Source organism: Cupriavidus sp. IK-TO18 (genome assembly GCF_015549295.1).
Lineage (GTDB): Bacteria > Pseudomonadota > Gammaproteobacteria > Burkholderiales > Burkholderiaceae > Cupriavidus > Cupriavidus oxalaticus_A.
Genome location: NZ_JADGMP010000030.1, coordinates 167,208 through 278,877, shown reverse-complemented (window position 1 = coordinate 278,877; position 111,670 = coordinate 167,208). Strand labels below are relative to the sequence as shown.

The 111,670-nt window shown below is 67.3% G+C and carries 103 protein-coding genes and 1 other RNA gene (1 of these 104 running past the window's edge); 43 read left to right on the top strand and 61 right to left on the bottom strand.

Annotated features, from left to right (window positions below; genetic code table 11):
- Positions 1 to 14: 14 nt before the first annotated feature.
- From IPF36_RS23895 to IPF36_RS23865, 7 genes are all read right to left on the bottom strand, one after another.
- Positions 15 to 1,046 carry a tripartite tricarboxylate transporter substrate binding protein gene (locus IPF36_RS23895; protein WP_195430641.1) on the bottom strand — a complete coding sequence of 344 codons (1,032 nt, stop codon included), beginning with the start codon at positions 1,044 to 1,046 and terminating at the stop codon, positions 15 to 17.
- A 76-nt stretch (positions 1,047 to 1,122) separates the two neighbouring features.
- Positions 1,123 to 2,157 (bottom strand): Ldh family oxidoreductase, encoded by a 1,035-nt coding sequence (locus tag IPF36_RS23890; protein WP_151071156.1) that lies wholly within the window; start codon positions 2,155 to 2,157, stop codon positions 1,123 to 1,125.
- Positions 2,154 to 3,089 (bottom strand): hydroxyacid dehydrogenase, encoded by a 936-nt coding sequence (locus IPF36_RS23885; protein WP_195430700.1) that lies wholly within the window; start codon positions 3,087 to 3,089, stop codon positions 2,154 to 2,156. The genes IPF36_RS23890 and IPF36_RS23885 overlap by 4 nt, the downstream gene beginning before the upstream one ends.
- A complete protein-coding gene (locus IPF36_RS23880) occupies positions 3,089 to 4,264 on the bottom strand; it encodes a UxaA family hydrolase (protein ID WP_135704506.1) in 1,176 nt (391 codons plus the stop codon). Before IPF36_RS23880 ends, IPF36_RS23885 begins: the two co-directional genes overlap by 1 nt.
- 63 nt (positions 4,265 to 4,327) lie before the next feature.
- The gene (locus IPF36_RS23875) at positions 4,328 to 4,609 is read right to left on the bottom strand and encodes a UxaA family hydrolase (protein WP_195430638.1); all 282 of its coding nucleotides are present in this window, start codon (positions 4,607 to 4,609) and stop codon (positions 4,328 to 4,330) included.
- 285 nt (positions 4,610 to 4,894) lie between these two features.
- Entirely contained in the window at positions 4,895 to 5,455 is a 561-nt protein-coding gene (locus IPF36_RS23870) for a YcbK family protein (RefSeq protein ID WP_135704504.1), read from the bottom strand.
- Positions 5,456 to 5,485: 30 nt separating this feature from the next.
- Entirely contained in the window at positions 5,486 to 7,123 is a 1,638-nt protein-coding gene (locus IPF36_RS23865; protein ID WP_195430636.1) for a murein L,D-transpeptidase, read from the bottom strand.
- 441 nt (positions 7,124 to 7,564) lie between these two features.
- On the opposite strand from IPF36_RS23865, the gene IPF36_RS23860 reads away from it, so the two are divergent.
- The 3 genes from IPF36_RS23860 to IPF36_RS23850 all read left to right on the top strand — a co-directional run bounded on the left by IPF36_RS23860 (position 7,565) and on the right by IPF36_RS23850 (position 11,706).
- Positions 7,565 to 8,107 (top strand): fimbrial protein, encoded by a 543-nt coding sequence (locus IPF36_RS23860; protein WP_195430633.1) that lies wholly within the window; start codon positions 7,565 to 7,567, stop codon positions 8,105 to 8,107.
- A 182-nt stretch (positions 8,108 to 8,289) separates the two neighbouring features.
- Entirely contained in the window at positions 8,290 to 9,051 is a 762-nt protein-coding gene (locus IPF36_RS23855) for a fimbria/pilus periplasmic chaperone (RefSeq protein WP_368671186.1), read from the top strand.
- 207 nt (positions 9,052 to 9,258) lie between these two features.
- Complete coding sequence (locus IPF36_RS23850) at positions 9,259 to 11,706, top strand: fimbria/pilus outer membrane usher protein (RefSeq protein ID WP_368671185.1); 2,448 nt, start codon at positions 9,259 to 9,261, stop codon at positions 11,704 to 11,706.
- A 9-nt stretch (positions 11,707 to 11,715) separates the two neighbouring features.
- Here IPF36_RS23850 and IPF36_RS23845 read toward each other — a convergent pair whose 3' ends face one another.
- From IPF36_RS23845 to IPF36_RS23835, 3 genes are all read right to left on the bottom strand, one after another.
- Positions 11,716 to 12,342: a response regulator transcription factor gene (locus IPF36_RS23845; RefSeq protein WP_133093769.1), complete on the bottom strand. Its 627-nt coding sequence runs from the start codon at positions 12,340 to 12,342 to the stop codon at positions 11,716 to 11,718.
- A 158-nt stretch (positions 12,343 to 12,500) separates the two neighbouring features.
- On the bottom strand, positions 12,501 to 12,911 hold the full coding sequence (locus IPF36_RS23840; RefSeq protein ID WP_135704498.1) for a carboxymuconolactone decarboxylase family protein: 411 nt from the start codon (positions 12,909 to 12,911) through the stop codon (positions 12,501 to 12,503).
- A gap of 51 nt (positions 12,912 to 12,962) precedes the next feature.
- Positions 12,963 to 14,030: a CaiB/BaiF CoA-transferase family protein gene (locus tag IPF36_RS23835; protein WP_195430627.1), complete on the bottom strand. Its 1,068-nt coding sequence runs from the start codon at positions 14,028 to 14,030 to the stop codon at positions 12,963 to 12,965.
- A gap of 394 nt (positions 14,031 to 14,424) precedes the next feature.
- Between IPF36_RS23835 and IPF36_RS23830 the strand changes: the two genes are divergently transcribed.
- Positions 14,425 to 14,865: a universal stress protein gene (locus IPF36_RS23830; protein ID WP_135704494.1), complete on the top strand. Its 441-nt coding sequence runs from the start codon at positions 14,425 to 14,427 to the stop codon at positions 14,863 to 14,865.
- Between the two features lie 114 nt (positions 14,866 to 14,979).
- On the opposite strand, the gene IPF36_RS23825 is transcribed toward IPF36_RS23830, so the two are convergent.
- Together IPF36_RS23825 and IPF36_RS23820 are read right to left on the bottom strand one after the other, a co-directional pair.
- Positions 14,980 to 16,032 carry a serine/threonine protein kinase gene (locus tag IPF36_RS23825; RefSeq protein ID WP_135704492.1) on the bottom strand — a complete coding sequence of 351 codons (1,053 nt, stop codon included), beginning with the start codon at positions 16,030 to 16,032 and terminating at the stop codon, positions 14,980 to 14,982.
- 4 nt (positions 16,033 to 16,036) lie between these two features.
- Positions 16,037 to 17,677, bottom strand: coding sequence for a DEAD/DEAH box helicase (locus IPF36_RS23820; RefSeq protein ID WP_195430625.1), 1,641 nt, complete (start codon positions 17,675 to 17,677; stop codon positions 16,037 to 16,039).
- Positions 17,678 to 18,006: 329 nt separating this feature from the next.
- Between IPF36_RS23820 and IPF36_RS23815 the strand changes: the two genes are divergently transcribed.
- From IPF36_RS23815 to IPF36_RS23745, 15 genes are all read left to right on the top strand, one after another.
- Positions 18,007 to 19,692 (top strand): ClcB-like voltage-gated chloride channel protein, encoded by a 1,686-nt coding sequence (locus IPF36_RS23815; protein WP_135704488.1) that lies wholly within the window; start codon positions 18,007 to 18,009, stop codon positions 19,690 to 19,692.
- Positions 19,693 to 19,802: 110 nt separating this feature from the next.
- Positions 19,803 to 20,216: a hypothetical protein gene (locus IPF36_RS23810; protein ID WP_135704486.1), complete on the top strand. Its 414-nt coding sequence runs from the start codon at positions 19,803 to 19,805 to the stop codon at positions 20,214 to 20,216.
- 86 nt (positions 20,217 to 20,302) lie between these two features.
- Positions 20,303 to 21,655: a tRNA (N6-isopentenyl adenosine(37)-C2)-methylthiotransferase MiaB gene (gene miaB, locus IPF36_RS23805; protein WP_195430621.1), complete on the top strand. Its 1,353-nt coding sequence runs from the start codon at positions 20,303 to 20,305 to the stop codon at positions 21,653 to 21,655.
- A gap of 21 nt (positions 21,656 to 21,676) precedes the next feature.
- Positions 21,677 to 22,675 (top strand): PhoH family protein, encoded by a 999-nt coding sequence (locus IPF36_RS23800; RefSeq protein ID WP_133093760.1) that lies wholly within the window; start codon positions 21,677 to 21,679, stop codon positions 22,673 to 22,675.
- On the top strand, positions 22,676 to 23,437 hold the full coding sequence (ybeY, locus tag IPF36_RS23795) for an rRNA maturation RNase YbeY (protein ID WP_135704484.1): 762 nt from the start codon (positions 22,676 to 22,678) through the stop codon (positions 23,435 to 23,437).
- A gap of 134 nt (positions 23,438 to 23,571) precedes the next feature.
- Positions 23,572 to 24,459 carry an HlyC/CorC family transporter gene (locus IPF36_RS23790; protein ID WP_135704482.1) on the top strand — a complete coding sequence of 296 codons (888 nt, stop codon included), beginning with the start codon at positions 23,572 to 23,574 and terminating at the stop codon, positions 24,457 to 24,459.
- Positions 24,456 to 26,063 (top strand): apolipoprotein N-acyltransferase, encoded by a 1,608-nt coding sequence (gene lnt, locus IPF36_RS23785; protein WP_195430617.1) that lies wholly within the window; start codon positions 24,456 to 24,458, stop codon positions 26,061 to 26,063. Before IPF36_RS23790 ends, lnt begins: the two co-directional genes overlap by 4 nt.
- A gap of 559 nt (positions 26,064 to 26,622) precedes the next feature.
- Positions 26,623 to 27,576, top strand: a complete 954-nt coding sequence (gene glyQ / locus IPF36_RS23780; protein ID WP_135704480.1) for a glycine--tRNA ligase subunit alpha — start codon at positions 26,623 to 26,625, stop codon at positions 27,574 to 27,576.
- Entirely contained in the window at positions 27,573 to 28,202 is a 630-nt protein-coding gene (locus IPF36_RS23775) for a hypothetical protein (RefSeq protein ID WP_195430614.1), read from the top strand. Before glyQ ends, IPF36_RS23775 begins: the two co-directional genes overlap by 4 nt.
- Before the next feature lie 35 nt (positions 28,203 to 28,237).
- Positions 28,238 to 30,361 carry a glycine--tRNA ligase subunit beta gene (glyS, locus tag IPF36_RS23770; RefSeq protein ID WP_133093754.1) on the top strand — a complete coding sequence of 708 codons (2,124 nt, stop codon included), beginning with the start codon at positions 28,238 to 28,240 and terminating at the stop codon, positions 30,359 to 30,361.
- A gap of 31 nt (positions 30,362 to 30,392) precedes the next feature.
- Positions 30,393 to 30,995, top strand: a complete 603-nt coding sequence (gene gmhB, locus IPF36_RS23765) for a D-glycero-beta-D-manno-heptose 1,7-bisphosphate 7-phosphatase (protein WP_133093753.1) — start codon at positions 30,393 to 30,395, stop codon at positions 30,993 to 30,995.
- Between the two features lie 46 nt (positions 30,996 to 31,041).
- Positions 31,042 to 31,806: a 1-acyl-sn-glycerol-3-phosphate acyltransferase gene (locus IPF36_RS23760; RefSeq protein WP_135704478.1), complete on the top strand. Its 765-nt coding sequence runs from the start codon at positions 31,042 to 31,044 to the stop codon at positions 31,804 to 31,806.
- On the top strand, positions 31,803 to 32,657 hold the full coding sequence (locus IPF36_RS23755; protein ID WP_133093751.1) for a M48 family metallopeptidase: 855 nt from the start codon (positions 31,803 to 31,805) through the stop codon (positions 32,655 to 32,657). Before IPF36_RS23760 ends, IPF36_RS23755 begins: the two co-directional genes overlap by 4 nt.
- A gap of 96 nt (positions 32,658 to 32,753) precedes the next feature.
- Positions 32,754 to 33,161: a lactoylglutathione lyase gene (gene gloA, locus IPF36_RS23750; RefSeq protein ID WP_029048797.1), complete on the top strand. Its 408-nt coding sequence runs from the start codon at positions 32,754 to 32,756 to the stop codon at positions 33,159 to 33,161.
- Between the two features lie 20 nt (positions 33,162 to 33,181).
- Positions 33,182 to 34,087 carry a DMT family transporter gene (locus IPF36_RS23745; RefSeq protein ID WP_133093749.1) on the top strand — a complete coding sequence of 302 codons (906 nt, stop codon included), beginning with the start codon at positions 33,182 to 33,184 and terminating at the stop codon, positions 34,085 to 34,087.
- Between the two features lie 123 nt (positions 34,088 to 34,210).
- On the opposite strand, the gene trpS is transcribed toward IPF36_RS23745, so the two are convergent.
- From trpS to IPF36_RS23720, 5 genes are read right to left on the bottom strand one after another with little or no spacing between them, the layout of a single operon-like run.
- Positions 34,211 to 35,248, bottom strand: coding sequence for a tryptophan--tRNA ligase (gene trpS / locus IPF36_RS23740; RefSeq protein ID WP_133093748.1), 1,038 nt, complete (start codon positions 35,246 to 35,248; stop codon positions 34,211 to 34,213).
- Between the two features lie 56 nt (positions 35,249 to 35,304).
- Positions 35,305 to 36,138, bottom strand: a complete 834-nt coding sequence (gene rsmA, locus IPF36_RS23735) for a 16S rRNA (adenine(1518)-N(6)/adenine(1519)-N(6))-dimethyltransferase RsmA (protein ID WP_133094207.1) — start codon at positions 36,136 to 36,138, stop codon at positions 35,305 to 35,307.
- 29 nt (positions 36,139 to 36,167) lie between these two features.
- A complete protein-coding gene (gene pdxA, locus IPF36_RS23730; protein ID WP_195430610.1) occupies positions 36,168 to 37,271 on the bottom strand; it encodes a 4-hydroxythreonine-4-phosphate dehydrogenase PdxA in 1,104 nt (367 codons plus the stop codon).
- A 34-nt stretch (positions 37,272 to 37,305) separates the two neighbouring features.
- Positions 37,306 to 38,778: a peptidylprolyl isomerase gene (locus tag IPF36_RS23725; protein WP_133093746.1), complete on the bottom strand. Its 1,473-nt coding sequence runs from the start codon at positions 38,776 to 38,778 to the stop codon at positions 37,306 to 37,308.
- A 9-nt stretch (positions 38,779 to 38,787) separates the two neighbouring features.
- The gene (locus IPF36_RS23720) at positions 38,788 to 41,229 is read right to left on the bottom strand and encodes an LPS-assembly protein LptD (protein WP_195430607.1); all 2,442 of its coding nucleotides are present in this window, start codon (positions 41,227 to 41,229) and stop codon (positions 38,788 to 38,790) included.
- A 200-nt stretch (positions 41,230 to 41,429) separates the two neighbouring features.
- On the opposite strand from IPF36_RS23720, the gene IPF36_RS23715 reads away from it, so the two are divergent.
- From IPF36_RS23715 to IPF36_RS23635, 17 genes are all read left to right on the top strand, one after another.
- Positions 41,430 to 42,464 carry an aminoglycoside phosphotransferase family protein gene (locus IPF36_RS23715; RefSeq protein ID WP_195430604.1) on the top strand — a complete coding sequence of 345 codons (1,035 nt, stop codon included), beginning with the start codon at positions 41,430 to 41,432 and terminating at the stop codon, positions 42,462 to 42,464.
- Between the two features lie 106 nt (positions 42,465 to 42,570).
- On the top strand, positions 42,571 to 43,272 hold the full coding sequence (locus tag IPF36_RS23710; RefSeq protein WP_255519884.1) for an AzlC family ABC transporter permease: 702 nt from the start codon (positions 42,571 to 42,573) through the stop codon (positions 43,270 to 43,272).
- Positions 43,269 to 43,592, top strand: coding sequence for an AzlD domain-containing protein (locus IPF36_RS23705; RefSeq protein ID WP_133093742.1), 324 nt, complete (start codon positions 43,269 to 43,271; stop codon positions 43,590 to 43,592). The genes IPF36_RS23710 and IPF36_RS23705 overlap by 4 nt, the downstream gene beginning before the upstream one ends.
- Positions 43,592 to 44,329 (top strand): N-acetylmuramate alpha-1-phosphate uridylyltransferase MurU, encoded by a 738-nt coding sequence (gene murU / locus IPF36_RS23700; RefSeq protein WP_135704470.1) that lies wholly within the window; start codon positions 43,592 to 43,594, stop codon positions 44,327 to 44,329. The genes IPF36_RS23705 and murU overlap by 1 nt, the downstream gene beginning before the upstream one ends.
- Positions 44,330 to 44,447: 118 nt before the next feature.
- The gene (locus IPF36_RS23695; RefSeq protein ID WP_195430602.1) at positions 44,448 to 45,839 is read left to right on the top strand and encodes an aminopeptidase P N-terminal domain-containing protein; all 1,392 of its coding nucleotides are present in this window, start codon (positions 44,448 to 44,450) and stop codon (positions 45,837 to 45,839) included.
- Positions 45,836 to 46,321 carry a hypothetical protein gene (locus tag IPF36_RS23690; protein ID WP_135704466.1) on the top strand — a complete coding sequence of 162 codons (486 nt, stop codon included), beginning with the start codon at positions 45,836 to 45,838 and terminating at the stop codon, positions 46,319 to 46,321. The genes IPF36_RS23695 and IPF36_RS23690 overlap by 4 nt, the downstream gene beginning before the upstream one ends.
- Positions 46,302 to 47,531: a UbiH/UbiF/VisC/COQ6 family ubiquinone biosynthesis hydroxylase gene (locus tag IPF36_RS23685; protein WP_195430599.1), complete on the top strand. Its 1,230-nt coding sequence runs from the start codon at positions 46,302 to 46,304 to the stop codon at positions 47,529 to 47,531. Before IPF36_RS23690 ends, IPF36_RS23685 begins: the two co-directional genes overlap by 20 nt.
- Positions 47,532 to 47,835: 304 nt before the next feature.
- Positions 47,836 to 48,903 carry a tRNA dihydrouridine synthase DusB gene (dusB, locus tag IPF36_RS23680; protein WP_133093738.1) on the top strand — a complete coding sequence of 356 codons (1,068 nt, stop codon included), beginning with the start codon at positions 47,836 to 47,838 and terminating at the stop codon, positions 48,901 to 48,903.
- On the top strand, positions 48,900 to 49,133 hold the full coding sequence (locus tag IPF36_RS23675; RefSeq protein WP_019447044.1) for a Fis family transcriptional regulator: 234 nt from the start codon (positions 48,900 to 48,902) through the stop codon (positions 49,131 to 49,133). Before dusB ends, IPF36_RS23675 begins: the two co-directional genes overlap by 4 nt.
- A gap of 22 nt (positions 49,134 to 49,155) precedes the next feature.
- Positions 49,156 to 50,730: a bifunctional phosphoribosylaminoimidazolecarboxamide formyltransferase/IMP cyclohydrolase gene (gene purH / locus IPF36_RS23670; RefSeq protein WP_063236800.1), complete on the top strand. Its 1,575-nt coding sequence runs from the start codon at positions 49,156 to 49,158 to the stop codon at positions 50,728 to 50,730.
- A gap of 866 nt (positions 50,731 to 51,596) precedes the next feature.
- Positions 51,597 to 52,142, top strand: coding sequence for a crossover junction endodeoxyribonuclease RuvC (gene ruvC, locus IPF36_RS23665; protein ID WP_133093737.1), 546 nt, complete (start codon positions 51,597 to 51,599; stop codon positions 52,140 to 52,142).
- A 55-nt stretch (positions 52,143 to 52,197) separates the two neighbouring features.
- The gene (locus IPF36_RS23660; RefSeq protein WP_240745921.1) at positions 52,198 to 53,412 is read left to right on the top strand and encodes a glycerophosphodiester phosphodiesterase; all 1,215 of its coding nucleotides are present in this window, start codon (positions 52,198 to 52,200) and stop codon (positions 53,410 to 53,412) included.
- A 74-nt stretch (positions 53,413 to 53,486) separates the two neighbouring features.
- On the top strand, positions 53,487 to 54,068 hold the full coding sequence (ruvA, locus tag IPF36_RS23655; protein ID WP_133093736.1) for a Holliday junction branch migration protein RuvA: 582 nt from the start codon (positions 53,487 to 53,489) through the stop codon (positions 54,066 to 54,068).
- Positions 54,069 to 54,114: 46 nt separating this feature from the next.
- Positions 54,115 to 55,170, top strand: a complete 1,056-nt coding sequence (ruvB, locus tag IPF36_RS23650; RefSeq protein ID WP_133093735.1) for a Holliday junction branch migration DNA helicase RuvB — start codon at positions 54,115 to 54,117, stop codon at positions 55,168 to 55,170.
- A 214-nt stretch (positions 55,171 to 55,384) separates the two neighbouring features.
- The gene (locus tag IPF36_RS23645; protein WP_240745920.1) at positions 55,385 to 55,999 is read left to right on the top strand and encodes a hypothetical protein; all 615 of its coding nucleotides are present in this window, start codon (positions 55,385 to 55,387) and stop codon (positions 55,997 to 55,999) included.
- A gap of 44 nt (positions 56,000 to 56,043) precedes the next feature.
- A complete protein-coding gene (locus tag IPF36_RS23640) occupies positions 56,044 to 56,628 on the top strand; it encodes a YSC84-related protein (RefSeq protein WP_133093734.1) in 585 nt (194 codons plus the stop codon).
- 174 nt (positions 56,629 to 56,802) lie between these two features.
- On the top strand, positions 56,803 to 57,528 hold the full coding sequence (locus tag IPF36_RS23635) for a queuosine precursor transporter (protein ID WP_133093733.1): 726 nt from the start codon (positions 56,803 to 56,805) through the stop codon (positions 57,526 to 57,528).
- Positions 57,529 to 57,568: 40 nt separating this feature from the next.
- On the opposite strand, the gene IPF36_RS23630 is transcribed toward IPF36_RS23635, so the two are convergent.
- The 4 genes from IPF36_RS23630 to tyrS form a co-directional block, all read right to left on the bottom strand.
- Complete coding sequence (locus IPF36_RS23630) at positions 57,569 to 58,243, bottom strand: histidine phosphatase family protein (protein ID WP_133093732.1); 675 nt, start codon at positions 58,241 to 58,243, stop codon at positions 57,569 to 57,571.
- A gap of 29 nt (positions 58,244 to 58,272) precedes the next feature.
- Positions 58,273 to 58,920, bottom strand: a complete 648-nt coding sequence (locus tag IPF36_RS23625; RefSeq protein WP_135704462.1) for a YbhB/YbcL family Raf kinase inhibitor-like protein — start codon at positions 58,918 to 58,920, stop codon at positions 58,273 to 58,275.
- Positions 58,921 to 58,999: 79 nt separating this feature from the next.
- Complete coding sequence (gene dtd / locus IPF36_RS23620; RefSeq protein ID WP_133093730.1) at positions 59,000 to 59,461, bottom strand: D-aminoacyl-tRNA deacylase; 462 nt, start codon at positions 59,459 to 59,461, stop codon at positions 59,000 to 59,002.
- A gap of 10 nt (positions 59,462 to 59,471) precedes the next feature.
- The gene (tyrS, locus tag IPF36_RS23615) at positions 59,472 to 60,713 is read right to left on the bottom strand and encodes a tyrosine--tRNA ligase (RefSeq protein WP_133093729.1); all 1,242 of its coding nucleotides are present in this window, start codon (positions 60,711 to 60,713) and stop codon (positions 59,472 to 59,474) included.
- Between the two features lie 270 nt (positions 60,714 to 60,983).
- On the opposite strand from tyrS, the gene IPF36_RS23610 reads away from it, so the two are divergent.
- Both IPF36_RS23610 and IPF36_RS23605 read left to right on the top strand, forming a co-directional pair.
- Positions 60,984 to 62,378, top strand: coding sequence for a M23 family metallopeptidase (locus IPF36_RS23610; protein ID WP_133093728.1), 1,395 nt, complete (start codon positions 60,984 to 60,986; stop codon positions 62,376 to 62,378).
- A 52-nt stretch (positions 62,379 to 62,430) separates the two neighbouring features.
- Positions 62,431 to 63,516 carry an anhydro-N-acetylmuramic acid kinase gene (locus IPF36_RS23605; protein WP_218959691.1) on the top strand — a complete coding sequence of 362 codons (1,086 nt, stop codon included), beginning with the start codon at positions 62,431 to 62,433 and terminating at the stop codon, positions 63,514 to 63,516.
- On the opposite strand, the gene IPF36_RS23600 is transcribed toward IPF36_RS23605, so the two are convergent.
- Entirely contained in the window at positions 63,504 to 64,421 is a 918-nt protein-coding gene (locus IPF36_RS23600; protein WP_195430596.1) for a LysR family transcriptional regulator, read from the bottom strand. The two genes, IPF36_RS23605 and IPF36_RS23600, sit on opposite strands and share 13 nt — an antisense overlap.
- A 90-nt stretch (positions 64,422 to 64,511) precedes the next feature.
- Between IPF36_RS23600 and IPF36_RS23595 the strand changes: the two genes are divergently transcribed.
- A complete protein-coding gene (locus tag IPF36_RS23595; protein ID WP_133093725.1) occupies positions 64,512 to 65,321 on the top strand; it encodes a phytanoyl-CoA dioxygenase family protein in 810 nt (269 codons plus the stop codon).
- A gap of 59 nt (positions 65,322 to 65,380) precedes the next feature.
- Here the strand turns inward: IPF36_RS23595 and erpA are convergent, their stop codons facing one another.
- From erpA to rplM, 4 genes are all read right to left on the bottom strand, one after another.
- Positions 65,381 to 65,749 carry an iron-sulfur cluster insertion protein ErpA gene (gene erpA / locus IPF36_RS23590; protein ID WP_010813904.1) on the bottom strand — a complete coding sequence of 123 codons (369 nt, stop codon included), beginning with the start codon at positions 65,747 to 65,749 and terminating at the stop codon, positions 65,381 to 65,383.
- A 101-nt stretch (positions 65,750 to 65,850) separates the two neighbouring features.
- The gene (locus IPF36_RS23585) at positions 65,851 to 66,348 is read right to left on the bottom strand and encodes a polymer-forming cytoskeletal protein (protein WP_133093724.1); all 498 of its coding nucleotides are present in this window, start codon (positions 66,346 to 66,348) and stop codon (positions 65,851 to 65,853) included.
- 251 nt (positions 66,349 to 66,599) lie between these two features.
- Entirely contained in the window at positions 66,600 to 66,992 is a 393-nt protein-coding gene (gene rpsI, locus IPF36_RS23580; RefSeq protein ID WP_018312775.1) for a 30S ribosomal protein S9, read from the bottom strand.
- A gap of 12 nt (positions 66,993 to 67,004) precedes the next feature.
- A complete protein-coding gene (gene rplM, locus IPF36_RS23575) occupies positions 67,005 to 67,433 on the bottom strand; it encodes a 50S ribosomal protein L13 (RefSeq protein ID WP_010813907.1) in 429 nt (142 codons plus the stop codon).
- A 709-nt stretch (positions 67,434 to 68,142) separates the two neighbouring features.
- Here rplM and IPF36_RS23570 point away from each other — a divergent pair.
- The gene (locus tag IPF36_RS23570; protein ID WP_133093723.1) at positions 68,143 to 68,565 is read left to right on the top strand and encodes an OsmC family protein; all 423 of its coding nucleotides are present in this window, start codon (positions 68,143 to 68,145) and stop codon (positions 68,563 to 68,565) included.
- A gap of 54 nt (positions 68,566 to 68,619) precedes the next feature.
- On the opposite strand, the gene rnpB is transcribed toward IPF36_RS23570, so the two are convergent.
- From rnpB to IPF36_RS23545, 5 genes are all read right to left on the bottom strand, one after another.
- Positions 68,620 to 68,960: RNase P RNA component class A (gene rnpB / locus IPF36_RS23565), an RNA gene on the bottom strand.
- Between the two features lie 23 nt (positions 68,961 to 68,983).
- On the bottom strand, positions 68,984 to 69,823 hold the full coding sequence (locus IPF36_RS23560) for a DUF3025 domain-containing protein (RefSeq protein ID WP_135704452.1): 840 nt from the start codon (positions 69,821 to 69,823) through the stop codon (positions 68,984 to 68,986).
- Between the two features lie 11 nt (positions 69,824 to 69,834).
- On the bottom strand, positions 69,835 to 70,869 hold the full coding sequence (gene pyrC, locus IPF36_RS23555; RefSeq protein WP_135704451.1) for a dihydroorotase: 1,035 nt from the start codon (positions 70,867 to 70,869) through the stop codon (positions 69,835 to 69,837).
- A gap of 49 nt (positions 70,870 to 70,918) precedes the next feature.
- Complete coding sequence (locus IPF36_RS23550; RefSeq protein WP_135704449.1) at positions 70,919 to 72,226, bottom strand: glycerate kinase; 1,308 nt, start codon at positions 72,224 to 72,226, stop codon at positions 70,919 to 70,921.
- The gene (locus IPF36_RS23545) at positions 72,223 to 73,296 is read right to left on the bottom strand and encodes a tartrate dehydrogenase (protein WP_195430593.1); all 1,074 of its coding nucleotides are present in this window, start codon (positions 73,294 to 73,296) and stop codon (positions 72,223 to 72,225) included. The genes IPF36_RS23550 and IPF36_RS23545 overlap by 4 nt, the downstream gene beginning before the upstream one ends.
- 157 nt (positions 73,297 to 73,453) lie before the next feature.
- Here IPF36_RS23545 and IPF36_RS23540 point away from each other — a divergent pair, with 157 nt between their 5' ends.
- Positions 73,454 to 74,284 carry a class II glutamine amidotransferase gene (locus IPF36_RS23540; RefSeq protein WP_135704445.1) on the top strand — a complete coding sequence of 277 codons (831 nt, stop codon included), beginning with the start codon at positions 73,454 to 73,456 and terminating at the stop codon, positions 74,282 to 74,284.
- 81 nt (positions 74,285 to 74,365) lie between these two features.
- On the opposite strand, the gene IPF36_RS23535 is transcribed toward IPF36_RS23540, so the two are convergent.
- From IPF36_RS23535 to IPF36_RS23505, 7 genes are all read right to left on the bottom strand, one after another.
- Positions 74,366 to 75,100 (bottom strand): amino acid ABC transporter ATP-binding protein, encoded by a 735-nt coding sequence (locus IPF36_RS23535; protein ID WP_029048544.1) that lies wholly within the window; start codon positions 75,098 to 75,100, stop codon positions 74,366 to 74,368.
- Positions 75,097 to 75,780, bottom strand: coding sequence for a glutamate/aspartate ABC transporter permease GltK (gene gltK, locus IPF36_RS23530; protein WP_133093718.1), 684 nt, complete (start codon positions 75,778 to 75,780; stop codon positions 75,097 to 75,099). Before gltK ends, IPF36_RS23535 begins: the two co-directional genes overlap by 4 nt.
- Before the next feature lie 9 nt (positions 75,781 to 75,789).
- Entirely contained in the window at positions 75,790 to 76,518 is a 729-nt protein-coding gene (locus IPF36_RS23525; protein ID WP_133093717.1) for an amino acid ABC transporter permease, read from the bottom strand.
- A 63-nt stretch (positions 76,519 to 76,581) separates the two neighbouring features.
- Entirely contained in the window at positions 76,582 to 77,481 is a 900-nt protein-coding gene (locus IPF36_RS23520) for a glutamate/aspartate ABC transporter substrate-binding protein (RefSeq protein WP_133093716.1), read from the bottom strand.
- 278 nt (positions 77,482 to 77,759) lie between these two features.
- Positions 77,760 to 79,067 carry a Glu/Leu/Phe/Val dehydrogenase gene (locus tag IPF36_RS23515; RefSeq protein WP_133093715.1) on the bottom strand — a complete coding sequence of 436 codons (1,308 nt, stop codon included), beginning with the start codon at positions 79,065 to 79,067 and terminating at the stop codon, positions 77,760 to 77,762.
- A gap of 138 nt (positions 79,068 to 79,205) precedes the next feature.
- Positions 79,206 to 80,153, bottom strand: a complete 948-nt coding sequence (locus tag IPF36_RS23510) for a LysR family transcriptional regulator (protein WP_133093714.1) — start codon at positions 80,151 to 80,153, stop codon at positions 79,206 to 79,208.
- Between the two features lie 75 nt (positions 80,154 to 80,228).
- Entirely contained in the window at positions 80,229 to 82,130 is a 1,902-nt protein-coding gene (locus IPF36_RS23505; protein ID WP_195430589.1) for an ABC transporter ATP-binding protein/permease, read from the bottom strand.
- Positions 82,131 to 82,242: 112 nt separating this feature from the next.
- On the opposite strand from IPF36_RS23505, the gene IPF36_RS23500 reads away from it, so the two are divergent.
- Positions 82,243 to 82,647: an acyl-CoA thioesterase gene (locus IPF36_RS23500; protein WP_025583457.1), complete on the top strand. Its 405-nt coding sequence runs from the start codon at positions 82,243 to 82,245 to the stop codon at positions 82,645 to 82,647.
- An 84-nt stretch (positions 82,648 to 82,731) separates the two neighbouring features.
- Here the strand turns inward: IPF36_RS23500 and IPF36_RS23495 are convergent, their stop codons facing one another.
- From IPF36_RS23495 to clsB, 6 genes are all read right to left on the bottom strand, one after another.
- A complete protein-coding gene (locus IPF36_RS23495) occupies positions 82,732 to 83,508 on the bottom strand; it encodes an enoyl-CoA hydratase (protein ID WP_195430586.1) in 777 nt (258 codons plus the stop codon).
- A 30-nt stretch (positions 83,509 to 83,538) separates the two neighbouring features.
- Positions 83,539 to 84,738: an acetyl-CoA C-acyltransferase gene (locus IPF36_RS23490; RefSeq protein ID WP_133093710.1), complete on the bottom strand. Its 1,200-nt coding sequence runs from the start codon at positions 84,736 to 84,738 to the stop codon at positions 83,539 to 83,541.
- 21 nt (positions 84,739 to 84,759) lie between these two features.
- Positions 84,760 to 87,228 carry a 3-hydroxyacyl-CoA dehydrogenase/enoyl-CoA hydratase family protein gene (locus IPF36_RS23485; protein ID WP_195430581.1) on the bottom strand — a complete coding sequence of 823 codons (2,469 nt, stop codon included), beginning with the start codon at positions 87,226 to 87,228 and terminating at the stop codon, positions 84,760 to 84,762.
- 131 nt (positions 87,229 to 87,359) lie between these two features.
- On the bottom strand, positions 87,360 to 89,147 hold the full coding sequence (locus IPF36_RS23480; protein ID WP_133093708.1) for an acyl-CoA dehydrogenase C-terminal domain-containing protein: 1,788 nt from the start codon (positions 89,145 to 89,147) through the stop codon (positions 87,360 to 87,362).
- A 76-nt stretch (positions 89,148 to 89,223) separates the two neighbouring features.
- A complete protein-coding gene (locus IPF36_RS23475; protein WP_063236773.1) occupies positions 89,224 to 89,814 on the bottom strand; it encodes a TetR/AcrR family transcriptional regulator in 591 nt (196 codons plus the stop codon).
- Positions 89,815 to 90,157: 343 nt separating this feature from the next.
- The gene (clsB, locus tag IPF36_RS23470; protein ID WP_135704433.1) at positions 90,158 to 91,501 is read right to left on the bottom strand and encodes a cardiolipin synthase ClsB; all 1,344 of its coding nucleotides are present in this window, start codon (positions 91,499 to 91,501) and stop codon (positions 90,158 to 90,160) included.
- 60 nt (positions 91,502 to 91,561) lie between these two features.
- Between clsB and mobB the strand changes: the two genes are divergently transcribed.
- Positions 91,562 to 92,071, top strand: coding sequence for a molybdopterin-guanine dinucleotide biosynthesis protein B (gene mobB, locus IPF36_RS23465; protein ID WP_135704430.1), 510 nt, complete (start codon positions 91,562 to 91,564; stop codon positions 92,069 to 92,071).
- A 30-nt stretch (positions 92,072 to 92,101) separates the two neighbouring features.
- On the opposite strand, the gene IPF36_RS23460 is transcribed toward mobB, so the two are convergent.
- The 17 genes from IPF36_RS23460 to IPF36_RS23380 all read right to left on the bottom strand — a co-directional run.
- Positions 92,102 to 92,887, bottom strand: coding sequence for an endonuclease/exonuclease/phosphatase family protein (locus IPF36_RS23460; RefSeq protein WP_133093705.1), 786 nt, complete (start codon positions 92,885 to 92,887; stop codon positions 92,102 to 92,104).
- Positions 92,884 to 93,366, bottom strand: a complete 483-nt coding sequence (gene nudB / locus IPF36_RS23455) for a dihydroneopterin triphosphate diphosphatase (protein WP_195430577.1) — start codon at positions 93,364 to 93,366, stop codon at positions 92,884 to 92,886. Before nudB ends, IPF36_RS23460 begins: the two co-directional genes overlap by 4 nt.
- An 89-nt stretch (positions 93,367 to 93,455) precedes the next feature.
- Positions 93,456 to 94,370, bottom strand: a complete 915-nt coding sequence (locus IPF36_RS23450) for a hypothetical protein (protein WP_133093703.1) — start codon at positions 94,368 to 94,370, stop codon at positions 93,456 to 93,458.
- A 218-nt stretch (positions 94,371 to 94,588) separates the two neighbouring features.
- Entirely contained in the window at positions 94,589 to 96,397 is a 1,809-nt protein-coding gene (gene aspS, locus IPF36_RS23445) for an aspartate--tRNA ligase (RefSeq protein WP_133093702.1), read from the bottom strand.
- Positions 96,398 to 96,464: 67 nt separating this feature from the next.
- On the bottom strand, positions 96,465 to 97,172 hold the full coding sequence (locus IPF36_RS23440; RefSeq protein WP_195430574.1) for a DUF502 domain-containing protein: 708 nt from the start codon (positions 97,170 to 97,172) through the stop codon (positions 96,465 to 96,467).
- A 13-nt stretch (positions 97,173 to 97,185) separates the two neighbouring features.
- A complete protein-coding gene (locus IPF36_RS23435) occupies positions 97,186 to 97,524 on the bottom strand; it encodes an FmdB family zinc ribbon protein (protein WP_135704428.1) in 339 nt (112 codons plus the stop codon).
- A gap of 196 nt (positions 97,525 to 97,720) precedes the next feature.
- Positions 97,721 to 99,157 (bottom strand): sodium:solute symporter family protein, encoded by a 1,437-nt coding sequence (locus tag IPF36_RS23430; RefSeq protein WP_135704426.1) that lies wholly within the window; start codon positions 99,155 to 99,157, stop codon positions 97,721 to 97,723.
- Positions 99,158 to 99,444: 287 nt separating this feature from the next.
- Complete coding sequence (locus tag IPF36_RS23425; RefSeq protein ID WP_135704424.1) at positions 99,445 to 100,065, bottom strand: methyltransferase domain-containing protein; 621 nt, start codon at positions 100,063 to 100,065, stop codon at positions 99,445 to 99,447.
- A gap of 54 nt (positions 100,066 to 100,119) precedes the next feature.
- Positions 100,120 to 101,694: a ubiquinone biosynthesis regulatory protein kinase UbiB gene (gene ubiB / locus IPF36_RS23420; protein ID WP_133093698.1), complete on the bottom strand. Its 1,575-nt coding sequence runs from the start codon at positions 101,692 to 101,694 to the stop codon at positions 100,120 to 100,122.
- Positions 101,695 to 101,769: 75 nt separating this feature from the next.
- Entirely contained in the window at positions 101,770 to 102,444 is a 675-nt protein-coding gene (locus IPF36_RS23415) for an SCP2 domain-containing protein (RefSeq protein ID WP_133093697.1), read from the bottom strand.
- Between the two features lie 148 nt (positions 102,445 to 102,592).
- Positions 102,593 to 103,564, bottom strand: coding sequence for a Tim44 domain-containing protein (locus IPF36_RS23410; RefSeq protein WP_133093696.1), 972 nt, complete (start codon positions 103,562 to 103,564; stop codon positions 102,593 to 102,595).
- A gap of 61 nt (positions 103,565 to 103,625) precedes the next feature.
- Positions 103,626 to 104,357 (bottom strand): bifunctional demethylmenaquinone methyltransferase/2-methoxy-6-polyprenyl-1,4-benzoquinol methylase UbiE, encoded by a 732-nt coding sequence (ubiE, locus tag IPF36_RS23405; RefSeq protein WP_133093695.1) that lies wholly within the window; start codon positions 104,355 to 104,357, stop codon positions 103,626 to 103,628.
- 30 nt (positions 104,358 to 104,387) lie between these two features.
- Positions 104,388 to 104,813: a gamma-butyrobetaine hydroxylase-like domain-containing protein gene (locus IPF36_RS23400; RefSeq protein ID WP_133094203.1), complete on the bottom strand. Its 426-nt coding sequence runs from the start codon at positions 104,811 to 104,813 to the stop codon at positions 104,388 to 104,390.
- Positions 104,814 to 104,907: 94 nt separating this feature from the next.
- The gene (locus tag IPF36_RS23395; RefSeq protein ID WP_195430573.1) at positions 104,908 to 106,773 is read right to left on the bottom strand and encodes an ABC transporter ATP-binding protein/permease; all 1,866 of its coding nucleotides are present in this window, start codon (positions 106,771 to 106,773) and stop codon (positions 104,908 to 104,910) included.
- A 132-nt stretch (positions 106,774 to 106,905) separates the two neighbouring features.
- Positions 106,906 to 107,343 carry an HIT family protein gene (locus IPF36_RS23390; protein WP_135704420.1) on the bottom strand — a complete coding sequence of 146 codons (438 nt, stop codon included), beginning with the start codon at positions 107,341 to 107,343 and terminating at the stop codon, positions 106,906 to 106,908.
- Positions 107,344 to 107,436: 93 nt separating this feature from the next.
- The gene (locus IPF36_RS23385) at positions 107,437 to 111,411 is read right to left on the bottom strand and encodes an FAD/FMN-binding oxidoreductase (protein WP_133093692.1); all 3,975 of its coding nucleotides are present in this window, start codon (positions 111,409 to 111,411) and stop codon (positions 107,437 to 107,439) included.
- A gap of 181 nt (positions 111,412 to 111,592) precedes the next feature.
- A protein-coding gene (locus IPF36_RS23380; RefSeq protein ID WP_133093691.1) for a YqaA family protein crosses the window boundary here: on the bottom strand, positions 111,593 to 111,670 show its final stretch. 501 nt of this gene lie beyond the right edge of the window; the window shows 78 of its 579 coding nt (coding positions 502–579); the start codon falls outside the window, past its right edge — the gene reads right to left on this strand; it ends in the stop codon at positions 111,593 to 111,595.

The window sequence follows — 111,670 nt, the reverse complement described above, 5'->3', positions numbered from 1 at the left end:
GCGGCCAGCCGGTGCTATTCGGCGCGGATGTGTTTCTCTTCGATCAGCCTTGCCCATCGCGTCACCTCGCCGTTGAAGTATTCGGCGAAGGGGCCGCTGGTCTGCGGCGCCGGGCTGAAGCCGGCCGCCACAATGCGCTCGCGCATCGCGTCGGACTGCAGCATGCGCGCCACCGACGCGGCAACCTTGTCGACGATCGGCCTGGGCGTCCCCGCCGGCATCATCAGGCCGGTCCAGTTCTCGACGATCAGGTCGGGATAGCCCGCCTCGGCCACGGTCGGCACGTCGGGCAGCAGCGGATGCCGTTCACGCGTGGTCACCGCCAGCGCGCGCAGCTTGCCGCCCTTCACATAGGCCAGCGACTCCGGAAAATTGGAGAACACCACATCGATCTGGCCGCCGATCAGGTCGGTCATCGAAGGCGCCCCGCCCTTGTACGGCACATGGGTCAGGTTGGCGCCGGTCAGGCTTTCGAACAGCGCCAGCGTCAGGTGCGGCGGCGTACCGTTGCCGCTGGAGCCGGCATTGAGCTTGCCCTTCTGCGCCGCGGCGGCCAGGTCCTTCAGCGACTTGACCGGAGAACTGGCCGGCACCACCACCAGCATCGGCGACGAGGCGATGCGCGCTACCGGCACCAGGTCTTTCTGCATGCTGAACGGCAGCTTGGGGAACAGCGTCACATTGGAGGCATGCGTCAGCGTGACCGCGAGCCAGGTATAGCCGTCGGCGGGTGCCTTCGCGACCTGGTCGGCGCCGATGTTCGCGTTGCCGCCGGGCTTGTTGTCGACCACCACGGGCCGCTTCCACTCTTCGGCGAGCTGGTGCCCGACCAGCCGCGCCATGATGTCCGTCAGGCCACCGGCCGCGAACGGCACCACGTAGCGGATCGGCTTGCCGGGATAGTCATGGGCGGGCACCGACGCCTGCGCCGTGCCCTGTGCGGCGGCCGGCGCCGAAGCCAGTCCGGTGAGCGTGGATACTGCGGACAACGCGACAAGCGCGCCGGCCCCATACCTGAGCGCGGTGCGAATCAAACCTCGATACATGGTGTGTCTCCGTTTTGTGGTCGCTGGCCCGTTCTTTGCCGGGTCCGGTTTCGTGGTGGGAATCGAATCGAAAACGCTAGGCCTTGCCCTCCTGCACCTCTTCCGCCAGTTCGCCCGCCAGTTCGCGCAGCTCACTTAGCAGGGCCTCGGGGATGTCTATGCCATGGGCCTGCGCGTCGGCCTGCGCGGCATCGCGCCGCGCGCCTGGCAGGCGCGTGCCCTCGTCATCCAGCATTGCCTGCAACAGGGCTTCGACACGTCCGTCATAGGCGTCGGAGCCCGCGAACGCGCCCGGGTCCAGCGCCATGAAGAGCTGGCCGATGCGCGGCCGGTTGCCGGCGTCCGTGAAAAAGGAATCCGCTTCGGCGCCGAAGCTGGCACCTGCCAGCGAGGTCACCAGCAGCTCGACCATCAACGCCAGCATCGCGCCCTTGACGCCGCCGGCGGGCAGCATCGAGCCGCGCAACGCGGCCTGCGCATCGGTCGTCGGCTGGCCGGCTTCGTCCAAAGCCCAACCCAGGGGAATCGGCTTGCCCTGCTTCGCCGCCACCATGATCTTGCCGCGTGCGACTTCGGACAACGACAGGTCGATCACGATCGGCGCGTGGCCCCGGCGCGGAAACACCGCGGCAATGGGATTGGTGCCGAACAGCGGGCGCCGTCCTCCCCAGGCAGGCATTGCTGCGGGCGAGTTGCCCATGGCGATGCCCACCATGCCCGCGCGCGCCACCGGATCGAGCGGCAGCGCGGCCGCGCCGAAGTGGTAGCTATTGGTGACTGCCGCGACACCAACACCGGTCTCATAGGCCCGGCCCATTGCCTCGGCAATCGCCAGGTCGCATGCCGGGAAGGCGAAGCCGCACCCCGCATCGACCAGCGCCGCGCTGGCGCGTGCGCGCCGCACCGTGGGCGTCGCGCGGCCGTCGACACGATCCGCGCGCAGGTGCGCCACATACATGGGTACCCGCGATACACCGTGCGACGCCAGCCCCGCCGCATCGGCACGCACCAGCGCCGCGGCCGTTGCGTCGGCCTGCAGCTGGCTCGCGCCCGCACGCCGAAGCGCGGCGTTGGCGATCCGCTCCACTTGCGTCATCGGCACCCGGGTCATGTCATGTCCTCCAGCGTCTGCCGCACTTGTTGCGCGATCATCATCGATACCCGTGCATTGGCCTCCTGCGTCACGCCGCCGATATGCGGCGTCAGGATCAGGTTGGGCACGTCGGCGAGCACGCTGCCTGCGGGCAAGGGCTCGTGCTCGAAGACGTCAAGCGCGGCGCCACCGAGATGTCCGTCGCGCAGCGCCTGCGCCAGCGCGGCCTCGTCGACCACGCCGCCGCGGGCAGTGTTGATCAGCACCGCGCCACGCTTCATGCCGGCGATCCGCTGCGCGTCGAGCAGATGCCGCGTGGCGGCGACGAGCGGCACATGCAGGCTGACCGCGTCGGACTGCGCCAGCAGCGTGTCGAGCGCGACACTGCGCACGCCGGTGCGGGCCCATACCGGGTCGTCCGCGGCCAGCATCGGGTCGAATGCCGCCACCTGCATGCCGAACGCCTGCGCCAGCGCGGCGGCCTGCCTGCCAATGTCGCCGAAGCCCACCAGCCCCAGCGTCTTGCCCAGAGCTTCCCTGCCCTCCGACAGGCGTGCGCGCGGCCACTGCCCCGCGGCCACTTGCGCGCTGCTGCCGTAGGCGCCGCGCAGCAGCAGCGCCGCGGTGGTGACCACATACTCGGCCACCGAGCGCGCATTGGCCCCGGCCGCGGGGATCACGCGGATGCCGCGCTCGCGGCAGGCCTCGACATCGATATTGTCGAGGCCGACCCCGAGCCGCCCGACCACGCGCAGCGATGGCGCACTTGCCAGCAGCGCCGCGTCGACCTGCGTGCGGTTGCGCACGATCAACGCCTGCGCACCGGGCAGCGCATCGAGCAGTTCGGCGCGGCGGTCGACCCAGCCCGGCTCGTAGCGCAGGTCGAAGCCCGCCCGCAGCGCCTGCACCGCGGCATCGTCCATGAACTCGCTGACGCAGATGCGCTTCATCATGCCGACTCGTGGATGCGGGTCAGCACGAACTCGCGGTGGCCGAGCGCCTCAGCCGCGGTCCAGCGCCCGTTGACCGTGGCCAGCATGCACTCGAGCAGCTTGTCGCCGGCCTGGTCCAGCGTCAGCTCGCGCTGCAGCAGGCCCGAGCAATCGACATCCATATGCTCGCTCATCAGCCGCACCGTGCGCGGGTTGGCACACAGCTTGATCACCGGCACGATCGGGTTGCCGATCACGTTGCCCTGCCCGGTCGGGAAGAAATGCACCACATAGCCGGCGGCGGCGCACAGCGTGACCATCTCCGCCGCGGCCGACGACGAATCCATGAACCACAGGCCCGGGTGAGTCGGCTCCTCGGCCTTGTCGAGCACGCCGTCGACCGTGCACTTCTTGCCGATCTTCTGGATATTGCCCAGCGCCTTCTCCTCGATCGTGGTGAGGCCGCCGGCGATATTGCCCTTGGTCGGCTGCGACTCCGACAGGTCCGAGGTCTTCCAGCGGTCGATCATGCCCTGGTAGCGCTCGAACATGGCCATGAACTGGTGGCGTACTTCGTCGTTGGCGCAGCGCGCCGCCACGATATGTTCGCCGCCGGTCAGCTCGGAGGTCTCGCCGAAGACCAGCGTGGTGCCGAGCGGGTGCAGCTTGTCGAAGGCATTGCCGACGGTCGGGTTGGCGCCGCAGCCGGACGTGGTATCCGACTCGCCGCACTTGGTCGACACCCAAAGCTCGCTGATCGGGCATTCCACCCGGTGCAGCGCGGTGGCGTACTGCACGTACTCCTTCGCCGCCTTCGACGCCCGCATGATGGTGTCATGGTCGCCATGGCCCTCGATGCCGAAGCCGACCACCGGCTTGCCGGTCTTGGCGATGCCGTCGACCACCTTCTTGGTCCAGCCGTCCTCGATGCCGATCACCACCACGGCGGCGACATTGGGGTTGCTGCCCGCGCCGATCAGCGTGCGGAAGTGCAGGTCCAGGTCCGGCCCGAACTGCAGGCGGCCATACGGGTGGGGAATCGCCATGGTGCCCTTGATGGCGACGGCAACCGCCTCGGCGGCGGCGTTGGACAGGTCGTCCAGCGGCAGGATGATGACGTGGTTGCGCACGCCGACGCGGCCGTTGTCGCGGCGGTAGCCCCAGAAGGTGGTGTTTTGATCGATCACGGACATGGCTTGGGTCTCGGGTATGAGTGGGGAGATGAGTGGCGGACGAAGGCGGACGGGGGGCGCGGCTTACCAGCGCTTGGTCTTGATGTTGTGAACGTGGGCGTGTTCGCCTGCCTTGATCGGCGCCACCACCTTGCCGATGTCGATGCCGTACTTGTAGACGGTGTCGTTGGGATCCATGTCGCACAGCGCTACCTTGTGGCCGATGGGGATCGGCTGCAGCGCGGTCACGGTCACGATCTTGTCCTCATCCATGATCCAGGCGTTCAGCCTGGTGCCAGCCTGGATCCCTTCCACCACGGCCACCGCCACGGTGTCCTTGGCGTCGTGCAGCACTACGTGAATCATCGTTGTCTCCTCTGTGGGTCGGTTGTGCGGGTTGTCGGTGAAACCATCTTAGGCAAGCTAAAGATCCATGTCAACTAACTCATATATATCACTTAGTTGAATGTGAATCGGCGCATGAGGGACGCTGGGGACCGCAGCAGATCATTGGCGACCTGCGGCTCGTCTTGCGGCAGTGCTAAGGGGGAGGAGTTGCTGGCGCTGCGACGGCCTGTTCAAGGCCGCCGCCAGGGGCATCGACGTGCCCGGTCAACTAATCAGTCGCCGGCGGTGACGACCGTCCGGGGGTTACCAGTAGCGTACCCGGCCCGTATCCAGGTGTACGAATTGCTCGCCCTGGTAAAAACCGACACCCCCGCCCTTCAACGTCTTCGCGGCATCGCGCAGGTCACCGAGCGGCACGCCGGCGACGCGGATGTCGATGGCCTTGCCGTCCATGTGGAGGCTGTGCCTGGCGACCCCGCCGCCACGCGAGGTTCGCAGGCGCGAATTTGTGGCCGGACTGCGATAGCCCGAGATGACCTGGAACGGTTCGTTGGTACCGAGTTCTCGGCGCAGCTGGTACAGCAGGTCGAACAGCTGCGGATCGATCACTCCAACCTGGCCCGAATAATGGTCGCGCAGGAAACCATTGAGCGAAGTAAGTGCCTCGGGCACAAAACTGTCGCCCACGGCATAGACGAGCTTGATGCGCTCACCCGTATGAGTGTGGTCAAAGGCCAGCGTGCGCGCATCGGGCAGGCTGGCAAGCGCCTGGCGCGGCGCCAGGGGCATCAGTCCGGCAGCCAGCGCCAGGCCTCCGGTGGTATGTAGAAAGCGGCGGCGTGCCTTGCGCGTCGCATCATTCATGGTACTTCCTCTGCTTGTGCTGGGCGCGCCTCACTGCCTGGCAGCAGCGCGCGCGATGGCTGGCGGCGAGGGGCGCCCGGTGCGTTGCCGCAGCGCCTTGTCCAGCAGTTTGTCGTGACCGTAGATGTCAGGCAGGAAGGATACACGACCATCGGCCCGGGCGATGACCGTGCCATAGGCCAGCACCACCGGCAGCGGTTGCTGCAGCCGCACCGTGTTCGACTTCCCGCGCGCCATCGCCTCGCGGATACGCGCCTCGTTCCAGTCTGGCATATCCTGCAGCACGAACTGAGCCAGTGCCACTGGGGATTCCACGCGGATGCAGCCGTGGCTGAAGTCGCGCCGGTCGCGCTTGAACAGCTGCGGCGTCGGGGTGTGGTGCAGGTAGATGTTTTCGTTGTTGGGGAACATGAACTTGATGTCGCCCAGCGCGTTCATGGGGCCGGGGCGCTGCCGGATGCGCATGCGGCCATTGAGCACGGCTTCCAGGTTGTCCTCGGACAGCGTGGTCACGGCCTTGCCGTCGCCGGTCACGAACTCGAAGCCCTGCTGGTTGAAATACGCCGGATCGCGTCGCAGCCGGGGCACCGTCTCGCGCTTGGCGATCGACGGCGGCACGTTCCAGTACGGGCTGAACTCGATGTAGCGCATATCTTCCTCGAACAACGGCGTGCGCGTATCCAGCGCCTTGCCGACGATCACCTTCATCTCCAGCTTGATGTCGAGCTTGCCGTCGCGGATCTCGTAGGCGCGCAGCATGAACTCCGGCACGTTGACCACGATCATGCGCGGGCCATCGAGCGGGGTCCAGCGCATCCGCTCCATGGTCAGTTCGATCTGCCGCACCCGGCTGGCCATGGGCAGATTAAGTTGCGCCAGCGTCCCGGTGCCGATCACGCCGTCGGCCTGGAGCCCGTGCCGCGACTGGAACGCCTTGACGCCATTGACGAGTGCGCCTTCATAGCGCGCCGGCGGCTTCGTGCCTGCCGGCAGGTCGCCCAGTGCCACCAGGCGCGCCGTCAGCGCCGCAGTGCCCGCCCACGGCTGCCCCGGCGTCAGCTTGCCCGCGGGCAGCGCCGGCAGCGGCTGCGCCCAGACCGGCAGCGCGGCGATCTCGCGGTAGCGGGCCAATGCCTCGCGCAGCGTGCCATACAGGGGGAAAGTGGGCGCGGCCTGGCGCACCGCGTCCGGCAGGCGGTGTTGCGCGACCGCCTCGCGCAGCACCGTGGCGGCGTCATACGGGCGTTCTTCCTGTGGCGCGAAATCGGCGCGGACCGCACGGGGATTGATACGGCCGCCGTGCAGGTCGGCCAGCATGCGCTCCATCGCGGCGGTCAGCGCGGCGCCAAGACGGGCGGCGGCATCCGTTGCGAGCACCGGCCCGGTGGCCGCCTGGTGCACTGCCTGACGCAGCGCCTCGGCATCGTAGTCGCCCGGATCGAGTCCATCCGCAGCCGCGTTGGACAGCGCGTCGACCGCCTGCCTGGCTTCCGGTACGGGCCTGCCCTGGGCGAACCATAGTGGTCCCTCAGGTGCCGGAGCGGCTTGTGGCGCCGACGCTGGTGGCGCTGGTGGCGCTGGTGGAGTCTGGGTCGTCTGAGGCGCCTGGGCCAGGACCGGGGCTCCGGCGGCGCCCGCCAGCAACAGTGCGGCGAGCGCTAGCTTCATTTTGCCGGGACGGTGGCCGCTGAAGTGACGCGCGGCCAGGCAAAGCGCAAGGAGAGCAGCCTTGCCTGCGGCAAGACTGGCGCCGGTCAGGCGCATGGCGGCTGTCGGGAACGAAGGCATCGTGGGGATGGGCTCGTTTCGTGGCACACGCCCACAGTCTACCCGTGTTGGGGAAGCGGCGTCAGGACCGCACAGCGGGCCGCTTCGCGACCGCCAGACCACATCGAACAACGCAAGTCACGGGTCCGGCAAGGTCACCAGGCAAATTCGGCCGATTCACGCAGCTTGCTCGGAAGTTTCACACGGTGGGCGTATCGCCATATTCCTACACTGGGCCCCGTTCACAAGGCAATTCCGATGTCCGGATGCAGCCGCTGCCTTGGAACACTTGCGTGCCACGGCAATCGTGCGGGCACGTCTTCCACAACCAAGAGACCCAACATGAAATTCGCATTTGCACCGGTGGTAATTGCCGCCGGCATCGTCTTCGCGTCGCAATCCGCGCATGCCGCCGACGGCACCATTACCTTCAACGGCAACATCTCCCCCACCTCGTGCGAGATCAATGGCAACGGCACCGGCTCGAAGTCGTTCACCGTCACGCTGCCGACCGTATCGGCAAAGACGCTGAACACCGCTGGTGCGCGCGCCGGCCGCACCCCGTTCACCATTGCACTGAGCTGCGATGCGGATACCGGCGCGGTCCATACCTACTTCGAACCGGGACCGACCACCGACGCCAGCACCGGCAACCTGGTGATCAACAGCGGCACCGGCACGGCAAGCAATGTGCAGATCGGGCTGCTCAATGCCGACTTCTCCCAGATCAAGGCCGGCTTTGCGGACAGCGCCCAGAACTCGCTGCCCATGCAGCTGACCGGCGGCACGGCCACCCTGTCCTACTTTGCCGAATACGTCGCCACCGGCCAGGCCGCCTCGGGCGTGGCCAATTCCAGCGTGATGTACACCATCGCGTATCCGTGACGCCAGCGCGTTCCTGAGATTTCCCTGAAGGGCAAATCCGATTCCGGACCTGGCGCTCACGTGGCGCAGTCCGGTGCGTAGGCACGCGCCATGTTGGCGGCGCGTGCCGCCTCGTTTCCCCCTGCTGTGCTTGCCGGTCCTGCCGACGACTGGTTCTTCAAGCTCTGTTTTACGGCCTCAACATGCTGTCCACATCCCTGCGAAACTTGCTGGCCGCCCCCATGGCCGCGCTGGCGCTGTCGTGCGCGTTGCCCGCCAACGCCTCCGTCATCGTCGGCGGCACGCGCGTGGTCTACCGCGCCGCGGACAAGGAAGTCACGCTAAAACTGACCAACGAAGGGCAATCGCCCGCGCTCACCCAGGCGTGGGTCGATGCCGGGACGGCGACTCCGACGCCGACCTCGATCGAAGTGCCCTTCACGATCACGCCGCCGATCGCGCGCATCGACCCGGGCAAGGGCCAGACGCTACGCATTCTCTATACCGGCGAGCCGCTGCCGCAAGACAAGGAGTCGCTGTTCTGGCTCAACGTGCTTGAAATCCCGCCGAAGCCGTCCGCCGATGAAGCTGGCGTCAACTCGCTGCAAATGGCATTCCGTTCGCGCTTCAAGCTGTTTTTCCGCCCCGCCGGCCTGCCGGGCAGCGCCACGGAGGCGCCGGCTGCGTTGCGCTGGGAACTTGGCAGCCGCGACGGCAAACCCGTGCTGCTGGCGCATAACCCAACGCCATACCATGTGTCGCCGGTCAGCGTCGAGGTCATTGCCGGCGAGCACCTCGCCAAGGCGACAGACCCGGACATGATTGCGCCTGGCGCCACTGCAACCTTCCACCTGGACAGCGAAGTCCGCAACCCTGCCGGCGCCACGGTGCGTGTGCACTGCATCAACGACTTCGGCGGCAGAGACAAATTCGGCGCGCCGCTGAACGCCTTCGGCTCTCGCTAGCCCTCTTCACTCTTCAACCCACGGTCCGTTACGCCCTTCGGCAGCCGCCGGCTGCCGATGCCTGCGTGCGGCCATCGTCGACACGCCGGTTCCATGCTGACACTCTCTCCCCGTCACGTCCCGTTTCGCCTGCGCCCGCTTTATGCCGTGTTGCTGACCTTGTTCGCCAGCAACGCAGGCGCAGCCGGGCAACCCGACGTCGGCCCGATGCCTGTCCGCTCCGCGCAGGACGTGGAGTTCAGCGATACCTTCCTGCAGGGTACGGCGGGCGGCGTTGCGGACCTGAGCCGCTTCAGCAAGGGCAATCCGGCGCTGCCCGGCCACTACCGTGCCGAGTTGTATGTCAACGAAATCTGGCTGGGTCGCGCCGGCGTGGAGCTGCGCCAGTCCGGCGACCCCGCCGCCCCGGCGGTGCCGTGCTTCGATCGCAGCCTGCTGGAGCGCATCGGCGTCGACCTGGCCAGGCTGACGGCCGCCGCATCGCTGGACGGCGACGGCTGCCAGCCGCTGCCAGCGCTGATCGCCGATGCCACCGCGAGCTTCGACAACGGCGAGCAGCGGCTCGACATCAGCGTGCCGCAGGCCGCGATGGTGCGCCGCGCACGTGGTTACGTCAGCCCCGAGAACTGGGACAACGGTGTTCCGGCGGCGCGCTTGCAGTACAACGCCAACGTCTATCACTCCGACGCATCCAGCCTGTCGACCACGCAGGCCTATGTGGGCCTGAACGCCGGCCTCAACCTGGGACCATGGCGCTTCAGCCACCAGGGCAGCCTGAACCACGATGAACGGCAGGGCACGCGCTACCAGAGCGTACTCACCAACCTGCAGCGCGCCATTGCGCCCTGGAAAAGCCAGTTGGTAATCGGCGATGCGTTTACCGACGGCACGCTGTTCGACAGCATCGGCTTTCGCGGCGTGCGCCTGGCCAGCGACGAGCGGATGTATCCCGAATCGCTGCGCGGCTATGCCCCGATCGTGCGCGGTATCGCGCGCAGCAATGCCCGCGTGCAAGTCCGCCAGCAAGGCAACATCCTCTACGAAACCACGGTGGCACCCGGGCCGTTCGAGATCGATGACCTGTACCCCACCGGCTACGGCGGCGACATCGAAGTCGTGGTTACCGAGGCGGACGGCAGCGTGCACGTATCGACGATGCCCTACGCCGCCGCGGTGAACGCCTTGCGCGCCGGCCAGAGCCGCTACAGCGTCACCGCGGGCCAGTACCGCAACACGGTACTGCAAGGCTCGACGCTGCTGCTGCAGGGCACTTACCTGCACGGTTTCAGCAACACCGTCACCGGCTACGGCGGCTTTGTGGCCGCGCAAGGCTATGGGGCAATCGCCGCGGGTGCCGCGCTGAATACCGACCTGGGTGCCTTTGGCGCCGACATCACGCATGCCAGCACGCGGCTGCAGGGTCAACCGGACCGCAGCGGCCAGAGCGTGCGGCTGAGCTACAGCAAGCTGGTTGCACCAACCAATACCAATTTCTCGGTTGCGGCATACCGCTACTCCAGCCGGGGCTACCTCGGCCTCGCCGATGCCATGTCCTGGCTCGCGCTGGACCAGGCGGGACGGCTGCCAAGCCTGCCCACCGCGCGCGGCAAGCTGCAGCTGAGCATCAACCAGGCCCTGCCGGCCGGCTATGGCAACTTCTACCTGACCGGCTCGGTGCAGAGCTACTGGCAGGGCGGCAGCACCGTCAGCCAGTTCCAGGCCGGCTACAACAATACTTACCGCGCCATCGCCTATGGGGTGTCGGCGTCGCGGCAACTGAATGTCGCCACGAGCAAGTGGGACACGCGCGTGATGCTGACCGTCGGCCTGCCGCTGGGCAAGTCGCCACGGGCACCCTACTCGCTGACCAGCGTCCAGCGCGGCTCCGACGGTTCCTTCACGGCACAGGAGACCGTGACCGGCACGCTCGGCAGCGACAATGCCTTCAGCTATGCCCTCAATGCTGGACATACCGGCGGCGGGTCCGGCAGCGCCAACAGTATCGGTGGCAGCGTCTCCTATATCTCGCCGTTTGCGACGATGACCGCCAACGCGTCCAGGAGTACCGCATATACGCAGGCCGGCGCGGGCATTTCCGGCGGCATCGTGGCCTACGCGGATGGCGTGGCGTTCTCGCCGTCCCTTGGCGATACCGTCGCTGTGGTCGAGGCCAAAGACGCCGCAGGCGCGCGCCTGGCCAACGGCGCCGGGCTGCGTGTCGACCCGTGGGGCCATGCCGTGGTCTCGAACCTGGTGCCGTTCGCGCGGAACGAAATCGAGCTCGATCCGCAGGGCCTGCCGCTGGAAGTCACTCTCAAGTCGACGCAGCAGCGGATCGCGCCCACCGCGGGCGCGGTGGTGCGGGTGCGCTTCGAAACCGAGAATCCCGGCCGCGCGGCAATCCTGAGCACGCGCCTGCCGGATGGCGCGCCAGTGCCGTTCGGCGCCGAAGTGTTCAGTGCAGACGGCAAGCCGGTCGGGACCGTGGCGCAGGCAGGCCGCGTGCTAGTACGCGGGCTGGCAACGGACGCCGGCACGCTGACGGCACGGTGGAGCCAGGCCAGTGGCGATGCCTGCACGCTGCACTATGACCTCGGCAAGCCTGGCAACCAGGCGGCGGCAATGGTGGCCAGCGATGCACCGTGCACGCGCTGATGCAGCCGTTCACCACACCAGCTGGTGGCGACGCGCATAGTCGACCATCTCCACCAGCGAGCCGACATTAAGCTTGGCCATGATGTTGGCCTTGTGCGTGCTGACCGTCTTGCTGCTGATCAGCAGCTCCGCGGCGATCGCCTTGTTGGAATGACCGCGCGCCAGGTATTGCAGGATGGTGATTTCGCGATTGCTGAGCCGCGGGATGCCGGAGTCGAGCGCTTCGCCGAGCTGGCGCGCGGCTTCCAGCGTGTACATGGGGAACACCAGGTAGCCGCTCAGCACGCCGCGCGCGGCCTGCAGCACCTCGGGCACGCCGCGATGCTTGACCACGAAGCCGTGCGCGCCGGCGCGCAGCGCCCGCACCGGGGCGGCGGTGGCGTCGGTGCAGGACAGCACCAGCACATGTACCGTGGGAAAGGTTGCCGACACGCGCCGGACGAAATCGACGCCGGGATTGCCGAAATACTCGACATCGACCAGCACCAGCCCGGGGCGGTGATCGCGCACCAGCCGGAACGCATCGCGCACGCCGTCGGCTTCCAGCACTTCGGCGGCCTCCAAGGCCGCCGCCAGTTGACCGGACAGCGTAGTGCGGAACCGGGAAGGCTCGTCGACGATCAACGCGTGTTGCAATTGGAACTCCTTGACAGCTTGGGGGAACTGCCAAGATTAAGGGCCATGCTGCGTGCTGAAGCGCGGAATACTCGCTGCGCGGGAGCAGCAGAATCTGCGCGGCGGCCGGGCAATTCCGCAGGGGTGCACAGCCAGGCGTAGCCGGGCCGGCCTGCGCGTCAGGACCTGGCGGCGTCCAGCACTTCAGTCAGTTTGCGGCTGGCGTCCAGCGCCGCTGGGAAACCGCAGTAGACGGCGCTGTGCACCATCAGTTCGCGCAGTTCCTCGGGCGTGACGCCGTTGGCCAGCGCGCCGCGCAGGTGGCCGGCCAGTTCCTGCGGCCGGTTCAGCGCGATCAGCATCGATACCGTGGCCAGGCTGCGCTGCTTGCGATCCAGCCCTTCGCGGGTCCACACCGTGCCCCATGCAAACTCGGTGACCAGCTGCTGCAGGCTGGTGTCGCCCTGCTGTGCGGCGGCATCGAGCGCGCGCTGCACGTGCGTCGGGCCAAGGACCTCGGTGCGGACTTCGAGGCCGGTGGCGAACGCGGGGGTGGGCGTGTAGTCGGCATTCTGGCTGGGTTCGGCCATGGCATCTGTCTCCGGTATCAGGTGGTGACAGATCTTAGCCGAACCGGCCGCTCACTCCGTGCCGGCGGGCAGGAAGCGCGGCGCCGGCGCCGAGCGTGGCACCTCGCGCTCGCCCTGCCGGAACATCCGGTAGGTGCCGCGCGCCTGGTTGTGCGGATGGCAGGCGGCCTCTTCCAGAGTCAGCACGCGCGCGAAGCAGACATCGGTGCCGCCCAGCAATGCCTCCCAGTGCTTGCTCGGCTGGGCGGCGATGCACGCGGCGATGCGCGCCTTCAGGGCGGGCCACTGGGCGCGGTCGTATTGCGTGGCGGGATCGACGTCGGTCAGTTCCAGCCGTTCGAGCAGTTCGCGGTAGAACTGCGGCTCGAGTGCGCCCAGCGTGATGGCGCGGCCGTCGGCGCAGCGGTAGACGTCATAGAACGGCGAGTCGTGGAACGGGCTGGGCTGGGGTCCGCCGAGCGTGCCGGCGGCCCGCGATACCTGCACCAGCGAGCCGAGCATGGCAACGATGTCGGTGATCGCCGCATCGACCACGCAGCCCTGGCCGCTGGCACGCGCGCTCAGGATGGCGCTGGTCAGGCCGAAGGCCAGCCCGAGCGCGCCGGTGGCGTCGCCCATCACGGTCGGCGGCACCATCGGCAGCGCATCGTCGCGCGCGGCCATCGACAGCAGGCCGGTCAGCGCGATGTAGTTCAGGTCATGACCGGCGCTCTGCGCCAGCGGGCCGCTCTGCCCCCAGCCGGTCATGCGGCCGTACACCAGGCGCGGATTGCGGGCATGGCAGGCCTTGGGGCCCAGGCCGAGCCGCTCCATCGCGCCGGGGCGCAGCCCTTCGATCAGCGCATCGGCGCCTGCCACGAGGTCGAGCGCCGCGGCGACGCCATCGGGCGACTTCAGGTTCAGCTGCACCACCTGCTTGCCGTGCTCCAGCTCCATCTCCGGCGGCACGGCCTGGCCGCGCAAGATGCGGCGCGCGTCAGGGGCGACCGGGCGGGTCACCAGCGTTACCTCGGCGCCGAGGCCCGCCAGCATGGCCCCGCACAGCGGGCCGGGGCCGATGCCTTCAAATTCCACCACCTTGATGCCGCGCAGGGGCAGCAGCTTGCCATGCTCACTCATTTGCTTGTCTCCGGTTGCCGTGCGCCGGGGTCCGAGGTCGGGATCCGGGCCAGCCTGGGTGGGATATGTAGTGCGCCGCGTCAGTACGGCCTCCTGCCGGCCTGTCACGGCGCTCGCGAGCCATGCTACGCGCCACGGCGCCTGGGCGGCAATGGCCGAAACAGCCAGCCGGGTTGACGGATTTGCCATGCGGCCGGTTATCGCACGCGAGGCCGTGGTGGCATCGTAGTTTTCCGAACCAACTTGATCTAAATCGGGTCACAGCGGGAAACTTGCTGCGATGATGGTTTCAGATGGCGCCGGCGCCCCGCGGCGGCAGCGTCAGGAGGTGTTCTTCAACCTGGCTCGTCCCGACAATCCCCAACGACAGCCCCCAATCCAGGAGATTCCCGTCATGACCAATATCGTGCTCGCCACCGATGGCTCGGCCTTCAGCGATGCCGCGGCGCGCTTTGTTGCCGAAGGCAAGCTGCTGCAGACCGGCTTTACCGTGCATGTCGTGCATGTCGCCCCGGAAGTGAGCGGCCAGGTGCGCGCCTTTGTCAGCAAGGAAACCATCGACGACTGGCACAAGGAGGCCAGTGACAAGGCGATGGCGGGTGTCAGCGAGATCCTCAAGACGGCCGGCGTGCCGTTCGAGCAGCATGCGCTGCACGGTTTTGCGCCGGAACGCATCGTGGCCTATGCGCGTTCGGTGAATGCCGAAGCCATCGTGATGGGCACGCACGGCCGCGGTTCCTTCTTCGATGCGGTGATCGGTTCGGTGGCCGGACGCGTGCTGGCGCAGGCGGATTGCCCGGTGCTGCTGGTCAAGGCGCCGGAAAAGAAGGGGTAACTGAACAAAAGAGCCGGCAGGCTAACGTTTGAGGTGCTCCCAAGCCACCCCGAGCTAGCCTAAGCAAGGTGTTCTCCCTCTCCCGCAAGCGGCAGAGGGGAGTTGCAGCAGCCGTCAAGCGCCCCACAGGGGCGCTTCGTCCATCAGGGCCACCTGTTCGCGCAGTTCAAGAATGCGATCCTGCCAATAGCGCGCGGTGCCGAACCACGGGAACGCGGCCGGGAAGGCAGGGTCGGCCCAGCGGCTGGCCAGCCAGGCGCTGTAGTGCAGCAGGCGCAGGGTGCGCAGCGCCTCCACCAGCCACAGTTCGCGCGTGCGGAATTCGGCGAAGTCCTCATAGCCGGCCACAATGTCGGCCAGCTGGTCCTGCATTGCCGCGCGGTCGCCCTCCAGCAGCATCCAGATGTCCTGGATCGCCGGCGCCATGCGGCTGTCGTCGAAATCCACAAAGTGCGGGCCGGGCGCTCCGAGGCTGCCGCCGCGCGCATCGTCTTCGTCGATCCACAGCACGTTGCCGCGGTGGCAGTCGCCATGCACGCGCAGCAGCGGCACTTCGCCGGCGCGTTCGTAACAGCGGCGCACGCCGTCCAGCGCGAGCTCGGCGACCGACTGCCACGCCGGCAGCAGGTCGACGGGGATGCAGCCGCTGGCCAGCAGCCAGTCGCGCGGGGCAATGCCGAAGGTGTCGATATCCAGCGCGGGCCGGGCCTGGTAAGGCTGTGCCGCGCCGGTGGCGTGGATACGGCCGATAAAGCGGCCGAGCCAGGTCAGCGTGTCCTTGCGGTCGAGCGCGGGCTCACGGCCGCCGCAGCGCGGGAACACCGCAAAGCGAAAGCCGGCGTGGTAGCGCAGCGTGCCGGCATCCGGCGCACCGGCCGGCAAGAACAGCGCCGGCACGGCCGGGATCTCGGCATCGGCCAGCTGCTGCACGAAGGCGTGTTCTTCCAGGATGGCCGCGTCGGTCCAGCGGCCGGGGCGGTAGAACTTGGCGATGACCGGCGCGGCGTCCTCGATGCCGGCCTGCCACACCCGGTTCTCATAGCTGTTGAGTGCCAGCAGCCGCCCGTCGGGGCGCAGGCCGGCGCTTTCGAGCGCGTCCAGCATCCGCTCAGGCGTCAGGCCGGCATAGGGAATACCGGAATCGGCCGGGGCGGTGAACGCTGTCATGGTGTCAGTCGCGGTTGCGGTTGCCGCCGAGCAGTGCGGCCTGCGGCGCCGGGCGGCGGTTGCGCACGCGGGCCGGGGCCGCATCGTGCTGCTGGCGCGCCGGCTGGGCGGCGCGTTGCTGGCCGCGTGCCGGCTCCTGGCTGCCCTGGCGCGGTGCGCCGCCGCGTGCGCCGCCATTGCTGCCACCATTGCCGCCACCATTGCCGCCGGCGTTGCCATTGCCGTTGCCGCCGCCGCGGCGCTGGCCGCCTTCGGCCTGCCGCTGGCGCGGTTGGCCGCCCTGGCCCTGGCCCTGGCCCTGGCCCTGGCCCTGGCCCTGGCGCGGTGCATCGTGGGCCTGGCGCGGCGCGCGCGCGCGTTGTGCCGGCTCGCCGTCGGCGTTGGCCGGGCGTGCCTGGCTGCGGCCGCGGCCCTGCCCTTGCCCCTGCCCCTGCCCGCCGCCGCGTTGCTGGCGGCCCTTCTGGATCGGCTCGGGTGCGATGCTCGGGTCGACTTCAAACCCCGGCAGCACGGTCTGCTCGATCTTGCGCTTGATCAGGCGTTCGATATCGCGCAGCAGCGCATGCTCGTCCACGCAGACCAGCGAGATCGCCTCGCCCTCGGCGCCGGCGCGGCCGGTACGGCCGATGCGGTGCACATAGTCCTCGGGCACGTTGGGCAGGTCGAAGTTGACCACGTGCGGGAGCTGGTCGATATCGATGCCGCGCGCGGCGATATCGGTCGCCACCAGCAGCCGCAGCGTGCCGGCCTTGAACTCGGAGAGCGCGCGCGTGCGCGCCGACTGGCTCTTGTTGCCGTGGATCGCCAGCGCCGACAGGCCGTCCTTGGTCAACTGCTCGGCCAGGCGGTTGGCGCCGTGCTTGGTGCGGGTGAACACCAGCACCTGGTGCCAGTCGTGCTGGCGCACCAGGTGCGCCAGCAATTCGCGCTTGCGTTCGCGGTCGACCGGGTAGACGCGCTGGTCGACGGTCTCGGCGGTGGTGTTGCGCCGCGCCACCTCGATCGAGGCGGGGTTGTTCAGCAGGCGGTCGGCCAGCGCGCGGATATCGTCCGAGAACGTCGCCGAGAACAGCAGGTTCTGGCGCTTGGCCGGCAGCACGTTGAGGATCTTGCGGATATCGTGGATGAAGCCCATGTCGAGCATGCGGTCGGCTTCATCGAGCACCAGCAGCTCTACCTGCGACAGGTCGACGGTGCGCTGGGCCACGTGGTCGAGCAGGCGGCCCGGCGTGGCCACCACGATATCGACGCCGCGCTTGAGCTGCTCGATCTGCGGGTTGATGCCGACGCCGCCGAACATCACCATGGAGCGCAGGCGCAAATACTTACCGTAGTTGCGCACGCTTTCCTCGACCTGCGCGGCCAGTTCGCGAGTGGGCGTCAGCACCAGCGCGCGTACCGGCGGCTTGCCGGCGCGCGGCGCATTGCCGGCGGCTCGGGCCGCGGCGGACTCGGACAGCAGGTGCAGCATCGGCAGGGTGAAGCCGGCGGTCTTGCCGGTGCCGGTCTGGGCGCCGGCGAGCAGGTCACCGCCCTTGAGGACGGCCGGGATCGCCTGCGCCTGGATGGGAGTCGGTGAGGTGTAGCCCTGTTCGGCCACCGCACGCACAATCTTTTCGGACAAGCCGAGTTCGGAGAAAGACATGAATTGCTGCTTCGGCCATCCCTGCGCACGCGGTGCGCGGATCGCGGGATGGCTCGTGTAATCGATGTTCGGTATCGGTAACAGGAGCGGCCGGAAGGCCGGCCCGGCAGGCCAGTGGCCCGCCCGCGGGAAAGGTCGCTAGTGTACCAGTCCGTCGCGAGCCGGTTCTGCACATGCGGCAGCGCCGCATGCGCGACAGCACACATCGGCGCGGCCAGGTGACGCTGCGCTATCATGAATGGCTCCGCAGGCGGCCCGCCCTCAAGGCGCCGCAGTGGCGCCTGCCCATCCTGACTGCCCCGGCCCCCTGCTGCGCCCCGGAGCCCGCCATGCGCTTGCGTTTCCTCGAAGACCAGGAAGTCACCCTGTTTGCGGCCATCCCGGTCGGCATCGTGGCGGCCATTGCGACCACGCTGTTCAAGGAGGCGCTGGAAGGTGCCGGCGTGGTGCTTTTTTCCAGCCATGCCGACGTGGTGGTCGTCTTTGCCGCACTGGCGCTGGGCTGGCGCGTGGTGGTACCCGCGGTGGGCGGTGCGCTGGCCGGCGCGCTGCTGGTCCTGTCCAACCGGCTGGCCAGCAGCCACAGCGGCGCAACCGACTATATGGAAGCGGTGGCAAATGGCAGCGGCCGGCTGCCGGTGCGGATCACGCTGCTGCGGGCCATGTCCTCGTTCTTCTCCATCGTCAGCGGCAGCTCGGTCGGCAAGGAAGGCGCGATGATCCAGCTGGCGGCGCTGTGCGGCTCGCTGTTTCCGACCACCCGGCTGGAGCGCGGCGGCGGCTCGAACATGCGCCGGATGCTGACCGCCTGCGCCGCCGCGGCGGGCCTGGCGACCGTCTATCACACCCCTTTTTCCGCCGCCGTTTTCGTCGCTGAAGTGGTGTTTGGCGCACTGGCAGTGCAGCGGCTGATGCCCCTGTTCCTTGCGTCGGTAGCCGGCGCCATGGTCAGCCAGTGGCATGGCGGACTGCAGCCGCTGTATCCGGGCCTGGTTATCGCGCCGGACCTCCGCCCGCATATCCTGCTGGCGGCAGCCGGACTCGGCGTGGCGGCCGGCATCGTCGGCGCGCTGTTCCTGCGCGCATCTGGGTTCGCCCGCAGCCGCTTCGCCGCGGTGCCGGGCGGGCCGGTGGCGCGGCTGGCGCTGGGCGGCGCGCTGGTGGGAGTGCTGGCGATGGCAGTGCCCGAGGTCGTGGGCAACGGCTACCACACCATCCAGACCATCCTGCAGGAACAGCCGCTGAGCGTGCCGGTGGCCGGGGTGCTGCTGGCCAAGCTGGTGGCCACGGTGATCAGCATGGGCTCCGGCGCGGTCGGCGGGGTGTTCACCCCGTCGCTGTTCGTCGGCGCGGCGCTGGGGCAACTGCTGGCGCTGGCCATGCATGGCGTCGCCGACGGTGCCACGCCGCTGCTGCCGCTGGTCGGCATGAGCGCGTTCCTGGCGGCGACCAGCCAGGCGCCGCTGATGTCGGTGCTGATGGTGTTCGAAATGACGCTGGCGCCGGCATTGCTGCTGCCGTCGATGATCGGCGCGGTGGCGGCGTACTACACGGCATCGCGCTGCCAGACGCTGTCGCTGTACAGCGTGATCGCCGAGCGCGCACAGGCGTCGGCCGCGGCCGAGCACGCCCGCACCATGACGCTGGCGGGGCTGTGCGACCCGACCGCCACCGTGCTCGACCCCAACGCCAGCCTGGCCGAGGCCGCCGACAAATTCGCCGAGACCGGTACCCGCTATCTCTACCTGGTGCAGTTCGACGGGCGCCTGCTGGGCGCACTGTCGATCCACGCCGTGCAACGCGCCCAGCGCGAAGGCTCGCAGCAAGGCGTGCTGGAGCTGGCCGAGCGCGACTTCCCGTCGCTAACGCCCGATTCGCGCCTGCGCGATGCGCTCGAGGTGTTCGCCGAACACGGCATCAACCGGATCCCGCTGGTGCGGGACAGGGTCGACCGTGAGCTGATCGGTACCGTGTCGAAGCAACGTGTGCTGCAAGAGGCATCCTGCCTGTTCTGAATGCCATCTCGCCGGGCCGCCCCGGGGAGGCGCCAAACGAGTAAAATGCCCGGTTGCGCCCGCTCCGGGCCATCCCACCCACGCTTCGCCTTACTTGACGGAGTTTCCCCATGCCAGCAGGTCGTGATATGCGCCGCGAGGCGCCGGAAGTTGCCAGTTCCTTGCGCGGGCGGTTGCCGTGGCTGGCGGGCGTAACGGTGGCGGTGACGGTAACGGCCCTGCTGCTCGGCGCGGCCGCCGCCTCGGCCCAGCCGGTGCGGGTGATCCCTGAAGACGCGTCGGCAGCCAGGCTGGTGCTCGCCGCTCCGTCGGCCTCCGCGCCGCAGACCGCCACGCTGGACGGCAAGACCGTGGGCGTGGCACCGGGCTTGCGCCTGTTCGGGACCGACAACCAGTTGCTGGCCACGGCCGCGGTGGCAGGCCAGAAGCTGCCGGTGCGGTACAAGCTCGACCTCTACGGCCAGTTGCTGACCGCCTGGGTGCTGAGCGAGCCGGAGCAGAAGGCGCTGAAACAGAAATCGTAGTCCCCCGAAAGAGCGCGGCGTGCCCCACGCGACCGCGCGTTGTTGCAACACCCTGATGCCCCCAGGTCAACCACTGAGATCGGCATATGAAGAAAGTTTTCGTCAAGACGTACGGCTGCCAGATGAACGAGTATGACTCGGACAAGATGGTCGACGTCCTCAACGCCAGCCAGGGGCTGGAACCCACCGACAACGTCGAAGATGCCGACGTGATCCTGTTCAACACCTGCTCGGTGCGCGAGAAAGCGCAGGAGAAGGTGTTTTCCGAGCTGGGCCGGATGAAGGCGCTGAAGGCGGTCAAGCCCGACCTGGTGATCGGTGTGGGCGGCTGCGTGGCCAGCCAGGAAGGGGCCAGCATCGTCTCGCGCGCGCCGTACGTCGACGTGGTGTTCGGCCCGCAGACGCTGCACCGCCTGCCCGACCTGATCTCGCGCCGCCAGCGCACCGGCCAGTCGCAGGTGGACATCTCCTTCCCCGAGATCGAGAAGTTCGACCACCTGCCGCCGGCGCGCGTGGAAGGCCCGAGCGCCTTCGTCTCGATCATGGAGGGCTGCTCCAAGTACTGCAGCTACTGCGTGGTGCCCTACACCCGCGGCGAGGAAGTCTCGCGCCCGTTCGAGGACGTGCTGGCCGAAGTGGCCGGCCTGGCCGAGCAAGGCGTGCGCGAAGTCACGCTGCTGGGCCAGAACGTCAACGCCTACCGCGGCAAGATGGGCGACACCACCGAGATCGCCGACTTTGCGCTGCTGATCGAATACGTGGCCGAGATCCCCGGCATCGAGCGCATCCGCTACACCACCAGCCACCCGAAGGAATTCACCTCGCGGCTGGTCGAGCTCTATGGCCGATGCGACAAGCTGGTCAACCACCTGCACCTGCCCGTGCAGCATGCTTCGGACCGCATCCTGATGGCGATGAAGCGCGGCTACAGCGTGCTGGAATACAAGAGCATCATCCGCAAGCTGCGCGCGCTGCGCCCGCAGATGTCGATGTCGTCGGACTTTATCGTCGGCTTCCCCGGCGAGACCGATGCCGACTTCGAGAAGCTGATGGCGATGATCGACGAGATCGGCTACGACACGTCGTTCTCGTTCATCTTCAGCCCACGCCCGGGCACGCCCGCGGCCAACCTGCACGACGACACCCCCCACGAGGTCAAGCTGCGCCGGCTGCAGCGCCTGCAGGCCACCATCGAGGAAAACGTGCAGCGCATCAGCCAGGGCATGGTCGGCACGGTGCAGCGCATCCTGGTGGAAGGCCCCGCGCGCAAGGATCCGACCGAGCTGCATGGCCGCACCGAGAACAACCGCGTGGTCAACTTTGCGCTGCCCGGTGTGCCCCAGGCGGGCCGCGACCGGCTGGTCGGCCAGATGGTCGATGTCAGCATCACGCAGGCGTTCCCGCACTCGCTGCGCGGCGAGATCGTGGTGCGCCAGTAATCCTGCAGGCAACCCCACTACATGAAGATCCCTTCCGCAGAATTCGTCGCTCCCAAGGACGACAACGCCCGGCTGCAGAACCTGTGCGGGCCGCTCGACGAGAACCTGCGCCAGATCGAGCAGGCGCTGGATGTGACCATCCAGCGCCGCGGCCACCGCATGACAGTGCGCGGCGCCAATGCGCAGGACGCCACGGCCGCGCTGGAGCGCTTCTACAACCAGGCGCGCACGGCGCTGTCGATCGACGACGTGCAGCTCGGGCTGGTGGAAACGCGCCAGCTCTCCGCGCATGGTGCCTACCTGCCCGGCAACGACAGCGCCGAGGACGAGCGCGAGTACGAAGACGAATCGCCGGTGTTGCACACCCGCCGTACCGGCCTGCAGGGCCGCACCGTGGCGCAGCGCGAGTACCTGCGCAATATCCTGTCGCACGACCTGACCATGGGCATCGGCCCGGCCGGCACCGGCAAGACCTACCTGGCGGTGGCGTGCGCGGTCGACGCGCTGGAGCGCGACGCGGTCAAGCGCATCGTGCTGACGCGCCCGGCGGTGGAAGCCGGCGAGCGCCTGGGCTTCCTGCCCGGCGACCTGGCACAGAAGGTCGATCCTTACCTGCGCCCGCTGTATGACGCGCTGTACGACCTGCTCGGCTTCGACCGCACGCAGAAGATGTTCGAGCGCCAGATGATCGAGATCGCGCCGCTGGCCTATATGCGCGGGCGCACGCTGAACCACGCCTTCATCATCCTGGACGAGGCGCAGAACACCACGCCCGAGCAGATGAAGATGTTCCTGACCCGGATCGGCTTCGGCTCCAAGGCGGTGATCACCGGCGACATCACGCAGATCGACCTGCCCAAGGGCCAGAAGAGCGGGCTGGTGGAGGCGCAGCATGTGCTGCGAGACGTGCGCGGCGTCGCCTTTACCCGCTTTTCCAGCATCGATGTGGTGCGCCACCCGCTGGTGGCGCGCATCGTCGATGCCTATGACGAATACCACGCCCAGCACAAGGACGCGTAATTGAAATCCCCGAAAGACCAGAAATCCAAGGCCCCCGGCGTCAGCCTGACCCTGTTCGATGGCGATGGCCGCGCGCGCAAGAGCGCCGCGCATGCGCTGCGCGTGCAGCTGCCGGATGGCCGCAGCCTGACGCTGGACCTGTCGCAGGCCGCCGACGGCGTGGTCGCGCTGCTGGCCGAGCATACCGACACCAACCAGCAGGCCGGCCTGCTGGTGCGCCCGGACAACCATGACTCGCTGTCCGTGGCCGTGACCGCCACGCCGGTCGTGACCACCACCGGCACCCCGGCCACGCCGCCGGCGCTGGAGCTGGAGATCCAGCAGGGCGACGGCATCGGCAGGCAGGACGGCCTGCCGCCGCGCAGGAAGATCGAAACCTGGGTCAAGTCGGCGCTGTATGCCGATGCCGCGCTGACGATCCGCTTCGTCGGCGAGGAGGAAGGCCGGCTGCTCAACCGCACCTACCGCGGCAAGGACTACGCCACCAATGTGCTGACCTTTGCCTATGCGGAGAACGAGGACGACCCCGTGACCGGCGATATCGTGCTGTGCTGCCCGGTGGTCGAGGCCGAGGCGCGCGAGCAGCGCAAGCCGCTGGAAGCGCACTATGCGCACCTGATCGTGCACGGCGTGCTGCATGCCCAGGGCTACGAGCACGAGGAAGACGCCGAAGCCGAGGAAATGGAGGCGATCGAGACCGAGACGCTGCAGGCGCTGGGCTACGCGGATCCCTATCTCGCCGAGCGCACCGGCACCGCGTGATTGGCGGCGCACCGGCGGCACCGGACATGGTGCCGCCGGCATCACATCCAGCAGCCGCCAACCCCCGGCTGTCACGGGACCGACAGCCTTTTGGTGTATCCTTCAGTCGATCTCCACCACGCGCTCGCCGCGAAATGAACGACCCCTATCCCAGTTCGAAGCCCGCCTACCTGAAGCAGGTCGATCGCCCCAGATCGCTTCTCGAACGCCTGTCAGACCTGATCTCCCCCGAGCCGGACACCCGCGCAGAACTGCTCGAAGTGCTCCAGGACGCGCATGAGCGCAACCTGATCGACGCCGATTCGCTGTCGATGATCGAGGGCGTGTTCCAGGTCTCCGAACTGACCGCAGGCGACATCATGGTGCCGAGCGCGCAGATGGATATGGTCAATATCGTCGACGCGCCGGAGACCTTCATCCCGTTCATGCAGCAGACCGCGCACTCGCGCTTCCCGGTCTACGAAGGCAGCCGTGACAACATCATCGGCATCCTGCTGGCCAAGGACCTGCTGCGCTACTACACCGATCCCGCCTTCGACCTGCGCGAGACGCTGCGCCCGGCGGTATTCATCCCCGAATCCAAGCGCCTGAACATCCTGCTGCGCGAGTTCCGCATCAACCGCAACCATATCGCCATCGTCGTCGACGAATACGGCGGCGTGGCCGGGCTGGTGACGATCGAGGACGTGCTCGAGCAGATCGTCGGCGATATCGAGGATGAATTCGACCTGGACGAAGACCAGGACAATATCCTGCCGATGCCCGACGGCAGCTGGCGCGTGCATGGGCTGACCGAGATCTCCCAGTTCAACGAGGCCTTCGGCACCGGCTTTTCCGACCACGACGTCGACACCGTGGGCGGACTGCTGTCCAACCACGTGGGCCACGTGCCCCACCGCGGCGAGGTCATCACCCTGCCGCCGATCCGCTTCGAAGTGCTGCGCGCCGACGCGCGGCAGGTGCACCTGCTGCAGGTGCGCCGCGAATCCCTGCCTGACAGCGCGAGCGCTGCCGGCGCATGAAGCATCCCGCCCCGATCCCCAACGGCGCCGCTGCTGCCAACGCCGGTGCTGGCAGCGTGCCCGGCGCGCGGTCGCGCGCCGCCGCGATGGCTCGGCTGCTGCTCGCTGGCGTGCTCGGCATTGCCCACACCCAGGCCTTCGCCCCGCACGACTGGTGGTGGCTGCAGATCCTGTCGCTGGCCGGCCTGGCCGCGCTGATGGCCGACGCGCCGCGCGCGCGCATCGCCGCGGCCACCGGCTATGCCTTCGGCCTGGGCTGGTTCCTGTCCGGCATCTGGTGGCTCTATATCAGCATGCACGTCTACGGCGAGATGCCGGCGTGGATGGCGGCGCTGGCGGTGGTGCTGTTCTCGGGCTACCTGGCGCTGTGGCCGGCGCTGGCGGGCGCACTGTGGCACCGGCTGACGGCACGGCTGCGCGCAGGCACATGGGCCGCGGCGCTGCTCGCGCCGCTGGCGTTTGGTGCCGCGTGGGGCCTGTCGGAGTGGCTGCGCGGCGTCGTGTTCACCGGTTTCCCGTGGCTGTCGGGCGGCTATGCCCATACCGACGGGCCGCTTGCCGGCTTTGCGCCGCTGGTCGGCGTCTATGGCATCGGGGCGCTGGCGGCCGCTGTCGCGGCCTTGCTGGCCGGGGCCGCGCGCGGGCTGGGGCACGGTGCGCGCACGCCTGCCGTCGTGTCACTGGCGCTGGCGCTGCTGCTGCCGGCACTTGGCGCAACGCTGTCGCCGCTGGCCTGGACCACGCCAGCCGGCAAGCCGCTGACGGTGCGGCTGCTGCAGGGCAACGTGCCTCAGGACATCAAGTTCGAGGCCGCCGGCATCCAGCGCTCGATCGCGCTCTACCGCGACATGATCACCGCCGAGCCCGCCGACCTGGTGGTGACGCCCGAAACCGCCTTCCCGGTGATCCTGCAGGATCTGCCGGTCGACGTCGCCGTGGCGGTGCGCGACTACGCGCTGCAGAGCGGCACCACGGTGCTGTTCGGCGCGGCCGGCGCCGATTCGCCGGTCGATTTCACCAACAGCGTGTTCGGGCTGGGGCCGCTGACCGAGCGGCTGTACCGCTACAACAAGCACCACCTGGTGCCGTTCGGCGAGTTCATCCCGCTGGGCTTCCGCTGGTTCGTCGACATGATGAAGATGCCGCTGGGCGATTTCCGCCGTGGCGGGCTCGACCAGCCTTCGCTGCCGGTGCGCGGCGTGCGCGTGGCGCCCAATATCTGCTACGAGGATCTGTTCGGCGAGGAGATCGCGCAGACGCTGCGCCAGCAGCCCGCGCCCGCCAACGTGCTGGCCAACCTGACCAACCTGGCCTGGTTCGGCGACACCATCGCGCTGGACCAGCACCTGCAGATCTCGCGCATGCGCGCGCTGGAAACGCGCCGCCCGATGCTGCGCTCGACCAATACCGGCATGACCGCGGTGGTGCGCCCGGACGGCACCGTGCAGGCGCGCCTGCCCACCTTCACGGTCGGCACGCTGGTGGCCGAGGTGCAGGGCATGCAGGGGCTGACCCCATATATCCGCTGGGGGAACGCGCCGGTGCTGGCGCTGTTTGCGCTGCTGCTGGGCACAGCTGCCTGGCGCTCGCGGCGCGCAGGCTGAAGCCCGGCCTGGCGCTGCTGGCGCGCCGGGCTTCCCGCCGCTGATCGCACTGATCGCACTGATCGCGATAATCCGCGGCATCCGTGGCGCGCCAGGCGCGCGCCGGCTGCGCTATTTCAGCAGCCCGGTCGCGACCGACACGACGGCCGCGGCGATCATGACCGCGATTGCGACCAGGTAAGGTTTGCGAGAAAGGAGTGTCATGATCCCAAGTCCCCAACGTTAATTTCCTACCGGCAGGACGGCCAAGCCTGCCAACCGCAACGCTCTCAAGCGGGTTGCTTACTCATACTGTATACAAAAACGTTATCGGCTAGCGTTCCCGCAACTTGAAAACAGGGTCGGTATTTTCCCCATGCGTTGCGAAAGCCCGACATCCGCCGGCACCCCCGCGCGCCAGCCGCCACCCCGCCAATGGGGGCGTGCGGCCAAAAAGCCGATAGAATTCAGGGTTTGGCAAAATCCGTATGCGGCGGCCCCGGCACGCGCTGCGCCGCCAGCCCGCCGGGCGGCGCAAGTTCGCCCCAAGCCGACCGATCAGCCACTACCTAGTCTTCATATGCTGACCTTCCAACAAATGATTCTGACCCTGCAGGCCTACTGGGACCGGCAGGGTTGCGCGCTGTTGCAACCCATCGATCTGGAGGTCGGCGCCGGCACTTCCCACGTGCATACCTTCCTGCGCGCGATCGGCCCCGAGCCGTGGCGCGCCGCCTACGTCCAGCCGTCGCGGCGGCCGAAGGACGGCCGCTATGGCGAGAATCCCAACCGCCTGCAGCACTATTACCAGTATCAGGTCGTGCTCAAGCCCGCGCCGGAGAATATCCTCGAGCTGTACCTGGGCTCGCTGGAAGCGCTGGGCCTGGACCTGAAGCAGAACGACATCCGCTTTGTCGAGGACGACTGGGAGAACCCTACGCTGGGCGCGTGGGGCCTGGGCTGGGAAGTCTGGCTCAACGGCATGGAAGTGACCCAGTTCACCTACTTCCAGCAGGTCGGCGGCATCGACTGCAAGCCGATCACGGGCGAGATCACCTACGGCATCGAACGCCTGGCGATGTACCTGCAGAAGGTCGAGAACGTCTACGACCTCATCTGGACCGAATGGGTCGAGAACGGCGAGACGCGCCGCCTCACCTACGGCGACGTGTACCACCAGAACGAGGTCGAGCAGTCGACCTACAACTTCGAGCACAGCAACACCGAAATCCTGTTCCGCCATTTCGCCGAGCACGAGGGCGAGGCCAAGCGGCTGATGGGCAATGCCGAAGGCGCCGAGGGCACCGACGGCAGCCAGGCCGGCACGCGCCTGGCGCTGCCCGCCTATGAGCAGGTGCTGAAGGCAGCGCACACGTTCAACCTGCTGGACGCCCGCGGCGCCATCTCGGTGACCGAGCGCGCCGCCTATATCGGCCGCATCCGCAACCTGTCGCGCCAGGTGGCGCAGGCCTACTACGATTCGCGCGAGGCCCTCGGCTTCCCGATGTGCGGCAACGGCGGAGCCCGGGCATGACGCAACTGGCGCGCAGCGCGCTGTGCTGCGCCTTGGCCATCGCCACGCTGTCTGCCGCCGGCAATGCCGCCGCCGCGCGCGCCGAGGCCGCCCCGGCGCCGCAGGCGCTACTGCTGCCGGCCGAACTCAGCAATGTGTGCGAGGCCGATCCGCAGGCGCTGCAGCTGGCCTTGTCGCGCCACTGGCGCCCGTCGCTGAACGCGCTCGACCAGTGGACGCAGCTGGTGCGCTCGTTCGCCTGCGACCTGTCGGGCCAGCGCGACCTGGGCTGGCACCGCGTGCCGCTGCGCGCCTATGAAAGCGCGATCCGCTACCCGCTGACCTGGGTGGAGGTGGAAACCACCAACGGCCGCACCCGGCGCAAGACCAAGACCTATTACTCGGCGGCCCAGCTGCCGCCGAAGATCGATTTCTGGGTGGGGGGGCGCATCGACGAGATCCGCTACGACAAGCGCCTGCGCCGCATCGACGCGCGCTTCCCCGCCGCGGGCAGCCGCGGCGGCAGCAACGGCGCCGCCAGCGCCGCGGCGGCCGCGCAATGCGCCTTCACCACGCTGCAATTCCGGCAACAGAACGGCCTGTGGCTGCTGTCCGGAGTGGAACCTAATCATTCGCCGCGCTGCTGACAGCGGCGCGCGCCACAACCTGTTGGATACGATTCATGTCGCAACCCATGACCGACTCGCTGCTGATCGAACTGTTCACCGAAGAGCTGCCGCCCAAGGCGCTGGCGCGTCTGGGCGACGCCTTCGCGCAGGGCCTGTTCGCCGGCCTGGGCGAGCGCGACCTGCTTGAGCCGGGCGCCACTGTGACGCCGTTCGCCACGCCGCGCCGGCTCGCCGCGCTGGTGTCGGGCGTGCGCCGCAGCGCGCCCGACCGCGAGCAGCGCGAGAAGGTCCTGCCGCTGTCGGTGGCGCTTGGCGCCAACGGCGAGCCCACCCCGCCGCTGGCCAAGAAGCTGGCCGCGCTGGCCAAGTCGGTCGGCGTCGCCGAGATCGACTGGCAGTCGCTGGAGCGCGCCTCGGACGGCAAGGCCGAGGCCTTCTTCTACCGCTACACCGCACGCGGCGCCGAACTGGCCGCCGGGCTGCAGGCCGCGCTGGAGGACACCATTGCCAAGTTGCCCATCCCCAAGGTGATGAGCTACCAGCGCCCTGACGGCAGCACCGTGCATTTCGTGCGCCCGGCGCACAGCCTGATCGCGCTGTTCGGCAGCGAGATCCTGCCGGTGTCGGTGCTGGGCCTGCAGGCCAGCAACGTGACGCAGGGCCACCGCTTCCTGTCGCACGGCACGATCGAGATCGCGCATGCCAACGACTACGCGAAGCAGCTCGAATCGGCCGGCCGCGTGCTGGCCAGCTATGGCGAACGCCGCGAGCGCATGCGTGCCGCGCTGCTGGCCGAGGCCGGCGCCGACCAGGTGATCATGCCCGAGTCGCTGCTCGATGAAGTCAATTCGCTGGTGGAATGGCCGGTGGTCTACGCCTGCCACTTCGAAGAAGCCTTCCTGGCGGTGCCGCAGGAATGCCTGATCCTGACCATGCAGACCAACCAGAAGTACTTTGCGCTGACGGATGCCGACGGCCATCTGCGCAACCGCTTCCTGATCGTGTCGAACCTGGCCACCGAGACGCCGCAGTCGATCATCACCGGCAACGAGCGCGTGGTGCGTCCGCGCCTGGCCGATGCCAAGTTCTTCTTTGACCAGGATCGCAAGAAGACGCTGGCCTCGCGCGTGCCGCAGCTGGCCGGCGTGGTCTACCACAACAAGATCGGCACGCAGCTGGACCGCGTGCAGCGCCTGCAGCAGATCGCCGGCCATGTCGCCGATGCGCTCAACGCCGCCGGCGTGGCCACCGACAAGGCGGCCGCGATGCGCGGCGCGGAGCTGGCCAAGGCCGATCTGCTGACCGACATGGTCGGCGAGTTCCCCGAGCTGCAGGGCACCATGGGCACGTACTACGCGCGCCACGACGACGAAGCCGAGGACGTGGCGCTGGCCTGCTCCGAACACTACCGCCCGCGCTTCGCCGGCGATGCGCTGCCCGAAGGCTCGGTCAGCACCGCCGTCGCGCTGGCCGACAAGCTGGAAACGCTGGTCGGCATCTGGGGCATCGGCCTGCAGCCGACTGGCGAAAAGGACCCGTTCGCGCTGCGCCGCCATGCGCTCGGCATCCTGCGCATGCTGATCGAGAAGCCGCTGGCGCTGTCGGTCACGTCGCTGCTGGCGCTGACGCAGCAGACATTCGCCGGCATTGCCGCGGTCAAGCCGGCGCCGGACGCCATCGCCGACTTCCTGTACGACCGCGTGCGCGGCTACCTGAAGGAAAAGGGCTACACCACCAACGAGGTCGAGGCCGTGGTCAGCCTGCGCCCGGACCAGCTGCACGACGTGCTGGGCCGCATGGAAGCGGTGCGCACCTTCGCCGCGCTGCCCGAGGCCGAGGCCCTGGCCGCCGCCAACAAGCGCATCACCAACATCCTGCGCAAGAACACCGAGCCGGTCGGCGCGGTGAACCCTGCGCTGTTCCAGGAAGAGGCCGAAGGCGCGCTGCACGCGGCGATCGAGAAGGTGCGCCCGGCCGTCGAAGCCGCCTTCGCCAGCGGCGATTTCACCGCCGCGCTGCGCGACCTGGCCCAGCTGCGCGATGCCGTCGACCGCTTCTTCAACGACGTGATGGTGATGGCCGAGGACGCGCAGCTGCGCGCCAACCGCCTGGCGCTGCTGGCCTCGCTGCATGCGCTGGCCAACCGCGTGGCCGACATCTCCAAGCTGGCCGCCTGAGCGCCGCCAGCACGCGATACCGGAGCCGCACATGCCGCAGACGCCCCCCAAGTTTGTCATCCTGGACCGCGACGGGGTGGTCAACCTCGACAGCGACCAGTTCATCAAGTCGCCCGACGAGTGGATCCCCATCGACGGCAGCCTGGAAGCCATCGCCGCGCTGAACCAGGCCGGCTATCGCGTGGTGATCGCCAGCAACCAGTCCGGCATCGGCCGCGGCCTGTTCGAGATGAGCGCGCTCAACGCCATGCACGAGAAGATGTACGCGGCGCTGGCACGCCTGGGCGGGCGCGTCGAGGCCGTGTTCTTCTGCCCGCATACCGCCGCGGACGGCTGCGACTGCCGCAAGCCCAAGTCCGGCATGCTCGAGCAGATCAGCGAGCGTTTCGGCATCGAGCTGCGCGGCGTGCCGATCGTCGGCGATTCGCTGCGCGACCTGGAGGCCGGTGTCGCGGTCGGCTGCGCGCCGCACCTGGTGCGCAGCGGCAAGGGCATGAAGACGCTGGACAAAGGCGGCCTGCCGCCCGGCACGCAGGTGCATGACGACCTGCGCGCCTTTGCGCGCTGGCTGACCGGCAACGACGGCGGCAACGACAGCGGCAACCACAGCGCCACCCGCGAGTCCGCACAATAAGCCATTGCCGACGCTGGCTCCGACCCTCTTTTTTGCGCCCCCACGCATGACGTTTCTCCGTTCCCTGCTGTTTGCGCTGTACCTGCTGGTGCTGACGCCCCCCTACGCCTGCGCCTGCTTCGTAGTGTTTCCCTTCATGAATGCCGACCAGCGCTTCCGCTTCGTGCGCGGCTGGCCGCGGCTGGTGATCTGGGCCGCCCGCGGCATCTGCGGCATCCAGTACCGCATCGAAGGCCATGAGCATATGGATAGCATGCTCGACAAGCCGGTGGTGCTGCTGTCCAAGCACCAGTCGGCGTGGGAGACGGTGGCTTACGTGGCGCTGATGCCCAGGCCGCTTTGCTTCGTGTTCAAGCGCGAGCTGCTGCTGGTGCCTTTCTTCGGCTGGGCGCTGGGCATGCTGAAGATGGTCCATATCAACCGCAGGGAAGGCACCCGCGCCTTCGCCTCGGCCGTGCGCCAGGGCCGCGAGCGGCTCTCCGAAGGCGCCTGGATCATCATGTTCCCGGAAGGCACGCGCACGCCGTCGGGTCTGGAAAAGCCGCGCTACAAGAGCGGCGGCGCGCGCCTGGCGGTCGAGACCGGTGCCTGGGTGCTGCCGATGGCGGTCAACTCGGGCCGGGTGTGGCCGCGCAACAAGTTCCTCAAGTACCCGGGCATGGTGACGATCTCGGTCGGCCCGCCGATCGCCTCGGCCAACAAGACCGCCGACCAGCTCAACCAGGAAGTGGCCGACTGGATCGAGCGCGACATGCGCCGCATCGACGCGGACAGCTACCGCAGCGAAGCACGGGTAGAGCCGGCCGCATGAAGCTGCTGCGCCCCGCCTCCGAAGCCGACGGCGCGCAGCTGGAACTGCCGCTGGCAGAAGCCGCTCCCATAGTCCATGCACCGGCGGCGCCGCTGGTGCCGGAGCAGCCGGCATGGCCGGTACCGCAGCCCAATGCCCGGCTGCTGCACGTGGGCGAGCGCGCGCTGCACTATACGCTCAAGCGCTCGTCGCGGCGCACCATCGGCTTCACCATCGACGACCGCGGCCTGTCGATCACCGCGCCGCGCTGGGTCACGCTGGCCGACATCGAATCGGCCATCCTGGAGAAGCAGCGCTGGATCTTCAACAAGATGGGCGAATGGCGCCACCGCGAGGCACGCCGCGTGCTGCCCACGGTGCAGTGGCGCGACGGCGCCAGCCTGCCCTTCCTGGGCCAGCCGCTGACGCTGTCGCTGGAGTCGCCGATCGGCGCGCTGCTGTTCGATGCCGACAGCCGCGTGCTGCACCTGGCGCTGCCTGCGCACGCCGACGAGCAGCAGATCAAGGACCGCGTGCAGGGCTGGCTGCAGCAGCAGGCGCGCCGGCTGCTGGCCGAGCGGCTCGACGTCTATGCCGGCAAACTGGGCGTGCGCCATACCGGCTTTGCGCTGACTTCGGCGGCCACGCGCTGGGGCAGCTGCACCGCGGACGGCAAGATCCGGCTGAACTGGCGCCTGATGCATTTCCCGCTGTCGATGATCGACTACGTCGCGGCGCACGAACTCGCCCACCTGAAGGAAATGAACCACGGCCCGCGCTTCTGGCAGACCGTGGAATCGATCTTCCCGGAATTCCGCGACGCCCGCGCGCAGCTGCGCGCGCATCCGCCCGAGCTGCTGCCGAGCTTTTAAGCCACGCTTCCAAGCCACTTCCAAGCGGCCGGTGCGTTTCGGCTAAACGCACTAAAATGGCGCCTTCGAATACCTAAAACAGTTGAAGGCCCTCAAATGCGACTCCTCCACACCATGCTGCGCGTCGGCGACATGCAGCGCTCCATCGATTTCTATACCCGCATTCTCGGCATGCAGCTGCTGCGCGAGAGCGACAACCCCGAGTACAAGTACCGCCTGGCCTTCGTCGGCTACGGCCCCGAAAGCGAGACCGCGGTGCTGGAGCTGACCTACAACTACGGCGTCGACCAGTATGACCTGGGCACCGCCTACGGCCATATCGCGCTGGAGACCGACAACGCCGCGGCGGCATGCGAGCGCATCCGCGCGGCCGGCGGCAAGGTCACCCGAGAAGCCGGCCCGGTCAAGGGCGGCACCACCGTGATCGCCTTCGTCGAAGACCCGGACGGCTACAAGATCGAGCTGATCGAGCGCCATTCCACCCGCGACGCCAGCCGCCCGTAACGCGTCCATCGGCCGCGACCGTGGACGCGCAAACCCTGAGCCGCCGGCCGCTGGACGGCATGGCGGTGGGCCTGATGGTGGTGCTGTGCGCCGCCTGGGGCCTGCAACAGGTGGTGATCAAGGTGACCGCGCCGCTGATGGGCGCGGTGCTGCAGGCCGGCGTGCGCTCGGCGGTGGCGGCGTTGCTGGTGTTCGGCTTTGCCGCCTGGCGCGGCACGCCGATCTGGCGCCGCGACGGCACGCTCAACGCGGGCCTGCTGGCGGGGCTGCTGTTCGGCGCCGAGTTCTTCTGCATCTTCGTCGGGCTGGGCCACACCACGGCCTCGCGCATGGCGGTGTTCCTGTACACCGCGCCGATCTTCACCGCGCTGGGGCTGCATTTCGTGGTCCCGGGCGAACGGCTGCACGCCGGGCAATGGCTCGGCGTGGCGCTGGCGTTCGTGGGCATGGCACTGGCGTTCGCCGATGGCATCGCGGCGCCGTCGCCCCATGGCAGCACGCTGCTGGGCGATGCGCTGGGCATTGTGGCCGGGGCGCTGTGGGCCGCCACCACCGTGGTGGTGCGCGCCAGTCCGCTGGCAACCGCGCCGGCCAGCAAGACGCTGCTGTACCAGCTGGCGGTATCGGCGGTGCTGCTGCTGGCGATGGCCATGGCAGCGGGCCAGACCGCGACCGTGCAGATCGACGGCGTGGTGCTGGCGAGCCTGTTCTACCAGTCGGTGCTGATCGCGTTTGCCAGCTACCTGGCGTGGTTCTGGCTGCTGCGGCGCTACCTGGCGTCACGGCTGTCGGTGTTTTCCTTCCTGACGCCGCTGTTCGGGGTGGCTTTCGGCGTGGTGCTGATGCACGACGTGGTGGGGCCGCGCTTTGCGGTGGCGGCGGTGTTGGTGCTGGCGGGGATTGTGCTGGTGAATCGGCGGGCGTAGGCCTCTGGCGCGGCTCGCTCACCATGGGCGCCGAACGTAGCAGCTATCCCTTGTGAACGTTCCCCTCTCCCGCCGCACGGGAGAGGGGAACAAACCGCCGACGTGCGACGGCATGCTGTTCAATCAGCGGCGCGCCTCGAACGAGAACATCCCCAGCGCGTCGCGCACTTCCTCCAGCGTCTGCTGGGTCAGTTCGCGTGCCTTCTGCGTGCCCTGGCGCAGCACATCGAACACATAGTCCGGGTTCTTGGCCAGCTCTTCGCGGCGGGCGCGGATCGGCGCCAGCATGTCCTGCAGGATGCCTTCGATGCGGCGCTTGAGCACCATGTCGCCCAGGCCGCCCTTGCGATAGTGTTCCTTCAGCGCTTCGACTTCCTCGGTGTTCGGGTCGAACGCATCCAGGTACGTGAACACGACGTTGCCCTCGACCTGGCCCGGATCCGACACCTTCAGGTGGTTCGGGTCGGTGTACATGCTGTGCACCGCGGCCTTGATCTGCTCCGGCGACGCGCCCAGCGCGATTGCGTTGCCCATCGACTTGCTCATCTTGGCCTTGCCGTCGACGCCGGGCAGGCGGCCGAACTTGGGGATCAGCGCCTTGCACTCCGGCAGCACGTCCCGGCCGACCTGGTTGTTGATGCGGCGCACGATCTCGTTGGTCTGCTCGATCAGCGGGGCCTGGTCTTCGCCCACCGGCACCACCTGGGCCTTGAAGGCGGTGATGTCCGCGGCCTGCGCGGCCGGGTAGCACAGGAAGCCGGCCGGGATATCGCGGCCGAAGCCGCGCGCCTGGATCTCTTCCTTGATGGTCGGATTGCGCTCCAGCCGCGATACCGTGACAAAGTTCAGGTACATCAGCGTCAGCTCGGCCAGCGCCGGCAGGTGCGACTGCACGGTGATGGTGGTCTTGGCCGGGTCGATGCCGACCGCCAGGTAGTCCAGCGCCACTTCCAGCACGTTGCGGCGCACCTTGTCGGGATCGTGCGCGTTGTCGGTCATGGCCTGGGTGTCGGCCAGCAGCAGGTATTGCTCATGCGAATCCTGCAGCGCCACGCGGCTCTGCAGCGAGCCGACGAAGTGGCCGAGGTGCAGCGGGCCGGTGGGACGGTCGCCGGTCAGGATCACGGGACGCCGGTTGGTTTGGCTGGTTTGGGCTGTCATGGAACGGTCTTGCACGAAATAAGTCGCGGAAATTCGGAATTCGTTGATCTGGGGCTTCAGGCGGCCTGCCCCGCAGCGCCGCCGCCGAGGCGGCGGGCCAGCTCGACATACTCGCCAACGGGCACTTCCTCGGCGCGGCGGCCAAGGTCGAAGCCCATCGCGTCGAAGTCGACCTGGTCGCGCAGGAACGACAGCGTATTGCGCAGCACCTTGCGCCGCTGCGAAAACGCCGCGGTGACCACGTCGCCGAGCACGGTGATGTCGCAATCGGCATGCGGCGAGCGCAGGCGGCCGTCGTGATGGCGCGGCCACGGGATCATCCGCACCACGGCCGAATCGACCTTGGGCGGCGGGTTGAAACTGCCCGGCGGCACGTCCAGCACATGCTCCATGTAGTAGCGCACCTGCAGCATGATCGACAGCCGGCCGAAGGCCTTGCTGCCGGGCTCGGCCACCATGCGCTCGACCACTTCCTTCTGCAGCATGAAGTGCTGGTCGCGCACCCGGTCGGCGAACTGCATCAGGTGGAACAGCAGCGGGCTGGAAATGTTGTACGGCAGGTTGCCGACGATGCGCAGCGGCCTGCCCGGCACTTCCAGCTTACCGAAGTCGAAGTCCAGCGCGTCGCCGGCATGGACCTGCAGGCGCTCGCCGTAGCGGCGGCGCAGCCGCTCGACCAGGTCGCGGTCGAGCTCGACCACCTGCATCTGCGGGATGCGTTCGAGCAGCGGGCTGGTCAGCGCGCCGAGTCCCGGCCCGATCTCGACCAGCACGTCTTCGGCTTGCGGACTGATGGCATTGACGATGCCGTGGATGATGGTGTCGTCGACCAGGAAGTTCTGCCCGAATCGCTTGCGGGCCACATGGCCCTGGTGCACGTTGGAACGCATGGTTCGATGTTGCAGCATGAGGTCCGGCTTCAGCAAGGCGGCTGCAAGCCAGGATTGGGATGGCCCGGATGGCTGGCGCCGGCGCCATCGGGATGGCGGCCGTTGGCATGGCCGGCCATGGTGACCGCACTGCGGATGGCCTCGATCATGCTGCCATGCTCTGCCTGGCCGGTGCCAGCCAGGTCCAGCGCGGTGCCGTGGTCCACCGAAGTGCGGATGAAGGGCAGCCCCAGCGTGATGTTCACGCCGTGGCCGAAGGTGCCGTATTTCAGCGGCGCCAGCCCCTGGTCATGGTACATCGCCAGCACGCAGTCGGCATCGCGCAGGTGGCGCGGCTGGAACAGCGTGTCGGCCGGGAAGGGGCCGCGCGCATCGATGCCGGCATCCTTGGCCTGCGCCAGCGCGGGCACGATCATGTCGATCTCTTCGCGGCCCATGTGCCCGCTTTCGCCGGCGTGCGGGTTCAGGCCCGTGACCAGGATGCGCGGGCGCGCGATGCCGAAGTAGCGGCGCAGGTCGGCATCGATGATGGTCAGGGTCTGCAACAGCAGCGGGACGGAAAGCGCGTCGGGCACCGCACGCAGCGGCAGGTGGGTGGTCGCCAGCGCCACGCGCAGCATGGCGTGGTCGTGCGCGGGCTGCGGGCCGGCCAGCATCATCACCACGCGCGGCACGCCGGCGCTGTCGGCGAGGTATTCGGTGTGGCCCGTGAAAGGCACGCCGGCGTCGTTGATGGTGCTCTTCTGTACCGGTGCCGTGACCATGGCCGCAAAGCGCGGCGCGGCGCGGCCATGCGGGCGGCAGCCGGCGATGGCGGCATCGAGCAGCGCCAGCACGTACCGGCCATTGCGCGCGTCCAGCCGGCCCGGTTCGCACGCGACCGCCAGCGGGATATCCTCGATCACCACGTCGCCGTCGGCGATGCGCCGCTCCCAGGCGTGCGTCACGCCCAGCGCCGCGGCGCGATCGGCCAGCAGGCGGGCATCGCCCAGCACATGGAAGCGGTAGTGCCCGCTGCCGCCGTTGTTGCCATGGTTGGCGCCGGCGAGCTGCAGCAACGCCCCGATGGTGATATCGGGGCCGATGCCGGCGGGTTCGCCGGTGGAAATGGCCAGGGATAGCGGGTCAGGCATGTCGGCGTGGGCGAGTCGGCGGCGCGTGCGCGTATCAGCGCTGCCGGTTGATGCGGTACTCGACGTACGCCTGCGAGCGCAGCTGGCGCACCCAGTCATCATACGCGGCCCGCAGCTTCTGTTCGCGGACCTCGGCTCGGGCAAAGTCGCGCTGCTTCTCGGGCGACAGCTCGGTCTCGCGGCGGTTCAGCACCTGGATCAGGTGCACGCCGAACTGCGTGACCACCGGCTCGGAGATCTCGTTCGTGCGCAGGCGGCTCATGGCCTGCTCGAACTCGGGCACCAGCTCGCCCGGCGAAACCCAGCCTAGGTCGCCGCCGTTCTGTGCCGAGCCGTCCTGCGAGAAGCGCTTGGCCGCGTCGGCAAAGTCGCCGCCGTGGGTGATGCGGTCGCGCAGCGTGCTGAGCTGGCGGCGCGCCTCGGCTTCTGGCATGTTGGGGCCGGTGCGGATCAGGATATGGCGCACCTGCGTCTGCGTGATCTTCCCTGCCGCGGCCGTGCCGGATGCGGGGGCGGCGCGCTTGGCCACCAGCTTGACCACATGGAAGCCCGCGGCGCTTTCCACCACCTGGGGCGCCACGGCGCCAGGCTGGAGGTCGACCACCGAGTTGGCGAACAGCGCCGGCAGGCGGCCGATCTCGCGGAAGCCCATGGCGCCGCCCTGCGCGGCTTCCGGGCCTTCCGAATTGGCTTGCGCCAGCTGCGCAAAATCCGCGCCGCCCTGGGCCTGCTTCAGCAGCCCCTCGGCCTTGGCGCGCTGCGCCTGCTTCTGCGCCTCCGAGGCATTCTCGGGCACGCGCACGAGGATCTGCGCCACGTTGTATTCGGTCGGGCCGGTAGCGCCGGCCTGGCCGCCGCGGGCAGCCAGGAAGTTGTCGATCTCGCCGTCGTAGACCTGAACCTTGGAATCGACCTCGCGCTCGCGCAGGCGAATCACCTGGACCTGCTTGCGCAGTTCGTCGCGGTACTTGGTCCAGGTCATGCCGCTGGCTTCCACGCGGCGGCGCAGCTCGGTGGCGTTCATGCGGTTCTGCTGCGCCACCGATTCGATGGCGCGGTCGATCTCCTGGTCGGTCACGCGGATGCCGGCTTCCTGCGCGGCCTGGGTCTGCACGCGTTCCATCACCAGGCGTTCCAGCACCTCGCCGAGCAGGTCCGCGCGCGGCGGGACCGGACGGCCGGCGGCGCGCAGCTGGCCTTCGATCTCGTCGGCGCGGTCGAGCAGCTCGCGGCGCGTGATCACGCTGTTGTTGACCACGGCAACCACCTCGTCGACCAGCTGCGAGCGCTTCTGGTCGCCGGGCTGCGGCACGCCGAGCTTGGGCTGGCTCGCCGGCGCGGTGACGTCGGACGACTGCGGCACGAAGATGCCGGTGGCACGTCCCGCGCCCGGTGCCTTCAGCTGCGCGGCGGCCGGCACGGCGATCGCGGCCAGCACGGCCGGCAGCAGCAGGCGGTGCCACGACGTCATAAGAAAGGAAAACACGGCGAATTCTTGACGTTTCATCTTAATCCGTCATTCATAGTGATCGTACTGGGTCGTCGGCACCGGCTTGGCGGACACAGGCTCGTAGCCCGGCACGTTCAGGCGCAGGATGTTCAGCGGATTGGACCCGATCTTGGAAAGGCCACGGAACTCCACCTGCAGGAAGACCCGCCCGGTATAGCCCTGCGTGGTGTTGCGGAAACGCTGGTAGACCACGCGGCCGACCCAGCAATCCGCGGCGTATTCGACGCCGGCCAGCGTATCGACCATCTGGCTCGCGCTCAGGTCGAAGGCAAAGCGGGCGATGGCGTAGGCGCGCCGCGTGATCGGCCACTGGCCCGACAGCTCGAACTGGTCGATCGCGGTGTTATCGGTCACGGCGGTCGGACGGCGGTAGCGGTAGCCGGCGTTGAAGACCTTGCGCGGCTCGGGGCGGTATGAAAACGCCACGTTGCCGTAGTTGACCCGGTCGGTATCCAGGTTGTACTGCAAGCCCATGTCCAGGTAATAGCCCCGGAACATCTGGATGGTGGTCGCGGCAAGCAGGTCGGATGCGCCGGGCTTGGGGTCCGCCAGCGTGCCGTTGAGCTGCACGCGCTGCCCGGTGAAGTCGTAGCGCTGCGCGATGGTGCCGCGGAAGCGCTCGATGCCGGAGTCGGACTCGATCAGGCGCGTGGTCAGGCCACCGGTGATCTTGTTGTTGTCGGCGATGCGGTCGTAGCCGGTGAACGGGTTCTCGCTGAAGATCTGGCCGTAGCCGAAATCGGACTGGACCGTGTCGAACAGCGGGAACAGGCTCTGGTCGCGGAACGGCGTGTACACGTAGAACAGGCGCGGCTCCAGCGTCTGCAGGTAGTTCACGCCGAACAGCCGGCTCATGGTCGGCGCCTCGCGCTCGAACGTCATGCCCGAATCCAGGCTGACGGTGGGCAGCACGCGCGAGAAGTTGGTCTGCGCGTTGGGCGTGTTGTCCTGCGACTCCATCTGGTACTGGGTCGCGTTGAACGTGACCTTCGGCGTCACGTACCAGCCGGCGCGCACGATCGGGTAGCTGATGCTCGGCTGGACATACATGCGCTCGCCCTGCGGCTGCTGGAAGCCCGTGGACGTCAGCGGGATGCGGAAGCGGGTGTAGTCGGCCTCCACCTGCACGTCGAAGCCGCCCAGGTCATAGCGGAGGTACTTGCCGTTGAGCTGCGGCACGCGCTCGTACGATGGCTCGCTGGGGCGCAGTGTCTGGAACTTCTGCACCCGCGCCATCAGGAAGAAATCCTGCCAGTTGTAGGTGACGCCGCCTTCCTGCACGTACTGGCGCTGCGCGGACTGCGCCACGCTGCGGTTGAAGTCGTCCGGGTACTGGTCGTCCGAGACCCGGTTGACGTTCAGGTAGGCGTTCAGCCCCTTGGCCAGGTTCTGGTTGTGCTGGATCGAGTAGGCCCAGCGGTTCGAGTTGGTCTTCTGGTCGTCAGGCAGGAACTCGGCGCGGATGCGGCCGGAGTAGCCCTGCCCCAGGTAGCGGTACTCGCCGCCCAGCTGCAGGCCCCGCTCCGTCATCAGCCGCGGGTAGATGGTCAGGTCGCGGTTCGGCGCGATGTTGAAGTAGTACGGCACCGTCAGGTCGAAACCCGAGCGCGAGCCGTAACCCATCAACGGCGCCAGGAAGCCGCTGCGGCGATCATCGTTCAACGGAAAACTGAATGCCGGCGCTGCCGCGATCGGCACCCCGAAGAAATTCAGCACGCCGCCATAGGCAACGCCCACCTGGCGATCGCTGTCCAGGTCGATCTGGTTGGCGCTGAAATACCAGTCCGCATTGTCCGGCGAGCAGGTGGTGTACGACGCCCGCTTGATGGTGCTGCGGTCCTTGTCCAGGAAGTCGATGCGCTCGGCCTTGCCGGCGCCGCCGGTCTGCTGGAAGTAGTAGTCGGGCGACAGCATGTAGCCTTCGTTGGCCTCGACCTTAAGCTTCGCCTCCGGCCCCACTGCCAGCGTGCCGCTGCGCGACAGCCGCACGTTGCCCTCGGCATGGGCCTCGTCCGTATCCTGGTCGTAGCTCAGCTTGTCGCCCTTGACCACGCCGCCGTCGCGACGCAGTTCGGCATGGCCCTCGAGCTCGACGCCGCGCTCGCTGTAGCCGGTCATGCGGTCGCCCTCGATGAACGTCGGCGCGCCGGAATCAGGCTCGCTGGTCTTGGGAGGCTCGGCCAGCCGCGGCACCAGTTCGCCCGAGACCGCGGGCAGCTCGGGCACCTGCGGTGCGGCTTCGAACACCGGCTCGACCTGGTCCAGGTCCGGAATCGCCGAGCCAGACATCTGCGCCTGCGCGCCGGCCGACAGCCCGGCCATGGCCAGCACTAGCGGGCGCAGCCGGCCCGCGTTCAGGCGGCCGGCGCGCCTGGCGCGGGCGGCGGCGCCAGAGGGGGCAGGCGAAAGCAAGGCCTTGTTATTCGGTGTTCGTCGTTGTTCGGTCATTCGCACGGGTTGTCAGTCTCGGCGTGGGCTGCGGCCGCCTGCAAGCCGCCAACCCCTGCCAGAACAGGCTGCGGGGCAACGAAGGCCCCTCCCGGGGGCCGCCCGGCGCCCGGGTCTGGTCGGGTATTATACGGGGCATCCAAACCTGCCCTTGCGGCCGGCTTGCCCCGCTCCACGATATTTTTCCGCGCCCTTCCTGTATGGCAGCTCTTCCCCACGACCCGCGCCTGGACCAGCTCAAGGCCTGGGTGTCCGGCCTTGGCCCGGCATGGTCCGCCGATCCCGACTCCTGCGTGCCCGCATCGGCCGATGCCAGCTTCCGGCGCTATTTCCGCGTGCGCACCGGCAACCCGGCGCACCCGACCGCCATCGTCATGGACGCGCCGCCGGCGCACGAGGACTGCCGCCCCTTCATCCACGTCTGCCAGCTGTTCGGCGCGGCCGGCGTGACCGTGCCGACCGTGCTGGCGCAGGACCTGGCGCAGGGTTTCCTGCTGCTCGCGGACCTGGGCAGCCAGACTTACCTGTCACGGCTGGACGACTCCACCGCCCATGGCATGTATGCCGACGCCGCCGCGGCGCTGGTCCGCATCCAGGCCGCCACCCGCCCCGGCGAACTGCCCGCCTACGACCGCGCGCTGCTGCAGCGCGAGCTCGACCTGTTCCCGCAGTGGTACGTGGCCAAACACCTTGGCGCCACACTGGGCGACGCCCAGCAGGCCGACCTGCGTGAAGTAATGGATACGCTGCTTGCCAACAACCTGGCGCAGCCGCAGGTCTACGTGCACCGCGACTACCACTCGCGCAACCTGATGGTGCTGGACGGCGGCTCCAACCCTGGCGTGCTGGATTTCCAGGACGCGGTGATCGGCCCGATCACCTATGACGCGGTCTCGCTGTGGCGCGACGCCTATATCGAATGGGATGAGGAACAGCAGCTCGACTGGCTGATCCGCTACTGGGAGCGCGCGCGCAAGGCCGGCCTGCCGGTCAATGCCGATTTTGGCGAGTTCTACCGCGATTTCGAATGGATGGGCCTGCAGCGCCACTTGAAGGTGCTGGGCATCTTCGCCCGCCTGTACCACCGCGACGGCAAGGACGGCTACCTCGCCAACCTGCCGCTGGTGCTGAAGTACACCCGCAACGTTGCCGGCCGCTATACCGAGCTGCGCAAGCTGATCCGCCTCCTGGATGCGCTGGAAGGCGCGGCCAGCCCGGCCGGCTATACCTTCTGACGACGTGCCTGACGCCAACCACCCGGCCCGGCCGCACGCCTCCGACGCCAGTCCCGCCATCACCGCCCTCGGCGAATGGCTGGCCGGCGCGCGCGCGCTCGCGCCGATGCTGCTTGGCGTGGTGCCGTTCGGCCTGATCTACGGCGTGCTGGCCGTCGGCGCCGGCATGCCGGCGTGGCTGGCCTGCGCCATGAGCGCGATCGTGTTCGGCGGCGCCTCGCAGATGATCCTGACCCAGTTGTGGACCGCCGGCACGCCCGCGGTGGTGATCACGCTGACGGTGGCCATGGTCAACCTGCGCCACGCCCTGTATTCCGCGACGATCGCGCCCACGCTGGCCCACCTGCCGCGCCGCTGGAAGGCGCTGATCGCCTACCTGCTGACCGACGAGGCCTTCGCCGCGATGACGCACCGGCTGGGCGATACCGGCCCGCGCGCGCAATACCGCCACTGGTACTACTTCGGCGGCGGCTTCGCGCTGTGGGCCAGCTGGCAGGTGTCGACGCTGGCCGGCGTGCTGGTCGGCGCCCAGGTGCCGCGCGACTGGCCGCTCGATTTCTTCCTGCCGCTGACGTTCATCGGCATCATCGTGCCCGGTCTCAAGCACCGCTCGCACGTGGCCGCTGCGGTGGCCGCCAGCATACTGGCGGTGGCCTGCTACAGCCTGCCGCACAAGCTCGGGCTGATGGTGGCGGCGCTGGGCGGCATCGCCGCCGGCATGCTGGTACTGGGCCGCGGCAACCGCCCCGGCGCGCGCCGGGCCGGCGCGGCGGATCGGGCCGGCTCGGTCGGCAAGGAGGCCGCATGAATGCGCTGACCTTGCTATGGGTCTTCCTGGCCGCCGGCCTGGCGACCTTCCTGATCCGCCTGTCATTCATTGCCGTGGAAGGCCGCGTGCGGCTGCCGGCGTGGTTCCGGACCGCGCTGCAGTTCGTCCCGGCCGCCATGCTGTCCGCGCTGATCGCCCCCGACCTGCTGATGCAGGGCGGCGAGCTCGCGCTCACCCCTACCAATGCGCGGCTGGTGGCCGGCGTGGTCGCCATCCTGATCGCCGCGCGTACCCGCAGCGTCGGCTGGACCATTGCCGGCGGCATGGCCGCGCTGCTTGCCCTGGAGGCCCTGTTCTGATGAAGGTCATGATCTTCGCCGCCGGCCGCGGCGACCGCATGCGCCCGCTGACCGATACCTGCCCCAAGCCGCTGCTGGCCGTGGGCGGCAAGCCGCTGATCGTCTGGAAGATCGAAGCGCTGGCGCGCGCCGGCCTGCGCGACATCGTCATCAACCATGCGTGGCTGGGCGAGCAGATCGAAGCCGCGCTCGGCGACGGCAGCCGCTTCGGCGTGCGCATCGCGTACTCGCCCGAAACCGAGGCGCTGGAAACCGCCGGCGGCATCGCCAAGGCCCTGCCGCTGCTGTCGCACGACCCGGCCCGCGGCGAGATCTTCCTGGCCGTGTCGGGCGACATCTTCTGCGACTACGACTTCCGCAAGCTCCTGCCCCGCGCCGTCGCGATAGCCGGCGCCGCCGAGCCGCGCATGCACCTGGTCATGGTGCCCAACCCCGCGTTCCATCCGCGTGGCGACTTCGGAATGGACGCGCAAGGGCGGCTATCGCTGGAGGAGCACCCGATCCACGGCGAGCGCCTCACCTTCGGCAATATCGGCCTGTACGATACGCGCCTGTTCGCCGGCATCGCGACTGGCACGCGGGTCGCCATGACACCCTTCTACCGCGCCGCGATCGCCGCCGGCACCGCCAGCGGAGAACGTTTCGACGGGCGCTGGGAAAACGTTGGGACGCCGGCGCAGCTGGCAGAGCTGGACGCCAGTATTGCGCCTGTGCCGGTCGCCTCCGTGGGGCGTTGAATCAGGGGTATGGAAGCGCGCCATGGCAGTGGCGCGACGCGCCTTTTGCAGCACCGCCGCTGCAACGCGCCCGGCGGCGTTAGAATCGGCCTGATCCTCCTCTTCCCCAGGCCACACCATGTCCGCACCCGACAACGCCCTCCTCGCCGCCTGCCGCGAACGCCGCGCCCGTGTGCTGCAGCACCTGCGCGCCGGCGGCGGTGGCGTGGCGATCCTGCCTACGGCGCCGGAAGCGATGCGCAACCGCGACAGCGACTATCCGTACCGCCACGACAGCTATTTCTATTACCTGACCGGCTTCACCGAGCCCGAGGCCGTGCTGGTGCTGGTGGCCGGCGCGCCGGGCGACCCGGCCGATGCCGACCGCAGCATCCTGTTCTGCCGCCCCAAGCACGAGGAGCGCGAGATCTGGGACGGCTTCCGCTACGGCCCCGAAGGGGCGCGCGCCGCGTTCGGCTTCAACGAGGCGCATTCGTTCGAAGAGATCGATGCGACGCTACCGCCGCTGCTGGCCAATCGCGCGCAGGTCGCTTACCCGCTGGCCGAGTCGACCCGCACCGACGTGCAGATGCGCCGCTGGCTCGACGCCGTGCGCATGCAGGGCCGTGCCGGGGTGTCGGCGCCGTCGGTAGCGATCGATATCCGCACGCTGCTTGACGAGATGCGGCTGTTCAAGGACGCGGGCGAGCTGGCCATCATGCGCCGCGCGGGCGAAATCTCCGCCGGCGCCCATGTGCGCGCGATGCACGCCACGCGCCCGGGCCTGCGCGAATACCACCTCGAAGCCGAGCTGCTCTATGAATTCCGCCGCCACGGCGCGCAGAGCGTGGCCTACAACTCGATCGTCGCCGCCGGCCCCAACGCCTGCGTGCTGCACTACCGCGCCGGCCCGGCCGAACTGAAGGATGGCGACCTGTGCCTGATCGACGCCGGCTGCGAGCTCGACGGCTACGCTTCGGACATCACCCGTACCTTCCCGGTGTCGGGGCGCTTTTCGCCCGCGCAGCGCGAGCTGTATGACCTGGTGGTGGCGGCGCAGGAAGCTGCGATCGCCGAAACCCGCGCCGGCGTGCCCTACAACGTGCCGCACGATGCCGCCGTGCGCGTGCTGGCGCAAGGCATGCTCGATACCGGCCTGCTCGACCGCAACAAGGAAGGCACGCTCGACGACGTGCTGGCCAGCGGCAGCTACCGCCGCTTCTACATGCACCGCACCGGGCACTGGCTCGGCATGGACGTGCACGACGTGGGCGAATACCGCGTCGCCAGCCACAGCGGCGAAGGCGAGCGCCCGTGGCGGCCGCTGCAGCCGGGCATGGTGCTGACCGTCGAGCCCGGCATCTACGTGCGACCGGCGCAGGACGTGCCGGAGCGCTACTGGCATATCGGCATCCGCATCGAGGATGACGCCGTGGTGACCGATGGCGACTGCGAGCTGATCACCCGCGGCGTGCCGGTGCATGCCGACGAGATCGAAGCGCTGATGCGCGATGCCGGAGGCCGGCGATGATCGGTTGGCTGCGCAGACTCTTTCCCGGCCAGGGCAGCACCCAGGCTGCGGCCGCAAAACCGCGCAACCCGTCGGAACCGTTCATCATCAACCTGTTCGACGACCGCGTCGTGGTGCACCGCCCCGATGGGCAGCGCGAGGAAATCGCATGGGATACGCTGGAACGCGTCGTGGTCCGCGTCTCCAATCGCGAACCCTGGGCGGGCGCTGCCTGGCTGATCCTGGTCGGCGCGCCCGACAGCGGCCAGGGCTGTGTGGTCCCGGCCGATGCCGCCAACTATGCCGCGCTGCTCGAGCAATTGCGCGCGCTGCCCGGCTTCAGCCAGCAGAAGCTCGACAATGCGCTGCGCGACGCTGCGGCCGGCAAGTCGCGCACTGACGCGATCTGCTGGAAGCGCGGGGCCGGCGAGACTGGCATCGGCGGCAGCGATGGCACCGGCGGCAATGCAGGAGGCAGTGACGATGCCGGCCGCGCCAGCTGATATCCAGGACATCGCCATCGTCGGCGGCGGCCCGGTGGGACTGGCGCTGGCCTGCCAGCTGCTGCGCACCACCGACTGGCGCATCGCGCTGATCGATGCGGCCACGCCGGCGCGCGCCGCGCGCGACCCGCGCGCGATCGCGCTGTCGCACGGCAGCCGCCAGCTGCTCGAGCAGATCGGCGCGTGGCCCGTGCCCGGCAGCCCGATCGAGCATATCCACGTGTCGCAGCGCGGCCGCTTCGGCCATGTCCGGCTGCACCATGACGACTACGGCGTGCCGGCATTGGGCTATGTGGTCCGCTATGGCGAGCTGTGCGATGTGCTCGAACGCGCCCTCGCGCGCGCCGCGCAGGCTTGCCCCGCCGACCGGCTGCAGCGCGTATTCGAGACCCGCATCGACCAGATCGAGCAGGCGCCATCCGCCGGCACTGGCGACGATCCCGACGGCGGCACGGTGCGGCTGACTGGCACCGCCCATGACGGGCAGGTCGCGCGCTTTACCGCCAGGGTGGCGATACAGGCCGAGGGCGGCCTGTTTCACGAGCAGGCCCGGCACCAGGGCCGCGGCGCGCGCACGCGCGACTACGGGCAGACCGCCGTGATCGCCCATGTGGCCTGCTCGCGGCCGCAGCCGGGCTGGGCCTGGGAGCGCTTTACCGACGAAGGCCCGCTGGCGCTGCTGCCCCACGACGAACATGGCGTTGCCGGCTACGCGCTGGTGTGGTGCTGCCCGCCCGAACAGGCCGCGCGACGGCTGGCGCTGCCCGACGCGGAGTTCGCGCTGGAGCTTGGCCATGCCTTCGGCGACCGCATGGGCTACTTCACGCTGGCGGGCAAGCGCCATGCCTTCCCGCTGGGGCTGAACGCCGCGCCGGTCACGGTCAGCGGCCGCGTCGCTGCGGTCGGCAATGCGGCGCAGACGCTGCACCCGGTGGCGGGCCAGGGCCTCAACCTGGGCCTGCGCGACGCCTTCGCGCTGGCCGATTCGCTGCGTGCCGCCTGCACGCCGCAGGCGCTGCAGGCCTTTGCCAGCCGGCATCGGCTCGACCGCGCGGTCACCATCGGCGTCACCGACCTGCTGCCGCGCCTGTTCGGCGTGCCCTACCCGCTTGCCGCGCATGCCCGCGGGGCGTCGCTGGCGGCACTGGCCTGCCTGCCGCCGCTGCGGCACGCGCTGGCGCGCCACATGATGTTCGGCATGCGCCGCTGAAAACTGGCATCGGGGATCTGTGGCGCGTGCGCCACGCGCCACGGATCCCGCTACAGATTGCGCCATCGATGCTCAATTCTTGGGCAGTCACTCCCGTTTGGCGGTAGAATCTCGGCCTCGCACATGTCCCGATCCATCGCCGGCAGCAGTTTCGGCAGGGGCATGTTTTTCCGTTTCGTCTCTGTTTCGCCCGATCGCCACAAGTGCTCCCGAGCCAGAGCAGGCCATCCCGATCCCGTCGGCGGCGCGCGCGCCGCCAAGGCGGCAGGGCCCCCAGCAGAACCCGCGCTATCGTCGCTCTATCGTGCAGATCGGACCTCACCAACTCCGCAACAACCTGTTTGTCGCCCCCATGGCGGGCGTGACGGACCGGCCGTTCCGCCAGCTGTGCAAGCAGCTCGGCGCCGGCTATGCGGTGTCGGAAATGGTGGCGTCCAACGCACAGCTGTGGAAAAGCGAAAAGACCATGCGCCGCGCCAACCACGCCGGCGAGGTCGAGCCCATCTCCGTGCAGATCGCCGGTGCCGAGCCGTCGATGATGGCCGAGGCGGCGCGCTACAACGTCGACCGGGGCGCGCAGATCATCGATATCAACATGGGCTGCCCGGCCAAGAAGGTGTGCAACGTGGCCGCCGGCTCTGCGCTCCTGCAGAACGAGCCGCTGGTGGTGCGCATCGTCGAGGCGGTGGTCGCCGCCGTCGGCGAGCGCGTGCCGGTCACGCTGAAGATCCGCACCGGGTGGAACCGCGAGAACCGCAATGCGCTGCGCATCGCGCGCATGGTCGAGGACGCGGGCATCAGCATGCTCACCATCCACGGGCGCACCCGCGCCGACCTGTACCACGGCGACGCCGAGTACGAGACCATTGCCGCGGTCAAGGCAGCGATCTCGATTCCGGTGGTCGCCAACGGCGACATCACCACGCCGCAGAAGGCAAAGCAGGTGCTGGCGCTGACCGGCGCGGACGCGATCATGATCGGCCGCGCGGCGCAGGGCCGGCCGTGGCTGTTCCGTGAAATCGAGCACTTCCTGAAGACCGGCGAAATGCTGCCGTCTCCGGAGGTGGCCGAGATCCGCGCGATCATGAACGCGCACCTGGAAGACCACTACGCCTTCTACGGCGAGTTCACCGGCGTGCGCACCGCGCGCAAGCATATTGCCTGGTACACGCGCGGCCTGCGCGGCGCGAACCTGTTCCGGCACCGGATGAACACGCTGGAATCCACCACCGAGCAACTGGCGGCGGTCAACGCCTTCTTCGACGAGCAGGCGCAGTACTCGGACCGGCTGGTGTACGTGGACGACGAGCAGGGCAAACAAGATAAAGACGAAGCGAACAACAACAATAACGGGGAGTTGCTTGCCGCATGAGCCGCAACGCTATCGACCAGTGCATCCGGGATAGCCTGGACACGTATTTTCGCGACCTGGACGGTGAAGAGCCGTCCAATATGTACAACATGGTGCTCGAGGCCGTCGAACGGCCGCTGCTGGAAGCCGTGATGGTGCGCGCCGAGCGCAACCAGTCGCTGGCGGCCGCCTATCTGGGCATCAATCGCAACACGCTGCGCAAGAAGCTGCAGCAGCACGGTTTACTTTGAATTTGAAGCGTTTCCCACAGCCATGATCAAGCAAGCCCTCCTTTCCGTATCCGACAAGACCGGCATCGTCGAATTCGCGCGCGAACTGAACGCGCTCGGCGTGACGCTGCTTTCCACCGGCGGCACCGCCAAGCTGCTGGCCGACAGCGGCCTGCCCGTGACGGAGGTGGCCGACTACACCGGCTTCCCGGAAATGCTCGACGGCCGCGTCAAGACGCTGCACCCGAAGGTCCACGGCGGCATCCTGGCGCGCCGCGACCTGCCCGAGCACATGGCCGCGCTGGCCGAGCACAACATCCCCACGATCGACCTGCTGGTGGTGAACCTGTACCCGTTCCAGCAGACCGTGGCCAAGGATGACTGCACGCTGCCGGACGCGATCGAGAACATCGACATCGGCGGCCCGACCATGCTGCGCTCGGCGGCCAAGAACCACCGCGACGTGACCGTGATCGTCGATCCGGCCGACTACGCCGTGGTGCTCGACGAAATGCGTGCCAACGGCAATGCGGTTGGCTATGACACCAACTTCCGCCTGGCGACCAAGGTGTTCGCGCACACGGCGCAGTACGACGGTGCCATCACCAACTACCTGACCAGCCTGGGTGCCGACAAGTCGCACCAGGCACGCAGCGCCTACCCGCAGACGCTGAACCTGGCGTTCGACAAGGTCCAGGAAATGCGCTACGGCGAGAACCCGCATCAATCGGCGGCGTTCTACCGGGACCTGAAGGCGGTGGATGGCGCGCTGGCCAACTACGTGCAGCTGCAGGGCAAGGAGCTGTCGTACAACAACATCGCCGACGCCGATGCGGCGTGGGAATGCGTGAAGTCGTTCGATGCGGCCAATGGGGCTGCCTGCGTCATCATCAAGCACGCCAATCCGTGCGGCGTGGCGCTGGGTGCCAACGCGCTGGAAGCGTATGAGAAGGCGTTCAAGACCGATTCGACCTCGGCCTTCGGCGGCATCATCGCTTTCAACGTGGAGCTGGACGAAGCCGCTGCGCAGGCGGTGGCCAAGCAGTTCGTCGAAGTGCTGATCGCGCCGTCGTTCAGCGCCGCCGCGCGCGCAGTGTTCGCGGCCAAGCAGAACGTGCGGCTGCTGGAGATTCCGCTGGGCAAGGGCATCAACCAGTTCGACTTCAAGCGTGTTGGCGGCGGCCTGCTGGTACAGAGCCCGGATGCCAAGAATGTGCAGCCTTCGGAGTTGCGCGTGGTGACGCGCCGTCATCCGACGCCGAAGGAAATGGATGACCTGATGTTTGCGTGGCGGGTGGCGAAGTTCGTCAAGTCCAATGCCATCGTGTTCTGTGGTGGTGGCATGACGCTGGGTGTTGGTGCCGGGCAGATGAGCCGTGTGGATTCGGCTCGGATTGCCAGCATCAAGGCGCAGAATGCCGGGCTGACGCTGGCTGGTTCCGCGGTGGCATCGGATGCGTTTTTCCCGTTCCGTGATGGGTTGGATGTTGTTGTGGATGCGGGTGCTACCTGCGTGATTCAGCCGGGTGGGTCGGTGCGGGATGATGAGGTGATTGCTGCGGCGGATGAGCGGGGGATTGCGATGGTGCTGACTGGGACGCGGCATTTCAGGCATTAAGCGGTTTTGTTTTGTTTGACGGCTGGAGCTTGTCGCTGTTGGTGACAGGCTGTCGGCCGTTGAAACGCCTGGTTGCAGGCGGGGCGGAATCGACGCTGTTGATGACATGCTGTCGGCCGTTGAACCGCCTGGTTCCGCCCTCCTGGGCGGGTCACTTTTTGTCCGAGCGACAAAAAGTAACCAAAAAACGCGTCGCCTGAGCGGCTGGCTATCAATTTGGCGGCGTGGGTGGTTCGGGCGGCGGTGATTTCCGTTCGATATGGCCTAGTGGTTCGAACCTGCTACGCCAGGTGAGTTTGGGATATTGGCTGAGTCGAGCCACTATTGAACGATCCCCATGCAGGGCGTAGGCCGCCTGCTGCCGACGTCAACGCGGGGAACGCCTTCGGCTGCGCTGAGCGCGCTCAGTATCGTAAGGCGGATGCTCGGGCACGGAGTGCGTCGCTGCGCTCGCACAGCGCGGTCGTGGAGGACGTCGGGCCCGAAGCGCGGACCAGGACGTGGGCGCAGCCCTGCCTTTAGGGCCGGCGCGCAGCGCAGCCGTAGGCGTTCCTACCATGCCGCCAGCAGCAGGGGCCCGCCACAGCTCTGGGCTCGTTCAAACATCGCTTCAACGCCGAGCCACCGTGGCGCACCACGGCGTCAGCCAGTCCTGCTCTGCAACGAAGCAAAGCCCCGTACGAAAACCGCCGCATACTACGATAAGAGTGCCCGCCCGCAGGGCCGTAAACGCGCTTTTTGGTTACTTTTTGTCGCTCGGACAAAAAGTGACCCGCCCAGGAGGGCGGAACCAGGCGGTTCAACGGCCGACAGCATGTCACCAACAGCGACCACAGCGCCAAAACCGAACACCAATTCAACCCAAAATGCGAATCCTAGGCATCGACCCCGGCCTCCGCACCACCGGCTTTGGCGTGATCGAGAAACAAGGCAACAAGCTTGCCTACATCGCCTCGGGCACGATCAAGAGCAACGGCAACGAGAGCCTGCCGGAACGGCTGAAGACGCTTTACGACGGCATCAGCGAGATCTCCCGCACTTATGCCCCCGACTGCGCCGCGATCGAAAAGGTCTTCGTCAACGTCAACCCGCAATCCACGCTGCTGCTCGGGCAGGCCCGCGGCGCAGCGATCTGCGGGCTGGTCGGCTACGGCCTGCCGGTATTCGAATACACCGCGCTGCAGCTGAAGGTCGCAGTGGTCGGCTACGGCCGCGCCAACAAGGCGCAGGTCCAGGAGATGGTGACCCGCCTGCTGATGCTGCCAGGCCAGCCCGGCAGCGACGCGGCCGATGCGCTGGGCGTGGCCATTTGCCATGCCAACGGCGGCAATACGCTGGGCACACTGGCCGGCATGGCCCCGGAACTGGCGCGCAAGGGCATGCGTGTGCGACGCGGCCGGCTGGTCGGCTGAGCCAGCATCCCGAGTCTCTTACAATCAGGCATTCGACTTCCCGCAGGAATACTGAATGCCCACCCAGATTGATGTCCTCGTCCGCCCCGTAATGCTTGCCTTGCGGCGCTGGCGGATCCCGGTCACCGCGGCCGCTGCCGGCGCCATGCTGGTCGCCGGCTGTGTCACCGCGCCCCGGCCGAAACCCCATGCGCCGCCGGCGCCGGCCCCGGCAACAGGCACGCCGCAGCAGCCCTCCGCCGCGGAGAAACCGAAGGCGCTGGTCATCGCCCATCGCGGCGCCAGCGCGCTGCGCCCCGAACACACTCTGGCCGCCTACACCAAGGCGATCGAGGACGGCGCCGATGCGATCGAGCCCGACCTCGTCATGACCCGCGACGGCGTACTGGTGGCCCGCCACGAAAACGACATCACCGGCACCACCAATGTCGCCGACGTGGCGCAATTCGCCGACCGCAAGCGCACCAAGGTCATCGACGGCGAGCGCCTGACCGGCTGGTTCACCGAAGACTTCACGCTGGCCGAACTCAAGACGCTGCGCGCGCGCGAGCGCATCCCGCGCCTGCGCCCGGCCAATGCGCGGCTGAACGACCAGTTCGAGATTCCCACCTTCGATGAGATTGTTCGCCTTGCCGAGCAGGCATCGCTTCGCACCGGCAAACCCATCGGCATCTACGCCGAGCTGAAGCATCCGAGCTATTTCCGCGGCATCGGCCTGCCCATGGAAGACAAGCTCGCCGCCGCGGTGCGCGCCCAGCCTTACCTCCGCCAGGCACCGCTGTTCATCCAGTGCTTCGAAGGCGGCAGCTTGCGCGCGCTGCGCCGCACGTTCGGGCATGCGCAGCCCAACGTCAGGCTGGTGCAACTGGTCGGCAACCCGCGCAAGAGTCCCGCCGACTGGAAGCTCGCCGGCGACAACCGCACCTTCGGCGACATGCTGAATACGACTGGCCTGCGGGAGGTGGCGTCCTACGCCGACGGCATCGGCCCGGAGAAAAGCAGCGTCGTGCCGCGCGACGCCCAGGGCGCGCTCGCCGCGCCGACCGCGTTGGTCCGCCAGGCCCATGCCGCCAGCTTGTTCGTCCATCCCTACACGTTCCGCCCGGAGAACAGCTTCCTGCCCAAGGCGCTGCAGACCGGCGGCGACGAGGCCACGCGCAGCCCGTCGGGCATGGTGCGCGAGCTGGAAGCGTTCATCGCGGCCGGCGTCGATGGCTTCTTCACCGACGACCCGGCGCTGGGGCGCCGCGCGGTCGATGCAAATCGCTGAGGCGGCAAGATGGCAGCAATGCGGCCGCGAGGTACACTTGCGGCCGCTTCATCCCCTACCCAACAAGCCCAGACATGATCGGACGCATCGCCGGCACCCTCATCGAGAAGAATCCCCCGCACCTGCTGGTCGACTGCCATGGCGTCGGCTATGAGGTCGACGTACCGATGAGCACCTTCTATAACCTGCCGGCGTCGGGCCAGCCGGTCACGCTGCTGACCCAGCTGATCGTGCGCGAGGACGCGCACCTGCTGTACGGCTTCGGCACGGCGGCCGAGCGCAATACCTTCCGCGAGCTGATCAAGATCAGCGGCATCGGCGCGCGCATGGCGCTGGCGGTACTGTCGGGCATGTCGGTATCCGAGCTGGCGCAGGCGATCACGCTGCAGGAAGCGGGCCGGCTGACGCGCGTGCCGGGCATCGGCAAGAAGACCGCCGAGCGGCTGCTGCTCGAGCTCAAGGGCAAGCTGGGCGCGGAACTGGGGCATGCGCCCGGCGCCGCGGCGGTGCCCGACAGCGCCGTCGATGTGCTCAACGCGCTGCTTGCGCTGGGCTACTCGGAGAAGGAAGCCGCCTCGGCAATCAAGCAGGTGCCGGCCGGCACCGGCGTGTCCGAGGGCATCAAGCTGGCGCTCAAGGCCTTGTCCAAGGGCTGAGGCGTAGAATGGCGGGGTGTTTTCCGGGGTATCCCCCATCAGCGCCATGATCGAGACCGACAAGCTTTCCGCCCCCGCCCGCGTAATTTCCGCCACCCCCGCCTCGTCGCAGGAGGAGGCGTTCGAGCGCGCGCTGCGGCCCAAGCTGCTGGACGAGTACGTCGGCCAGGAAAAGGTGCGCGGGCAGCTCGATATCTTCATGCACGCCGCGCGCAAGCGGCGCGAGGCGCTCGACCACGTGCTGCTGTTCGGCCCGCCGGGGCTGGGCAAGACCACGCTGGCCCATATCATCGCGCGCGAGATGGGCGTGGGCCTGCGCCAAACGTCTGGGCCGGTGCTGGAGCGCCCGGGCGACCTGGCGGCGCTGCTGACCAACCTGGAAGCCAACGACGTGCTTTTCATCGACGAGATCCACCGGCTGTCTCCGGTCGTCGAGGAGATCCTGTACCCGGCGCTGGAGGACTACCAGATCGACATCATGATCGGCGAAGGCCCGGCGGCCCGTTCGGTCAAGCTCGACCTGCAGCCGTTCACGCTGGTGGGCGCCACCACGCGCGCCGGCATGCTGACCAATCCGCTGCGCGACCGCTTCGGCATCGTGGCGCGGCTGGAGTTCTACAACGCCGAGGAACTGGCGCGCATCGTCACGCGTTCGGCGCAGTTGCTGCACGCCAGCATCGATCCGCTGGGCGCGCTGGAGATCGCGCGGCGCGCGCGCGGCACCCCGCGTATCGCCAACCGGCTGCTGCGCCGCGTGCGCGACTATGCCGAGGTCAAGGGCGACGGCACCATCACGCGCGAGATGGCCGATGCCGCGCTGGCCATGCTCGACGTCGACCGCGTCGGCTTCGACCTGATGGACCGCAAATTGCTGGAAGCGGTGCTGCACAAGTTCGGCGGGGGCCCGGTGGGCGTGGACAACCTGGCCGCGGCCATCGGCGAGGAGCGCGACACCATCGAGGACGTGCTCGAGCCCTACCTGATCCAGCAGGGCTACCTGCAGCGCACGCCACGCGGGCGCGTGGCCACGGCGGCAGCCTACCGGCATTTCGGGCTGGCGTCGCCGCAGCCTGGCGGCGGCGAGTTGTTCGACGGGCAGTAAGGCGCGGCGACGGGGCGTCGGCATCAGCCAATTAAACGTTTTAATCTCGCGCCCCAAATTTTTTCGAAGTCGATTGCTGGCCCATGGCCCATTGTCCACAATGGCTTCATCGGCACCTGCCGGTGCCCGCCGATGACCGTCCAGTAGGCAGCCCAAGGTTGCCCCGCGGTTGCGGCGCCATTGTGAACCGGTTTCCGAACCTGCAAGGAATGCCATGAGCCGTCGCCTGCGCCGCTCCGCCTCGTCCCTTCTCGCCGCCACCCTGGCCAGTGCCGCATTGGCGCTGCTGGCTGCCGGGAACGCCAACGCCCAGCGTGCGCAGGGTCCCGTCGGCGTCGCCGAAGAAGCCGTGATCAGCGGCAAGATCATTGATATCGATCCCAACTCCAAGGCGGTGCTGGTGCAAGGCCCGCGCGGCAATGTGGTCGAACTGGTCGCGGGCGACGAAGCGAAGAACTTCGGCCAGGTGCGCAAGGGCGACATCGTCACCGTGACCCGGGGCGCGGCCCTGGTGGCATCGCTGGAGCCGCTCGACAGCAAGACCACGGCCATGGCCGAGCAGGTTGACCGCACCACGCGCGCCGCCGAAGGCGGCAAGCCCGGCATCGCGCGCGAGATCACCACCACGGTCACCGCCGAGATCACCAAGGTCGATCCGGCCAAGCGCCTGGTCACGTTCCGTGGACCGCGCGAGACGCTGCGCACCGTCAAGGTCGAGGATCCCGCCATCGACCTGAACCAGATCAAGCGCGGACAGATGGCCAAGCTCGTCTATCGTGAAGTGGTGGCCATCACGGTCAAGGCACCGGCGGCGGCCGCAGCCAACTAAACACCGTGCCGGGCGCGGTACTTTTCCCCACCAGGAGGTTACCTATGAATCGTCGCCACTTTGTTACCCGGGTTGCCGGCTCGGGCCTGCTCGTTGCCACCGCAATGGCGGCAGGCTGCACCACCACCGGCACCAGCGCCTCGAAAGACCCGGTCGCCAAGAAGCAGGAAATCGATGCCGGGGTGGACGGGGCGTTGAACCGGCTGTTCGCGGCCAACGCCGGCGCACGCGACCTGGCGCAGCGTGCGCAGGGGGTCCTGGTGTTCCCGCGTGTCATCTCGGCCGGCCTGGTGGTAGGCGGCGAATACGGCGAGGGTGCGCTGCGATCGAAGGGTGCGACGGTCGGCTACTACAGCACCACGCAGGCCTCGGTCGGGCTGACCGCCGGCGGGCAGTCCAAGGCCGTCATCATCATGTTCATGACCCCGGAGGCCTACAACAAGTTTGTTGCCAGCAAGGGCTGGACCGCCGGCGCCGATGCCAACGTGGCGGTGGCCAAGGTCGGGGCGGACGGCAGGCTCGACACCCTGACCAGCCAGCAGCCGGTGATTGCCTTCGTGCAGACCAATGCCGGCCTGATGTTCGACGTCTCGGTGAACGGCTCCAAGATCAGCAAGCTGGAGATCTGACGCGGCCACCCGGCTGCGCCGCTGCATCCGAAATTCCCGGCTTCGGCCGGGAATCTTCATTTCAGGCGGCCGCAGCAACGCTTGGACCGGTCCGCGGCAGGCACGACGGAATCCGCGGCCCGCTGGCATAATCGCGCCCAAAATACGCGCCAGCGCGTCCGACCGGGAGCCCCCATGTCCGCCGTCCCCGCCAGCACGACCCAACCGGGCCGCGTCTACCGCTACTATGACTTCGTCATGGTGGCGTTCGTCACCGTGCTGCTGTGTTCGAACCTGATCGGCGCGGCCAAGGCGGCGCAGGTGACGCTGCCCGTGATCGGCACGGTGACCTTCGGCGCCGGCGTGCTGTTCTTTCCGATTTCGTACATCTTTGGCGACGTGCTGACCGAGGTCTACGGCTATGGCCGTGACCGGCGCGTGGTCTGGGCCGGCTTTGCCGCGCTGGCGTTCGCCACCTTCATGAGCCTGGTGGTGCTAAACATGCCGGTCGCGCCATTCATGGCGGACTATCAGAAGAGCTTGCAGGATGTGTTTGGCAACACCTGGCGCATCGCGCTTGGGTCGCTGATCGCATTCTGCTGCGGCAGTTTCACCAACAGCTATGTGCTGGCCAAGATGAAGCTGTGGACAGGGGGGCGGTGGCTGTGGACGCGCACGATCGGCTCGACCCTGGCGGGCGAACTGGTGGATTCGTCGCTGTTTTACGTGATCGCCTTCTATGGCATCTGGCCGCTGGAGAAGGTAGTCCAGGTCGCCGTGGCGCAGTATGTGCTGAAGACCGGCTGGGAAGTCGTGATGACGCCGGTGACGTACAAGGTGGTTGGGTTCCTGAAGCGGGCGGAGAACGAGGACTACTTCGACCGGCATACCGACTTCACGCCGTTCCGCGTGAGGGTCTGAAGCCCTCTCCCGCCGGGCGGGAGAAGGAACATCCAAAGCTTCAAGGCACTCGCCGGTCCACCTCGTCCAGCGCCAGGTTTTCCAGGTGGCTCACGTCCCCCCACGCCGCCAGCGTCAGGTGCGAGCTGTCACTGCGCAGCCGGTTGACACTGGCATTGAGCAACTCATGCTGGCGCGGCGCTTCCAGCGTCATGCCGGTGGCCTCGCGGTACAGGCAGTCGAGCACGCCGCCGTGCGCGACCAGCGCGATGCGCTCGCCGGGATGGCGGCGCGACAGCGCCAGCACGGCGTCGACGGTGCGCTCGTGGAAACCGAGCAGCGATTCGCCCTGCGGCGGCGCGTAGTCCGGCACGCGCGCCTGCCAGCGGGCAAAGTCTTCGGGCAGGTCCTCGGCCACTTCGGCGTAGGTCTTGCCCTGCAGGGTGCCGTAGCTGCGTTCGCGCAGGCGCGCGTCGGGGCGGATCTGCAGCCCGAGCGCTTCGGCGAGCGGCGCAGCGGTTTCCATGGCCCGCGACAGGTCGCTGGAATACACCGCATCGATCGGCTCGCCGGCCAGCGCGGCAGCCAGCGCGCGCGCCTGGGCGCGGCCGGTCTCGTTCAGCGGAATATCGAGCTGGCCTTGCAGCCGGCGCTCCCGGTTCCAGGCCGTTTCGCCATGGCGGATTACGATCAGGTGGGTAAAGGCCAGCGATTGCAGCCCGGAGCTTAGCGACATGCCGATTCCTTCGGTTTCCTTGAAGCCGCTTACTGCGCCAGCTTGGGATTGAGCGTGTAGGTGCCGGTCAGGCTGGCCTGCGCCAGCACGTGGCCCTGGATCGCGTCGCGCACCTGCGCGCCGGTGAAGGTGCCATCCAGCGGCACGCGGTCGATGTCCAGCGCATACAGCGTGAACACGTAGTGGTGCAGCAGCGTGTCGTTCCACGGCGGGCACGGGCCGTCATAGCCGAAATAGTCGCCCTTCATGTCGGCATCGCCGGCGAACCAGCCGGTGTAGTCGTTGATGCCGTGGCGCAGGCCACCCGCGGTGGCGGTGCCGCCGGTGGCCTCGGGACCCGGCTTGCCGCGCGCGATCACGCCATCGCTGTGCGAGGCGGCCGCGATCGAGCTCAGGCCCGGCGGAATGTCGACCAGCACCCAGTGGAAAAAGTCCACGCGCGGCAGCGAGGCCGGCACTTCGCGGCCTTCCTGGTTGACGTCGTCGCCCTTGCTGGGCACGTCGCGGTCATGGCAGATCAGTACGAACGAGCGCGTCTCGACCGGCGCGTCTTCCCAGTGCAGGTCGGGATTGCGATTGGCCGACAAGGCCACGTGGCTGGCGGCATCGGGCACGCAGAAAGCAAACTCGCCAGGGATCGGCGCGTTGTCGTTGAAGGACTTGCTCCAGAGTTTCATTTGTCTCTCCTGTCTTGATGACGCGCCGGGGCGCGGCAGCTTGGGATCTGTCTTGCGATCTGCGGTCTGGCGCTCGGCATCAGGCCGGCGGCACCCGCAGCCAGAACGTGACCGGCCCGTCGTTGACCAGGCTGACCTGCATCATCGCGCCGAACTCGCCGGTCTGCACCTGCGGATGCGCCGCGCGCGCCTTCGCCACGAAATGTTCGTACAACCGCTTGCCGTCTTCCGGCGAGGCCGCCGGCGTGAAGCTGGGCCGCGTGCCGCTGTTGGTGTCGGCCGCCAGCGTGAACTGCGACACCACCAGCAGGCCGCCGGCATTGCCGTTGCCGTCCATGTCCTGCACCGGCAGGTTCATCTTGCCGGCGGCATCCGAAAACACCCGGTACGACAGCATCTTGGCAAGCAGGCGCTCGGCCTGCGCCTCGGTGTCGCCGCGCTCGGCGCAGACCAGTGCCAGCAGGCCGGCGCCGATCTCGCCGGTGGTGCGGCCCTCGACGGTCACGCGGGCCTGCGCGACACGCTGGATCAGCGCAATCATGCCCGCCGCCTCAGGACAGCGTCACGCGCGCGAAGCGGCGCTTGCCGACCTGCACGACGTAGGTGCCGGCGGCGACCCTGGTGGCCTTATCGCTGACCGTGGCACCGTCGATCTTGACACCGCCCTGCTCGATATTGCGGTTGGCCTCGGACGTGGACGGTACCAGGTTGGCCTGCTTGAGCAGCTGCGCGATGCCCAGCGGGGCACCTTCCAGGCTGACCGCGGGGATATCGTCGGGCACGCCGCCGCGGGCGCGGTGGTTGAAGTCTTCCAGCGCCTTCTCGGCATCGGCCTGGCTGTGGAAGCGCGCCACGATCTCCTGCGCCAACAGCACCTTGCAGTCGCGCGGGTTGCGGCCCGCGGCGATTTCCTGCTTCATCAGGTCGATCTCGGCAAGCGGGCGGAACGACAGCAACGTGTAGTACTGCCACATCAGGTCGTCCGAGATGCTCATCAGCTTGCCGAACATGTCGTTGGGCGCCTCGGTCACGCCGACGTAGTTGCCCTTGGACTTGGACATCTTCTCGACGCCGTCCAGGCCCACCAGCAGCGGCATGGTCAGGATGCACTGCGGCTCCTGGCCATATTCCTTCTGCAGCTCGCGGCCGACCAGCAGGTTGAACTTCTGGTCGGTGCCGCCGAGCTCCAGGTCGGACTTGAGCGCGACCGAGTCATAGCCCTGCATCAGCGGGTAGAGGAACTCATGCACCGAGATCGGAATCCCGGAGCGGAACCGCTTGGTGAAGTCGTCGCGCTCCATCATCCGGGCCACGGTGTACTTGGCGGCCAGCTGGATCATGCCGCGCGCGCCCAGCGGGTCGCACCACTCGCTGTTGTAGCGGATCTCGGTGCGGGCCGGGTCCAGCACCAGGCTGGCCTGGCGGTAGTAGGTCTGCGCGTTGGCCTCGATCTGCTCGCGCGTCAGCGGCGGGCGCGTGCTGTTGCGGCCCGACGGATCGCCGATGGTCGAGGTGAAATCGCCGATCAGGAAGATCACCTGGTGGCCGAGGTCCTGCAGCTGGCGCAGCTTGTTCAGCACCACGGTGTGGCCGATATGGATGTCTGGCGCGGTCGGGTCCAGGCCCAGCTTGATGCGCAGCGGCACGCCGGTGGCCTCGCTGCGCGCCAGCTTCTGCGCCCACTCGGATTCGATCAGAAGTTCGTCGCAGCCGCGCTTGGAGACCTCCAGGGCGTGCATCACCGACGGCGTCAAGGGGTATTTGGCCGCGGGGCCCGTGGAAACTTCAGTCATGACGTAAGTCTTTGAAATACATGAAATTTTAGGAAAGATTCCGACAGCCGCGAGCAGCGGTTTTTGGTATAATCCGCCTTTCCCGGCGCCAGCGGGAGCCTCCCCTGTGCGCCAACCGTCACCTGCCGCAGCCCTCGAAATGAATCGATGCCGCGATCCGATGCAGGTGACCCGATAAAGTGAACAGCACGCGCCGCACCTCGGGGGAGGAAGGCAGACGAGACACATCGTTGCAGCAGCGGTGCTCAGACCAAGGTTGAATTTTACGTGATGTGGTCAAGACTCCGCGAAGTTTTCGCGCGCGAGCTGGTGGTTCTTGTTGACCCAACCAACCCCCAGCATGCGCGCCGGCGCAAGCAACTCACTGCCTCGGTGGGTGCAATCTTTACGCTCGGCATGGCCGCGGCGATGGGCGTGGCACCGCGCAGCGCCTTCGACGATCCTCTCGCCCCGCGCACCGAGCAGCCCCTGCGCATGCCCGACGTGCGCGAGCAGCTCGACCTGCTGACCGACAGCCAGGCCGTGTACGTGCGCGAAGAGCGCATGCAGCGCGGCGACACCATCGGCAGCCTGCTGCGCCGTCTCGGCGTGGACGATCCCGATGCGCAAGCCTTTATCGTCAAGAACCCCACCGCGCGCGGGCTGTTCAGCCTGAACCCCGGCCAGGCGGTGCAAGCGGAGATCGACGAAAGCAACATGCTGGTGTCGCTGCAGGCCAACCTCGGCGGCGACGCCGCGGCCTCGCGCGAGCTGGTGATCGAGCGCGTGCGCGCGGCCACCGGCAACGGCACCGCCGCCTACAAGGCCAAGGTCCAGCGCGTCGACAACGACGTGCACTACGAGATGGCGTCGGGCGCGATTTCCGGCGCCGGCTTCTTCAAGGCCATGGACGCGGCCAACGTGCCCGACGAGGTCGTGCAGCAGATGCTGTCGATCTTCTCCGGCGTGATCGACTTCCACCACGATATCGCCAGCGGCGACCGGTTCCGCATCATCTATGAAGCCGGCTTCCGCGACGGCACCTTCGTGCGCAACGGCCGCGTGATCGCGATCGAACTGATCAACCGTAACCAGCTGCACCAGGCGCTGTGGTTCTCGCCCGAAGATGGCAAGGATGGCGCCGGCGCCTATTACACGTTCGACGGGCGCAGCATGAAGCGGCCGTTCCTGCGTTCGCCGGTGGAGTTCTCGCGCGTGTCGTCGGGCTTCGGCGGCCGCGAGCATCCGCTGCACCACGACTGGGCCCAGCACAAGGGCGTGGACTTCGCCGCCCCGACCGGCACCAAGGTGCTGGCCACCGGCGATGGCGTGGTCGAATTCGTCGGCCAGCAGAACGGCTACGGCAACATCGTCATCCTGAGCCATGCCAACGGCTACTCGACCTACTACGCGCACCTGTCCGGCTTTGCCGGCATGCGCCAGGGCCAGCCGGTGCGGCAAGGCCAGCTGATCGGCTATGTCGGCTCGACCGGCTGGGCTACCGGGCCGCACCTGCACTATGAGTTCCGCTTCAACGACGTGCCGCAGAACCCGCTGACCATCACGCTGATGGAATCCCCGCCGCTGAGCGGCAAGTCGCGCCAGGAATTCCAGACCTACACCAGCGGGCTGCTCAGCCGCATCAATGCGCTGCGTGCCTACAACGTGCTGACCGCTTCCAACTGACGCGCCGACCGTGACCCCGCCCGAGCCAGGCAGCGAACGCTATATCGGCATCATGTCCGGCACCAGCATGGACGGTGCCGATGCGGTGCTGGTCGATTTCAGCGGCGCGCGGCCGGAAGTACTGGCCGCCGCCAGCGAACCTTTCCCCGAGGCGCTGCGCGCCGCATACGGCGCCCTGCAGCAGCCGGGCGAGAACGAGATCCACCGCGAGGCACTGGCGGCCAATGCGCTGGCCGAGGTCTACGCCGCCTGCGTGGCCACGCTGCTGCGCGAGGCCGGCGTGCCGGCCGCCGCGGTCGCCGCCATCGGCGCGCATGGCCAGACCATCCGGCACCGGCCCGGCCTGTACGACGGCATCGGCTACACGCGCCAGAGCCAGCATCCGGCCCGGTTGGCCGAACTCACCGGCATCGATGTGGTGGCGGACTTCCGCAGCCGCGACGTCGCCGCCGGCGGCCAGGGCGCACCGCTGGTGCCGGCGCTGCATCATGCGCTGTTCGGCAGCGACGTCGAGACTCGTGTCGCCTGCAATATCGGCGGCATTTCCAATATCAGCATCCTGCCTGCCACCGGCGCCGTCAGCGGTTTCGACTGCGGCCCGGGCAATGCGCTGCTCGACTACTGGATCCATCGCCACCGCGAGCTGCCGTTCGACAGCAATGGCGACTGGGCGGCCAGCGGGCGCGTCGACGATGCGCTGCTGGCGCGGTGCCTGGCGGATCCTTACTTCAGCGCGCCGCCGCCCAAGAGCACCGGCCGCGACCTGTTCCATCCCGGCTGGCTCGATATCCAGCTGCAGGCTTTCGGGCACCTCGCGCCTGATGACGTGCAGGCGACGCTGGCGGCGCTGACCGCCGAAGCCATCGCGCGCGACATCCGTACCCATGCGCGTGACGCAAGGCGCCTCGTGGTCTGCGGCGGCGGCGCCCGTAACGCCTTCGTGATGACGCGGCTGGCGCAGGCGCTGCCTGGCGTGGCCATCGAAACCTCGGAACACTACGGCGTGCCGGTCTCTCAGGTGGAAGCCATCGCCTTTGCCTGGCTGGCGCGCCAGTGCACGCTGCGCCTGCCTGGCAACGTGCCAACCGTGACCGGCGCTGCCGGCCAGCGCGTGCTGGGCGCGATCTATCCGCGCTGAACCGCTTCCGCGCCGGCGCCGCCCTCCTCCACATACGTCATGAATGCCTGCGCCAGCGGCGACGGCCGCATGGCCGGCGAGCGCGCCAGCACGACGCGCTGCGGCGTCACCGGCTCGCGTAGCGGCAGGCAGGCGATCGGCATGCCGTCGTAGCTGTGGTCCCCCGCCGGCCGGGTGCAAGACAGCGCCACGCCGTAGCCGTGCGCGACCAGTCCGCGCTGCATCTCGAAGGTCTGCGTGTACTGGTGCAGTGCCGGGTGCAAACCATCCGCCCAGAACAGCGACAGGAAGTACTCGCGAGTCTGCGGGATGTCCTCCAGGATCAGACGCTCGCGGGCAAGGTCGGCCAGGCTCACATCTGCGCTGTGCGCCAGCGCGTGTCCAGCGGGCAGCAGCGCGTAGGGGGGCAGTTGCGCAAGCGTGCAGCGCTCGGTGCGGGCATCCAGCCCGAGGTCGTAGGTCAGCGCCAGTTCCGCCTTGCCGGCCTGCAGCGCGCGGTGCACGGTGGCGAGGTCAGCCTCGAACAGCGTCACCGAGACCCGGGGGTGCCGCTCGCGGAAGCCGGCCAGCAGGCGCGGCACGAAATACGGCCCCAGGTCCTGGAAACACGTCAGCGACAACTGGCCGCTCAGGCCGCGCTCGCCCGCTTCGTCGGTAGTCAGGCCCGCCGCCAGCGCCAATATGTCGCGCGCACGGCCAAGCAGGCGCTGGCCGGCCGGCGTCAGCGCCAGGCCGCGGCTGACCTGGCGCCGGAACAGCGGCTCTCCCAGCGTGTCTTCCGGCTGTGCGATCGCGGTCGATACAGACGGCTGCGACACATGGCGGGCGCGCGCCGCCGCGCTGATGCTGCCGTGCTCGGCGGCGGCGACGAAGTACTCGAGCTGGCGGAAAGAGAAAGGGATCATATTTTCCTATATCACACCATAGGAAATATATGCTTTTCCTATCCATGACGGATGCCGATACTGCGAGCATCGTCAAACGGAGCCCCCGCCATGGAAATTACCCAGGAACAGATCGATACCTACCAGCGCGACGGCGTGCTGGTGCTGCGCGGCGCGTTCGCGGAGTGGATCGAGACCCTGCGCGAAGGCTTCGCGCAGAACCTGGCCGAGCCTGGCCCTTTCGCCATCGAGAACGTACGGCCCGGCGAAGGCGGGCGCTTTTTCGAGGACTACTGCAATTGGCAGCGCATCGCGCCGTTCGATGCTTTTATCCGCCAGTCCGCGGCGGGGTCCATCGCCGGCCGCATCATGCAATCGCAGGCCGTGCAGGTGTTCCACGAACACATCCTGGTGAAGGAGCCTGGCACGGCCAAGCCCACGCCGTGGCACCAGGACCTGCCCTACTACTGCGTCGACGGCACCCAGACCGCGAGCTACTGGATCCCGCTGGATCCCGTCACGCAGGCCAATACGCTGCGCGTGGTGGCCGGCTCGCATCGCTGGCCGCGGCTGGTACGGCCCAGGCGCTGGGCCAGCAACGAAAGCTTCTATGGCGGCCAGGGCAACGATGACAGTGCATTCATGGACATGCCGGATGTCGAGGACGGCAGCCACACGCTGCTTGCGCCCGAACTGGAACCGGGCGATGCGGTGGTATTCGACTTCCGCACCGTGCACGGCGCCGCGGGCAATACCGGCACCGGCCGCCGGCGCGCGTTCTCGGCGCGTTTCCTTGGGGACGACGTGCGCTTCATGCAACGGCCGGGACGTACCTCGCCCCCGTTTCCCGGCATCGGCCAGCAGACCGGCGAGCGCTTGCGCGAGGACTGGTTTCCGGTGGTCTGGCGCGCCGGCCAGTAGTCACGATCCCGAAACAAAAAAACGCACCCGAAGGTGCGTTTTTTTGGGGGCGGAACCGCTCAGACCGAGAACGACGAGCCGCAACCGCAGGTGGTCGAGGCATTCGGGTTCTTGATCACAAACTGGGCGCCGTTGATGTCTTCCTTGTAGTCGATCTCGGCGCCGACCAGGTACTGGTAGCTCATCGAGTCGATCAGCAGGGTGACGCCGTTCTTGACCATGGTGGTGTCGTCTTCGTTGACTTCCTCGTCGAAGGTAAAGCCGTACTGGAAGCCCGAGCAGCCGCCGCCCTGCACGAACACGCGCAGTTTCAGCTCGGCATTGCCCTCTTCCTCGATCAACTGCTTGACCTTGTCGGCGGCGCTGTCGGTAAAGACGAACGGTGCCGGCACGTCCTCGGTAACGGGTGCCTCTGCGACTGCGTTCATGGGGTGTTCTCCTGTTTAGATACGCCTGTATTCTAAGCGCTACTGGAAGATCGTGCCGAACCCCTTTGTTTTCAAGGGTTTCCGGACGTGCGGCAGGCCGCTCAGGCGGCCTTTTCGGTGGGACTGGCTGCGTCTGGCGGAGTTTCGTCGTCCGCAGCATCTGTTTCAGCCGTCTTTTCCGTCACTTCCGTTACGGCACCGCCATCGATCACGTTGGGCAACGCCTTGACTTCACCTGCCGCGCCCTGTGCCAGCGGCACCAGCCTCCCTTCGACCAGTGCTCCCTGGTGCATCTCCAGCGCCGCATAACGCACGTCTCCCAGCACGCGGGCCTGCGGCTGCAACTCCAGCAGGTCGGTCGCTTGCACCGGCCCCTTCACCGTGCCATTCAGCACCAGGTGGCCGACGCTGATCTCGCCTTCGACCATACCCTTCTCGCTGACCACCAGCATGCTTGCCTTGCCCGGCGCCGCGGTGACGTTGCCGCGCACACGCCCATCCAGCCGCAGGCCTCCGGCAAACACCAGGTCGCCGTCGATGGCGGTGTCTGCGCCGATCAGCGTATCGATCGAAAGGCCCTTCTTCTTCGAAAACAACATCGCTCACTCCTCTCTCGTTCGTACCGGGCCGCCGGGCCCGGGGCGCGTCGCCATGACAGACGGCTTGCCGATAGCGACAGGGCGTGATTGTATCCGCGTGCAGCGCATACCCCACAAAAGTCTGGCTCCACCCGCTATTTCGGCAGCCGGATGTGAATCCGCAGGGAACAGGCGAAAAAAAACCGCACGGCCAGCGTGCGGTTTTTCTGGATTTCGCGGCATCCGGCAGGGACCAGGACCGCGAAAACGCATCAGCGCTTCGAGAACTGCTTGCGACGACGCGCCTTGTGGAAGCCGACCTTCTTACGCTCGACTTCACGTGCATCGCGCGTGACGTAGCCAGCCTTCGACAGGGCCGACTTCAGGGTCGCGTCGTAGTCGATCAGGGCGCGGGTGATGCCGTGGCGCACTGCGCCGGCCTGGCCCGTTTCGCCACCACCGGTCACGTTGACCTTGATGTCGAACGTTTCGCCGTGGGCGGTCAGTTCCAGGGGCTGGCGCACGATCATCAGCGAGGTTTCGCGAGCGAAATACTCTTTGATGGGCTTGCCGTTGACGACGATGTCGCCCTTGCCCGACTTGATGAAGACACGAGCCACAGCGCTCTTGCGGCGGCCAGTACCGTAATTCCAGTTACCGATCATGGATTGGCCTCCTTAGATTTCCAGCGCCTTGGGCTGCTGCGCTTCATGCGGATGCTCGGCTTCGGCGTAAACCTTCAGCTTCTTGATCATCGCGTAGCCCAGCGGACCCTTCGGCAGCATGCCCTTCACAGCCTTTTCCAGGGCACGGCCCGGGAAACGCTGCTGCATCTTGCCGAACGTCGTTTCGTAGATACCGCCCGGGTAACCCGAATGGCGATAGTACTTCTTGTCCGTTTCCTTGGTACCCGTGACACGCAGCTTGGCTGCATTGACGATGATGATGTAATCACCCGTGTCGACGTGCGGAGTGAATTCCGGCTTGTGCTTGCCGCGCAGACGGCGTGCCACTTCGCTGGCGACACGGCCGAGGACTTTGTCCGTCGCGTCAATCACGTACCAGTCGCGCTTTACCTCATGAGGCTTGGCGGAAAAGGTCTTCATGATTTTTCCTGACTATTAGTTCGTGCCCGAAATCCGACTCGCGAAGGCTTGTGCTCGCCCCTGCAAGTCTTGTGGCCCGTCCTGGGGACTGGCCGGATGCTGCTTCTCTTTCCCGCGGGCATGACGGAAAAGCCCACGATTATAATGGCGGGTCCCGGGCTGGCACAAGCAAAGACTGGGGTTTTCGTCAAGATCGTTGCCGCAAATCGACTACCCGAGCAGCGTGGGCCACTTCGATAGCAGGGGCGAAAAAAAACCCAAGCTGGTTTAGCTTGGGTTTGAATCCACCAAAGGAGGAGGGTGGAGGAGACACTTGGAGATCGACGGTGGGACCTGCGGGCGGTGCGGAGGGCTTGGCCGGGAGGCTTCGCTTTCGCACTCTGGCGCGCTGTCAGCGCCGTCGTTCAATGATTGAAATTATACATGGGGTTTTCCCGGATGCAAGGGAAATTTGTAGTGCGAAATGCGATTTCGTATTGTGGTAAGAAAAAGCCTCTCCGCACACCCATAAAATCTTCTTAATATTCAAATACTTAAACAAAAAGTGCCAGTGTCGTCGAGTTGTCACATTAGAGGAAACCCTCAGATTTCCTAAGGATATCGGCAGCCGGCGGCCGAACTTGACGATGCCATATACTCAGAAATGCAAGATTCGGGGTCACGCGCTCGTGATCGCAATACCACAACAGAAGCGACAGGAACGAACAAAATGGAATGCAAAGTAACTTGGATGGGCGTGGACGGCATGAGCTTCGTGGCCCAGACCGGCAGCGGCCACATCGTCGCGATGGACGGCGCTCCCGAGGGCGGTGGCCATAACCTTGCGCCGCGGCCGATGGAAATGGTGCTGGTCGGCACCGGCGGCTGCACGGCCTATGACGTGGTGCTGATCCTCAAGCGCGGCCGCCAGGAGGTGACCGGCTGTAGCGTGCAGCTTCAGGCCGACCGTGCCAGCGAGGACCCCAAGGTCTTCACCCGCATCAACTTCCATTTTGTGGTGACCGGCAAGAATCTCAACCCCGCCACGGTCGAGCGCGCCATCAAGCTGTCGCACGAGAAGTACTGCTCGGCGTCGATCATGCTGGCCAAGACGGCCGAGATCACGCACACGATGGAAATCGTCGAAGGCTGATGGAAGTTGGCCGGCCCGGTGTGCCGCGAAGGCGCCGGGTCATGCCGAAGACTGAAGCAAAGCAGGCCGATAAGCCGGATTCTGTGCGCACCGCCCGCCTTGCGGCCAGCGGCGCGTGACAACCATTCCTCTAGGCCGGCTGTTACCAGCCGGCTCCAGCTCCCTACCCGCAGACTCAGCGGGCCGCTTCATCGCCTGCCTATTTGGGATTGCTCCAGGTGGAGGTTACCGCGTTTCACCCTTGCCGCCGGGCGAACCCGGCGGCAAGACTCGTCTCTGTGGCCCTATTCCGCACGTTGCCGTGGATGGCTGTTAGCCAACACCCTGCCCTGTGGAGTCCGGACTTTCCTCCCCCTGCACCTTGCGGTACAGGCAGCGGTTGCCTGGCCTGCTTTGCGGGCCGCAGTCTAACACCGATTCAATCGGGTTGCCGGCGTAAATCCCGCATGCGCCCGGGCCGGAACACCGTGGTGTCGGCATAGAAATCAGGTGAGGCGTTGTCGTCACACCACCCCGGGATCCCCATGACAGGCAACGGAGCGAAGCAGCGGCCGCCGCGCAGCGTGCCGGCTGCGGCAGCGTCTTGCAGCGACAACGCCACCGCCTTGTCCAGCGCGCCATCCGCCACCAGCGGTAGCGTCCAGGCATGCGCGGTCACGGCTTTGTACGGCCGCACCAGCTTTTCCAGCAGTGCATGGCCGAACGGCACGACCCTGCAGGCGGCGGCCCACGCGTGCCGTTGGTCGACAAAGAGCTGCTGCCAGGCAAACCCTCGCAGCGCTTCGGCATGTTCGTCGTCTTCGCTCAGGAACAGCACCGCGTTCTCGTCGAACAGCGTGGCCGCGTCGCGTACGCCGCCGCGCGCGGTCCGTACACCTTCGCGCGCGATCACCGTGGCCTGGATCTGATTGAGCACGCGCTTGGCCTGGGGGAAATACAGCCAGACCAGGGCATTGAAGAAATCGTGGAGATTGTCGCGCGTCGGGACCTCGCCGGTGGCGTCGATATGCGCTTCGTAGGCGCTGCCCTCGGGCAAGGCCAGCTGCGGGACAAAGCGCAGCGGCAGGCCGCGCGCGTTCTGCAGGCCCATTGCGCCAGACTCTGCATCGAGCAGTGCCCGCAGGTCGGCCCCGCCCTGCACTGCCGCGGCCAGCGCCGCGCCGCGCGGGGCAAAGGGTTGGAACCATGGCCGGGACCAGTCGATCCCGGCCAGCGCGGCGGCGAAGGATTCGCCCGCCGCAGTTGCTCCGGCTGGCAATGCCGCAGCGGTCAGCGCGCTTTCCAGCGCAGTGTTTCACCACCGCGCAGCGGCACCAGCGTGGTGTCGCCGTACGGCAGTTCTGCCGGCAACTGCCAGTCTTCGCGCTCCAGCGTCAGCGTGCCGGTGTTGCGCGGCAGGCCGTAGAAGGCCGGGCCGTTGAAGCTGGCGAAGGCTTCCAGCTTGTCCAGCGCGCCGGCGGCGTCGAAGGCCTCGGCATACAGCTCCATCGCATGCAGCGCGGTGTAGCAGCCGGCGCAGCCGCAGGCGTGCTCCTTCAGGCCGCGCGCGTGCGGCGCGCTGTCGGTGCCGAGGAAGAAGCGCGGGTTGCCGGAGGTGGCGGCCGCGACCAGCGCCTCGCGATGGGTTTCGCGCTTGAGCACCGGCAGGCAGTAATAGTGCGGGCGGATGCCGCCGGTGAAGATCGCGTTGCGGTTATACAGCAGGTGGTGGGCAGTAATGGTGGCGCCGACCGGGCCGCTGGCTTCCAGCACGTACTGGGCGGCGTCCTTGGTTGTGATGTGCTCGAACACTACTTTCAGTTCGGGCATGTCGCGGCGCAGCGGCGTCATCACCTGGTCGATGAACACGGCCTCGCGGTCGAAGATATCGATGGCCGGGTCGGTGACTTCGCCGTGCACCAGCAGCGGCAGGCCTTCGCGCTGCATCGCTTCCAGCGCGGCGTAGCAGCGGCGGATGTCGGTCACGCCGGCGTCACTGTTGGTGGTGGCGCCCGCCGGGTACAGCTTGACGCCGTGCACGAAGCCGCTGGCCTTGGCCGCGACGATTTCCTCGGGGCTGGTGTTGTCGGTCAGGTACAGCGTCATCAGCGGCTCGAACTGCATGCCGGCCGGCAGCGCCGCCAGGATGCGGGCGCGGTAGGCCTGCGCCTGTTCCACCGTGGTCACGGGGGGCTTCAGGTTCGGCATGATGATCGCGCGCGCGAACTGGCGGGCGGTGTCGGGCAGTACGGCGGCGAGCGCCGCGCCATCGCGCAGGTGCAGGTGCCAGTCGTCCGGGCGGGTGATGGTGAGCTTCTGGGTCATGGCTTGCGTGGGCTCGCCGCGGGGGACGGCGGCGGGCACTTTTTCAGGATCAGAGAATCAGGATGGCGCGGTAATCGTTCACGTTGGTGCGCGTGGGTCCGGTGACAACCAGGTCGCCGATGGCATCGAACAGGCCCCAGGCGTCGTGCAGGTCGAGCTGGCGCTGGCCCGGCAGGCCGGCGGCTTCGGCACGAGCCAGCGTGGTCGGGTCGGCCAGCGCGCCGGCGTTGTCTTCCGAGCCATCGATGCCGTCGGTGTCGGCCGCGATCGCGTGCACGCCGGGCATGCCTGCCAGTTCGACCGCCAGCGACAGCAGAAACTCCGAGCAGCGCCCGCCGCGCGCCTTGCCCGCGCCGCCGCCGGCCGGCAAAGTGACCGTGCACTCACCTCCGGAAATCAGCGCCACGGGCGTGGCGAACGGCGCATTGTACGCGCGAATCTCGCGCACCAGCGCGGCATAGACCCGCGCCACTTCGCTCGCCTCACCCGTCACCGTGTCGCCCAGTACTACCGGCGTGATGCCCCGTTGGCGGAACAGCGCGGCAGCGGCTTCGAGGCTGCCGTGGGCGGTGGCGATCATGGCGTTGTCGACACGATCGAACAAGGGATCGCCAGGCTTGGGCGTCTCCGCCACTTCGCCACGCGCGCCGCGCTCCAGGTGCGACTGCACGCTGGCCGGCACCCGCGCGCCGTAGCGGCGCAGGATCTCCAGCGCGTCGTTGAAGGTGCTGGGATCGGCCACGGTCGGGCCCGAGGCGATCGCACTGGGATCGTCGCCCGCCACGTCCGAGACGATCAGCGTGGTCACCGGCGCCTGGCTGGCCTGCGCCAGCCGACCGCCCTGGATGCGCGAGATGTGCTTGCGCACGATGTTCATGTCGGTGATCGGCGCGCCACAGCGCAGCAATTCCCTGGTGGTCGCCTTCAGGTCGGCCATCGGGATACCCTCGGCCGGCAGCGACAGCAGGCTCGAGCCGCCGCCCGAGACCAGCACCAGCAGCCGGTCTTGCGGAGTCAGCGACTGCACCGCGGCCAGGATCTCCGCCGCGGCCTGCTCGCCCGACTCGTCCGGCACCGGGTGGCCGGCCTCGATCACGCGGATATGGCCGGTCGGCATGCCGTGCGCGTAGCGCGTGACCACCAGCCCTTCCAGCGTGGCCTTGCCGGCATAGGCGCGCTCGACCGCCGCGGCCATCGACGCCGCTGCCTTGCCCGCGCCCACCACCAGCGTGCGGCCACCGGCGTGCGGCGGCGGCAGGTGCTGCGCGACGATCTGCAGCGGATCGGCCGCCGCCACGGCGGCGTGGAAGGTCTCGAGCAGCAGTGCGCGGGCGTCCCCCGCGCACGCGGCGCTCACAGCGCCTCCGCGATGGCGCGGCCCAGGTCGGCAGTACCGGCCTTGCCGCCGATATCGCGCGTCAGCGGCGCGTGCTCCGGCCCGGCGGCCAGCACCTTCTCGATCGCGCCCAGCACGGCGGCGCCGGCCTCGTCATGGCCCAGGTGTTCGAGCATCATGGCGCCGCACCAGATCTGGCCGATCGGGTTGGCCACGCCGCGCCCGGCGATGTCCGGGGCCGAGCCGTGCACCGGCTCGAACAGGCTGGGGAAGGTGCGGTCCGGGTTGATATTGCCCGACGGTGCAATGCCGATGGTGCCGGTGCAGGCCGGCCCAAGGTCGGACAGGATGTCGCCGAACAGGTTGCTGGCGACCACCACGTCGAACCAGTCCGGATGCTGGACGAAATGGGCGGTCAGGATGTCGATGTGGTACTTGTCGACCTTCAGGCCGGGGTAGTTCGCAGCCATTGCCTCGACTCGCTCATCCCAGTACGGCATCGTGATCGAGATGCCGTTGGACTTGGTCGCCGATGTCAGGTGCTTTTTAGGCCGCTTCCGGGCCAGCTCGAAGGCGAACTTCAGGATGCGGTCGACGCCGGTGCGGCTCATCACCGTTTCCTGCACCACGATCTCGCGCTCGGTGCCGGGGAACATGCGGCCACCGATGCTGGAGTACTCGCCCTCGGTATTCTCGCGCACCACATAGAAATCGATGTCGCCAGGATTGCGGCCCGCGAGCGGGCTCCTGATGCCGGGCATCAGCCGCACCGGGCGCAGGTTGACGTACTGGTCGAACGAGCGGCGGAACTGCAGCAGCGAACCCCACAGCGAGACGTGGTCGGGCACCGCATCGGGCCAGCCGACCGCGCCGAAATAGATGGCGTCGTACTTGACCAGCGTGTCGAACCAGTCGTCAGGCAGCATCTTGCCGTAGCGGGCGTAGTAGTCGCAGCTGGAAAAATCGAAGTGATCCCACTGGAAGTCGATGCCGAAGCGGCGCGCCGCGGCGTCCATCACGCGTATGCCCTCGGGCATGACTTCCGTGCCGATTCCGTCTCCGGGAATCACGGCGATCTTGTATTGGCTCATCGTTCTCGGGATTGCTGGCAGGTATGGTGGCGCCATGGCTGGCGTCATTGGCACCGTACTGGAGCGCCCGCGGGTTGCTTGGCAGCGGCCCGGGCGCGCGGGATAATGTCTGCATTCTATTGCAAAGCGGCAGCCCGCTGCCGACCGGTGCCCCGATATGTGCCAGTTGCTAGGCATGAACTGCGCCACGCCGACCGACGTGACGTTCTCCTTCACCGGCTTCGCCGCCCGCGGCGGCGTGACCGACCACCACGCCGACGGCTTCGGTGTTGCCTTCTTTGAAGACAAGGCCTGCCGCCTGTTCATCGACAACCAGTCCGCCGGCACCTCGCCGGTGGCCGACCTGATCAAGCGCTACCCGATCAAGTCCAAGAACGTCATCTCGCATATCCGCAAGGCGACGCAGGGCACGGTGCTGCTGGAGAACTGCCACCCGTTCATGCGCGAGCTATGGGGCCGGCACTGGATCTTTGCCCACAACGGCGACCTGCTGAACTTTTCCCCGTTCCTGTCGGGCGTGTACCAGCCGGTGGGCGATACCGACAGCGAACTGGCCTTCTGCACGCTGATGCAGGGCCTGCGCAAGCGCTTCCCGGGCTCGCAACCGCCGCTGAATGAACTGGGCCATGCGCTGGCCGACATCACACGCGATATCACGCTGCATGGCGTGTTCAATTTCCTGCTGAGCAACGGCCAGGCCCTGTTTGCCCACTGCTCTACCCGCCTGTACTACATCGTGCGGGAGTGGCCGTTCTCGACCGCGCACCTGATCGATGCGGACCTGTCGATCGACTTTGCCCAGGTGACCACGCCCGACGACCGCGTTGCCGTGATCGCCACCGCCCCGCTGACCGACAACGAGAACTGGACCCAGTTCGCCCCGGGCGAGCTGATCATGTTCGAGCACGGGCGTCCGGTGATGACACTGACCGTGCCGATCCCGCCCGAAGTCCAGGCCAAGAACGCCGCCAATACAGCCTGTACCTGAGCGGCCTGCACCTGAGCCATCCGGCACACAAATGAAAAAGGGACGCCAAGGCGTCCCTTTTTCATATGGCTGACAGTCCGCTCAGTGATGCAGGATCTTCGACAGGAACTGCCGCGCACGCTCCGAACGGGCTTCGATATTGCCGAAGAACTCCTCCTTGTCGGCGTCTTCGACGATCTTGCCCTGGTCCATGAAGATCACGCGGTTGGCCACCTTGCGCGCGAAACCCATTTCGTGGGTCACGCACATCATGGTCATGCCTTCCTGCGCCAGCTGCACCATCACGTCCAGCACTTCGTTGACCATCTCGGGGTCCAGCGCCGAGGTAGGTTCGTCGAACAGCATGCAGATCGGATCCATCGACAGCGCGCGCGCGATCGCCACGCGCTGCTGCTGGCCGCCCGACAGCTGGCCGGGGTACTTCTCAGCCTGGCTCTTCAGGCCCACGCGCTCGAGGTACTTCAGGCCCTTGGCCATCGCCTCGTCCTTCGAACGGCCAAGCACCTTCATCTGCGCGATGGTCAGGTTCTCGGTGATCGACAGGTGCGGGAACAGCTCGAAGTTCTGGAACACCATGCCCACGCGCGAACGCAGCTTGGGCAGGTTGGTCTTGGGATTGCCCACCGAGGTACCGTCGACCAGGATGTCGCCCTTCTGGAATGGCTCCAGCGCGTTGACGGTCTTGATCAGCGTGGACTTGCCCGAGCCCGACGGGCCGCACACCACCACCACTTCACCCTTGGCAACCTTGGTGGTGCAGTCGGTCAGCACCTGGAAGGAGCCGTACCACTTGGAAACATTGTTGATTTCGATCATACAGCCACCTTTTTCTGGTAACGCTTGACCAGCAGCGAAGCGGAGAAACAAATGATGAAGTACACCAGGCCGGCAAACAGCAGCAGCTCGACGATACGCCCGTCGCGCTCGCCGATGCCGTAGGCCTGGCCGAAGAAGTCAGCCAGCGCGCTCACGTACACCAGCGACGTATCCTGGAACAGGATGATGCCCTGGGTCAGCAGCAGCGGCACCATGTTGCGGAACGCCTGCGGCAGGATCACAAGCCGCATCGACTGCCCGTAGGTCATGCCCAGCGCCTGCGCCGCGAACATCTGCCCGCGCGACACGCTCTGGATCCCCGCGCGGATGATCTCTGAGTAGTACGCCGCCTCGAACAGCGCGAACGCCACCAGCGCCGAGGTCATGCGCAGGTCGGTCGCTGGCGACAGGTTGAAGATGCCCTGCAGCACCTGCGGGATGATCAGGAAGAACCACAACAGCACCATCACCAGCGGGATGGAGCGGAAGATGGTCACATACCCCTGTGCGAACCAGTTCAGCAGCCGGAATGACGACAGCCGCATCATCGCCAGGATGGTGCCCCAGATGATGCCCACTACCACCGCGGTGACGGTGATCTTGAGCGAGACCATCATGCCCTCGCCCAGCACGTGCAGCGTGCTCGGGTTGATCGAGGTGAAATCGAAGGAATAAGCCATGGCGCCCCCTTACTTGCCGCCGATGAAGCCGGGCACGCGCGTGCGGGCCTCGACCCAGCGCATCAGCAGCATCACCGTGACGTTGATCAGCGCGTACATCAGCGTGACCGCGATGAACGATTCATACGGGCGCGCGGTGTAGTCCACCAGCTGGCGCCCCTGCGCGGCCAGTTCCAGCAGGCCGATGGTCGATGCCACCGCCGAGTTCTTGAAGATATTCAGGAATTCGGAGGTCAGCGGCGGCACGATCACGCGGAACGCCATCGGCAGCAGCACGTGGCGGTACGTCTGCGGCAGCGTGAAGCCCATCGCCAGGCCCGCGTTCTTCTGCCCGCGCGCCAGCGAGTTGATGCCCGAGCGCACCTGCTCGCACACCCGCGCGGCGGTGAAGGTGCCCAGGCACAGCATCGCGGCCAGGAACTGCTGCGCGAAGGGGTTCATCTGCTTGATCGCCTCGCCGCCGGGCAGCAGCTCGGGCATGACGAAATACCAGATGAACAGCTGCACCAGCAGCGGGATGTTGCGGAAGATCTCGACGTAGGTGGCGGCAAAACCCGACAGCCACTTGTTGGGCGCGGTGCGCAGCACGCCAAGCACCGAGCCGATGGCCAGGGCAATGACCCAGGACGAAAGCCCCAGCGCGAGCGTGACCTTGAGACCCGAGATCATCCAGTCCAGGTAGGTCTCGTTCTGGGCGGCCTGTTCGAGGAAAACTCCCCAATGCCAGTTGTAGTTCATGTTGCGTCCTCAAAAAGAAACGGAAGGACATGCCTTCCGTTTCGCACTGCTGTCCCGATCAGATCAGTCCAGCGCCTTGTCGTTCGGCGCCTTGATCAGGGCCTTCATGTCGTCGGACAGCGGGAAGTCCAGGTTCAGGCCCTTGGGCGGAACCGGTTGCATGAACCACTTGGTGTACAGCGTGTTGACCGAACCGTCCTTCATCATGCCGGAGATCACGGTGTCGGACAGCTTCTTGAACTGCGGGTCGTCCTTGCGGATCATGCAGCCATACGACTCGCGCGACTGCGCCTTGCCCACCACGATCCAGTCGGCCGGGTTCTTGGCCTTGGCGCGCTCGCCATACAGCAGCGCGTCGTCCATCATGAATGCCACCGCGCGGCCCGATTCCAGCGTCAGGAACGACTGGCCGTGGTCCTTGGTGCTGATGATGTTCAGGCCCAGCTTCTGGTCGTCGTTCATCTTGCGCAGCAGGCGCTCCGACGTGGTGCCGGCGGTGGTGACGACGTTCTTGCCCTTCAGGTCGGCCCAGTCCTTGATGCCGGCATCCTTCTTCACCATGATGCGCGTGCCGATGATGAAGATGGAGTTGGTGAAGGCGACCTGCTTCTGGCGTTCCAGGTTGTTGGTGGTCGAACCGCACTCCATGTCGATGGTGCCGTTCTGCAGCAGCGGGATGCGGTTCTGCGAGGTGATCGGGATTTCCTTGACCTGCAGGTTCGGCAGCTTCAGCTGGTCCTTGATGGCTTCCACGATCTTCATATTGATATCGTAGGAATAGCCGACCTGGCGCACGCCGCCCAGGTTGTAATTAAACGGAATCGACGACTCGCGCACGCCAAGCGTAATCACGCCGGTATCTTTGATCTTCTTCAGCGTGCCCGTCAGTTGTTCGGCTGCCTGGGCCGTTCCGCACATCACGCCGGCGGCAATCATCAGGGAAGCCAACTTGGCAAAATTCATAACATCTCCTTGACCATAGAAGAGAAAGCGGGATTCTAGAGACCAAACCCCCTCTGGTGAAACAGTATTGCGCAGCATCCGCCGCAATACAACTGGGTTTTCTCCTAGAACCCTTATTCAGGGCAATCGGAGCGCACGTCGTCTGGATACGACAACGCGGTCTCCGGCGCTTGCCGGAGACCGCGTCTGGCGGTCATGAACCTTGGGAACCGGATCGGTTGCTGCATCGCACCATGCCAGTGCCACGCGCCTCGTTCCGGTTCACCGGTGCCCTGCGATCAGGGATACAGGCCGCGCATTTCGCGCGCCTGCAGGATCCGCGAGCAGGCCACGATGAACGCCGCCGTGCGCAACGTTACCTTGTTGTCCTGCGCCACCTGCCAGATTGCGCGGAACGCCTCTTGCATGATTCGTACCAGGCGCTGGTTGATTTCCTCTTCGGTCCAGAAGAACGAGGAGAAATCCTGCACCCATTCGAAGTAGGAAACGGTCACCCCGCCGGCGTTGGCGATCACGTCCGGCGCCACCAGGATATTGCGCTCGCGCAGGATATCGTCGGCTTCCGGGGTGGTCGGGCCGTTGGCGCCCTCGATCACCAGGCGCGCCTTGATCAGCGGCGCGTTCCTGGCGGTGATCTGGCCTTCCAGCGCGGCCGGGATCAGGATGTCGCAGTCGACTTCCCAGAACTGCTCGGTACGCAGGACTTCGCCGCGGAAGCCCTCGATGGTGCCGCTGTGCGCCGCGTACTCCATCATCGCCGGCACGTCCAGGCCGGCCGGGTCGAACAGCGTGGTGCGGTGGTCCTGCACCGCCACCACCTTGGCGCCGGCCTCATGGAACAGCTTGGCGGCCACTGCGCCCACGTTGCCGAAGCCCTGCACGGCGACGCTCGCGCCCTTGATTTCCAGGCCGATATTGCGCGCGGCCTCCGAGCCCACCACGAACACACCGCGGCCGGTCGCCTCGTGGCGGCCCAGCGAGCCGCCCAGCGAGATCGGCTTGCCGGTCACCACGCCGGTGGAGGTGCTGCCCGAGTTCATCGAGTAGGTGTCCATCATCCATGCCATCACCTGGGCGTTGGTGTTGACGTCCGGCGCCGGGATGTCCTTGCTCGGCCCGATGATGATGTTGATTTCGCTGGTGTAGCGGCGCGTCAGGCGCTCCAGCTCGGCGTGCGACAGCGTGCGCGGGTCGACGCGGATGCCGCCCTTGGCACCGCCGTACGGCACGTTCACCGCGGCGTTCTTCACCGACATCCATGCCGACAGCGCCATCACTTCCGACAGCGTCACGTCCTGGTGGAAACGCACGCCGCCCTTGCCCGGGCCGCGCGACAGGTTGTGCTGTACGCGATAGCCCTCGAAGTGGGCGATGGTGCCATTGTCCAGCTCGATGGGAACGTCGACGACCAGCGCGCGCTTGGGGCGCTTCAGGGTTTCGACCCAGCGTGCCAGCGAGCCCAGGTAGGGCGTGACACGGTCGACTTGCTGCAGGTAGATGCCCCAGGGGCCGAGGTTGTCGGCGTTGAGGTAGGACGGGAGTGCGTGCTTTTGGCCAGCAATGTTGGTCGGTGCTGCGGAGGACATCGGATGATTCCGGGGTGGAGGATGGCCGCAAGCTTAGGCTTGGCGGCCCGCCGGAATCCAATGCCGTTTGCTCATCCGGTTATGCAAGACTCGCATAACCTTTGAGGATGACTTGTCAACGTTGTGTTCCGGTGCGTGTCAGCCTTCCGACAAGGTCGACCACACCTGGTCCACCAGCTGCCGCTTGCGCCGTGCCCCCGCACCGCGCCGCTCGCCGCCGTTCTCCCCGGGTTTCTCGCGATACAAGCGTATCTCCATGTCGATCGACAACGGCAAGCCGCGCGCCGACTCCGCCCGCACCAGCTTGCCCTGCGCCACCTCCTCGCGCACCGCGCTCTCCGGCAGGAACGCCATGCCGTGGCCGGACAGCGCCATGACCTTGAGCGCCTCGGCCATGTCGGTCTCGTAGCATTTGTCGAGCTTGAGCGCTTCGGCGGTATCCGACAGCAGCAGGTCGACCATGCGCCCGAGGAAGGCATTGGGGGTGTAGCTCAGGAACGGCACCGGTTTCTTGTCGGTCCCGGGCAGCCGGAACTGCGGCTTGCCGGCGGCATCCGGCACGCTGTACGGTGACAGCCGCTCGGTACCGAGCACCAGCATGTCGTACCGCGCCGGATCGAGCTGGATGGCCTGGCGCGCATGGTGGTAGACCATCACCAGGTCGCAGCCGCCCTCGACCAGCATCAGCACCGCATCATGGACGTTGAGCGCGCGCAGCCGGCACGGCAGCGTGCCGATCTTGCGTTCCAGCGCCTTGAGCCATTCCGGGAAGAACGTAAGCGACAGCGTATGCGGCACCGCGAACTCCAGCACCTGCGCGTTGGCCGAGCGCTGCCCGCGCATCAGCGCACGGGTTTCGCTGACCTGCGCCAGCATGGCCAGCGCCTGCTCGTAGAACACCTTGCCGGCAGACGTCAGGCTGGTGGGGTAGCTGGAGCGGTCGATCAGTTCGGTCCCGACCCATGCCTCCAGCGACTGGATGCGCCGGGAGAAAGCGGGCTGCGTCACGTGGCGCAGCTCGGCCGAGCGCGAGAAGCTGTGCGTCTCGGCCAGGCTGACGAAGTCTTCAAGCCATTTGATTTCCATGACGCAGGATTATCCACCAGCGGCACGGGCGCCGTCACGTGGCTTCGCCGGCCTGCCGGCGCTACGCTTGCGTCGTTACGCGTCCTGCGTGGCGTCGCCCACGTCCACCGCAAGGGCGTCCGCGCTGCGCTCCGCCTCGCCACCCTTTGCCGCCGCGCGGGCCTGGATGTCCCACATCTCCGCATAGCGGCCGCGCGCGCGCATCAGTTCGGCATGCGTGCCGCGCTCGACCACGCGGCCGTGGTCCATCACCAGGATCTGGTCGGCATGCACCACGGTGGAAAGGCGGTGCGCGATCAGCAGCGTGGTGCGGTTCTGCGCCAGCCGCATCAGCTCGGCCTGGATCGCCTGCTCGGTGCGTGAATCGAGCGCGGAGGTGGCTTCATCGAAGACCAGTACCGGCGGATTCTTCAGCAGCGTGCGCGCGATCGCCACGCGCTGCTTCTCGCCGCCGGACAGCTTCAGGCCGCGCTCGCCTACCGGCGTGTCGTAGCCCTGCGGCAGCTCGCGGATAAAGGCATCGATCTGCGCTGCCTGCGCCGCGGCGATGACTTCCTCGCGCGTCGCATCCGGACGCCCGTAGGCGATGTTGTAATAGATGCTGTCGTTGAACAGCACCGTGTCCTGCGGCACGATGCCGATGGCGCGGCGCAGGCTGTCCTGCGTGATCGCGCGGATGTCCTGGCCGTCAATCTCGATCGCGCCGCTGTTGGCGTCATAGAAGCGGAACAGCAGCCGCGCCAGCGTCGACTTGCCCGAGCCGCTGTGGCCGACCACCGCGGTGGTGGTGCCTGCCGCGATATTGAAATCGACGCCGTCCAGGATCGTGCGGTCCGGCTCGTAGCCGAAGCGCACGTCGCGGAACCGCACCTGCGCGCCGTTGACCTTGAGCGGTTGCGCGCCGGGCGAATCCGCCACTTCCTGGTGCGTGCCCAGCAGCACGAACATCCGGTCCATGTCGGTGGTGGCCTGCTTGATCTCGCGGTAGATCACGCCGAGGAAGTTCAGCGGGATATAAAGCTGGATCATCAGCGTGTTGACCAGCACCAGGTCGCCCAGCGTCAGCTTGCCGTCGACCACGCCCACGGTGGCGCGCCACAGGATCAGGATCAGCCCAGCGGCGATGATGACCTGCTGGCCGAAGTTCAGGAACGACAGCGAATTCTGCGAGCGGATCGCCGCGGCGCGGTAATTGAGCAGGTTCTCGTCGTAGCGCCGGGCTTCGTACTCCTCGTTGCCGAAGTACTTGACGGTCTCGAAGTTCAGCAGCGAATCGATCGCCTTCTGGTTGGCGCGCGAATCCAGCTCGTTCATCTTGCGGCGGAAGTGCGTGCGCCATTCCGTCACGACGATGGTGAAGACGATATAGCTGACCAGCGCGCAGCCGGTGATCGCCGCAAACCAGATGTCGTAGTGCAGGATGAAGAAGCCAATCACCAGCCCCATCTCCACCAGCGTGGGCAGGATGCTGTACAGCGAGTACGAGATCAGCGACTGGATGCCGCGCGTGCCGCGCTCGATGTCGCGGCTCATGCCGCCGGTCTGCCGGTCCAGGTGGAAGCGCAGCGACAGCGCATGCAGGTGGCGAAACACCTGCAGCGCGATCTCGCGCACGGCGCTCTGCGTGACCTTGGAAAAGAGGATTTCCCGCAACTCGGTGAACAGCGTCGCCGACAGCCGCAACATGCCGTAGGCGACGATCAGCCCGACCGGCACCACCAGCAGCGCGCGCGGGTCGCCCGCGGTGATATTCATGCTGTCGATCAGGCGCTTCATTAGCACCGGCACGCCCAGGTTGGCCACCTTGGCCGCCACCAGGCACGCGAGCGCCAGCATCACGCGCCACTTGTAGTGCCAGACATAGGGCAGCAGGTTGCGGACAGTCTGCCAGTCGCTGCGGGGGGCGCGCTGGCCGGGGAAGAGCTTGACCGAGGCAGGGTCGGGGGCCTGCTCGGCGGTCGTGGAATAGCGGCGCATACGTTAGAATCCGGGCCAATGCGCGATTGTCGCAGGAATCGCATTGCGCGGCAGGCGAAGGGTTTTTCGCCGCGGCCCGCGCCCCCCTTCAGAAGTCCACCCGCATACCGTCATGAACGCTCCCCATACCGTCCCCGCCCTGCCCGCCGGCAAGAACCCCGCGCTGCGCGTGGTGCCGATGCCTGCCGACGCCAACGTGCACGGCGACGTATTCGGCGGCTGGATCATGGCGCAGGTGGATATTGCGGGGTCGATCCCGGCGGTCGAACGCGCGCAAGGCCGTGTCGCGACCGTGGCGGTCAATTCCTTCCTGTTCAAGCACCCGGTGTTCGTCGGCGACCTGGTGAGTTTCTACGCCGATATCGTCAAGACCGGGCGTACCTCGATCACCGTTGCGGTGGAGGTCTATGCGCAGCGGATGCGGCATAGCAATGAGATCGTCAAGGTGACGGAGGCGACGTTGACGTATGTGGCGACGGATGAGTCGCGGCAGCCGCGGGTGTTGCCGACGGCTTGAAGGCAACGACCGTCGCGGGTTTTCTCCCCTCTCCCGCAAGCGGGAGGGGAGAAAGAATGGGGTAGAGGAAAGTCCCTCGGCCCCTCACTCGAACTTCGTAAAATCCGGCTTCCGCTTCTCAAAGAACGCGCTGAACGCCTCCTTCGCCTCCGGCGCCACCAGCATGCGCCGGAACACCTCGCCCTCGTCGGCCATCTGTTTTTCCACTTCGGCCACCGCGCCCGACTTCATCAAACGCTTGGTCTCGCGCAGCGACGAAGCCGGCAGCGCCGCCAGCTTGCGCGCCTGCTGCAGCGCGAAGTCGTGCAGTTCCGCCACGGGCAGCACGCGCGTCACCAGGCCGATGTCCAGCGCTTCCTGCGCGCTGAAGGCCTCGCCCAGCATCAGCTTCTCCGCGGCGCGCTGGTAGCCGACCAGGCGCGGCAGCAGCAGGCTCGAGGCCGCCTCGGGGCACAGTCCCAGCTGCACGAACGGCAGCGACAGCCTGGCTGTCTCCGACGCATAGACGAAGTCGCAATGCAGCAGCATGGTGGTGCCCACGCCGACCGCCGCGCCGCTGACCGCCGCAACGACAGGCTTGCTGGCATGGCTGATCTGGTACAGGAACTGGAACACCGGCGCCTGTTCCGCGCCCTCGCCTGCAGTCGGCGGGCGTTGCATGAAATCTTCCAGGTCATTGCCGGCGGTAAAGATCTCGGGCTTGCCGCGCAGCAGGATCACGCGCACATTGCGATCGGTCTCGGCCGCGCGCAGTGCGTCGGCCAGCGCCTGGTACATCGCCGCGGTGATGGCGTTTTTCTTGTCGATGCGGTCGAACTCGAGCGTCAGGATGCCCTGCTCGATGCGGGTAAGGATGCTCATGATCTCCTCGTTTTTTGGTGGCTGTGGCAATCAGACGCGCTCGAAGATCCCTGCGGCGCCCATGCCCGTGCCGACGCACATGGTTACCATGCCGTACTTCAGGTTATGGCGGCGCAGCGCATGCACCACCGTGGCGGAGCGGATCGCACCGGTGGCACCCAGCGGGTGGCCCAGCGCGATCGCGCCGCCCATGCGGTTGACCCTGGCGGGATCGAGATCCAGGTCGCGCATCACGGCCAGCGATTGCGCGGCGAACGCTTCGTTCAGCTCGATCCAGTCGATCTGGTCCTGCGTCAGGCCCGCCGCCTTCAGCGCGGCCGGGATCGCTTCCTTCGGGCCGATGCCCATGATCTCGGGCGGAACGCCGCGCACCGCGAACGAGACGAAGCGCGCCAGCGGCACCAGGTTGAACTGCTTGAGGATCTTCTCCGAAACCAGGATCAGCGCGCCGGCGCCGTCCGAGGTCTGCGAGCTGTTGCCGGCGGTGACGCTGCCCTTGTTGGCAAACACGGGGCGCAGCTTGCCGAGGCCTTCCAGCGTGGTGTCAGGACGCGGACCTTCGTCGAGCGAGATGGTCCGCGTCTTCACGCTGACCTGGCCGCTGGCGAGGTCGGGGAAGCGCTCGACGATCTCGATCGGCGTGATCTCGTCCTTGAACTCGCCGGCCTGCTGCGCCGCGATGGCCTTCTGGTGCGAAGCGAGCGAGAACGCATCCTGGTCCTCGCGGCTGACCTTCCACTGCTGCGCCACCTTCTCGGCGGTCAGGCCCATGCCATAGGCAATGCCCACGTTCTCGTCGCGCGTAAAGATGTCCGGCGACATCGACGGCGAGTTGCCCATCATCGGCACCATGCTCATCGACTCGATGCCGGCGGCGATCATCACGTCGGACTCGCCCACGCGGATGCGGTCGGCCGCCATCGCCACGGCGCTCACACCCGAGGCGCAGAAGCGGTTCACGGTGATGCCGCCCACGGTATTGGGCAGGCCCGACAGCAGCGCGCCGATGCGGGCCACGTTCAGGCCCTGCTGCGCTTCGGGGATCGCGCAGCCGACGATGGCGTCCTCGATCAGCTTCGGGTCCAGGTCCGGCACCTGAGCCACCGCGGCCTTCAGGATGGTGGCCAGCAGGTCGTCCGGGCGCGTGTTCTTGAACGCGCCCTTGGGCGCCTTGCCGATCGGCGAGCGGGTGGCCGCAACGATATATGCGTCTTGCAGTTGTTTCATGATGTCCGTTCCTCGCTTGCCTGATTAGTTGCGCACCGGCTTGCCGGTCTGCAGCATGCCCATGATGCGCTCCTGCGTCTTGCCGGTTCCCAGCAGGTCGATGAAGGCCTTGCGCTCCAGCGTCAGCAGCCAGTCTTCGCTGACCAGCGAGCCGGCCTCGACGTCGCCGCCGCACACCACGTCGGCGATGCGGGAGGCGATCAGGAAGTCATGCGCGGAGATAAAGCCGCCGTCGCGCATATTGACCAGCGATGCCTTGATGGTGGCGATGCCCGAGCGGCCAGCCACCGGCACCAGCGCCGGCAGCGGCGCGCGGTATCCGGCATCGGCCAGCGCGCGCACTTCATTCTGCGCCACGTGCAGCAGCTCGTGCACGTTGAAGACGATCCTGTCTGACGGCTGCAGGTAGCCCATCTGGCGCGCTTCCAGCGCCGATGCGGATACCTTGGCCATCGCCGCGCTCTGGAAGCGGCTGGTCAGGAATTGCAGGTAGTTGGTGCTGCCCGCTGCCTGGGCGGCGCGTGCTGCGGCCAGCGCAGCTTCCTTCAGGCCACCGCCGGCGGGCACCAGGCCCACGCCGACTTCGACCAGGCCGATGTACGTTTCCAGCGCAGCCACGCGTGCCGCCGAATGCAGCATCAGCTCGCAACCGCCGCCCAGCGCGATGCCGGACGCCGCCGACACCACCGGCACCGACGCGTACTTCACGCGCATCATGCCGTCCTGGAACTTCTTCACGAACGGCTCGATGCCCTTGGCGCCGCCCATCATGAAGGCCGGCATCGCCGCCTCCAGGTTGGCGCCCGCCGAGAACGGGCCGCCCGGCGCGCCGAGTTGCAGCGAAGTCGGCTGCCACACCACCAGGCCCTTGTACTGCGCTTCGGCGAGGTCGATGGCGCGGGTCAGGCCGTCGATCACGTCCGGGCCGATGGTGTTCATCTTGCTCTTGAACGAGACCACCAGCACGTCGTCCTGGCCTTCGCTGACCCAGATGCGCACGGCGTCGTTCTCCTCGACGGTGCGGCCCGCCTTGCGCGGATCGGCGGCGGCATCGCCCTTCAGCGCGGCACGGAACGCCTGGCGCTGGTACACCGGCAGCGTGCTGCGCGCGACGAACGACTGCGTCGCCGGCGACCACGAACCTTCGGCGGCATGCACGCCCTGGCGCTCGGCGACGGGGCCTTCAAAGACCCATGCCGGCAGCGGCGCGGCCGACAGCGCCTTGCCGCTTTCCACGTCTTCCTTCACCCACTCGGCCACCTGCTTCCAGCCGGCCGACTGCCAGTCCTCGAACGGCCCGGAGTTCCAGCCGAAGCCCCAGCGGATCGCCAGGTCGATATCGGCGGCCGAGCCGGCGATCTGCTCCAGGTACACGGCGATGTAGTGGAACACGTCGCGGAACACCGCCCACAGGAACTGCGCCTGCGGGTTGGTCGACTCGCGCAGCAGCCTGATGCGCTCGGCCGGTTCCTTCTTCAGCATGCGCACCACGATCTCGTCGGCCTTCTTGCCCGACTCGACATACTGGCCGGTCTTGGCGTCCAGCACCTTGATGGCCTTGCCTTCCTTCTTGTAGAAGCCGGCGCCGGTCTTCTGGCCCAGCGCGCCAGCATCGACCAGGCCCTTGAGCACGGCCGGCGTCTTGTACACCGGCGCGAACGGGTCGTCGTGCAAATTGTCCTGCATGGTCTTGATCACGTGCGCCATGGTGTCCAGGCCGACCACGTCCGCGGTACGGAAGGTGGCGGACTTGGCGCGGCCCAGCTTGGAGCCGGTCAGGTCGTCGACCACGTCGAACGGAATGCCGAATTTCTCGGCCTCGGCGAACACCGCCAGGATCGAAAAGATGCCGACGCGGTTGGCGATGAAGTTGGGCGTGTCCTTGGCGCGCACCACGCCCTTGCCGAGCGTGGTGGTCAGGAAGGCTTCCAGCTTGTCGAGGATCTCAGGCTGCGTGGTCGCGGTCGGGATCAGCTCGACCAGGTGCATGTAGCGCGGCGGGTTGAAGAAGTGGACGCCGCAGAAGCGCGACTTCAGGTTGTCCGCATTTTCCCCGCCTAACCCGTCGGACAGCGCGGTGATCGACAGGCCCGAGGTGTTGGTGGCGAAAATCGCATGCGAGGCCAGGTGCGGCGCGACCTTCTTGTACAGGTCATGCTTCCAGTCCATGCGCTCGGCGATCGCCTCGATCACCAGGTCGCACTCCTTGAGCAGCGCGATGTCGTCTTCGTAATTGGCCGCCTGGATCAGGCCGGCTTCGTCCTTGATGCCCAGCGGCGCGGGCGACAGCTTCTTCAGGTTCTCGATGGCACGCAGGGCGATGCCGTTCTTCGCGACCGGGGAAGCGGACGGGGCCCCTCCCCCGTCCTTGTCCTTCGCGGGAAGGTCGAACAGCACCACGGGCACGCGCGCGTTGATCAGGTGGGCGGCGATCTGCGCCCCCATGACGCCGGCACCCAGCACGGCGACTTTCTTGACGATGAAATTGGACATGCTCGCTCCTGGATTAGTGAGCGTTGAGGTGAGAGTTTTTGCGGGCTCTTGCGTTGGCGGTCGGCGTTCTCTCCTCTCCCGCGAGCGGGAGAGGGGAGCAGACCGGCGGCATGGAAAGCCGCCTCAACGAATCAGAACAAATCCGCGTCCAGCGCCATCAGCGAAGCCGACCCCGCGCGCGCCTTGCGGATCTCGCCGGCGGTTTCAGGCAGCAGCTTGGCAAAGTAGAAGCGCGCCGTAGCCAGCTTGGCGGTGTAGAATTTGTCGCCGCTGGCTTCCTTCTCCAGCGCGATCTTGGCCATCCGCGCCCAGAAGTACGAGAACACCAGGTGGCCCACCACGCGCAGGTATGGCACCGCGGCAGCGCCTACCTCGTCGGCGTTGCCCATCGCCTTCATGCCGATTTCCATGGTCAGCTTCTGCACCTTGTCGCCCAGGTCGGCCAGCGGGTTGACGAACTCCTGCATGGCTTCGTTGGTGCCCTCTGCTTCCACGAACTCTTGCACGATCTTGCCGAAGGCCTTCATCTTGGCGCCCATGTCGCCCAGGATCTTGCGGCCCAGCAGGTCCAGCGACTGGATCGTGTTGGTGCCTTCGTAGATCATGTTGATGCGGGCGTCGCGCACGTATTGCTCCATGCCCCATTCGGAGATGTAGCCGTGGCCACCGAACACCTGCATGCCTTCGTTGGTCGAGGTGAAGGCGTTGTCGGTCAGGAAGGCCTTGATCACCGGCGTCAGCAGCGCGACCAGGTCGCCGGCCTGCTTGCGCACGGCTTCGTCCGGGTGCGACAGTTCGCGGTCGATCTGCAGCGCGGTCCAGTAGCTGAAGGCGCGACCGCCTTCGGCGTAGGCGCGCTGGGTCAGCAGCATGCGGCGCACGTCGGGGTGCACGATGATCGGGTCGGCGGCCTTTTCCGGCGCCTTCGGGCCGGTCAGCGCGCGCATCTGCAGGCGGTCCTTGGCGTAGGCGACCGAGTTCTGGTACGCCACCTCGGTCAGGCCCAGGCCCTGCGCGCCCACGCCCAGGCGCGCGGCGTTCATCATCACGAACATGGCGTTCAGGCCCTTGTTGGCCTCGCCCACCAGCCAGCCGCGCGCGCCGTCCAGGTTCATCACGCAGGTGGCGTTGCCGTGGATGCCCATCTTGTGCTCGATCGAGCCGCACTGGATGCCGTTGCGCTCGCCCGGGTTGCCGCTGGCATCGGGGATGAACTTGGGCACCACGAACAGCGAGATGCCCTTGGTGCCGCCGGGCGCGTCCGGCAGGCGGGCCAGCACCAGGTGGATGATGTTTTCGGCCAGGTCGTGCTCGCCGGCGGAGATGAAGATCTTGGTGCCGGTGATCAGATAGGAGCCGTCGGCCTGCGGCTCGGCCCTGGTGCGCAGGATGCCCAGGTCGGTGCCGCAATGCGGCTCGGTCAGGCACATGGTGCCGGTCCAGACGCCGGACACCAGCTTGGGCAGGTAGGCCTGCTGCAACTCCGGCGTGCCGTGCGCATGCAGCGCCTCATAGGCGCCGTGCGACAGGCCCGGGTACATGGTCCACGCCTGGTTGGCCGAGTTCAGCATCTCGTAGACCACGTTGTTGACCACGATCGGCAGGCCCTGGCCACCGAAGGCCGGGTCGCACGCCAGCGCCGGCCAGCCGGCCTCGACGTACTGCTGGTAGGCCTCCTTGAAGCCGGTGGGGGCCTTGACCACGCCGTCGCCGACATAGGTGCAGCCCTCGCGGTCGCCCACCTGGTTGAGCGGGAACACCACGTCCGAGCAGAACTTGCCGGCTTCCTCGATGACCTGGTTGATGGTGTCCGCGTCGATGTCCGCGTGCGGCGGCATCGCCTTGAGTTCGGCTTCGGCGCCGAGCAGTTCATGGAGCACGAACTGCATGTCGCGCAACGGTGCGGTGTACTGGCCCATCAGAGACTCCTTGGAGTTATACGATGCCGCCACGCCGCCCGCCTCGCTTGTCGCGATCCGGTCCGACCCGACGGCCTCAGGTACGGTAAGACTGAATCAGTTTGTTGAGCGCGACCATGGCAAGCTCGGCACTGTCAGGCAGGCGCAGGAAACGGGCGTCATGATGCAAGCCTAGTTCAAGGCTATACATCTCGAACAGCATCAGGCGCGGATCGCAATCCGCGCGCAAATGGCCCTCTTCCTTGGCCTGGTCGATGGCGCGATTCAGCGCTGCCCGCCAGATGGTGACGCTCTTGACCAGCTCGTCACGCACCAGGCTGCCGGTACGGTCGTCGTACTCCACGGCGCCGCTGATGTAGATACACCCAGTCGTCACTTCCTGGATGCGCTTCTCCATCCAGCGCCGCACCATCGACCACAGCCGGGGCAGTCCGCGCGGCTCCTGCAGCGAGGGGTAGAACACCTCCTGCTCGAACCTGCGGTGATACTCCCGCACCACCTCCACCTGCAGGTCTTCGCGCGAACCGAAGTGCGCGAAGACGCCGCTCTTGCTCATCTGCATCCGTTCCGCGAGCAGGCCGATGGTCAGACCCTCAAGCCCGTCGCGGGACGACAGTTCCAGTGCGGCATCCAGAATTGCCACGCGCGTCATTTCACCCTTGCGCATGGGCGCGGGGGAGGCGGCGGCGGATTCGAGACGGGCTGACTGGTGTCGCATGTTATTTCTCCGTTCTGCAAAGGCCCTGCTGCGGCCTGTGCGTATGACCCTGACGTTGCATTTTGTTTGCGGAAGCTGGCGAATTTGCCGCTGCATACCGCGAATGCACGCAGTCTAAGCCAAAAAAGAACGGTCGTTCAGATTATTCTGGCGCAGCAGTCGACCTTCAAGCTTTTAATTAGACCCGTGTTTCTAAATGGGCCGCAATGCAGCATGCCCGTCACGCAAGGCGACGCAACGGATCGCAAGCCGTGCGTCGCCGCATGGCAGCAAACGGACAGTGGCAACCGTTTCAGTAGCGCCCCGTGACGCCGGCGATGATCACGCCGAGCCGCAGCAGCATGTACGCGGTCCAGTTCGCCAGCCGGTGCAGCGGCGAGCGCCGTGCATGGGCTTCCGGCATGACGCGCACGCTGCGGTGCGCAATGGCGCTTTCCAGCGCCGTGCGCAGTTCCGCGGCAAAGGCAGCATCATAAACGGCCACGTTGGCTTCGCGCGCCAGCAGCAGGCTGAACGGGTCCATATTGCTCGAACCCACGGTGGCCCACGCTTCGTCGACCACGCCGACCTTGGCGTGCAGGAAGCTCTCTGCGTACTCGTAGATCTCCACGCCGGCTTCCAGCAGGGAGGCATAGAGCGCGTGCGTGGCGTAGTGCTGCAGCCGGTATTCGACCATGCCCTGCAGCAGCAGCCGCACGCGCACGCCGCGCGCGCGGCAGGCCAGCAGCGCGCGGCGCATCTTGTGGCCGGGCAGGAAGTAGGCGTTGGCCAGGATCACATCATGGCGCGCGGCGCCGAGCGCGCGCAGGTATTCGCGCTCGATGGTGCGGCGGTTGCGCAGGTTGTCGCGCAGCAGCAGCGCGGCCCGCACGCCGCCGGTGGGCTCGGCACGGGGTGGCAGGTCGGTCAGCAGCGGGTAGTCGGCCACCGCTGCGGCGCGGCCGCTGCCGTACGTGTCGCGCAGCGCCAGGCGCCACCAGAGCCGTTCGGCGGTCAGCGCGATGCGGTCCACCAGCGGGCCGCTGACCTGCACCGCGAAGTCGTAGCGCGGTCCCAGGTTGGTGCCTTCGAACGGGCCGTGGTTGAGGTCGTCGATGATGTTGATGCCTCCGACGAAGGCCACCTGCCCGTCGATCACCGCCAGCTTGCGGTGCAGCCGGCGCAGGTGGCGCCGGGCCAGCCGGAAGCCGTGCAGCTTGCGGTAGACGCGCAGCTGTACGCCGCCCCCGCTCAGGCGCTCGGCCATGGCGGCGGGCATGTCGCCGGCGCCGAAGCCGTCGACGGTGACGCGAACCGAGACGCCGCGCGCGGCGGCACGTACCAGCGCTTCGCTGACGGCGCGGCCAATGTCGTCGTCGGCATAGATGTAGGTTTCCAGCACTACCTGGAAAGCGGCCTGGTCGATCGCTTCGATCAGCGCGGGAAAGAAGTCCTGGCCGCCGTGCAGCAGGCGCACGGTGTTGCCGCTGGTCGGCTTGCCGCGGCGCCATGTCCAGCGCAGCATGCGATGGCGTTGCCCGTCGGCAGTGTTTTCGGCAGTGCCAGCGGCGGTCACATGCGGCCGCTCGGAGTGGGATATCCGTGACATGCCGAGATTATCGGACAGAATGCTGTCCGGAAGGCGCCCCGTGCACATGTGGGCGGATCTCTGCTATCGTCGTTGCCATCATCGACGCGCCCCCCACGGATCCTGATCGTGAAGGTATTCGGCATCACCGGCTCGTCCGGCAGCGGCAAGACCACGCTGCTCGACCAGCTGATCCCCCGCTTTGTCGCCGCCGGCGTGCGCGTGGCCGGCGTCAAGCACACCCACCACGGCTTCGATCCCGACACGCCGGGCAAGGACTCCTGGCGCATGCGCGAGGCCGGCTGCGCCAACGTGGTGCTGGTCGGCGCGCGCCACCTGACGTTGATGCGACACTATCCCGAGGCAGTGCCTTCGCCGGAGCTGGACGACGCGCTGGCGGTGCTGCCGGCCGACATCGACCTGGTGCTGGTGGAGGGCTACAAGCGCAGCGATTTTCCAAAGCTGGAGGTGTTCCGGCCCGGGCTGGGGCGTGCGCCGCTGTGGGACGAAGTACCGGGGGTGGTGGCGGTGGCTAGTGAAGATGTCGCGGGCACCGCGGCGATGACGTCGTTGCCGGTGCTGGATTTGAACGATCCGGATGCGGTGTTCGCCTTTATCCGCGACTATTCGAGCCGCTAGCTGTTCCCCGACGCGGCCTGCGCGACTGCCTCAGGCAGCCTTGTCCCGCTGCTCGGCCGCCGCTTCCACAGCCTCCTTGTGCGCACGACCCAGTTCCGCCACCAGCGGCACATGGTCCGACCGCTGCGCCCAGTCCCGCCCGGTCAGCGCGTGCGCGCGCTCGATCTCGAAGCCGCGCACGTAGATCCGGTCCAGCTGCCACCACGGCATATGGCTCGGGAACGTATGCAGCCGCGCGCCGCGCGCGTGCGACGCCTCCACCGCATGCAGCGTATTGCAGATCTGCGCATCGAGCCGGTGGTTCCAGTCGTTGAAGTCGCCGGCGATCACCAGCGGCACCCCCTCGGGCACCACGTTGCGCACGCGCTCGACCAGCGCCTCGGCCTGGCGGGCGCGGCTGCGGGCGAACAGGCCGAAATGCACGCAGATCAGGTGGGTCTCGATGCCGTTGATGTCCGCCACCGCATGCAGCAGTCCGCGCTGTTCGAAGCGGTGGTCGGAAATGTCGAGGTTTTCGGACATCAGGATCGGATGGCGCGACAGGATCGCGTTGCCGTGATGGCCGTAGTCATAGACCGCGTTGCGCCCGTAGACCGAATGCGGATACGCATCGGTCGCCAGGTAGTTGAGCTGGGTATGGTCGGGATCGAACAGCGCCGCCGCCACCAGGCGGTCGTTGCGGTCCTGCACTTCCTGCAGGAAGACGATGTCCGCATCCATCGCATGCAGGCCGGCCCGCACGTTCTGGATGCGCGGGCGCCGCGACAGGCCGGTCACCCCCTTGTGGATGTTGTAGGTGACCACGCGCAGTTTCATGGCTGCGCTCCGCATAGCGCCTGCTGCCCGGCGGCACCGGCCGCGCGCCAGGCCAGCTGGCGGATGGCTTCGGCATTGCTGCTGGAGAAGCATTGGGCGGCGGCCTGCTCCCACGGCAGCCACTTGTATTGCAGGTGCTCGCGTGGCGCCAGCGTCACCGGCAACGCTTCATGCACGCGCAGGCCGAACCAGTGCTCGGAATTGCGCGTGACGCCTTCGGCGTAGCGGTGCCGCCACTGCGGGTAGATCTCGTACTGGATCGAATGGCCCCAGTCGGCCAGCAGGTGCTCGCCGGTAATGATGCCGGTTTCCTCCGCCACCTCGCGTGCGGCGGTCAATGCCAGGGGTTCGTCCAGGGTATCGAGGCTGCCGGTCACGGACTGCCAGAACCCCGGGCGATCGGCGCGTTCCAGCAGCAAGACTTGAAGATCTGGCGTGTAGATCACGACCAGCACGGATTCCGGAATCTTGTAGGGCATGGGACTGGGCGAAAGGACAAACCCAAGGATAGCGCAGCCGCGCGCGCTTGCCACGCGAAAGCGCGGTCCCCGGGACCGATGGCCCTGTCTCAGGCAGCGTTGCGCGCGGAGGCGTGGGGCGCCAGGTACGGCTCGGTGCCCTGCCCGGTGCCTTGATGCTGCCAGGTATCGAACACCTGCGGCGAGTCGCCATGGCCCCAGGCGGCACGCAGCTGGTCCATCAGCGGCGCCAGCGACTCGCGGTAGCGCCGCGAGGCAGAGCGGGCGCGCTCGGCCAGCACGTCGGCGCTCAGCCGCGCCTGGGCCTGCAGGTGTACGCGCTCCTGTGCGATGTCCTTCTCACGCTGGCCAAGGGCGTTGTACTTCTGGATCAGGAAGCGCTGGTAGTCGCCGCCATCGACGCCCTGGGCAGCCTGCGCATTGACCTGCTCGAAGCGCAGCACGATGCTGCCGGTTTCCTGCTCGATATGGGCGGCCTCGGCGTCAAGCGCCTGCAGCGCTTCCTGGTGGCGCTGGGCATCGCGGCGCAGCGCCTGCACCTGCGCGGCCTCGTCCTCGAACACGCGCTGGGCCGCCAGGTAGGCCTGCACCGACGGCTGCGGCGCCACCACCAGCAGCGGGTCAGCGCCGCCGGCACGCTGGCCGTCGAGCAGCGCGTCGTCCGCCAGGCGCAGGTTGCCCAGCTCATCGAGCCAGCGCCCGCGCGTCATGACCGCGCCGACGGTGTCCAGCGCCAGCCGGCGCAGCGCTTCGGCACGCTGCATCTCGACCGGTTCGGCCAGCGGCTGCGGCGACGCCGCCTGCACGGCATGAGCGATATCCGGCACGCAGGCGGCCACCGTGGTAGCCACCGATTCGGACATGGCCACCGCCGCGCGGCGCTGGGCGCGGCGCAGCTCGAAGCGGGCCAGCAGCATCATTACCAGCCCGGCCACCAGCCAGGTCACGATGGTTTCCTGGTGAGCCAGCAGGAACTGGCGGATCAGTTCGGTATCCAGGTTCATGTTCACGAATTTCCTCCCGAGCGCCGGGAACCTTCATCGCGGAGGCCCCTCGGCAAATTACCTGTCAAAGAAAGGAGACACGGCCGTCGCGGGCTTCGTTCCTAGCGGTAACAAATCGAAACCAAAGCGCTGCAGGCGGCACCGCGGGCGCGGTATTGCGCAGAAAGCAAAAAAGCCGCGCATCGGCGCGGCTTTCTTTACCCGGGAGGCACAGCAACTCAGGCGTTCGGCTTCGGTTCCGCAGCGCGCAGGCGGATGTGCAGCTCGCGCAGCTGCTTCTCGTCGACCGAGCTCGGGGCCTGGGTCAGCAGGTCCTGGGCGCGCTGGGTCTTGGGGAAGGCGATCACGTCGCGGATCGAGTCGGCGCCGGCCATCATGGTCACGATACGGTCCAGGCCGAAGGCCAGGCCGCCGTGCGGGGGCGCGCCGTACTGCAGCGCGTCCAGCAGGTAGCCGAACTTGGCGCGGGCTTCCTCGTCGTTGATGTTGAGCGCGCGGAACACCTTGCTCTGGATGTCCGAGCGGAAGATACGGACCGAGCCGCCGCCCATTTCCCAGCCGTTCAGCACCATGTCGTAGGCCTTGGCCAGGCACTTGCCCGGGTCGGTCTCCAGGTATTCCAGGTGCTCGTCCTTGGGGCTGGTGAACGGGTGGTGCATGGCGACCCAGCGGGCGTCTTCCTCGTCGTACTCGAACATCGGGAAGTCCACCACCCACAGCGGCTTCCAGGCGTCCTCGAACAGGCCATTGGCCTTGCCGAAGTCGGAGTGGCCGATCTTCAGGCGCAGCGCGCCGATCGAGTCGTTGACCACCTTGGCCTTGTCGGCGCCGAAGAAAATGATGTCGCCGTCCTGGGCGCCGGTGCGCTTCAGGATCTCGGCAATGGCAGCGTCGTGCAGGTTCTTGACGATCGGCGACTGCAGGCCGTCGCGGCCCTTGGCCACTTCGTTGACCTTGATCCAGGCCAGGCCCTTGGCGCCGTAGATGCCGACAAACTGGGTGTAGGCGTCGATCTCGCCACGCGAGATGGCGCCGCCGCCCGGCACGCGCAGGCCGACCACGCGGCCGTTGTCGCTGTTGGCCGGGCCCGAGAACACCTTGAAATCGACGTCCTTCATCACTTCCGTCAGCTCGGTGAATTCCAGCTTGACGCGCAGGTCAGGCTTGTCCGAGCCGAAGCGGGCCATGGCTTCGCGGAACTCCATCACCGGGAACTTGGCGTCCAGGTCGACATCGATGGCGTTCTTGAACACCGTGCGCATCATGTCCTCGAACAGGTCGCGGATCTCCTGCTCGGTCAGGAACGAGGTCTCGCAGTCGATCTGCGTAAATTCAGGCTGGCGATCCGCGCGCAGGTCTTCGTCGCGGAAGCACTTGGTGATCTGGTAGTAGCGGTCGAAGCCCGAGACCATCAGCATCTGCTTGAAGATCTGCGGCGACTGCGGCAGCGCGAAGAAGTGGCCCGGGTTCACGCGCGACGGCACCAGGTAGTCGCGCGCGCCTTCGGGCGTGCTCTTGCCCAGCATCGGGGTCTCGATGTCGATGAAGCCCTGGGCGTCCAGGAACTTGCGCACTTCCATCGCCACCTTGTAGCGCAGGCGCAGGTTGTACTGCATCTGCGGGCGGCGCAGGTCCAGCACGCGGTGCGTCAGGCGGGTGGTTTCCGACAGGTTGTCGTCGTCGAGCTGGAACGGGGGCGTGACCGACGGGTTCAGCACGGTCAGCTCGTGGCACAGCACTTCGATCTTGCCCGAGGTCAGGTTGGCGTTCTCGGTGCCGGCCGGGCGCGGACGCACCTTGCCGGTGACGCGAATGCAGAACTCGTTGCGGATCTCTTCCGCGGCCTTGAACATCTCGGGGCGGTCCGGGTCACACACCACCTGCACCAGGCCTTCGCGGTCGCGCAGGTCGATGAAGATCACGCCGCCATGGTCGCGGCGGCGCTGGACCCAGCCGGTCAGGGCCACTTCCTGGCCCGAGAATTGTTCGGTCACCAGACCGCAGTAGTGAGTACGCATGGAGGACATAAGGAGAGATTCCCGGTAAAACGCTGCCGCCCGAAGCAGATCGGGCGGCTCGTATCTGTTTGAATGCTTAAGGATCGGTCGTCTCGACCGCTTCCCCGCTGCTGGCGCGGCTGGCCGGCGGCCGCTGCTGCGGCGGCGCGCTATCGCTCTTGCGGGGCAGCTCGGCCGGCGCCACCACGCCCATCGAGACGATGTACTTGAGCGCGGCATCGACGGTCATGTCGAGTTCGATGGTGTCGGCCTTGGGCATCATCAGGAAGAAGCCCGAAGTCGGATTCGGCGTGGTCGGCACGTAGACGCTGACGTACTCGCCCTGCAGGTGGTTCTGCACGTCGCCGCCGGGGCGGCCGGTCAGGAAGGCGATGGTCCACGAGCCCTCGCGCGGATACTGCACCAGCAGCGCCTTGCGGAAAGCATTGCCCGACGACGACAGCAGCGTGTCCGACACCTGCTTGACGCTGGTGTAGATCGGGCCGACCACGGGGATATGGCCCAGCAGCGCTTCCCACCAGCGCACCAGGCGCTGACCGATGAAGTTATGCGCCAGCAGGCCGACCAGCAGGATGAACAGCAGCGTCAGGATGGCGCCGAGGCCGGTGACGCGCTTGCCGAACATGAGCCGGTCCGGGCGCCAGGCCTCGGGCAGCAGTGCCAGGCTCTGGTCCATCGTGCCGATGATCAGGCTGAGCACCCACAGCGTGATGCCCAGCGGCACCAGCACCAGCAGACCGGTTAGGAACCAGGTCTTGAGGGCGGAAGTCTTCTTGGCGACCACGTGGCGATCCGGATCAGTGGCAGGCGCAGGCGCTGCCGCAACCGCCGGCGGCAGGCGCGGCGGCGGCGGTGGTGCTGGCCGAAGACGATTCGGCGGCGGCCGGGGCGCTGGCCGCTGCCGCGCCGGCAGCCGCACCGCCCGCGGCCGGCGCGCTGGTGCCGCCGCTGCCGCCGCGGAAGTCGGTCACGTACCAGCCCGAGCCCTTGAGCTGGAAGCCGGCCGCGGTCAGCTGCTTCTTGAACGAACCGGCGGCGCCGCACGACGGGCAGTCCGTCAGCGGGGCGTCGCTCATTTTTTGCAGCACATCGCGCCCGTGGCCGCAGGCGTCGCAACGGTAGGCATAGATCGGCATGGTGTCTTTTGGCGAGAAAACTACGGAAATCGGTACAAAGGCGGGCATCGCCGCCGGTGCCGGAGAGCGCGGAAACCCGCGCGCGCCGCCCCGCATGGCGATGCAAAGCCTTGAATTATAAACCGTTCTGTGGCTGGCTGATGACCGGAAATGGAGGGCTATCGGGGCCCTGCCTTGGGAGTGGCGAGGCGCCGGGTCAGGCGATATGCACTTCCTTGACCGGCGCGTGATCCGCGATCCACTGCGGCAGCAGCGAGCCGACCACCATGCCGCTGATCGAGAACATCAGGCCTACCATTTGCGGCGGGACCACCGCATCGGCGAAGGCGACCTCGCAGGTGAGCCACGAGGTCAGGCCCAGCAGGATCGCGGCCAGGCCGCCCTGGCGGGTGGCGTGCTTCCAGAACATGCCGAAGGCCAGCGGCACGAAGGACGACACCAGCGTGACCTTGTAGGCATTTTCGACCATATGGAAGATCGACAGGTGCGAGTTCAGCGCGAACAGCGTCACCAGCGTGGTGAACACCAGCACCACGCTCTGCATCACGCGCAGGAACTGCTTGTCGTCGAGATGGCGAAAGTACGGGCGCAGGATGTTCTCGGCAAAGGTCACCGACGGCGCCAGCAGCGTCGCCGAGGCGCAGCTCTTGATCGCCGACAGCAGCGCGCCGAAGAACATCACCTGGGCGAACATCGGGGCATGCTGCAGGATCAGCTGCGGCAGGATCAGCTGCGAATCGGTGTCGATGTACTTGGCCACCATGCCCGGATCGATCAGCGTGGCCGAATACGCCAGGAACATCGGGATAAAGGCGAAGCAGAAATACAGCACGCCGCCCAGCACCGAGGCGCGCCCGGCGATCTGCTCGGTGCGCGACGAAGTCACCCGCTGGAACACGTCCTGCTGCGGGATCGAGCCCAGCATCATGGTGAACAGCGCCGCGGCAAAGCCGATGATCTGCACGAAATCCAGCGCCGGCAGGAACTCGAACTTGCCCGCCGCGGCCGCGTGCGACACCACCGCCGTGACGCCGCCGGCCTGGCCGCTGACTTCGTAGCCGATATACACCATGCCGATCACGATGATGATCATCTGGATGAAGTCGGTGATCGCCACCGACCACATGCCGCCGAACAGCGTATAGACCAGCACGCTGGCAGCGCCGATCATCATGCCGGCCTCCTGCGACAGCGCGCCGTCCGAGACCGTATAGAACACCAGCCCCAGCGCCTTGATCTGCGCCGCGACCCAGCCCAGGTACGAGACCACGATGCACAGCGTGGTCAGCACCTCGGCCAGCCGGCCGTAGCGGTTGTGGTAGTAGTCGCCGATGGTCAGCAGGTTCATCCGGTACAGCGGCCGGGCGAAGAACAGGCCCACCAGGATCAGGCACAGCGACGAGCCGAACGGGTCAGACACCACCCCCGACAGCCCCTCCTTAAGGAACACGGCCGGGATGCCCAGCACGGTCTCGGAGCCGAACCAGGTGGCGAAGACGGTGGCGGTGACGATGTGGAACGGCAGGCTGCGCCCGGCGACGGCGAAATCGGTGGTGTTGCGTACGCGCAGCGCCGCCCACAGGCCGATGCCGACCGAGATTACCCAGTAGATGATGACGAACCAGATCAGCATGCCGCTGCCTATGCAGAAAGTGCCCTTGTGGCGAAAAACCGAATGCCGGGGCGGCTTGCGTGATACGTCAGGTGCGCCTGCCCGGAGTCCAATTCATCGGTCGGGGCCGCGTGAGGAGCTTCTTGGCGAGTTCCCGGAGCGGGAGCGCGCGGCAGGGCCTGCGGTCGTAGCCGAATCAAAACGCGGATTATAGCGACGCAGACCGGCACGGGACAAAAAAATTCCCGGGTGGGGCAAATGCGCCACGCGGGTGCATCCGGAGCGCCACAACGGCTGGGAGCGAACGCTCAGCCGCCCAGCCGCCGCCACACCTGCCAGCGCTCCTGCCCCTGGAACACGGGCAGCGGCGCGGCCGAGGGCCGGTCTTCCAGGCGCTCGAAAGCGGTTCCCAGCAGAGCCGCCAGCTCGGCCTCGGGCATCGCGAAGGGCGGTCCGCCGCGGTTCTCGCCCACGTAGAAGTAGCCAGCCAGCAAGCCGCCCGGCGGCAGCAACTCGGCCACGCGGACGGCATAGGCGCCCCGCATCGCCGGCGGCAGCGCGCACAGGAAGGCACGCTCGTAGACCAGCTGGCATGGCGGCTGGGGCGTGAAGGCGAAGAAATCGGCCTGCTGCACCACCGCCCCGGCCGGACCCAGCGCGCGTTTGGCCGAGACCACCGCCTGCGCCGAAAAATCGATTGCCGTCACCGGCCAGCCCTGCTCGAACAGCCACGCTGCCTCCCAGCCGTTGCCGCAGCCCGGCACCAGCGTCGGGCACGGCGCGCGGCCGGCGATGAACTGGCGGAACTCCTCCGGCACGCCGCCTGCGTCCCAGGGCGTGAAGTGCTGCGCGAAGCGCTCGTCCCAGAATGACGGGTCGGCGGCGTTGCGCGTGCTGAACGCCGGGGCGGGCTTGGGCACGTCGGCCATGGGGACTGTCTCCTCGTTTGCCTGCTTACTCTTACTTATATAGCGGGTCGCTTGTCAGTAGCCGCCCCACGCCAGCACGTGCGTCAGCACGATGCCGGCGACAAAGCCGCCGACCAGCAGCAGCGCCGTGCCCAGCAGCCGGTTGGTGCGGCGCTGCTCGGCCACCAGCTGCGCCAGCAGCTTGTCCTGCTCGCCGTTGCCGGCCAGCGCGCGCCGCTCCAGGAACTGGTGCGCCAGCCGCGGGAAGTCCGGCAGCATCTTGGCCCACTGCGGGGCTTCCACCTTGACCCGCTCCCAGGCGCCCTTCCAGCCTACCTGCTCGTACATCCAGCGCTCCAGGAACGGCTTGGCGGTCTTCCACAGGTCCAGGTCCGGATCGAGCTGGCGGCCCAGTCCTTCGATATTGAGCAGCGTCTTCTGCAGCAGCACCAGCTGCGGCTGGATCTCGACATTGAAGCGGCGCGAGGTCTGGAACAGGCGCATCAGCACCATGCCCAGCGAGATTTCCTTCAGCGGCTTGTCGAAGTACGGCTCGCAGCAGGCGCGCACCGCGCTTTCCAGCTCTTCCACGCGGGTCTCGGGCGGGACCCAGCCGGATTCCACGTGCAGCAGCGCCACGCGGTGGTAGTCGCGGCGGAAAAAGGCGATGAAGTTCTGCGCCAGGTAGTTCTTGTCGAACTCAGACAGCGCGCCGACGATGCCGAAGTCCAGCGCGATGTAGCGGCCGAAGGACTCCGGCTGCACCGACACCAGGATGTTGCCCGGGTGCATGTCGGCATGGAAGAAGCCGTCGCGGAACACCTGGGTGAAGAAGATCTCGACGCCCTCCTCGGCCAGCTGGTGCATGTCGACGCCGGCCGCCTTGAGCGATTCGGTGCGCGAGATCGGGATGCCATGCATGCGCTCCATCACGAACACCGAGCTGCTGCACCAGTCCCAGAACACCTCGGGCACCAGCAGCAGGTTGGTGTCGGCAAAGTTGCGGCGCAGCTGGCTGGCGTTGGCCGCCTCGATCATCAGGTCGAGTTCGTCGTGCAGGTATTTGTCGAACTCGGCCACCACCTCGCGCGGCTTCAGGCGCTTGCCGTCGGCCCAGAAGCGCTCCAGCCAGGTGGCCATGTCGCGCATCAGCGCCAGGTCGCTGTCGATCACCGGCAGCATGCCCGGGCGCAGCACCTTCACCGCGACCTCGCGGCCGTGGTTGGGGCCGCCCTTGAGCGTGGCGAAGTGGACTTGCGCGATCGACGCGCTGGCCACCGGCTGGTGCTCGAAGGTGTCGAACAGCTGGGCGATCGGCCGACCCAGCGAGCGCTCGATGATCCTGACCGCCACCGCCGAGTCGAACGGCGGCACCTGGTCCTGCAGCTTGGCCAGCTCGTCGGCAATATCGGGCGGCATCAGGTCGCGGCGCGTCGACAGGACCTGGCCGAACTTGACGAAGATCGGCCCCAGCGCCGTCAGCGCGCGCCGCAGGCGCTCGCCACGCGGCATGTCGAGCTTGCGGCCGATGGTGATGACGCGCACCAGGAAACGGATCTTGCGGTTGCTGAAGCCGGACAGCACCAGCTCGTCCAGGCCGTAGTAAAGGATGACGAAGAGGATCTTGCCAAGGCGCAGGAGGCGGGTCATTCGGGAGTCTTCTCGGGGCCGGGGCGGGCAGTCAGGTTAGCGGTTGGCATGGGGTGGATGCGGCCGGGGCCGGACTCAGCGGTGCGGCGACGGCAGCTGGCCGGGTGCGGCGGGAGTGGCGGAGGCGCGCTCCAGTTTTTCCAGCCGCTTCTCCAGCCGGGCCAGGCTGTCGCGCAGCTGGCCCACGTCGGCGCCGAAGGCATCCAGCGCGGCGTGGCGCACCAGCGTCGGCTGCTCGTCCAGCAGGTAATCGGTGACGTTGTCGACCAGCGCACGGCCGATGCGCGTGGCCTGTTCGTGGACCTGGCGCGCGCCGCCGACCACGCGCTGCGCCACGCTGTCGCTGAGCGGCCCGCCCAGGATGCCGCGCAGCGCGAGGGACAGGTCTTCCTCGGCATCCCAGCGCAGGTTGCGCGCCAGCGCCGACACGGTATTGGCCAGTTCGGCATCGCCTTCGATGCGCACATGGCGCATGGCCGCGGCCTGGCCGCCCTCGGCGACATCGGCGGCAACCAGCGGCCACTGCTGCACCGGCACGCGCAGCGTCACCGCGGGGGCCTCGGCTTCCGGCGCCAGCTCGGTGCCACCGTGCTCGGTCACCTTCAGCGACAGCACGAAGGCGGCTGCATCGAAGCGGATCACGCGCCCGGCAAACGGCGCGAGCTGGTTGCGGGCCCACGGCTCCTGCTCGAGCAGGTGGTTCAGTGCCGAGACTGCTGGAGTGGCCAGGGCGGAAGGCAGAGTGTTCATGGCAGCGCGGGTTGGCTGGCTGGAAGACATGCGGGCATCCGGCGAGGTTGCACGCCAGGCGCCCAAATACAAAAAGGCCCACGCTTTCACGTGGGCCTCCATTCTAAGCTACTCCCCCGGGCGCATCACTCGCCACGGAGGCGCGGCATCACGACTCCTGCTGGATGCCGGCCAGCAGCCAGCCGCCGGTGCCGGTCGCCGGCTTGGCCAGGTTCCAGACCTCGGCGAACGGCTGCGCCGCCTCGCCCGCCTTCTCGCGGATCATGCCGGAGAAGCGCACGCTGGCGATATGCTGCGACGGCGTCGACTCGATGCCGAGCAGCTGGCCTTCCAGCGTGACCACGTCGGTCTTGTTGACCTCGGCGCCGCGCTCGGACAGGTCCATCTTGATCTCGGCGAACATTTCCGGCGTGGTGAATTCGCGGATGTCGTCGAGATTGCCGGCGTCCCAGGCCGCCTGCAGGCGCACGAAGTGGACCTTGGCGTTGCGCAGGAAGTTGTCGGTATCGAAGTCGGCCGGCACGCCCCACGGCTGCGGGGCCACGGCATCAGCTGCCACCGGCGCGGCCGCCGCGCCCGGCATCACCGGGTTGCTGGCCGGCGTGTTCAGCGGCTGGCGCAGCATCGGCTCGGCGCTGCGGCCCAAACCGCCGGCATTGCCGGCACCCGCCGCACCTGCATAAGCCGGCTGCTGGCTGCGCTGGCTGCCACCGCGGAACTTGCGGATCAGCCAGATCACCGCGAAGGCGACGATCGCGATCAGGATCAGGTTGGACAGGAAGCTCAGTGCCGCGCCGCCCAGGCCGAAGTGCGACAGCAGCCAGCCGATACCCAGGCCGGCGGCGATGCCGCCGAGGATGCCGCCCCAGTTACGCTTGGGCGCCGCGGCCGCTGCCGCGCCGGCCGCCCCGGCCGTGGCCGGTGCTGCCTGCTGTGCAGGTTGCTGCGCTTGCTGCGTGGGCGAGGTGGGTTGCGTCTGCTGACGTTGCGTCACCGATTCAGACTGCTTGCCAATGCTGCGCGAGCCACCCATGCGCTTGGCCTCGGCGTCGAACGCCATCCCGACGGCTAGCGCCGTGACCAGCGACCCCACCAGGAATTTTCCACGAATTGACGACATTTGCTGTTATCCCCTGTCAGATTCACCCATTTTAGGGCGAGCATGGCGATTTCAAGTGTTCTTAATACTTCCGCCCGACGTGGAGCGCCACCACTCCGGCCGTCAGATTGAAGTATTCGACATTCTCCAGGCCCGCATGTTCCATTAAGCGTACAAGTGAAACCTGGTCTGGATGCATTCTGATCGATTCCGCGAGATAGCGATAGCTGGGAGCATCCCCTGCCACGCGCTCGCCCAGCCAGGGCAGTACCTTGAAAGAATAGACGTCGTACGCCTTTTCCAGGGGTTTCCACACCTTGGAGAACTCCAGCACCATGACCTTGCCGCCGGGCTTGACCACGCGGCGCATCTCGGCCAGCGCGGCCTCCTTGTGCGTCATGTTGCGCAGGCCGAAGGCCACCGTGACGAGGTCGAAGTAGTTGTCGGGGAACGGGATCTTCTCGGCGTCGCACAGCGCCACCGGCGTGACGATGCCCTTGTTCAGCAGCCGGTCGCGGCCGACGCGCAGCATCGACTCGTTGATGTCGGTCAGCCAGACCTGGCCGGTCGGGCCGGCCTGCCTGGCGAACGCCTTGGCCAGGTCGCCGGTGCCGCCGGCGATGTCCAGGACCTTGTGGCCGGGGCGCACATTGGCCTGGGCGATGGTGAACATCTTCCAAAGCCGGTGCATGCCGCCCGACATCAGGTCGTTCATCACGTCATACTTGCTCGCCACCGAATGGAACACGCCGGCGACCTTGCCGGCCTTTTCCGTTTCGTCGACTTTCTCAAACCCGAAGTGGGTTTCACTCATTTCTCAGACTCCAGGGTGGTCGGGGGCGGCTCAATGGTGGTGGCCGCAACCGTGGCCGCCGGCAGCGCCGGCACCAGGCATGGGGGTATCGCGATCGACGCCGGCGGTTTCCAGGCGCTTCAGGTAGTCCTGCCACAGCGCGTCCTGCTGGTCGCCCAGCCGGTACAGCAGTTCCCACGAATAGATGCCGGTGTCGTGGCCGTCGGTGAAGCGGATCAGGATGGCGTAGTTGCCCACCGGCTCGACGGCATTGACGCCGACGTCGCGCTTGCCGGTCTGCAGGATTTCCTGCCCGGGACCATGGCCCTGCACTTCGGCCGATGGCGAATACACGCGCAGCAGTTCGAACGGCAGCCGGAAGCTGCGGCCGTTGTCGAAGCCGACTTCCAGCACGCGCGATTGCGTGTGGACGGTCAGTGCGGTGGGATGGGGGGTGTCTTTGTCCAGGCCAGCCATGATGATCGCGGCCCGGTTCACGGGCGCTCTGTAGGGGGGGAATCCGGCGCGGCGGCATGAGCGAGCGGCGCCCCAGGCGCCGCCTCGCGCCGCATCACGCTTCGCTTACAACCCGATAGCTTACCCCAGGCTCGCCGGCTTGCGCAGCCCGCGCCGCCTCCTCGTCCTGCGGCACATAGCGCAGGCGCCGGCCATGGAAGGCCGCGACCGTGCTGCGGTGCGCAATGCTGACGATGGCGGCATCCGGCAACGACTCCACCATCAGCCGGTACATCACGCCTTCGGTATCTTCATCGAGCGCGCTGGTGGCTTCGTCCAGGAACAGGTAGTCGGGCTTCTGCAGCAGCGCCCGCGCGAACGCCAGCCGCTGCTGCTCGCCCGGCGACAGCCGCAGCGACCAGTTGTCGAACACGTCGAGCTGGTCGGCCAGCGCCGCCAGCCGCGCCTGGCGCAGCGCCGCCTGCAGGGCTTCCGAGCTGTGCTCGGTACCGGCATCCGGGTAGGCCAGCGCATCGGCAAGGGTGCCGATCGGCAGGTAGCTGCGCTGCGGCAGGAACAGCATGCGCTTGCCCTCGGGCATGGTCACGGTGCCGCTGCCATAGGGCCAGATGCCGGCGAGCGCGCGGAACAGCACGCTCTTGCCGCAGCCGGACGGGCCGCTGACCAGCCAGCGCTCGCCCGGCGCGACCGACAGCGAGAACGGCGCCACCAGCGGACGCTGGCCGACGGCGCTGCCGCGCGCGGCGCGCACCGGCAGCGCCAGCGCGAGGCCGTCGATCACGATGCCCTCCTGCGGCTTGCCGGCATGCTCGACCTCGATGTCACGCGTGCCGCCGGGGGCCATGTCCTGGCGCTCGGCCACGCGGATCGCTTCCTGGAAATCGATCAGGCGGTTGGCTGCGGCCTTCCAGCCCACCAGCGTGGCATAGCTGTCGACGAACCACGACAGCGCCCCCTGCACCTGCCCGAACGCGGAACTGGTCTGCATCAGTCCGCCCAGCGTCATCTTGCCGGCGAAGTAGCGCGGCGCCGCCACCAGGATCGGGAAGATGATGGCGAACTGCGCATAGCCGGAACTGACAAAGGTCAGCCGCCGCGTATAGCGCATCAGCTGGTTCCAGTTGGCGCGGATGCGGTCGAAGCGCGCGCGCAGGCCGGCCTGCTCGGTCGGCTCGCCGCGGTACAGCGCCACCGGCTCGCTGTTCTCGCGCAGGCGCACCAGCGTAAAACGGAAGTCCGCTTCGTACTGTTCCTGCTGGAAGTTGAGCCCGATCAGCGGGCGGCCCACCACGTGCGCCACCAGCGAGCCGATCACCGCATAGCCGGCCGCGAACCAGACCATGTAGCCGGGAATGGTCCACTCCTGGCCGCCCAGCGCAAAGCTGATCGGCCCCGACACCGTCCACAGGATGCCGACGAACGACAGCAAGGTCACCACCGAGTTGAGCAGCCCCAGCGACAGCGACAGCGCGCCGTCGGTGAACAGGCGCAGGTCGTCGGCAATCCGCTGGTCGGGGTTGTCCGTGGCGCGGGTCTGTTCGATGCGGTAGTAGGCCTGGTGCCCGAGCCAGTGGCCCATGAAGCGGCCGGTCATCCAGGTACGCCAGCGCATCTGCAGCATCATGGTGTAGTACTGGCGCGAGATCGCCGCCACGATGAAGAACGCCGCGATCCACGAGAAGCGCAGCAGCAGCACCTTGAACGAGGCGTAGTCGCGCTGCTCCAGCGCGTTGTAGAACACGCGGTTCCATTCGTTGAGCAGCACGTTGATATAGACGATGCCCAGGTTGAGCACGACCACCAGCGCGAGCAGGCCGAGGCCGGCGACGCGGTCGTCGGATTTCCAGTAGGGCTTGATCAGCGCCCAGGTCGCGGCCATGCGCAGCCGGCTCTGGATCTTGAGGGCCTTGGCCGGGACGGCCGGGCCCGGTACGGTGACGGAAGTGGGGGTCGAGGACATAGCGGCAGCTTTCTGGCCCGCCAGCGGGTTGCATGGCCGGGCATGTTGTTCTCGTGCCGCGGCGCGCGGGCGCGACCGCGGCGGCAACAGCATTCAGACGGTTGCTGGCCGGCGCGGGTTCCGCGCCCGCCTTCAGGCGTCGTCGGCTTCGATCAGCGAAAGTGCCGTACGCAGCGCCGGCAGCCGGCTGGCCAGCTCCTGCACGCGCACGCTGTCCGCCGCGCGCTGCGGCGCCGCCCAGATCGCCTCGGGGAAATGCGTGTCCCAGCGGTAGCGCGGGACGATGTGCCAGTGCAGGTGCGGCACCATATTGCCGAACGCCGCCAGGTTGACCTTGTCGGGCGCCATCACCTCGCGCACCACCCGCTCCACGCGCGCCACCAGCCGCATCAGCCAGGCCTGGTCGGCCTCGTCCAGGTCGGTCAGCTCGGCCACGTGGTCGTTCCAGACGATGCGGCAGAATCCGGGAAAGCGGTCATGCTCGACCAGGATCAGGCGGGCGCGGTCGCCCATCCAGACCAGTTCGCCGCCGTCGGTTTCGCAGAGGGGGCAGTTGGGGCTCTTGATCATGCGGCGCATTACCTTTCGTGCTGCGTGTTTTCTCCCCTCTCCCGCTCGCGGGAGAGGGGAGAAAACCGGTGGCAAAGTCAACGTCGTCAGGCCTTACACCAGCACCCGCTCAATCCCACCCGCATTGGCCTTGGCCACGTACTCAGGCATCCAGTTCTCGCCCAGCAGGTGCTTGGCCATCTCGATCACGATGTAATCCGCCTGCACCGACGCATCTTCCTTGTAGCGCGACAGGCCCTGCAGGCACGACGGGCAGCTGGTCAGGATCTTGACGTCGCCGGTAAAGCCGTCGGCACGCAGCTTGTCGGCGCCCTTGGTCATTTCCTCTTCCTTGCGGAAGCGGACCTGCGTCGAAATGTCAGGACGCGTCACCGCCAGCGTGCCCGACTCGCCGCAGCAGCGCTCGTTCTTCTCGATCTTGCCCAGCCCCGCGTTGCCGCCCATCAGGTCGTTGACCAGCTTGGTCGGGTCCATGGTCTTGATCGGGGTGTGGCAGGGATCGTGGTACATGTAGCGCGTACCGGTCACGCCCTCCAGCTTGACGCCCTTCTCCAGCAGGTACTCGTGGATGTCGATGATGCGGCAGCCGGGGAAGATCTTCTCGAATTCATACCCGGCGAGCTGGTCGTAGCAGGTGCCGCAGCTGACCACCACGGTCTTGATGTCGAGGTAGTTCAGCGTGTTGGCCACGCGGTGGAACAGCACGCGGTTGTCGGTGACGATCTTCTCGGCCTTGTCGTACTGGCCGGTGCCGCGCTGCGGATAGCCGCAGCACAGGTAGCCCGGCGGCAGCACGGTCTGCACGCCGACGTGCCATAGCATCGCCTGCGTCGCCAGGCCGACCTGCGAGAACAGCCGCTCCGAGCCGCAGCCCGGGAAGTAGAACACCGCTTCCGATTCCGGCGTGGTCGCCTTCGGGTCGCGGATGATTGGCACGATCTCGTTGTCTTCGATGTCGAGCAGCGCGCGCGCGGTCTTCTTGGGCAGGTTGCCCGGCATCTTCTTGTTGATGAAGTGGATCACCTGCTCGCGCACCGGCGGCTTGCCCACGGTGGCGGGCGGATGCGCGGTCTGCTTCTTCGCCAGCTTCTTCAGCACCTCGTTGCCCAGGCGCTGCGCCTTGTAGCCCCAGTCGATCATGACCTTGCGGGTCAGGTTGATGGTCTCGGGGTTGGTGGCGTTGAGGAAGAACATGGACGCCGCGGTGCCGGGGTTGAACTTCTTCTGCCCCATCTTGCGCAGCAGGTTGCGCATGTTCATCGAGACGTCGCCGAAGTCGATCTTGACCGGGCACGGCGTCACGCACTTGTGGCACACCGTGCAGTGGTCGGCCACGTCGGAGAACTCGTCCCAGTGCTTGACCGAGATGCCGCGGCGGGTCTGCTCTTCATACAGGAAGGCCTCGACCAGCAGCGAGGTCGCCAGGATCTTGTTGCGCGGGCTGTACAGCAGGTTGGCGCGCGGCACATGCGTGGCGCACACCGGCTTGCACTTGCCGCAGCGCAGGCAGTCCTTGACGCTTTCGGCAATGGCGCCGATGTCGCTCTGCTGCATGATCAGCGACTCATGCCCCATCAGGCCGAACGACGGCGTATAGGCATTGCGCAGGTCGGCGCCCGGCAGCAGCTTGCCCTTGTTGAAGCGGCCCTGCGGGTCGACCTTCTGCTTGTAGGCGCGGAAGTCGCCGATCTCTTCCTCGGTCAGGAACTCCAGCTTGGTGATGCCGATGCCGTGCTCGCCCGAGATCACGCCGTCCAGCGAACGCGCCAGGTCCATGATGCGGGCCACCGCGCGGTGCGCGTCCTGCAGCATGTCGTAGTCGTCGGAGTTGACCGGGATGTTGGTGTGCACGTTGCCGTCGCCGGCATGCATGTGCAGCGCCACGAAGACGCGGCCGCGCAGCACCTGCTTGTGGATCTTCTGGGCTTCGTCCAGGATCGGCTTGAATTCGCCGCCGTTGAAGATCTTGCGCAGCTCGGCGCGGATCTCGTTTTTCCACGACACGCGGATGGTGCGGTCCTGCAGCAGGTGGAACACGCTGGCGTCCGGCTGCTGGTGCAGCCGTGCCTCGAATTCCTGCCCCAGCAGGCCCAGCCCGTGTCCGATCAGCGAGGCCCTGGCCTGCGCCAGCGGCGTGTCGAGGTGATCTTGCAGATAGCGCCAGCGCGCGCGGATCTCGCGCAGCAGCGTCAGCGCGTGCTGCACGCGGTCTTCCAGCAGCTCGGCGCTGGGGATCTCGTTGGCGTCGTCGCTGCGGCCCAGCGGCAGGTTGCCACGCGCGAAGAACGCTTCCAGCGCGTCGACCAGCTGCAGCTTGCTCTTGATCGACAGCTCGATATTGATGCGCTCGATGCCGTCGGTGTACTCGCCCATGCGGTTGAGGGGGATCACCACGTCTTCGTTGATCTTGAAGGCGTTGGTGTGCCTGGCGATCGCGGCGGTGCGCGAGCGGTCGAGCCAGAACTTCTTGCGCGCCTCGGGGCTGACGGCGATAAAGCCTTCGCCGCTCTTGCCGTTGGCCATGCGGATCACTTCCGAGGTGGCGCGCGCCACGGCGTCTTCATCGTCGCCGACGATGTCGCCGATCAGCACCATCTTCGGGAAGGCGTTGCGCTTGCTCTTGGTGGCGTAGCCCACCGCGCGCAGGTAACGCTCGTCCAGGTGCTCCAGGCCGGCCAGGATGGCGCCGCCGGGCTTGCGCGTCTCGGCATCGAGGAAGTCCTTGATCTCGACGATGCTGGGGATGGCGTCGCGCGCCTGGCCGAAGAACTCCAGGCACACGGTGCGGATGAACTTCGGCATGCGATGCAAAATCCAGCGCGCGCTGGTGATGATGCCGTCGCAGCCTTCCTTCTGCACGCCGGGCAGGCCGGCCAGGAACTTGTCGGTGACGTCCTTGCCCAGGCCTTCCTTGCGGAACTTGCGGCCTTCGATGGCGAGCGTCTCGGTGCGCAGCACCTTCTCGCCCGGGGCGCGATTGCCGTCCGACCACTTCAGCTCGAAGGTGGCCACCGGCACGTCGTGGATCTTGCCCAGGTTGTGGTCGAGCCGGGCGATTTCCAGCCAGTTGCCTTCCGGGTCCACCATGCGCCACCAGGCCAGGTTGTCGAGCGCGGTGCCCCACAGCACGGCCTTCTTGCCGCCGGCGTTCATGGCGACATTGCCGCCGATGCAAGACGCGTCGATCGAGGTCGGGTCGACCGCGAACACCAGGCCCGCCTTGTCTGCGGCATCGGCCACGCGGCGCGTCACCACGCCGGCGCCGGAGAAGATGGTCGCCACCTTGTGCGACACGCCCGGCAGGTCGGTCTGCTCGACCGGCCCCAGCTGCTCCAGCTTCTCGGTATTGATCACCGCGCTCATCGGCGTCAGCGGCACGGCGCCGCCGGTATAGCCGGTGCCGCCCCCGCGCGGGATGATGGTCAGGCCGAGCTCGAAGCAGCCCTTGACCAGGCCGGCGATCTCTTCCTCGGTATCCGGCGTCAGCACCACGAACGGGTATTCCACGCGCCAGTCGGTGGCGTCGGTCACGTGCGACACGCGCGACAGGCCATCGAACTTGATGTTGTCCTTCTGCGTGACGCGGCCCAGCACGCGCTGCGCGCGCTTGCGCAGGTCGTAGGCGGCGGCGAACTCGTTCTTGAAGTCCTCGATCGCCTGCTTGGCGAAGGCGACCAGTTGCTCCACGCGGTGCGAACGGTCTTCGGCGGCGGGCTCGGCGTGCTCGGCACGGTCGGCGGCGCGGCGCTTCTCGATCTCGTTCAGGCGGTGGTGCAGCGCGCTGACCAGCATCTGGCGGCGCTTTGGATTTTCCAGCAGGTCGTCCTGCAGGTAGGGATTGCGGCGAACCACCCAGATATCGCCCAGCACCTCGTACAGCATGCGGGCCGAGCGGCCGGTGCGGCGCTCGCTGCGCAGCTCGTCCAGGATGCGCCAGGCCTCTTCGCCCAGCAGGCGGATGACAATCTCGCGGTCCGAGAAGGACGTGTAGTTATAAGGAATTTCACGCAGGCGCGGCGGGGCGTCCTGCGCGGCGAGCTTGGCGTCGAGCACGAGTGGGGCGTTCATGGAGGGGACCGCTTCCTGCTGCGCACGGGGACAGTGCGCGAATCGTTCATTAAAGGGCGATTGTACTGCAAGGCCCGGTTTCGCCGCACCGCAACAAAGCGGAATCCTTGTGGGAACAAGGGATTAGACGCAACCCGGCGCCGAGAACATCACGCAAAATAAGACTTCTAAGGCGCTTTTATCAGAAGAATGACTTGAAAGTTTGCGCAATGTTCTGCCAAAAACTGTCTGGAATCCATAGCAGGCTGGCAGTCATGAA

What these genes read in the sequence shown, in the direction of transcription:
- IPF36_RS23830 (WP_135704494.1), top strand. Translation starts at nt 14,425, where the DNA reads ATGACCAATATCGTGCTCGCCACCGATGGCTCGGCCTTCAGCGATGCC.
- IPF36_RS23595 (WP_133093725.1), top strand. Translation starts at nt 64,512, where the DNA reads ATGGAAATTACCCAGGAACAGATCGATACCTACCAGCGCGACGGCGTG.
- IPF36_RS23600 (WP_195430596.1), bottom strand. Translation starts at nt 64,421, where the DNA reads ATGATCCCTTTCTCTTTCCGCCAGCTCGAGTACTTCGTCGCCGCCGCC.
- gltK (WP_133093718.1), bottom strand. Translation starts at nt 75,780, where the DNA reads ATGGCTTATTCCTTCGATTTCACCTCGATCAACCCGAGCACGCTGCAC.
- IPF36_RS23890 (WP_151071156.1), bottom strand. Translation starts at nt 2,157, where the DNA reads ATGACCCGGGTGCCGATGACGCAAGTGGAGCGGATCGCCAACGCCGCG.
- IPF36_RS23450 (WP_133093703.1), bottom strand. Translation starts at nt 94,370, where the DNA reads ATGAACCTGGATACCGAACTGATCCGCCAGTTCCTGCTGGCTCACCAG.
- erpA (WP_010813904.1), bottom strand. Translation starts at nt 65,749, where the DNA reads ATGAACGCAGTCGCAGAGGCACCCGTTACCGAGGACGTGCCGGCACCG.
- IPF36_RS23860 (WP_195430633.1), top strand. Translation starts at nt 7,565, where the DNA reads ATGAAATTCGCATTTGCACCGGTGGTAATTGCCGCCGGCATCGTCTTC.
- IPF36_RS23660 (WP_240745921.1), top strand. Translation starts at nt 52,198, where the DNA reads ATGCCCACCCAGATTGATGTCCTCGTCCGCCCCGTAATGCTTGCCTTG.
- glyQ (WP_135704480.1), top strand. Translation starts at nt 26,623, where the DNA reads ATGCTGACCTTCCAACAAATGATTCTGACCCTGCAGGCCTACTGGGAC.
- IPF36_RS23395 (WP_195430573.1), bottom strand. Translation starts at nt 106,773, where the DNA reads ATGTCCTCGACCCCCACTTCCGTCACCGTACCGGGCCCGGCCGTCCCG.
- IPF36_RS23400 (WP_133094203.1), bottom strand. Translation starts at nt 104,813, where the DNA reads ATGGCTGGCCTGGACAAAGACACCCCCCATCCCACCGCACTGACCGTC.
- IPF36_RS23825 (WP_135704492.1), bottom strand. Translation starts at nt 16,032, where the DNA reads ATGACAGCGTTCACCGCCCCGGCCGATTCCGGTATTCCCTATGCCGGC.
- IPF36_RS23635 (WP_133093733.1), top strand. Translation starts at nt 56,803, where the DNA reads ATGTCCGCCGTCCCCGCCAGCACGACCCAACCGGGCCGCGTCTACCGC.
- ruvC (WP_133093737.1), top strand. Translation starts at nt 51,597, where the DNA reads ATGCGAATCCTAGGCATCGACCCCGGCCTCCGCACCACCGGCTTTGGC.
- IPF36_RS23695 (WP_195430602.1), top strand. Translation starts at nt 44,448, where the DNA reads ATGTCCGCACCCGACAACGCCCTCCTCGCCGCCTGCCGCGAACGCCGC.
- IPF36_RS23875 (WP_195430638.1), bottom strand. Translation starts at nt 4,609, where the DNA reads ATGATTCACGTAGTGCTGCACGACGCCAAGGACACCGTGGCGGTGGCC.
- nudB (WP_195430577.1), bottom strand. Translation starts at nt 93,366, where the DNA reads ATGCCCTACAAGATTCCGGAATCCGTGCTGGTCGTGATCTACACGCCA.
- IPF36_RS23625 (WP_135704462.1), bottom strand. Translation starts at nt 58,920, where the DNA reads ATGAAACTCTGGAGCAAGTCCTTCAACGACAACGCGCCGATCCCTGGC.
- IPF36_RS23435 (WP_135704428.1), bottom strand. Translation starts at nt 97,524, where the DNA reads ATGCCGATCTATGCCTACCGTTGCGACGCCTGCGGCCACGGGCGCGAT.
- IPF36_RS23755 (WP_133093751.1), top strand. Translation starts at nt 31,803, where the DNA reads ATGAAGCTGCTGCGCCCCGCCTCCGAAGCCGACGGCGCGCAGCTGGAA.
- IPF36_RS23415 (WP_133093697.1), bottom strand. Translation starts at nt 102,444, where the DNA reads ATGAACACTCTGCCTTCCGCCCTGGCCACTCCAGCAGTCTCGGCACTG.
- pdxA (WP_195430610.1), bottom strand. Translation starts at nt 37,271, where the DNA reads ATGCCTGACCCGCTATCCCTGGCCATTTCCACCGGCGAACCCGCCGGC.
- IPF36_RS23485 (WP_195430581.1), bottom strand. Translation starts at nt 87,228, where the DNA reads ATGTCCAATTTCATCGTCAAGAAAGTCGCCGTGCTGGGTGCCGGCGTC.
- IPF36_RS23525 (WP_133093717.1), bottom strand. Translation starts at nt 76,518, where the DNA reads ATGAACTACAACTGGCATTGGGGAGTTTTCCTCGAACAGGCCGCCCAG.
- IPF36_RS23430 (WP_135704426.1), bottom strand. Translation starts at nt 99,157, where the DNA reads ATGCTGATCTGGTTCGTCATCATCTACTGGGTAATCTCGGTCGGCATC.
- IPF36_RS23815 (WP_135704488.1), top strand. Translation starts at nt 18,007, where the DNA reads ATGCGCTTGCGTTTCCTCGAAGACCAGGAAGTCACCCTGTTTGCGGCC.
- murU (WP_135704470.1), top strand. Translation starts at nt 43,592, where the DNA reads ATGAAGGTCATGATCTTCGCCGCCGGCCGCGGCGACCGCATGCGCCCG.
- IPF36_RS23840 (WP_135704498.1), bottom strand. Translation starts at nt 12,911, where the DNA reads ATGGCCGAACCCAGCCAGAATGCCGACTACACGCCCACCCCCGCGTTC.
- IPF36_RS23535 (WP_029048544.1), bottom strand. Translation starts at nt 75,100, where the DNA reads ATGATCGAAATCAACAATGTTTCCAAGTGGTACGGCTCCTTCCAGGTG.
- IPF36_RS23385 (WP_133093692.1), bottom strand. Translation starts at nt 111,411, where the DNA reads ATGAACGCCCCACTCGTGCTCGACGCCAAGCTCGCCGCGCAGGACGCC.
- IPF36_RS23725 (WP_133093746.1), bottom strand. Translation starts at nt 38,778, where the DNA reads ATGAAACGTCAAGAATTCGCCGTGTTTTCCTTTCTTATGACGTCGTGG.
- IPF36_RS23675 (WP_019447044.1), top strand. Translation starts at nt 48,900, where the DNA reads ATGAGCCGCAACGCTATCGACCAGTGCATCCGGGATAGCCTGGACACG.
- aspS (WP_133093702.1), bottom strand. Translation starts at nt 96,397, where the DNA reads ATGTCCTCCATGCGTACTCACTACTGCGGTCTGGTGACCGAACAATTC.
- IPF36_RS23835 (WP_195430627.1), bottom strand. Translation starts at nt 14,030, where the DNA reads ATGAGTGAGCATGGCAAGCTGCTGCCCCTGCGCGGCATCAAGGTGGTG.
- IPF36_RS23410 (WP_133093696.1), bottom strand. Translation starts at nt 103,564, where the DNA reads ATGTCGTCAATTCGTGGAAAATTCCTGGTGGGGTCGCTGGTCACGGCG.
- gmhB (WP_133093753.1), top strand. Translation starts at nt 30,393, where the DNA reads ATGCCGCAGACGCCCCCCAAGTTTGTCATCCTGGACCGCGACGGGGTG.
- IPF36_RS23895 (WP_195430641.1), bottom strand. Translation starts at nt 1,046, where the DNA reads ATGTATCGAGGTTTGATTCGCACCGCGCTCAGGTATGGGGCCGGCGCG.
- rplM (WP_010813907.1), bottom strand. Translation starts at nt 67,433, where the DNA reads ATGAAGACCTTTTCCGCCAAGCCTCATGAGGTAAAGCGCGACTGGTAC.
- ruvB (WP_133093735.1), top strand. Translation starts at nt 54,115, where the DNA reads ATGATCGAGACCGACAAGCTTTCCGCCCCCGCCCGCGTAATTTCCGCC.
- IPF36_RS23480 (WP_133093708.1), bottom strand. Translation starts at nt 89,147, where the DNA reads ATGGGCCAGTACACCGCACCGTTGCGCGACATGCAGTTCGTGCTCCAT.
- rpsI (WP_018312775.1), bottom strand. Translation starts at nt 66,992, where the DNA reads ATGATCGGTAACTGGAATTACGGTACTGGCCGCCGCAAGAGCGCTGTG.
- IPF36_RS23810 (WP_135704486.1), top strand. Translation starts at nt 19,803, where the DNA reads ATGCCAGCAGGTCGTGATATGCGCCGCGAGGCGCCGGAAGTTGCCAGT.
- glyS (WP_133093754.1), top strand. Translation starts at nt 28,238, where the DNA reads ATGTCGCAACCCATGACCGACTCGCTGCTGATCGAACTGTTCACCGAA.
- IPF36_RS23630 (WP_133093732.1), bottom strand. Translation starts at nt 58,243, where the DNA reads ATGTCGCTAAGCTCCGGGCTGCAATCGCTGGCCTTTACCCACCTGATC.
- IPF36_RS23685 (WP_195430599.1), top strand. Translation starts at nt 46,302, where the DNA reads ATGCCGGCCGCGCCAGCTGATATCCAGGACATCGCCATCGTCGGCGGC.
- dtd (WP_133093730.1), bottom strand. Translation starts at nt 59,461, where the DNA reads ATGATTGCGCTGATCCAGCGTGTCGCGCAGGCCCGCGTGACCGTCGAG.
- IPF36_RS23865 (WP_195430636.1), bottom strand. Translation starts at nt 7,123, where the DNA reads ATGAAGCTAGCGCTCGCCGCACTGTTGCTGGCGGGCGCCGCCGGAGCC.
- IPF36_RS23510 (WP_133093714.1), bottom strand. Translation starts at nt 80,153, where the DNA reads ATGGAAATCAAATGGCTTGAAGACTTCGTCAGCCTGGCCGAGACGCAC.
- IPF36_RS23460 (WP_133093705.1), bottom strand. Translation starts at nt 92,887, where the DNA reads ATGAAACTGCGCGTGGTCACCTACAACATCCACAAGGGGGTGACCGGC.
- IPF36_RS23540 (WP_135704445.1), top strand. Translation starts at nt 73,454, where the DNA reads ATGTGCCAGTTGCTAGGCATGAACTGCGCCACGCCGACCGACGTGACG.
- rsmA (WP_133094207.1), bottom strand. Translation starts at nt 36,138, where the DNA reads ATGCGTTCCAACGTGCACCAGGGCCATGTGGCCCGCAAGCGATTCGGG.
- IPF36_RS23885 (WP_195430700.1), bottom strand. Translation starts at nt 3,089, where the DNA reads ATGAAGCGCATCTGCGTCAGCGAGTTCATGGACGATGCCGCGGTGCAG.
- purH (WP_063236800.1), top strand. Translation starts at nt 49,156, where the DNA reads ATGATCAAGCAAGCCCTCCTTTCCGTATCCGACAAGACCGGCATCGTC.
- IPF36_RS23500 (WP_025583457.1), top strand. Translation starts at nt 82,243, where the DNA reads ATGAACGCTCCCCATACCGTCCCCGCCCTGCCCGCCGGCAAGAACCCC.
- IPF36_RS23705 (WP_133093742.1), top strand. Translation starts at nt 43,269, where the DNA reads ATGAATGCGCTGACCTTGCTATGGGTCTTCCTGGCCGCCGGCCTGGCG.
- IPF36_RS23425 (WP_135704424.1), bottom strand. Translation starts at nt 100,065, where the DNA reads ATGGCCGACGTGCCCAAGCCCGCCCCGGCGTTCAGCACGCGCAACGCC.
- IPF36_RS23605 (WP_218959691.1), top strand. Translation starts at nt 62,431, where the DNA reads ATGTCCGGCACCAGCATGGACGGTGCCGATGCGGTGCTGGTCGATTTC.
- IPF36_RS23515 (WP_133093715.1), bottom strand. Translation starts at nt 79,067, where the DNA reads ATGTCCTCCGCAGCACCGACCAACATTGCTGGCCAAAAGCACGCACTC.
- IPF36_RS23855 (WP_368671186.1), top strand. Translation starts at nt 8,290, where the DNA reads ATGCTGTCCACATCCCTGCGAAACTTGCTGGCCGCCCCCATGGCCGCG.
- IPF36_RS23850 (WP_368671185.1), top strand. Translation starts at nt 9,259, where the DNA reads ATGCCTGTCCGCTCCGCGCAGGACGTGGAGTTCAGCGATACCTTCCTG.
- ubiB (WP_133093698.1), bottom strand. Translation starts at nt 101,694, where the DNA reads ATGACCCGCCTCCTGCGCCTTGGCAAGATCCTCTTCGTCATCCTTTAC.
- miaB (WP_195430621.1), top strand. Translation starts at nt 20,303, where the DNA reads ATGAAGAAAGTTTTCGTCAAGACGTACGGCTGCCAGATGAACGAGTAT.
- ubiE (WP_133093695.1), bottom strand. Translation starts at nt 104,357, where the DNA reads ATGAGTGAAACCCACTTCGGGTTTGAGAAAGTCGACGAAACGGAAAAG.
- IPF36_RS23570 (WP_133093723.1), top strand. Translation starts at nt 68,143, where the DNA reads ATGGAATGCAAAGTAACTTGGATGGGCGTGGACGGCATGAGCTTCGTG.
- IPF36_RS23690 (WP_135704466.1), top strand. Translation starts at nt 45,836, where the DNA reads ATGATCGGTTGGCTGCGCAGACTCTTTCCCGGCCAGGGCAGCACCCAG.
- gloA (WP_029048797.1), top strand. Translation starts at nt 32,754, where the DNA reads ATGCGACTCCTCCACACCATGCTGCGCGTCGGCGACATGCAGCGCTCC.
- IPF36_RS23520 (WP_133093716.1), bottom strand. Translation starts at nt 77,481, where the DNA reads ATGAATTTTGCCAAGTTGGCTTCCCTGATGATTGCCGCCGGCGTGATG.
- ruvA (WP_133093736.1), top strand. Translation starts at nt 53,487, where the DNA reads ATGATCGGACGCATCGCCGGCACCCTCATCGAGAAGAATCCCCCGCAC.
- IPF36_RS23775 (WP_195430614.1), top strand. Translation starts at nt 27,573, where the DNA reads ATGACGCAACTGGCGCGCAGCGCGCTGTGCTGCGCCTTGGCCATCGCC.
- IPF36_RS23720 (WP_195430607.1), bottom strand. Translation starts at nt 41,229, where the DNA reads ATGACCGAACAACGACGAACACCGAATAACAAGGCCTTGCTTTCGCCT.
- IPF36_RS23585 (WP_133093724.1), bottom strand. Translation starts at nt 66,348, where the DNA reads ATGTTGTTTTCGAAGAAGAAGGGCCTTTCGATCGATACGCTGATCGGC.
- IPF36_RS23800 (WP_133093760.1), top strand. Translation starts at nt 21,677, where the DNA reads ATGAAGATCCCTTCCGCAGAATTCGTCGCTCCCAAGGACGACAACGCC.
- IPF36_RS23475 (WP_063236773.1), bottom strand. Translation starts at nt 89,814, where the DNA reads ATGCGCAAGGGTGAAATGACGCGCGTGGCAATTCTGGATGCCGCACTG.
- IPF36_RS23790 (WP_135704482.1), top strand. Translation starts at nt 23,572, where the DNA reads ATGAACGACCCCTATCCCAGTTCGAAGCCCGCCTACCTGAAGCAGGTC.
- IPF36_RS23545 (WP_195430593.1), bottom strand. Translation starts at nt 73,296, where the DNA reads ATGAGCCAATACAAGATCGCCGTGATTCCCGGAGACGGAATCGGCACG.
- IPF36_RS23645 (WP_240745920.1), top strand. Translation starts at nt 55,385, where the DNA reads ATGAGCCGTCGCCTGCGCCGCTCCGCCTCGTCCCTTCTCGCCGCCACC.
- IPF36_RS23495 (WP_195430586.1), bottom strand. Translation starts at nt 83,508, where the DNA reads ATGAGCATCCTTACCCGCATCGAGCAGGGCATCCTGACGCTCGAGTTC.
- IPF36_RS23710 (WP_255519884.1), top strand. Translation starts at nt 42,571, where the DNA reads ATGCTGCTTGGCGTGGTGCCGTTCGGCCTGATCTACGGCGTGCTGGCC.
- IPF36_RS23715 (WP_195430604.1), top strand. Translation starts at nt 41,430, where the DNA reads ATGGCAGCTCTTCCCCACGACCCGCGCCTGGACCAGCTCAAGGCCTGG.
- IPF36_RS23640 (WP_133093734.1), top strand. Translation starts at nt 56,044, where the DNA reads ATGAATCGTCGCCACTTTGTTACCCGGGTTGCCGGCTCGGGCCTGCTC.
- tyrS (WP_133093729.1), bottom strand. Translation starts at nt 60,713, where the DNA reads ATGACTGAAGTTTCCACGGGCCCCGCGGCCAAATACCCCTTGACGCCG.
- IPF36_RS23505 (WP_195430589.1), bottom strand. Translation starts at nt 82,130, where the DNA reads ATGCGCCGCTATTCCACGACCGCCGAGCAGGCCCCCGACCCTGCCTCG.
- trpS (WP_133093748.1), bottom strand. Translation starts at nt 35,248, where the DNA reads ATGACAGCCCAAACCAGCCAAACCAACCGGCGTCCCGTGATCCTGACC.
- clsB (WP_135704433.1), bottom strand. Translation starts at nt 91,501, where the DNA reads ATGTGCACGGGGCGCCTTCCGGACAGCATTCTGTCCGATAATCTCGGC.
- IPF36_RS23390 (WP_135704420.1), bottom strand. Translation starts at nt 107,343, where the DNA reads ATGATCAAGAGCCCCAACTGCCCCCTCTGCGAAACCGACGGCGGCGAA.
- IPF36_RS23760 (WP_135704478.1), top strand. Translation starts at nt 31,042, where the DNA reads ATGACGTTTCTCCGTTCCCTGCTGTTTGCGCTGTACCTGCTGGTGCTG.
- IPF36_RS23880 (WP_135704506.1), bottom strand. Translation starts at nt 4,264, where the DNA reads ATGTCCGTGATCGATCAAAACACCACCTTCTGGGGCTACCGCCGCGAC.
- IPF36_RS23610 (WP_133093728.1), top strand. Translation starts at nt 60,984, where the DNA reads ATGTGGTCAAGACTCCGCGAAGTTTTCGCGCGCGAGCTGGTGGTTCTT.
- pyrC (WP_135704451.1), bottom strand. Translation starts at nt 70,869, where the DNA reads ATGACCCAGAAGCTCACCATCACCCGCCCGGACGACTGGCACCTGCAC.
- IPF36_RS23870 (WP_135704504.1), bottom strand. Translation starts at nt 5,455, where the DNA reads ATGAATGATGCGACGCGCAAGGCACGCCGCCGCTTTCTACATACCACC.
- IPF36_RS23820 (WP_195430625.1), bottom strand. Translation starts at nt 17,677, where the DNA reads ATGTCTTTCTCCGAACTCGGCTTGTCCGAAAAGATTGTGCGTGCGGTG.
- lnt (WP_195430617.1), top strand. Translation starts at nt 24,456, where the DNA reads ATGAAGCATCCCGCCCCGATCCCCAACGGCGCCGCTGCTGCCAACGCC.